This window comes from Streptomyces sp. NPDC050121 (assembly GCF_044460385.1).
Taxonomy (GTDB): Bacteria; Actinomycetota; Actinomycetes; order Streptomycetales; family Streptomycetaceae; genus Streptomyces; species Streptomyces soliscabiei.
In genome coordinates this window covers 397,779-513,121 of sequence record NZ_JBITJV010000001.1, presented here as the reverse complement: position 1 = coordinate 513,121, position 115,343 = coordinate 397,779, and the positions used below count along the sequence as shown (strand labels likewise).

At 70.3% G+C, this 115,343-nt stretch carries 96 protein-coding genes and 4 pseudogenes (1 of these 100 only partly in view); 58 read left to right on the top strand and 42 right to left on the bottom strand.

Annotated elements, in window-relative coordinates:
• The 9 genes and pseudogenes from ACIBTS_RS02330 to ACIBTS_RS02290 all read left to right on the top strand — a co-directional run.
• On the top strand, positions 1–153 hold the 3' portion of the coding sequence (locus tag ACIBTS_RS02330) for a ricin-type beta-trefoil lectin domain protein (RefSeq protein WP_399315922.1). 1,068 nt of this gene lie to the left of the window's left edge; only the last 153 of its 1,221 coding nucleotides appear in the window; its start codon lies off the left edge, out of view; the stop codon is at positions 151–153.
• A gap of 44 nt (positions 154–197) precedes the next feature.
• On the top strand, positions 198–1,463 hold the full coding sequence (locus tag ACIBTS_RS02325; protein ID WP_399315921.1) for a phenylacetate--CoA ligase family protein: 1,266 nt from the start codon (positions 198–200) through the stop codon (positions 1,461–1,463).
• A 751-nt stretch (positions 1,464–2,214) separates the two neighbouring features.
• Positions 2,215–2,418, top strand: coding sequence for a hypothetical protein (locus ACIBTS_RS02320; protein WP_399315920.1), 204 nt, complete (start codon positions 2,215–2,217; stop codon positions 2,416–2,418).
• Positions 2,419–2,613: 195 nt separating this feature from the next.
• A pseudogene (locus ACIBTS_RS02315) lies at positions 2,614–2,745 on the top strand (hypothetical protein); the annotation flags it as partial.
• 29 nt (positions 2,746–2,774) lie between these two features.
• A pseudogene (locus ACIBTS_RS02310) lies at positions 2,775–3,038 on the top strand (CoA-disulfide reductase); the annotation flags it as partial.
• A 33-nt stretch (positions 3,039–3,071) separates the two neighbouring features.
• The gene (locus ACIBTS_RS02305) at positions 3,072–3,437 is read left to right on the top strand and encodes a rhodanese-like domain-containing protein (RefSeq protein WP_399315945.1); all 366 of its coding nucleotides are present in this window, start codon (positions 3,072–3,074) and stop codon (positions 3,435–3,437) included.
• 49 nt (positions 3,438–3,486) lie between these two features.
• Positions 3,487–3,756 (top strand): metal-sensitive transcriptional regulator, encoded by a 270-nt coding sequence (locus ACIBTS_RS02300; RefSeq protein WP_319675237.1) that lies wholly within the window; start codon positions 3,487–3,489, stop codon positions 3,754–3,756.
• A gap of 160 nt (positions 3,757–3,916) precedes the next feature.
• Positions 3,917–6,082, top strand: a complete 2,166-nt coding sequence (locus tag ACIBTS_RS02295) for an MMPL family transporter (RefSeq protein WP_399315919.1) — start codon at positions 3,917–3,919, stop codon at positions 6,080–6,082.
• A 96-nt stretch (positions 6,083–6,178) separates the two neighbouring features.
• Positions 6,179–6,337, top strand: coding sequence for a hypothetical protein (locus tag ACIBTS_RS02290; protein WP_399315918.1), 159 nt, complete (start codon positions 6,179–6,181; stop codon positions 6,335–6,337).
• Positions 6,338–6,833: 496 nt separating this feature from the next.
• Here ACIBTS_RS02290 and ACIBTS_RS02285 read toward each other — a convergent pair whose 3' ends face one another.
• The 3 genes from ACIBTS_RS02285 to eccD form a co-directional block, all read right to left on the bottom strand.
• Positions 6,834–7,403, bottom strand: coding sequence for a helix-turn-helix domain-containing protein (locus ACIBTS_RS02285; RefSeq protein WP_399315917.1), 570 nt, complete (start codon positions 7,401–7,403; stop codon positions 6,834–6,836).
• A gap of 378 nt (positions 7,404–7,781) precedes the next feature.
• Entirely contained in the window at positions 7,782–9,299 is a 1,518-nt protein-coding gene (eccB, locus tag ACIBTS_RS02280; RefSeq protein WP_399315916.1) for a type VII secretion protein EccB, read from the bottom strand.
• A 133-nt stretch (positions 9,300–9,432) separates the two neighbouring features.
• Positions 9,433–10,833 carry a type VII secretion integral membrane protein EccD gene (eccD, locus tag ACIBTS_RS02275; RefSeq protein WP_399315915.1) on the bottom strand — a complete coding sequence of 467 codons (1,401 nt, stop codon included), beginning with the start codon at positions 10,831–10,833 and terminating at the stop codon, positions 9,433–9,435.
• Positions 10,834–11,039: 206 nt separating this feature from the next.
• On the opposite strand from eccD, the gene eccCa reads away from it, so the two are divergent.
• A complete protein-coding gene (eccCa, locus tag ACIBTS_RS02270) occupies positions 11,040–14,987 on the top strand; it encodes a type VII secretion protein EccCa (protein WP_399315944.1) in 3,948 nt (1,315 codons plus the stop codon).
• A gap of 346 nt (positions 14,988–15,333) precedes the next feature.
• Here eccCa and ACIBTS_RS02265 read toward each other — a convergent pair whose 3' ends face one another.
• The 3 genes from ACIBTS_RS02265 to ACIBTS_RS02255 all read right to left on the bottom strand — a co-directional run bounded on the left by ACIBTS_RS02265 (position 15,334) and on the right by ACIBTS_RS02255 (position 20,595).
• A complete protein-coding gene (locus ACIBTS_RS02265; protein WP_399315914.1) occupies positions 15,334–16,620 on the bottom strand; it encodes a S8 family serine peptidase in 1,287 nt (428 codons plus the stop codon).
• Positions 16,617–19,949, bottom strand: a complete 3,333-nt coding sequence (locus ACIBTS_RS02260; RefSeq protein WP_399315913.1) for a right-handed parallel beta-helix repeat-containing protein — start codon at positions 19,947–19,949, stop codon at positions 16,617–16,619. The genes ACIBTS_RS02265 and ACIBTS_RS02260 overlap by 4 nt, the downstream gene beginning before the upstream one ends.
• A 391-nt stretch (positions 19,950–20,340) precedes the next feature.
• Positions 20,341–20,595, bottom strand: coding sequence for a transposase (locus ACIBTS_RS02255; RefSeq protein WP_399315912.1), 255 nt, complete (start codon positions 20,593–20,595; stop codon positions 20,341–20,343).
• A gap of 63 nt (positions 20,596–20,658) precedes the next feature.
• On the opposite strand from ACIBTS_RS02255, the pseudogene ACIBTS_RS02250 reads away from it, so the two are divergent.
• Positions 20,659–21,608, top strand: a pseudogene (locus tag ACIBTS_RS02250) (IS481 family transposase).
• A gap of 579 nt (positions 21,609–22,187) precedes the next feature.
• On the opposite strand, the gene ACIBTS_RS02245 reads toward ACIBTS_RS02250, so the two are convergent.
• Positions 22,188–22,811 (bottom strand): IS630 family transposase, encoded by a 624-nt coding sequence (locus ACIBTS_RS02245; protein ID WP_399315943.1) that lies wholly within the window; start codon positions 22,809–22,811, stop codon positions 22,188–22,190.
• Between the two features lie 430 nt (positions 22,812–23,241).
• On the opposite strand from ACIBTS_RS02245, the pseudogene ACIBTS_RS02240 reads away from it, so the two are divergent.
• The 10 genes and pseudogenes from ACIBTS_RS02240 to ACIBTS_RS02195 all read left to right on the top strand — a co-directional run.
• A pseudogene (locus ACIBTS_RS02240) lies at positions 23,242–23,392 on the top strand (DDE endonuclease); the annotation flags it as partial.
• A gap of 79 nt (positions 23,393–23,471) precedes the next feature.
• On the top strand, positions 23,472–23,621 hold the full coding sequence (locus ACIBTS_RS02235) for a hypothetical protein (RefSeq protein WP_399315948.1): 150 nt from the start codon (positions 23,472–23,474) through the stop codon (positions 23,619–23,621).
• A 170-nt stretch (positions 23,622–23,791) separates the two neighbouring features.
• Positions 23,792–23,989, top strand: coding sequence for a 4-oxalocrotonate tautomerase family protein (locus tag ACIBTS_RS02230; protein ID WP_356058151.1), 198 nt, complete (start codon positions 23,792–23,794; stop codon positions 23,987–23,989).
• A gap of 132 nt (positions 23,990–24,121) precedes the next feature.
• Positions 24,122–25,366 (top strand): multidrug effflux MFS transporter, encoded by a 1,245-nt coding sequence (locus ACIBTS_RS02225; RefSeq protein WP_399315911.1) that lies wholly within the window; start codon positions 24,122–24,124, stop codon positions 25,364–25,366.
• Between the two features lie 118 nt (positions 25,367–25,484).
• Entirely contained in the window at positions 25,485–26,411 is a 927-nt protein-coding gene (locus ACIBTS_RS02220) for a LysR family transcriptional regulator (protein WP_399315910.1), read from the top strand.
• Positions 26,412–26,769: 358 nt separating this feature from the next.
• Complete coding sequence (locus ACIBTS_RS02215) at positions 26,770–27,705, top strand: hypothetical protein (RefSeq protein ID WP_399315909.1); 936 nt, start codon at positions 26,770–26,772, stop codon at positions 27,703–27,705.
• A complete protein-coding gene (locus tag ACIBTS_RS02210; RefSeq protein WP_399315908.1) occupies positions 27,702–28,520 on the top strand; it encodes an alpha/beta fold hydrolase in 819 nt (272 codons plus the stop codon). Before ACIBTS_RS02215 ends, ACIBTS_RS02210 begins: the two co-directional genes overlap by 4 nt.
• The gene (locus tag ACIBTS_RS02205; protein WP_399315907.1) at positions 28,517–30,733 is read left to right on the top strand and encodes an isocitrate/isopropylmalate family dehydrogenase; all 2,217 of its coding nucleotides are present in this window, start codon (positions 28,517–28,519) and stop codon (positions 30,731–30,733) included. The genes ACIBTS_RS02210 and ACIBTS_RS02205 overlap by 4 nt, the downstream gene beginning before the upstream one ends.
• Positions 30,730–31,443 (top strand): RraA family protein, encoded by a 714-nt coding sequence (locus ACIBTS_RS02200; protein ID WP_399315906.1) that lies wholly within the window; start codon positions 30,730–30,732, stop codon positions 31,441–31,443. Before ACIBTS_RS02205 ends, ACIBTS_RS02200 begins: the two co-directional genes overlap by 4 nt.
• A complete protein-coding gene (locus ACIBTS_RS02195) occupies positions 31,430–32,326 on the top strand; it encodes a DUF6282 family protein (RefSeq protein ID WP_399315905.1) in 897 nt (298 codons plus the stop codon). The genes ACIBTS_RS02200 and ACIBTS_RS02195 overlap by 14 nt, the downstream gene beginning before the upstream one ends.
• Before the next feature lie 536 nt (positions 32,327–32,862).
• Here the strand turns inward: ACIBTS_RS02195 and ACIBTS_RS02190 are convergent.
• Complete coding sequence (locus tag ACIBTS_RS02190; RefSeq protein WP_399315904.1) at positions 32,863–33,159, bottom strand: hypothetical protein; 297 nt, start codon at positions 33,157–33,159, stop codon at positions 32,863–32,865.
• A 66-nt stretch (positions 33,160–33,225) separates the two neighbouring features.
• On the opposite strand from ACIBTS_RS02190, the gene ACIBTS_RS02185 reads away from it, so the two are divergent.
• From ACIBTS_RS02185 to ACIBTS_RS02175, 3 genes are all read left to right on the top strand, one after another.
• Positions 33,226–34,290: a lytic polysaccharide monooxygenase gene (locus tag ACIBTS_RS02185; RefSeq protein ID WP_399315903.1), complete on the top strand. Its 1,065-nt coding sequence runs from the start codon at positions 33,226–33,228 to the stop codon at positions 34,288–34,290.
• Between the two features lie 155 nt (positions 34,291–34,445).
• A complete protein-coding gene (locus ACIBTS_RS02180; RefSeq protein ID WP_399315902.1) occupies positions 34,446–35,039 on the top strand; it encodes a VOC family protein in 594 nt (197 codons plus the stop codon).
• Positions 35,040–35,413: 374 nt separating this feature from the next.
• Positions 35,414–37,114 (top strand): TlrC/CarA/OleB/SrmB family ABC-F type ribosomal protection protein, encoded by a 1,701-nt coding sequence (locus tag ACIBTS_RS02175; RefSeq protein WP_399315901.1) that lies wholly within the window; start codon positions 35,414–35,416, stop codon positions 37,112–37,114.
• Between the two features lie 13 nt (positions 37,115–37,127).
• Here the strand turns inward: ACIBTS_RS02175 and ACIBTS_RS02170 are convergent, their stop codons facing one another.
• A complete protein-coding gene (locus tag ACIBTS_RS02170) occupies positions 37,128–38,120 on the bottom strand; it encodes an acetylxylan esterase (RefSeq protein WP_319675297.1) in 993 nt (330 codons plus the stop codon).
• 270 nt (positions 38,121–38,390) lie between these two features.
• Here ACIBTS_RS02170 and ACIBTS_RS02165 point away from each other — a divergent pair, with 270 nt between their 5' ends.
• The 6 genes from ACIBTS_RS02165 to ACIBTS_RS02140 all read left to right on the top strand — a co-directional run bounded on the left by ACIBTS_RS02165 (position 38,391) and on the right by ACIBTS_RS02140 (position 46,280).
• Positions 38,391–39,380 (top strand): ABC transporter permease, encoded by a 990-nt coding sequence (locus ACIBTS_RS02165; RefSeq protein WP_399315900.1) that lies wholly within the window; start codon positions 38,391–38,393, stop codon positions 39,378–39,380.
• 38 nt (positions 39,381–39,418) lie between these two features.
• Positions 39,419–40,291 carry a carbohydrate ABC transporter permease gene (locus ACIBTS_RS02160; RefSeq protein WP_319675305.1) on the top strand — a complete coding sequence of 291 codons (873 nt, stop codon included), beginning with the start codon at positions 39,419–39,421 and terminating at the stop codon, positions 40,289–40,291.
• Between the two features lie 82 nt (positions 40,292–40,373).
• The gene (locus ACIBTS_RS02155; RefSeq protein WP_399315942.1) at positions 40,374–42,026 is read left to right on the top strand and encodes an extracellular solute-binding protein; all 1,653 of its coding nucleotides are present in this window, start codon (positions 40,374–40,376) and stop codon (positions 42,024–42,026) included.
• Positions 42,023–43,531, top strand: a complete 1,509-nt coding sequence (locus ACIBTS_RS02150) for a xylan 1,4-beta-xylosidase (RefSeq protein WP_399315898.1) — start codon at positions 42,023–42,025, stop codon at positions 43,529–43,531. Before ACIBTS_RS02155 ends, ACIBTS_RS02150 begins: the two co-directional genes overlap by 4 nt.
• Entirely contained in the window at positions 43,528–44,226 is a 699-nt protein-coding gene (locus ACIBTS_RS02145; protein WP_399315897.1) for a hypothetical protein, read from the top strand. Before ACIBTS_RS02150 ends, ACIBTS_RS02145 begins: the two co-directional genes overlap by 4 nt.
• Positions 44,223–46,280 carry a beta-galactosidase gene (locus ACIBTS_RS02140; RefSeq protein ID WP_399315895.1) on the top strand — a complete coding sequence of 686 codons (2,058 nt, stop codon included), beginning with the start codon at positions 44,223–44,225 and terminating at the stop codon, positions 46,278–46,280. Before ACIBTS_RS02145 ends, ACIBTS_RS02140 begins: the two co-directional genes overlap by 4 nt.
• Here ACIBTS_RS02140 and ACIBTS_RS02135 read toward each other — a convergent pair.
• Entirely contained in the window at positions 46,274–48,304 is a 2,031-nt protein-coding gene (locus tag ACIBTS_RS02135) for an alpha-glucuronidase (RefSeq protein WP_399315894.1), read from the bottom strand. The two genes, ACIBTS_RS02140 and ACIBTS_RS02135, sit on opposite strands and share 7 nt — an antisense overlap.
• Positions 48,305–48,370: 66 nt before the next feature.
• The gene (locus ACIBTS_RS02130; protein ID WP_079664710.1) at positions 48,371–48,895 is read right to left on the bottom strand and encodes a hypothetical protein; all 525 of its coding nucleotides are present in this window, start codon (positions 48,893–48,895) and stop codon (positions 48,371–48,373) included.
• Between the two features lie 522 nt (positions 48,896–49,417).
• Between ACIBTS_RS02130 and ngcE the strand changes: the two genes are divergently transcribed.
• From ngcE to ACIBTS_RS02085, 9 genes are all read left to right on the top strand, one after another.
• Positions 49,418–50,941, top strand: coding sequence for an N-acetylglucosamine/diacetylchitobiose ABC transporter substrate-binding protein (ngcE, locus tag ACIBTS_RS02125; protein WP_399315893.1), 1,524 nt, complete (start codon positions 49,418–49,420; stop codon positions 50,939–50,941).
• Between the two features lie 45 nt (positions 50,942–50,986).
• Positions 50,987–51,913 carry a carbohydrate ABC transporter permease gene (locus ACIBTS_RS02120; RefSeq protein ID WP_399315892.1) on the top strand — a complete coding sequence of 309 codons (927 nt, stop codon included), beginning with the start codon at positions 50,987–50,989 and terminating at the stop codon, positions 51,911–51,913.
• 1 nt (position 51,914) lies between these two features.
• Complete coding sequence (locus ACIBTS_RS02115) at positions 51,915–52,847, top strand: carbohydrate ABC transporter permease (protein ID WP_399315891.1); 933 nt, start codon at positions 51,915–51,917, stop codon at positions 52,845–52,847.
• A 429-nt stretch (positions 52,848–53,276) separates the two neighbouring features.
• Positions 53,277–54,476 carry an ROK family protein gene (locus tag ACIBTS_RS02110; RefSeq protein ID WP_399315890.1) on the top strand — a complete coding sequence of 400 codons (1,200 nt, stop codon included), beginning with the start codon at positions 53,277–53,279 and terminating at the stop codon, positions 54,474–54,476.
• Between the two features lie 123 nt (positions 54,477–54,599).
• Positions 54,600–55,700, top strand: coding sequence for a sugar ABC transporter substrate-binding protein (locus ACIBTS_RS02105; RefSeq protein WP_399315889.1), 1,101 nt, complete (start codon positions 54,600–54,602; stop codon positions 55,698–55,700).
• 294 nt (positions 55,701–55,994) lie between these two features.
• Entirely contained in the window at positions 55,995–56,786 is a 792-nt protein-coding gene (locus ACIBTS_RS02100) for an ATP-binding cassette domain-containing protein (RefSeq protein ID WP_399315887.1), read from the top strand.
• On the top strand, positions 56,783–58,156 hold the full coding sequence (locus ACIBTS_RS02095) for a sugar ABC transporter permease (RefSeq protein ID WP_399315886.1): 1,374 nt from the start codon (positions 56,783–56,785) through the stop codon (positions 58,154–58,156). Before ACIBTS_RS02100 ends, ACIBTS_RS02095 begins: the two co-directional genes overlap by 4 nt.
• A 192-nt stretch (positions 58,157–58,348) precedes the next feature.
• Positions 58,349–60,274, top strand: coding sequence for a 1-deoxy-D-xylulose-5-phosphate synthase (dxs, locus tag ACIBTS_RS02090; RefSeq protein WP_399315941.1), 1,926 nt, complete (start codon positions 58,349–58,351; stop codon positions 60,272–60,274).
• 145 nt (positions 60,275–60,419) lie between these two features.
• Positions 60,420–61,943 (top strand): amino acid permease, encoded by a 1,524-nt coding sequence (locus tag ACIBTS_RS02085; protein ID WP_319674442.1) that lies wholly within the window; start codon positions 60,420–60,422, stop codon positions 61,941–61,943.
• 68 nt (positions 61,944–62,011) lie between these two features.
• Here ACIBTS_RS02085 and ACIBTS_RS02080 read toward each other — a convergent pair whose 3' ends face one another.
• From ACIBTS_RS02080 to ACIBTS_RS02060, 5 genes are all read right to left on the bottom strand, one after another.
• The gene (locus tag ACIBTS_RS02080; protein WP_399315885.1) at positions 62,012–62,407 is read right to left on the bottom strand and encodes an NTP pyrophosphohydrolase; all 396 of its coding nucleotides are present in this window, start codon (positions 62,405–62,407) and stop codon (positions 62,012–62,014) included.
• A 236-nt stretch (positions 62,408–62,643) separates the two neighbouring features.
• Complete coding sequence (locus ACIBTS_RS02075) at positions 62,644–64,770, bottom strand: 3-hydroxyacyl-CoA dehydrogenase NAD-binding domain-containing protein (protein ID WP_399315884.1); 2,127 nt, start codon at positions 64,768–64,770, stop codon at positions 62,644–62,646.
• Complete coding sequence (locus ACIBTS_RS02070) at positions 64,767–65,987, bottom strand: acetyl-CoA C-acyltransferase (RefSeq protein WP_079658919.1); 1,221 nt, start codon at positions 65,985–65,987, stop codon at positions 64,767–64,769. The genes ACIBTS_RS02075 and ACIBTS_RS02070 overlap by 4 nt, the downstream gene beginning before the upstream one ends.
• Before the next feature lie 193 nt (positions 65,988–66,180).
• Positions 66,181–67,218, bottom strand: a complete 1,038-nt coding sequence (locus tag ACIBTS_RS02065; RefSeq protein WP_399315883.1) for a LacI family DNA-binding transcriptional regulator — start codon at positions 67,216–67,218, stop codon at positions 66,181–66,183.
• Positions 67,215–69,593, bottom strand: a complete 2,379-nt coding sequence (locus tag ACIBTS_RS02060) for a glycoside hydrolase family 2 protein (RefSeq protein ID WP_399315882.1) — start codon at positions 69,591–69,593, stop codon at positions 67,215–67,217. The genes ACIBTS_RS02065 and ACIBTS_RS02060 overlap by 4 nt, the downstream gene beginning before the upstream one ends.
• 175 nt (positions 69,594–69,768) lie before the next feature.
• Between ACIBTS_RS02060 and ACIBTS_RS02055 the strand changes: the two genes are divergently transcribed.
• The 3 genes from ACIBTS_RS02055 to ACIBTS_RS02045 are packed head-to-tail and all read left to right on the top strand — an operon-like array spanning position 69,769 to position 72,901.
• Complete coding sequence (locus tag ACIBTS_RS02055) at positions 69,769–71,094, top strand: extracellular solute-binding protein (RefSeq protein ID WP_399315881.1); 1,326 nt, start codon at positions 69,769–69,771, stop codon at positions 71,092–71,094.
• The gene (locus ACIBTS_RS02050) at positions 71,094–72,074 is read left to right on the top strand and encodes a carbohydrate ABC transporter permease (protein ID WP_399315880.1); all 981 of its coding nucleotides are present in this window, start codon (positions 71,094–71,096) and stop codon (positions 72,072–72,074) included. The genes ACIBTS_RS02055 and ACIBTS_RS02050 overlap by 1 nt, the downstream gene beginning before the upstream one ends.
• Entirely contained in the window at positions 72,071–72,901 is an 831-nt protein-coding gene (locus ACIBTS_RS02045; protein ID WP_399315879.1) for a carbohydrate ABC transporter permease, read from the top strand. Before ACIBTS_RS02050 ends, ACIBTS_RS02045 begins: the two co-directional genes overlap by 4 nt.
• Before the next feature lie 65 nt (positions 72,902–72,966).
• Here ACIBTS_RS02045 and ACIBTS_RS02040 read toward each other — a convergent pair whose 3' ends face one another.
• The 3 genes from ACIBTS_RS02040 to ACIBTS_RS02030 all read right to left on the bottom strand — a co-directional run bounded on the left by ACIBTS_RS02040 (position 72,967) and on the right by ACIBTS_RS02030 (position 75,979).
• Entirely contained in the window at positions 72,967–74,265 is a 1,299-nt protein-coding gene (locus ACIBTS_RS02040) for an HRDC domain-containing protein (RefSeq protein WP_399315878.1), read from the bottom strand.
• 142 nt (positions 74,266–74,407) lie between these two features.
• Positions 74,408–75,067 carry a response regulator transcription factor gene (locus tag ACIBTS_RS02035; protein WP_079658912.1) on the bottom strand — a complete coding sequence of 220 codons (660 nt, stop codon included), beginning with the start codon at positions 75,065–75,067 and terminating at the stop codon, positions 74,408–74,410.
• Positions 75,068–75,310: 243 nt separating this feature from the next.
• A complete protein-coding gene (locus tag ACIBTS_RS02030; protein WP_399315877.1) occupies positions 75,311–75,979 on the bottom strand; it encodes a DUF3000 domain-containing protein in 669 nt (222 codons plus the stop codon).
• A gap of 272 nt (positions 75,980–76,251) precedes the next feature.
• On the opposite strand from ACIBTS_RS02030, the gene hemE reads away from it, so the two are divergent.
• Positions 76,252–77,319 carry a uroporphyrinogen decarboxylase gene (gene hemE / locus ACIBTS_RS02025; protein ID WP_399315876.1) on the top strand — a complete coding sequence of 356 codons (1,068 nt, stop codon included), beginning with the start codon at positions 76,252–76,254 and terminating at the stop codon, positions 77,317–77,319.
• A 6-nt stretch (positions 77,320–77,325) separates the two neighbouring features.
• On the opposite strand, the gene ACIBTS_RS02020 is transcribed toward hemE, so the two are convergent.
• A complete protein-coding gene (locus ACIBTS_RS02020; RefSeq protein ID WP_399315875.1) occupies positions 77,326–78,138 on the bottom strand; it encodes a rhomboid family intramembrane serine protease in 813 nt (270 codons plus the stop codon).
• A 126-nt stretch (positions 78,139–78,264) separates the two neighbouring features.
• On the opposite strand from ACIBTS_RS02020, the gene ACIBTS_RS02015 reads away from it, so the two are divergent.
• Positions 78,265–78,534, top strand: coding sequence for a hypothetical protein (locus ACIBTS_RS02015; RefSeq protein WP_399315874.1), 270 nt, complete (start codon positions 78,265–78,267; stop codon positions 78,532–78,534).
• A gap of 92 nt (positions 78,535–78,626) precedes the next feature.
• Here ACIBTS_RS02015 and ACIBTS_RS02010 read toward each other — a convergent pair whose 3' ends face one another.
• Both ACIBTS_RS02010 and ACIBTS_RS02005 read right to left on the bottom strand, forming a co-directional pair.
• Positions 78,627–80,009, bottom strand: coding sequence for an FAD-dependent oxidoreductase (locus ACIBTS_RS02010; protein WP_399315873.1), 1,383 nt, complete (start codon positions 80,007–80,009; stop codon positions 78,627–78,629).
• A 27-nt stretch (positions 80,010–80,036) separates the two neighbouring features.
• Positions 80,037–80,984, bottom strand: a complete 948-nt coding sequence (locus ACIBTS_RS02005; protein WP_399315871.1) for a DUF4349 domain-containing protein — start codon at positions 80,982–80,984, stop codon at positions 80,037–80,039.
• 181 nt (positions 80,985–81,165) lie between these two features.
• On the opposite strand from ACIBTS_RS02005, the gene hemG reads away from it, so the two are divergent.
• Complete coding sequence (gene hemG / locus ACIBTS_RS02000) at positions 81,166–82,623, top strand: protoporphyrinogen oxidase (protein WP_399315870.1); 1,458 nt, start codon at positions 81,166–81,168, stop codon at positions 82,621–82,623.
• Positions 82,624–82,628: 5 nt separating this feature from the next.
• Positions 82,629–83,360: a hydrogen peroxide-dependent heme synthase gene (hemQ, locus tag ACIBTS_RS01995; protein WP_399315869.1), complete on the top strand. Its 732-nt coding sequence runs from the start codon at positions 82,629–82,631 to the stop codon at positions 83,358–83,360.
• On the opposite strand, the gene ACIBTS_RS01990 is transcribed toward hemQ, so the two are convergent.
• The 5 genes from ACIBTS_RS01990 to ACIBTS_RS01970 all read right to left on the bottom strand — a co-directional run bounded on the left by ACIBTS_RS01990 (position 83,361) and on the right by ACIBTS_RS01970 (position 89,381).
• Entirely contained in the window at positions 83,361–84,989 is a 1,629-nt protein-coding gene (locus tag ACIBTS_RS01990) for an alpha/beta hydrolase (RefSeq protein ID WP_399315868.1), read from the bottom strand.
• Positions 84,990–85,120: 131 nt separating this feature from the next.
• Positions 85,121–85,897, bottom strand: a complete 777-nt coding sequence (locus ACIBTS_RS01985; RefSeq protein WP_399315867.1) for a TIGR04222 domain-containing membrane protein — start codon at positions 85,895–85,897, stop codon at positions 85,121–85,123.
• A 120-nt stretch (positions 85,898–86,017) separates the two neighbouring features.
• The gene (locus tag ACIBTS_RS01980) at positions 86,018–86,794 is read right to left on the bottom strand and encodes a DUF4142 domain-containing protein (RefSeq protein ID WP_399315866.1); all 777 of its coding nucleotides are present in this window, start codon (positions 86,792–86,794) and stop codon (positions 86,018–86,020) included.
• A gap of 242 nt (positions 86,795–87,036) precedes the next feature.
• On the bottom strand, positions 87,037–88,404 hold the full coding sequence (locus tag ACIBTS_RS01975; RefSeq protein WP_399315865.1) for a DUF692 domain-containing protein: 1,368 nt from the start codon (positions 88,402–88,404) through the stop codon (positions 87,037–87,039).
• A 281-nt stretch (positions 88,405–88,685) separates the two neighbouring features.
• On the bottom strand, positions 88,686–89,381 hold the full coding sequence (locus ACIBTS_RS01970; protein WP_319675498.1) for an aminoacyl-tRNA hydrolase: 696 nt from the start codon (positions 89,379–89,381) through the stop codon (positions 88,686–88,688).
• A gap of 52 nt (positions 89,382–89,433) precedes the next feature.
• Here ACIBTS_RS01970 and ACIBTS_RS01965 point away from each other — a divergent pair, with 52 nt between their 5' ends.
• Together ACIBTS_RS01965 and ACIBTS_RS01960 are read left to right on the top strand one after the other, a co-directional pair.
• Positions 89,434–90,294, top strand: a complete 861-nt coding sequence (locus tag ACIBTS_RS01965) for an ATP-binding cassette domain-containing protein (RefSeq protein ID WP_399315863.1) — start codon at positions 89,434–89,436, stop codon at positions 90,292–90,294.
• Entirely contained in the window at positions 90,291–90,962 is a 672-nt protein-coding gene (locus ACIBTS_RS01960; RefSeq protein WP_399315862.1) for an ABC transporter, read from the top strand. The genes ACIBTS_RS01965 and ACIBTS_RS01960 overlap by 4 nt, the downstream gene beginning before the upstream one ends.
• Positions 90,963–91,075: 113 nt before the next feature.
• On the opposite strand, the gene ACIBTS_RS01955 is transcribed toward ACIBTS_RS01960, so the two are convergent.
• The 6 genes from ACIBTS_RS01955 to zapE form a co-directional block, all read right to left on the bottom strand.
• A complete protein-coding gene (locus ACIBTS_RS01955; protein WP_399315860.1) occupies positions 91,076–91,990 on the bottom strand; it encodes a polysaccharide deacetylase family protein in 915 nt (304 codons plus the stop codon).
• 157 nt (positions 91,991–92,147) lie between these two features.
• On the bottom strand, positions 92,148–92,984 hold the full coding sequence (locus tag ACIBTS_RS01950; protein WP_399315859.1) for a slipin family protein: 837 nt from the start codon (positions 92,982–92,984) through the stop codon (positions 92,148–92,150).
• A 137-nt stretch (positions 92,985–93,121) separates the two neighbouring features.
• Positions 93,122–94,630: a SulP family inorganic anion transporter gene (locus tag ACIBTS_RS01945; RefSeq protein WP_399315858.1), complete on the bottom strand. Its 1,509-nt coding sequence runs from the start codon at positions 94,628–94,630 to the stop codon at positions 93,122–93,124.
• Between the two features lie 8 nt (positions 94,631–94,638).
• Complete coding sequence (locus tag ACIBTS_RS01940; protein ID WP_079658897.1) at positions 94,639–95,220, bottom strand: carbonic anhydrase; 582 nt, start codon at positions 95,218–95,220, stop codon at positions 94,639–94,641.
• Positions 95,221–95,311: 91 nt separating this feature from the next.
• On the bottom strand, positions 95,312–95,761 hold the full coding sequence (locus ACIBTS_RS01935; protein ID WP_399315857.1) for a hypothetical protein: 450 nt from the start codon (positions 95,759–95,761) through the stop codon (positions 95,312–95,314).
• 183 nt (positions 95,762–95,944) lie between these two features.
• Positions 95,945–97,051 carry a cell division protein ZapE gene (zapE, locus tag ACIBTS_RS01930; RefSeq protein WP_399315855.1) on the bottom strand — a complete coding sequence of 369 codons (1,107 nt, stop codon included), beginning with the start codon at positions 97,049–97,051 and terminating at the stop codon, positions 95,945–95,947.
• 37 nt (positions 97,052–97,088) lie between these two features.
• Here zapE and ACIBTS_RS01925 point away from each other — a divergent pair, with 37 nt between their 5' ends.
• The 4 genes from ACIBTS_RS01925 to msrB all read left to right on the top strand — a co-directional run bounded on the left by ACIBTS_RS01925 (position 97,089) and on the right by msrB (position 100,597).
• On the top strand, positions 97,089–97,934 hold the full coding sequence (locus ACIBTS_RS01925) for a pyrimidine reductase family protein (protein ID WP_399315853.1): 846 nt from the start codon (positions 97,089–97,091) through the stop codon (positions 97,932–97,934).
• Between the two features lie 192 nt (positions 97,935–98,126).
• A complete protein-coding gene (locus tag ACIBTS_RS01920) occupies positions 98,127–98,600 on the top strand; it encodes an indole-3-glycerol phosphate synthase (protein ID WP_319676555.1) in 474 nt (157 codons plus the stop codon).
• A gap of 191 nt (positions 98,601–98,791) precedes the next feature.
• On the top strand, positions 98,792–100,171 hold the full coding sequence (gene murC / locus ACIBTS_RS01915; RefSeq protein ID WP_399315852.1) for a UDP-N-acetylmuramate--L-alanine ligase: 1,380 nt from the start codon (positions 98,792–98,794) through the stop codon (positions 100,169–100,171).
• Between the two features lie 18 nt (positions 100,172–100,189).
• The gene (gene msrB, locus ACIBTS_RS01910) at positions 100,190–100,597 is read left to right on the top strand and encodes a peptide-methionine (R)-S-oxide reductase MsrB (RefSeq protein WP_319676557.1); all 408 of its coding nucleotides are present in this window, start codon (positions 100,190–100,192) and stop codon (positions 100,595–100,597) included.
• Between the two features lie 21 nt (positions 100,598–100,618).
• Here msrB and ACIBTS_RS01905 read toward each other — a convergent pair whose 3' ends face one another.
• The 3 genes from ACIBTS_RS01905 to ACIBTS_RS01895 all read right to left on the bottom strand — a co-directional run bounded on the left by ACIBTS_RS01905 (position 100,619) and on the right by ACIBTS_RS01895 (position 104,154).
• Positions 100,619–101,626 carry a YbhN family protein gene (locus ACIBTS_RS01905; RefSeq protein WP_399315851.1) on the bottom strand — a complete coding sequence of 336 codons (1,008 nt, stop codon included), beginning with the start codon at positions 101,624–101,626 and terminating at the stop codon, positions 100,619–100,621.
• A gap of 339 nt (positions 101,627–101,965) precedes the next feature.
• On the bottom strand, positions 101,966–103,465 hold the full coding sequence (locus tag ACIBTS_RS01900) for a sensor histidine kinase (RefSeq protein WP_399315850.1): 1,500 nt from the start codon (positions 103,463–103,465) through the stop codon (positions 101,966–101,968).
• Positions 103,462–104,154 (bottom strand): response regulator transcription factor, encoded by a 693-nt coding sequence (locus tag ACIBTS_RS01895; protein WP_079664703.1) that lies wholly within the window; start codon positions 104,152–104,154, stop codon positions 103,462–103,464. The genes ACIBTS_RS01900 and ACIBTS_RS01895 overlap by 4 nt, the downstream gene beginning before the upstream one ends.
• A 152-nt stretch (positions 104,155–104,306) precedes the next feature.
• Here ACIBTS_RS01895 and ACIBTS_RS01890 point away from each other — a divergent pair, with 152 nt between their 5' ends.
• From ACIBTS_RS01890 to ACIBTS_RS01880, 3 genes are read left to right on the top strand one after another with little or no spacing between them, the layout of a single operon-like run.
• Positions 104,307–105,644, top strand: a complete 1,338-nt coding sequence (locus ACIBTS_RS01890) for a ferric reductase-like transmembrane domain-containing protein (protein ID WP_399315849.1) — start codon at positions 104,307–104,309, stop codon at positions 105,642–105,644.
• A 10-nt stretch (positions 105,645–105,654) separates the two neighbouring features.
• Positions 105,655–106,056: an FMN-binding protein gene (locus ACIBTS_RS01885; RefSeq protein ID WP_399315847.1), complete on the top strand. Its 402-nt coding sequence runs from the start codon at positions 105,655–105,657 to the stop codon at positions 106,054–106,056.
• A gap of 22 nt (positions 106,057–106,078) precedes the next feature.
• Entirely contained in the window at positions 106,079–106,792 is a 714-nt protein-coding gene (locus ACIBTS_RS01880; protein ID WP_399315940.1) for an FAD:protein FMN transferase, read from the top strand.
• A gap of 163 nt (positions 106,793–106,955) precedes the next feature.
• On the opposite strand, the gene ACIBTS_RS01875 is transcribed toward ACIBTS_RS01880, so the two are convergent.
• On the bottom strand, positions 106,956–107,213 hold the full coding sequence (locus ACIBTS_RS01875) for a hypothetical protein (protein ID WP_399315846.1): 258 nt from the start codon (positions 107,211–107,213) through the stop codon (positions 106,956–106,958).
• Between the two features lie 155 nt (positions 107,214–107,368).
• On the opposite strand from ACIBTS_RS01875, the gene ACIBTS_RS01870 reads away from it, so the two are divergent.
• From ACIBTS_RS01870 to ACIBTS_RS01860, 3 genes are read left to right on the top strand one after another with little or no spacing between them, the layout of a single operon-like run.
• On the top strand, positions 107,369–108,523 hold the full coding sequence (locus ACIBTS_RS01870) for an ABC transporter ATP-binding protein (protein ID WP_399315845.1): 1,155 nt from the start codon (positions 107,369–107,371) through the stop codon (positions 108,521–108,523).
• A complete protein-coding gene (locus tag ACIBTS_RS01865; RefSeq protein WP_399315843.1) occupies positions 108,520–109,236 on the top strand; it encodes an ABC transporter permease in 717 nt (238 codons plus the stop codon). Before ACIBTS_RS01870 ends, ACIBTS_RS01865 begins: the two co-directional genes overlap by 4 nt.
• On the top strand, positions 109,233–109,901 hold the full coding sequence (locus ACIBTS_RS01860) for an ABC transporter permease (protein WP_319673892.1): 669 nt from the start codon (positions 109,233–109,235) through the stop codon (positions 109,899–109,901). The genes ACIBTS_RS01865 and ACIBTS_RS01860 overlap by 4 nt, the downstream gene beginning before the upstream one ends.
• A gap of 60 nt (positions 109,902–109,961) precedes the next feature.
• On the opposite strand, the gene ACIBTS_RS01855 is transcribed toward ACIBTS_RS01860, so the two are convergent.
• From ACIBTS_RS01855 to ACIBTS_RS01835, 5 genes are all read right to left on the bottom strand, one after another.
• Entirely contained in the window at positions 109,962–110,402 is a 441-nt protein-coding gene (locus tag ACIBTS_RS01855) for a RidA family protein (protein WP_399315842.1), read from the bottom strand.
• 65 nt (positions 110,403–110,467) lie between these two features.
• On the bottom strand, positions 110,468–111,067 hold the full coding sequence (locus ACIBTS_RS01850; RefSeq protein WP_079658883.1) for an ATP/GTP-binding protein: 600 nt from the start codon (positions 111,065–111,067) through the stop codon (positions 110,468–110,470).
• Positions 111,054–111,494, bottom strand: a complete 441-nt coding sequence (locus ACIBTS_RS01845; protein ID WP_399315841.1) for a DUF742 domain-containing protein — start codon at positions 111,492–111,494, stop codon at positions 111,054–111,056. Before ACIBTS_RS01845 ends, ACIBTS_RS01850 begins: the two co-directional genes overlap by 14 nt.
• A 32-nt stretch (positions 111,495–111,526) precedes the next feature.
• The gene (locus ACIBTS_RS01840) at positions 111,527–112,003 is read right to left on the bottom strand and encodes a roadblock/LC7 domain-containing protein (RefSeq protein WP_020125273.1); all 477 of its coding nucleotides are present in this window, start codon (positions 112,001–112,003) and stop codon (positions 111,527–111,529) included.
• Between the two features lie 81 nt (positions 112,004–112,084).
• A complete protein-coding gene (locus tag ACIBTS_RS01835; RefSeq protein WP_399315840.1) occupies positions 112,085–115,192 on the bottom strand; it encodes an ATP-binding protein in 3,108 nt (1,035 codons plus the stop codon).
• Positions 115,193–115,343: the final 151 nt, after the last annotated feature.

Genomic DNA, 115,343 nt, shown 5'->3' with positions numbered 1-115,343 from the left:
GCCCAGCAGTTCCGGCTGAACTCCGCGCACGACCTGGTCAACCCGCGGGCGGACAAGTGCGTCGACGTGAAGGACCGGCAGACCGGCAACGGCACCCGCTTGCAGTTGTGGGACTGCAACGGCCGGGACAACCAGAAGTGGAGCAGGGGCTGATCCGGCCGATCCGTTCCGGTGACCCGTAAACGAAAGAAGCGACCATGAGCACAGAGTGCCTCACCGAACTCGTCGAGTTCGCCCGGCGGAACTCCCCTTACTACCGGGACCGTTACGCCGCGGTGAAGGCCGGAGGCCCTCACCACCTCGAGGACCTCCCCGTCATCGACCAAGACGGTTTCTGGTCGGCCAACACACCCCGGAACAATGGCCTTCTGACCAGCCGACAGTCCGACGGCATCGTTTTCAGGACCGGCGGCACCACCAGCAATCCCAAGCTCACCGTTTACACGCGGTCCGAGTTGCACGCCATGGCTCGACTGTGGGGAGACGGGTACGCGGCGGCCGGCCTGCGTACCGGCGACCGCGTCGCCAACCTCTTCTACGCCGGAGAGCTGTACGCCAGCTTCCTGTTCAACGTGCTCTGTCTGCAGGAGACCTTCGTCCCCGTCGTCCACCTGCCGATCGGGGGTACCCCCTCGCCCGAGGCCATGGCGGAGATGATGGCGGAGCACGAGGCGACCGTCGTGATGTCCACGCCGACCACCCTCAGCCGCGTCGCGGCACACCTGGTGGCCCGCGGGGAATCGCTGTCCTCCGTTCACCTCTTCCTCTTCGCCGGCGAGGCCTTCTACGAGGATCAGCGGCCCCTGATCGCCAAGGCGTTCCCCCATGCGGACGTCCGCTCACTGGGGTACGCGTCGGTGGACGCCGGCGTCCTGGCCGCTCCGGTCGCGGGCGAAACGGACGCGCGGGTGCATCGGGTGCACCATCTGCAGAAGCTGCTGGAGATCGTGGACGAGCACACCGGTGAGCCGATCCGTGAGCCGGGTCGGTCGGGACTGCTGGTGGCCACCGACCTGGTCAGGCGCCTGATGCCGGTCATCCGGTATCCCGTGGGCGATGTGGCGGAATGGGTGGACTACGAGGACCGGCGCTTTCGTCTGCTGGGCCGGTCCGAGACCGGTGCCAGGGTCGGGCCGATCACCGTCTACCTGGAGGATCTGCGGGCCCTGGTCGAGGAAGTGTCGGACGACCAGCTCATAGCGGGCATCCAGGCGGTGCAGTGCCGCCGTGACTCCAAGGACGAGCTGGTCCTGCGGATCGCGGGCAGCATCACCGATCCCGAGCGGTTCGCCGCCTGTGTAGTCGCGCGTTTCGACGAGCTGCGCCCCATGTTCGGCGAGCACGTCAGCGCCGGACTCATCAACCCGCTGAGGGTCGAATACGTCCCGCTGGAGCAACTCCAGGTCAACCCGCGCAGCGGCAAGATCGTCCGGCTGGTCGACCAGCGTCTGGACCGGAGCTGATCCACCGGCTGATCACGGAACGCCGGAGCAATATGCGCAGGTCACCCGGAGCGGTATGGGCCGCCCCGAGCGCGGTGCCTTCGAGGAGTCGCGCGGCCGCCTCGGTCGGGCTGAGCGGACGGAACGGGCCGGTGACCGGCCCAACCGGTCGAGGAAGAGCCGGGAGAGGGCGCCGTTCGCTGACAGCCGGCCCGGGTGGCGACGGCAGGGGTGCTCAGGTCGCCGTTCAGATGCGCGGTGATGCACAGGACGACCGCCCGCAGGACCCGGTGCTCCGGCGAAGGGCCCTTGACGTACGTGGACACCTGCGCCTGGTTGCCCGGGCGTTGCGGATACGTGACCGGGAAGCGGGCCCCGGACCGGGCGAGTTCGGGCCCGTGGTCGGCCTCCACGAAGGCAAGGCGAACAGGACGCCGATGCGGTGGCGGGCGGGCGGAGGAGGGCTCGGGCATGGGTCTTTCCGTCGCCCGGAGTTGTTCGTGTCCGGACGGGCCGATCCGCCTTCCTGTTCGTCCCTTCCAGCGGACTGACTGCTCACAAGACCGTGGTGGCGCCGTACGGTGTTGGTCGTGCGGTCGCCATAATCCTTCCTCTCGGGGCGGCCGGGCGGCCGCCCCCGGGATACACCCCCATCCCGGGGAGGCAGCCGTCTCTCGCCGCCTGTCCCGTCAGGGGGTGCGGCACGAGCCTGTTCGAGCGGACGCCGGAGCGGTCAGCGAACCACGCCGACCGAGATGGTGACCTGGAGCGGATGGCGAGGAGGGGCATCGAGTGGTACTCGGCTACGGCCGACGACCCTGAGATGTGCCGCGCGAAGTGGGCCGACAAACCATGTCGGGCCCACCTGCTTCGGACAGGGCGCCTCTTCGGCGTGGTGGTGATCAGCCGGCGCATCGGCCTGGAGACTTTCGGCCAACTGGTGTGCAACATCAACTGGTTCCAGTTCAACCACTAGGTCTGTCAGGGAGAGGCTCAACACGGATCTGTGGGAGCCGAGGGGTGAGATCCGCCCTTGGCTCCCCGACCGCTTGGGGCTTCCCCAGAATCGCCCTGCCGGGCCGGGCCGCCTCGTACGCTGCCGCATGAACGGCCCCGGCTGGATTTCGGCGTAGCGAACAGGCTACCGAAGGGAGTTGGGGGTTGGGAGCGAATGAGGACCAGTCCCGCCGAGGCCCTGACGGCCTTGTCTGCCAGTGCCGCCGCCTGGAGCTGTCCACCGCGCGGCGGGTTCATCCGTGTGGAAGCGGCGGAGAACCTGCGTGAGCGCGGTCGGGACGTCACGCTGGTGGAGCTCGCCGACCAGGTGCTGCCGCCACTGGATGCGGAGATGGCCGCAGGCGCGCCGCGGGCCGCCCCTACCAGGCCGTGCACCTGCACCCCGGCTCCCACGCGAGCTACTACCCCGGCGCCTCGCCGATCGCGCTCAAGGTGCTCTTCGACCCGCGCGACGGGCGGATCCTGGGCGCCCAGGCGGTCGGTACGGACGGCGTGGACAAGCGCATCGACGTAATCGCCACCGCGATGGCGGGCGGCCTGACCGCCCCGGACCTGGCCGACCTGGAACTCGCCTGCGCCCCGCCCTACGGCTCGGCCAAGGACCCGGTGAACATGGCCGGGATGATCGCCGAGAACCTGGCCACCGGCACCGCCCGCACCGTGCAGTGGCACGAGCTGGACGCCGCGCTCGCCGACGGCGCCGTCCTGATCGACGTACGCACCGCCGCCGAGCACGCGCGCGGCGCCATCCCCGGCGCGCTGAACCTCCCCGTCGACGAACTGCGCGCCCGGCAGGGCGAGATCCCCGCCGGTCGGCCACTCATCGTGCACTGCCAGGTCGGGCTGCGCGGTCACACTGCCGCCCGCCTCCTCACCCAGCTCACCGGCCGCCCCACCGCCAACCTCGACGGCGGCTACGCCACCTGGGCCGCCGCGCACACCACCGAGCCGGCCACACCCGCACCCCTGGCCGCCTGAACCCCCACCAGCACCCCACCGGAACAACCCGCGAACAGGAGCCGCCGCCATGGCTGCCGCAAACGACGAAACCACGACCGCCGTCCTCAACCGGCTGCGCCGCGCACAGGGCCAGCTGGCCGGCGTCATCACGATGATCGAGGCAGGCCGCGACTGCAAGGACGTGGTCACCCAGCTCGCCGCTGTCTCACGGGCACTGGACCGGGCCGGCTTCAAGATCATCGCGAATGGCATGCGCGAATGCCTCACCACCACCGACGGTGAGCGCGCCCCGCTGACCGAAGCGGAACTGGAGAAGCTGTTCCTCAGCCTGGCCTGATCTTCAACCAGGCGCGCCCCGCGCCGCCGAGCACAGGCGGGGCGCCCCTGGCGTCCTGCACCGCACGCCGATAACACATCCCACCCATTCGTATACCCCCATATGTATAGCGCAGTTTGCATTCATTAATACCCCCAAGAGTATTGAGTAGGAGATGAGCATGACGACCGCTCAACCGGCACTGGCACAGAAAGACGCCTCCGCCCCCCATACACCGCCCGGACTGCTGGGGCGGTTGGGGGTCTGGGCCACGACCCGTCTGCGAGTGGTGCTGGTGCTGTGGCTGGCCCTGGTCGCGGGCCTCGGCGCGTTCGCGCCCCAGGTGACCTCCGCGCTCGCCGGTGCCGGCTGGCAGGCCAACGGCTCGCAGTCGGTGCAGGTGCGCGAACTCGCCCAGCGGCACTTCTCGGGCAACGCGTCCTCGGCGCTGCAGGTGGTCGTCACCGCCAACCGGCAGGTCTCGGACCCGGCGGTGCAGAAGACGATCGCGAAGGCGACGGACCTGCTGAAGGCCGACCCGCGGATCTCCGACGTCCTCGCACCCCAGCAGGGTGCGACCATCAGCCGTGACGGGAAGACGGCGGTCCTCCTGGCGGGTGCCGCCGCGGACACCAACGAGATGGTGCGTGCCGCCGACGACCTGAAGAAGCCGCTCGCCGCCCTGTCAGGCGACGGGGTCACCCTCGCCGCGACCGGTTCCTCGGTCATGTGGAGCGACTTCAACACCGCCAACCACGACTCGATGATGCACTCGGAGATGATCTCCTGGCCGGTGACGATGGCCATCCTCGTGCTGGCCTTCGGTTCCCTGGTCGCCGCCGGGCTTCCGCTGCTGCTGACCATCGCGGGCCTGGCCGCCTCCGCGGGCGCCCTCGTGCTGCTCAACCACCTGACGCCCACGTCGATCTGGGCGATGAACTTCGCCATGATGTTCGCCCTCGCCCTCGGCATCGACTACGCGCTCTTCCTCGTCGTCCGCTTCCGCGCGGCGCTCGCCCGGCACGGCAGCCCGGTGAGGGCCGTCGCCGAGACCATGGACACGGCCGGCAAGGCCGTGGCCCTGTCCGGCCTCACCGTCCTGGTCAGCCTCTCGGCCGTGATGCTCGTGCCCGCCCCGGCCTTCAGGTCCATGGCGCTCGGCGTCATGCTGGCCGTCGTCTTCGTCCTGGCCGCCACCCTCACCCTGCTGCCCGCCGTCCTGGGCCGGCTCGGGACACGCATCAACGCCGCGTCGCTGCCCCTCGCGCGCCCCGCGAGCGACGGCGACGGATCCTCGCCCCGCTTCACCGCCTGGGGCGAGCGCCTGTGGCGCCACCCCTTCCGCTACGGCGTCCCCGCCCTGCTCGTCCTGGTGGCCCTGGCCGCCCCGGTCATGGGTCTGCGCACGGCCATGCCCTCCATCACGGTGGTGCCCGAGGGCAACTCCTCCCGCGTCGGGTACGAGGCCGTCCAGGAGGCGTTCGGCGAGGGCGCCCCCGGCACCCTGCAGATCATCACGCCGTCCGGCGACGCCGCCCGGGTCGCCCGGCAGATCGCGGACAACAGCGGCATCGCCGCCGTCATGCCGGCCGCGGACGCCACCGACGACAGCGGGCTCGCCATGATCCAGGCCGTGCCCTTGGCGGACCCGTCCGATCCCGCCCTCGCGGACACCGTCCACACCCTGCGCAACGGCCTGCCCGACAAGACGCTGGTGGGCGGCGCGGCCGTCGAGAACCTCGACCTGCAGCAGACCCTGAACGACAAGACGCCCCTGGTCATGGGCATCGTCCTCGTCCTCGGCTTCCTCCTGCTCGTGGTCGCACTGCAGGCGCCCCTGGTGGCACTGATCGGAACCGTGACCAACCTGCTCGCCACCGCCGGAGCGTTCGGAGCCGCCCGCCTCATCTTCCAGGACGGCCACGGCGCCGGTCTGCTCGGCTTCACCCCGCAGGGCTTCCTCGACGGCTGGGCACCGGTGTTCTTCTTCGCCATGATCTTTGCGATCGCCATGGACTACACCGTCTTCCTGCTGTCCACCGCCAAGGAGCACTACGAGAAGACCGGCGATCCCCGTACCGCCGCCGTCGCCGCGCTCGGCCACTCCGGCCGCGTCATCCTGGCCGCCGCGGCCGTCATGGTCGCTGTCTTCTTCACCTTCTCCCTCTCCGACTCCCTGCCGCCCAAGGAGATGGGCATCGTCCTGGGCGTCGCCGTCCTGCTCGACGCCGCCCTCGTCCGCCTGATCCTGCTGCCCGTGCTGCTCCGCCTCACCGGCCGCGCGGCCTGGCACACCCCCGCCTGGCTCCAGCGCGTCCTGCCCGACATCCACTTCAGTCACGGGTAACACGTCAGGCACCCCGACCCGCGTGGGCCGGTGCCGGCGCCGGCCCACACCCGCCCCACCACACAAGGGAGTCGAGACCATGTGCCAGAAGGCCACATGTCGAAGTGCCAGAAAGCCACCTACCGCGGCTGCGGCATGCACGTCGACCAGGTCCTCGCCGGAGTGCCACAGTCCCAACGCTGCACCTGCACCAAGGACTCCAAGGACTCGGCCCCCGCCGGGAACCTCTGGAAGCGCATCCTCGGCCGCGGCTGACCCGGCGCGGCACCCGCCCGGCGTCTGACGTCGCCCGGGGACCAACCGCCCAGTCGGCCCCCGACGGCACCGAAAATCGCCAGGTCAGGCCCGGTACCGTGACCAGTACCGGGCCTGACCTGATGTTTCTCTGCCGATGCGGCGGGTTCTGCACTCATCTGCGGCCGCCGGGCCGCGAGCCTTCACTTCGAGACGGCCTCAAGCTCAGGAAGCCCGGCTTGGACCGGGTGAAAATCATGGACCGGCCCGTCCGTACAGGACGGCCTAAGGCGACGAGGTGCGGACCAGGGCGAGCGAACTCGCCGCCGCTCAGCCGCGTCCGGGACAGCCCGCCGTCAACTCCCGAGAACGCACCGACCGGTCCCAGGGGCAAGAATCCCGCTGAAATCCTGAGCCGGGGGCGGTTCCGTGGAGGCGGGGACGCCCTGCTGAGGGCGGCGGCTCACCTCACCCTCCGCCGGCGGCATCTCAACGACAGGATCGTCCGGCTGGTCGATCAGTGTTCGGGCTGAACGGGACCCGCATCCGCGGTCGGTGCCGCCGCATCGCGGGCACCGGCCGCCGGTGCGGCCGGTCTCCTCGGCCAGAGTCGTATCCGTCTCGGCCTGTGCTCGGTGAGGGATGAGGTGATCTCCACCACGTCGTACAGGCCGCTGGCGGCCTCCAACTGAGGCATGGAGATGTTAAGCGCGTGCAGAAGGGACAGCGTCTGAAGGAAATTCCCCGGCCACCGGTTCCGCTCCTCGGCCTTCATGTATTCAGCGGAATCCATGCCGATGGCCCGAGTCAGCCTCGTCACGCTGAACTGTCGGGCGAGCCGATGCTCTGCCAGAGTACGAGGCTGCACAATGCCCATCAATTCGGTGGTCCGGCACCACAGCACATCCGCCAAAGCGAATAGTTGCGGCTCGGTGGGGAAGTACGTACCGCTCTCCCAGGCGACAACCAATTCGGGATCGACAGGGGCGTCCAATACGTCCATCTGCCGTGCCACGTCATGCGGCGACAAACCCGTGCGCTCTCGTGCTGCCATGGCGTTGGCTGCGCAGAACGGCGGTCGATCCATAACTCGGCTATTCCTTACTGTGGGGCATTTGTTCATGAGATGAATGCAGGTGCCGCCCCAGGCGCGCCATCGATCGCCACCCCGGACCGAGCGCCCTGAGCCGAGGAGCGGGCACAGGCCATCGCGGCAGCGAGTGAGCGTCGGCCTCCGCCTCGCCGGGTCGGCCGAACCGGGCGCCGATCCGGGTCGCCTGTGCGCTCGGCTGCCGTCCGCCGCCTGACATGGGTCTGCTCCTTGGTTGTGGAACCAGTGGGGAGGAACAGCACGAGGTTATGGCCCAACTCCCATGAGAGCGCTTCCATTTGAGGTAGTCAGAGCTGTCGGGCCCTGGAAACCTGCCCTTTCGTACACCCGCCCGGCACCACGAACACCCGCATCTCACCCATCGGCAGGCGATGGCGCCCCGCCCCGCCCACCGTGCACCTTGCCGCAGGCAGGAGGCGTGATCCCGGCGCTGCCGCCACCCGCGGCGGCGGCTCGGGGGTCCAGGTCCGGCCCCGACCGCAGCATGGACAGCAGCGGCGAGGGCAGCGTCACCACGTCCCCGTTCCCGTACCCCAGCGCCTTCAGCGCGTCACCGGAAGGCACCCGGTACTTCACGCCGTCCTCGGCCACGAAGTACGTCGTGTTGCCCGCCGCCGTGCCGCCCGCACCCAGCACCCGCACCAGGGCACCACGGCCCGGCCGGACCACGACGGCGTCCACCGGCAGGCACGCCTCCGCCGACTCGCCGGGCGCCGACTGGGTCACCGGAGCCAGGGATTCGGGCGGCACCAGTACGGTGCTGACGCGGACCAGCCCTTTCACGGCCTGCACCCGGGCGCAGGCCGTCAGACCGTCCGGCACGCCGGCCGCCCGGGGTGGGGAGTCCGGCAGGCCCGCGGGGACGGCGGATCCGTCCTGGTCCTCGGGTGCCAGGTGGCCCTGGAGGGCGTCCGCGCCCAACGGCTCGGCCTGCGGCGAGTGGCCGCCGTAGGCCTTCTCCCGGGTGGCCGGGTCGCCGAGGACGAGCGCGGCCCCGGTGGCCGGCAGCGGGGCCAGGCCCTCCTTCCTCAGCAGGTAGTACTTGGGAGTGGAGCCAGGCACCTGGACCATGTACACCCGGCCCACCGTGCCGCGTGCGCCGCCCAGCGACGGCCCGGCGGCCCCGCGGCCCGGAACGGCGGGCGGAGCGAGGTCGGGACCGGGGGCCAGCGCGTCCAGGAACGCGGCGGACACCGGGCGAGGCGTGACGGAGCCGTAGCCGAGGGAGACGACCGCGCCGGAGGCCTTGTCGAGCCGGAGCCTGCTGCCGTGCCAGACCAGGTACGTCGCCTTGTCCGGACCGCTCACGACGAGCGCCCGGTCGTCGGCCACCGCCTGGGCCTCCACGGGAGCACCGGCGACAAGGGTGGTGGCCGCGGCTGCGGCGGTTGCCGTGGACCGGGCGGAGCCGAGGGCCGAGCAGACGTGCCAGGCGCCGCTGTCCAGGTCCTTCGCCGCAGGCACGGAGTCCGGGGCCCCGGGTATGCCGACCGGGGTCCCTACGGGCGTGCCGCGCAGCGTCGCGCCGCCCACATCGGTGGTCTTCAGTCGGCCCGCGCCGATCAGCAGGGCGGAGGCGTAGTTCCGCACCGGTCTGAGGCGGCCGTCGAGGTACAGGTAGCGGCCTCCGGTGTCCCTGTTGACGATCAGGGTGTCCGAGGTCCGCCACGCGGTGTTGCCGCCGGGCGAGACGAGCCCGTACACCGCCGTGCCGGCCGCTACGAGCACGGCGACGACCGTACCGATGGCCGCGCCCCGGGTGGTGCGGGCCAGCGGGCTCTCCGGGGCGTCCGGGTCCGCGAGCAGCATGCCGGAGGTGAGCCTGCCGATGGCGAAGGAATGGGCCTGGACCTGGTCGCGCTTGGACTGCATGGGATGGCGTTCCCTTTCGGTTCTCTGTGCCGGTTTGCCGCCGTCTTTGCCGGTTGGCCGCCGTCTAGGCCGGTCAGCCGTACTCCGTGCCCGTAGGCCGTACTCCCTGCCGGTCAGCCGTTCTCTGCGCTGGTCAGCCGTTGATCGCCCGGAGGACGCCGAAGACACCGAGCACCCACAGCGTCAGCGGCAGCAGGCCGATCGCCAGCAGCGACTGGAGCAGTTCCGCCGCGCGGCCCCAGTACGGCAGCACCCGCCGGCCCGGCACCGTCCAGGAGGCGACGGCCAGTGCGGCGGCCAGCGCCAGCAGTCCCACGACGAACGCCGGGCGGTCGGCCGGGGACAACCGGGCCGCGGTGCCGACGGCCAGCAGGAACGCTCCCCACAGACCCGGGACCACCAGGGCCAGCCGCTGCCGCACATTGACCATGCCGCGTCCGTGCAGCAGCAGGAGCAGCGACAACGTGCCAGCGGTCAGCACCTCGGGAAGGCCGGGCAGCCGGACCAGGGCCGCCAGACAGCCGGCACAGACGGCACCGGTCGCCCCGTACAGGGCCGTCATCCAGTTGCCGGCGAGCTCGGTCCGGGTGGCGACGTCGCTGCCGCTGTAGGGCTCGATGCCCTCCTGCAACTGCTGGGCGCTGGTGGGCAACGGGGGCATCCGCATGCCGGCGAGCTTGAAGGACAGGGCCGGTACGAAGCCGCCCAGGACGACGGCCACCGCGGCCACCGCGGCGCCCGCGCCGTCCACCGGCACGTCGACGACGCTCATGAGGACCCCGGCGGAGACGGTGGCGACCGCCACCACGGCGGTGGCGATGAAGAGCGGGATGTAGACGGCCGCCGCGGCCACCGCCAGCGTCGCTCCGCCGGCGGCCGTCGCACCCGCGGCCAGCAGCCGCGCGCCGAGGACATGGTGGGAGTGGGGGCCGGAGAGGGCGCCACCGGGCAGCAGCCAGCCGGCCAGTGCCAGGCAGGGCACCGCCAGGAAGCCGAGGGTCGCGCCGGCTGCCGCGTCCCCCACCGCCCGGCTGGCCGAGGCCGCCCCGGCCAGCAACAGCAGACCGGCCACGGCGGCGGTCACCGCACGGGGGACGACCGGGCCTCCGGGCCAGGCCAGCACCCCCAGGGCGGTCAGCACGCAGACCGCCACGGCCCCGCGGAGCAACCGGCGGCCGGCCTCGGGACTCCAGCCGTGCAGTCGTTCGCGCGTGTGGTTGGCGATCCCGTCGACGAGGTCGTCCAGCCGCACCTCGGGCAGCGCGTCGGAGTGCGGACGCAGATAGAGCACCTCGCCGTCCTTCAGGTCGAGCGACTCCAGGGTGCCTTCGTCGTCCAGGGGGCTCCCGCCCAGTCGTTGCAGCACCCAGCCTCCGTGGTCCAGGCCGTTCTCCTCCAGCTCCTCGCCGGAATAGCGCAGCACGGTCGGCAGGAGGTCCGCGACGGGAACGTCGGCGGGTACCGCCAGGTCCATGGTCTTGGCAGGGGCACGGACGGTGAGATGGCACAGGGCCGCCACCGAGTTTTCGGTCATTGGAGAGGCCACGCTTCCCAGGAATGTCATCCAGAGCTTGGTGTTGGGAGTTGAACGGATGCAGACTACTGACACCCCGAAGCATTCGTGAACGCCCTGGGGGTTTCCCGCTCTTGGCCCGACCCATGAGTCGCGCGCCACGGTTAGGAGTTCCGTTCTTGAGTGTCACCCTGTTCCGCCGCCCTGCCCGCAGGCGCGGCCCGGAAATGCCCGAGGGTGAATTGACCCTCCAGGAGCCGCCGACCCTGCCGGAGACGGTTCCGGACAACTCGGCGGTATGGACCTATTTGCCAATGGGAATGATGTCCGTCGCCATGATGCTGGCCTTTATCCGGCCCGGCGGGAGCGGAGGCGTGCTGACCTACGTGGCGCTGGGCGTGATGGTCCTGGGATCCGTGGTCATGATGGTCGGTCAGGTGATGCGCAGGAGCGGCGAGCGTAAACAGCGCCTCAGCGGCGAGCGCCGGGACTATCTGCGCCATCTGACTCAAAGCCGGCGGAAGGTCCACCGGGCCGTCATCGAGCAGCAGTTGGCACTCGCCTGGCGTCATCCCGCGCCTCAGACGCTGCGTTCGATTGTGCGGACCACACGGCTGTGGGAACGGCGCACCAGGGACGACGACTTCGCCGAGGTGCGGGTGGCCGTCGGGGACCAGCAGCTGGCGATGCAGCTGGCCCCGGTGTCCGCCAAGCCCGTGGAGGACCTCGACCCGATGTCCGCGCACGCACTGCGCCGGTTCATGCGAGCCTACAGCACGGTGCCCGATCAGCCGATCGCGCTGTACCTGCGGTCCTGGGCCCGGGTACTGCTGCGCGGCGACGAGGCGGCGGTACGCGGTCTGGTGCGGACCGTGCTGTGCCAGCTGGCGGTGTTCCACGCGCCGGAGGACCTGTGGATCACCCTGTGTGTGAGTGACGAGCGCCGGGCGGAGTGGGACTGGGTCAAGTGGCTGCCGCACAACCTGCACCCGTACGAGCAGGACGGTGCCGGGCCCGCCCGTATGGTGGCCGGTGACCTCAACGGTCTGGAGGACCTGCTCGGCTCGGAGTTCACCGAGCGGCCCGCCTTCGACCCCGAGGCCGTTCCCGACCGTAACGAGCCGTTCACCGTGCTCGTGGTGGACGGAGGCCGGGTTCCCGCCGGGCACCGGCTCGACGGCACGGGCTTGCGCAACGTCGTCGTGCTCGACCTGTCGGAAGCCCTGCGGTGGAGACCGGGACGCACCACGCTGCGGCTGGACGTGCGGCCGGACGGGATGCGGCTGGTGCGCACCGACCGCAGCCGCAAGGAGCAGTCGACGCTGCTGGGCCGCCCCGACACGGTCGGCCAGGCCGGCGCCCGGGCGCTGGCCAGGATGCTCGCGCCGTACCGGATGAGCCTGTCCGCCGACACCGCCGAGCCGCTGTCCACGGACGTGGAGCTGACCGCCCTGCTCGGCATCTCCGACCTGCACCGTCACGATCCGGCAACGTTGTGGAAGCGCGGCACGGGCACGGCTCGGCTGCGCGTTCCGGTCGCGGTGGGCGCCGACGGGGCCCCGGTCGAACTGGACATCAAAGAGGCGGCGCAGGGCGGCATGGGCCCGCACGGCATGCTGATCGGCGCGACCGGATCGGGCAAGAGCGAGCTGCTGCGCACCCTGGTGGTGGCCCTCGCGCTGACGAACTCCTCGGAGACCCTGAACTTCGTCCTGGTGGACTTCAAGGGCGGGGCCACGTTCCTCGGCCTGGACGAGCTGCCGCACACCTCGGCGGTGATCACCAACCTGGCGGACGAGGCGGCCCTGGTGGAGCGCATGCGTGACGCCGTCCACGGCGAGCTGATACGGCGTCAGGAGCTACTGAGGGCGGCCGGGAACTACTCCTCCGCGCTCGAGTACGAGAAGGCCCGCGCCGCGGGAACACAACTGGCGCCGCTGCCGAGCCTGTTCATCGTGGTCGACGAGTTCAGCGAACTGCTCTCCGCCCACCGGGACTTCATGGACCTGTTCGTGATGATCGGCCGACTGGGCCGGTCCCTCGGTGTGCATCTGCTGCTGGCGTCGCAACGCCTGGACGAGGGACGCATGCACCAGTTGGAGAGCCATCTGTCGTACCGCATCGGTCTGCGCACCTTCTCGGCCATGGAGAGCCGCGGAGTGCTGGGTGTCCCGGACGCCTACCAGCTGCCGTCGCAGCCGGGCGCCGGTTTCCTCAAGAGCGGCGTGGAGGCGCTCACCAGGTTCCGGGCGGCGTATGTGTCGGGGGCGTACCGAACGCGCCGGGGCGCGGTGGTCCAGGCGCGGGTCGCCAGCCAGGTGGTGCCGTGGACGGCGGACTACGTGGTGCCCCGCTCCCCGGCCCAGCCGTCGGAGCCGGAGCCGGAGGTGGCGGAGGAGGAGGAGAACGCGGCCTCCCTGCTGTCGGTGGCCGTGGAGCGGCTGCGTGACGCGGGGCCGACGGCCCTCCAGGTGTGGCTGCCGCCGCTCGGCCTGCCACCCACCCTCGACGCACTGCTGCCCGGCCTGTCCGAGGACCCGCAGCACGGGCTGGTTGCCGCCGACTGGCCGGGACTCGGCCGGTTGAAGGTGCCGGTCGGCGTGGTGGACAAGCCGTTCGAACAGCGCCGTGACCCGCTCATGGTGGATCTCTCCGGCAGCGGCGGGCACATCGCGGTCGCGGGCGGTTCGCAGAGCGGCAAGTCGACGGTGCTGCGCACCCTGATCGCCGCCCTCGCGCTCACCCACACCCCCCGCGAGGTGCAGTTCTACTGCCTTGACCTGGGTGGCGGAACGCTGGCCGGGCTCGCCGGACTGCCTCACGTCGGAGGTGTGGCGAACCGGCTCGACGCCGAGCGGGTCAGCCGTACGGTGGCCGAGGTGACCACCCTGCTCAACCAGCGTGAGCAGTTCTTCCTGAGCCACAACATCGACACCATGGCGACCTACCGCAGGCGCCGCGCGGCCGGTGAGTTCGAGGACGAGCCCCACGGTGATGTCTTCCTGGTGGTGGACGGATGGGGCACGCTGCGCCAGGACTTCGACGCGCTGGTCCCCGCCTTCAACCAGATCGCCGCGCGGGGCCTGAACTACGGCATACACCTGGCCGTCGCCACGGCTCGCTGGATGGAGCTGTCCTCCCAGGTACGCGACCAGGTGGCGACCCGGCTGGAGTTGCGGCTGGGCGACGCCATGGATTCCGTCGTCGACATCCGCAAGGCGGGAACCGTGCCGCGCAGCCCGGGACGTGGCCTCACGACGGACGGCAAGCTGCACTTCCTGGCGGCACTGCCGCGCATCGACGGCCAGGAAAGCGCCGACGACCTCACCGAGGGAGTGGCCGGGCTGGTGGAAAGGGTCGCCGGATGCTGGTCGGGCCCTTCCGCACCGCCCGTGCGAACGCTGCCGCACCGGTTGTCCGTCTCCGAACTGCCGGAGGCGGAACTGGCCGACGGACTGCGGATTCCGCTGGGGCTCGACGAGGCGACCCTGTCGCCGGTGTGGCACGACTTCAGCCGTACGCCGCACCTGATCGCCGTCGGCGACACGGAGAGCGGGAAGACCAACCTGCTGGGGCTGGTCGCCTCGGCCATCACCGCCCGCTACACGCCCAGCGAGGCCCGCATCCTGGTGGTGGACTACCGTCGCACGCTGGTCGAGGCGGTGCCGGAGGAATACCGCCTCGGGCACGCGGTGTCGCTCGATGCCCTGCGGGAGCTGGTGAGCGGTTCGGCCCGGGCCATCAAGGCCCGCGTGCCCGGACCGGACATCACTCCGGCCCGGATGCGCCTCGCGGACTGGTGGACGGGGCCCAGACTGTTCGTGCTCGTCGACGACTACGACATGGTCGGCGGCGGCCTCGCCGTCGGCCACCCCTTCGACCCGTTGTTCGACCATCTGGCCCTGGGTCACGAGGTGGGGCTGCACCTGGTGGTGACACGGTCCGCGACCGGTGCGGGGAGGGGCCTGAACGACCAGTTGCTCAGGCGCCTGGACGAGGTCAACACGCCAGGACTGCTGATGTCCTGCCCGCCCTCGGAGGGGTACCTGTTCGGCAACATCAAGCCGCGCAACCTGCCGCCCGGCCGGGCACAGTACATCGCCCGCCGCAAGGCCGTCCTCATGCAGACCGCGCTGCTGGACGAGCCGACCGGGGAGGGCCCGGGCAAGGAATGACGCTCGGCCCGGCGAGGGGCGCCCGGGCGGGGCCTCTCGACCGGCCGCGGGGGGGGGGGGGGGGGGGGGGGCGGGGGGGGGGGGGGGGGCGCCCCCCCCCCCCCCCCCCCCCCCCCCCCCCCGACCCACGCGGGGGGGGCCCCCGGCCCCCGGGGGGGGCGCGGGCGGGGGGGGGGGGGGGGGGGGGGGGGGGGGGGGGGGCGGGGCGCGGCGGCCCCCCCCCCCCCCCCCCCCCCGCCCCCACCGGCACATCCCCGCCCCACAGCAACGATGCAGCAAGTCGGGGAAGCCCCGAGCGGGAAATGGCTCGGCCCGACGACGGTGGCAGTGGCGGTGGCCAACCAGCTCAGGCAGGCGGCGACGCCCCGTTCCCGGCCGGGCGCCATCGGCGGGCGCGGCCCTTCGGGGCGGCAACAGCGGCCCAGGCGACCACCAGAACCAGGCCGCCGCCCGCCCCCGCCACCATCAGGGCACGATGCGTCGCACGGGCGCCCGCCTCGTCCCTCTCCAGACGCACCGGCCGGGAACCGTCGGCCGTCGCGGCCCGGTCGCGAGACGCACCCGGCACGGAGGTGACAGCCCCGTAGGGGTCGAGCCGTGGTACGTCCGCCGGGTACGCGGTGGTGATCAGTCGGCGTGCTGTCTCGGCGGCGGTCAGGCCGGGGTGGGCGGACCGCACCAGGGCGGCTGTCGCGGCGGCGTAACCGGCGGCGAGTGACGGTCCGGAGCCGATGAAGTGGCCCTGCCCCCGGGGACCGATGCCGAGGACGCCGTCGCCCGGTGCGGCGACGTCGGCATGCCTCGGTGTGAACGCGCCCTGCGGCCTTCGGCCCTGCACGTCGACGTCGACGACGGACAGCACACCGGTTTCGGCCGCCGGCCAGTAGTCGGCGGGCGGCGGGGCGGAGGACGTGCTGTCGCGTGAGGCGTCGGGAGCCGCGGCGGCCACGATCAGGGCGTCGTGGCCGGCGGCGTAGGAAACGGCGCTCCTGAGCGTGGCGGAATCGCGTGTCAGCGCCGGGGACACCGCGATGACCCGGGCCCCGGCGTCCACCGCCGCCCGGATGCCGGCTGCGACCGTGGTGTCCGTCGCCGTCCCGCGCTTGTCCGTGCCGCGCACGGCCACGATGCGTGCCTGCCGGGCCGCTCCGGCGAAATCGACGCCCTTCACGGGGGCGGCGGCTATCAACCCGGCCACGAACGTACCGTGGCCCACGCAGTCCTCCCCCGCCTCACCGACCGCGGTGACCCGGCCCGCCAGGGTGGGTGCCATGAGCGAGACCCCGGTGTCGACGACGGCCACCGTCACCCCGGCGCCCGTACCGAACTCCTGTGTTCTGGTCAGCTGCAGGTTCTGCTGCTCCCAGGGCATGGCCTTGGCCACCGTGTCGGAGGCGCCGGTACAGGCGGCCCCGGCCGCCAGCCGGGACGGCATCACCGGCAGCCGTACGGGGTCCCCGGACGCCGCACCGACCGCGGCCATCGGCCCGACCACCATCGTGGACGCGGACAGAAGGCTGACGAGGACCGGCAGCGCGTGACGGCGCCTCTGGCGGCGCGTGATGCCGTGGCCGCCACCGGCGCCGCTCCCGGGCCGGGGCGGAAGGCCGGGCCATCCTGCGGTTCGGGTCATTCGGACACCGCCCTACCCGGCACCGCGTCCTGGGGAAGCAGCAGCCGCAGGTCCTCCAGCCCAGGGGCTGCCATCGTGCTCAGCCGACCGGCCTGACGTGTCATCATTCCCTCCAAAACCTGTCTGGCGAGCCGCGCGTTGCCGAAGGAGCGGTCACGCGGAAGCGACTCGAAGTACGAGCGCAGCACCTGGCCCGTGCCCGGCCCGCACTCGTACCCGGCGGCGGCCGCGTGCTGCCGCACGATGGTGACCAGTTCGTCCGAGGAGTAGTCGGCGAACTCCACCCGCCGGGAGAAGCGCGAGGAAAGGCCCGGGTTGGAGGACAGGAAGCGCTCCATCTCTGCGGTGTAGCCGGCGACGATGACCACGACCTCGTCCCGGTGGTCCTCCATGAGCTTCAGCAGGGTGTCCACCGCCTCCTGCCCGAAGTCCGACCCGGCACCCGCTCCGGTGGGGGTCAGGGCGTAGGCCTCGTCAACGAACAGCACGCCTCCCAGGGCCCGTTCGAATACCGCCCGGGTCAGCTGCGCCGTGTGACCGACGTACCGGCCGACGAGGTCGGCACGCGCCACCTCGACGAGCTGGCCCCGCGGCAGCACGCCCAGCGAGAGGAGCAGTTCGCCGTAGAGCCGCGCCACCGTGGTCTTTCCGGTGCCCGGCGGCCCGGTGAAGACCAGGTGGTGGCTGATGCGCGGCGCGGGCAGCCCCGCGGCTTCCCGCTGGCGGGTGACGGACAGCAGGTTGACCAGATCGGTGACGTCGCGTTTGACGGCTGCCAGGCCCACCAGGTCGCCCAGGCGGGCCAACGGGTCACCGTCCGGGCCTCCGCCGGCCCCGTCGGCGGCCGCGCGTGCGGCTTCCTCCCCGATGTCCTCGGGGAGGAGCAGTTGGAGGTCCTGGTCGGTCATGTCCGTCAGCGTGGCCAGGCGGGACGCCTGGCGGTCCACCATCCCCTCGAACACCTGGCGGGCGGCGCGGCCGTTGCCGAAGGTCGCGTCCCTGGGCATGCGCTCGAAGTGCACGGCAAGGGCCTTGCGCGTGGTGTCGTCGAGCACGTACTGGTGCCCGGAGCACATGCTCTCGACGATCGCCACCAGTTCGGGCACCGCGTAGTTCTCGAATTCCACAGTCCGGGAGAAACGCGAGGCCAGACCGGGATTGGAGGCCAGGAACGCCTCCATCTCGGCGGAGTACCCGGCGGCGACGACCACCACGTCGTCGCGATGGTCCTCCATGAGCTTGAGGAGGGTGTCGACCGCTTCCCTTCCGAAGTCGGCGCCGGAGCCACGGCTGTCGGAAAGCAGGGTGTAAGCCTCGTCTATGAACAGTACGCCGCCCAGGGCGCGGTTGAACGCCTCGGTGGCCTTGATGGCGGTGCCGCCGATGACCTGCGCCACCAGGTCGGCCCGCGAGACCTCGACGAGGTGTCCCGAACGCAGTGCGCCGAGTTCGGCGAGGACCGCCCCGTAGAGTCGGGCCACGGTGGTCTTGCCGGTACCGGGAGGGCCCGCGAACACGAGGTGACGGCCCATCGGCGGGGCGGGCATGCCGAGCTTGGCCCGGCGCTGGGCCAGACGGGTCAGGTTGACCAGCGTACGTACCTGGTGCTTGACGCTGCTCAGGCCGATGAGGGCGTCGAGGGTGCCGAGTGGCCCGTCCGCCCGCGTGAGCCGGGCGTCCACGTCGGCGGCACCGTCCACCCCGGCGGAGCCGTAGGTTCCGTCGGAGCCCCAGGCGTCCCGCTTGCCGTTGCCGGTGCTGGTCAGTCCGTCGACGGCGAGCCGCTCACCGGGCCTGGACTGGACGAGTCCGCCGCCGCCGTTGTCCCGGACAGTGCAGTTGACCACGGACACCGGGTCGGTGGACTCGACGCACAGACCGTCTTCCGTACTGCCGCTGATCTCACAGGAGTTGAACGAGCCGCGCCCGCCGTCGGCGACCAGGACCCCGTGCCTACCGCTGCCGACCACCCGGAGCCGGGTCGCGGTCACCTCCCCGCCGCCCTCGACCATGACACCGGACTCCTCGGCCTCGGTGATCTCCAGGTCCCGCACAGTCATGATGCCGTCGGCGCCGATCGACACGCCGCCGGCGGCGGGCGCGAGGACCGCTCCGCCCCCGATGTAGACGTTGCCGTCGTCCTCGGCCCTGACACCGCAGCGGCCTGCACGCTCGATGGTGCAGTCCTCCAGCCGGCCCCGGCCGTCTTTCAGGACTTCCACCCCGTGCCCTCGCGGCGCGTTGATACGGGCACGTCTGACCAGCGGGTTGGCACCCGTGCGTATGGAAATGCCGGATCCCAGGGCGTCGGTGGCATCGAGCCGGTCCAATTCGGCGGCCGAGTCCTCCTCCAGCAGCACCGCGGTCGCCGCGCAGTCCCTGACGGTCAGGCCGACCAGGACGGGAGAGGCGTGTCCGCTCACCCGGAGGGCGGGGGCCTGAGCCGCGTCCAGCCAGCAGTCCTCGTACGTGCCCCGGGAGCGTTCGGTGACCAGGAGCCCATGGCCCTTGGTCCGTGCCGTGCGGCATCGGCGGACGACGGGGTCGCTGCCACCGCTGACCACGATGCCGGCGCCGGTGGTGCCGGTGACACGCACATCCTCGAGTTCCGTCCTGGCCCGGCTGGCGAGTTGAACCCCCGTGCTGGTGTCGTGCACCACGGTTCGCAGTACTCGCATGGTGCTGTTGCCTTCCAAGGCGACGGCGGGCTTGTCGGTCGAGGAGATGTCGCACTCCTCGACCGACCCCTGGGCCTCTCCGTTGGCGAGTACACCATTGCCGCGAGCATCACGAACTGTGCAGCCGCGCAGGGTCATCCGGCCGCTTTCACCGATGACCACCCCGGAGGTGCCGAGGTGCTCGATCGTGCAGGACTCGACGGAACTCTCCACCGTCGAAGTGACCACGACGCCGGCTCCCACAGGATTGCTGACCCGGCAGTCCCGTAGGGCGAGCGAGCCGGCGGCCCGGGCCAGCAGGGCCGTCCAGGCGGAGCCGATGACCTCGCAGCCGTCCATGGCCACCTGTCCGCGCGGCGCGTCGATGACGGGCAGTTCCTCGTCGCGTCCTCGCAGCACCAGGTCGGTGAGCATGACGGCTTCGGCCCTGAGTACCAGAGCGCTGCCGCGACGCGGCGCTATCTGGACACTGCCGCGGGCCTGCTCCGCCACGATGGTGACCGGGGTGGTGATGGTGAGGTTCTCCCCGTATGTGCCGGGAGCTACGCTGACGACGGCACCGCTACGTGCCCTGGCCAAGGCCTCACCGATCGTCCGAAAGCCGTCGGATCCCTCAGGGCTGACCCTAAGTACCTGGCGTGACACGCGCATTCCTCCTTCTCGTGGCCTCGCAAGGCCACGAGCCCGCCCCCGAATTGCCTTGGGTCACCATCATGCCGGGTATCGCCCTGCCCAGCTGACCTGATGCGGAGCAGGACTCCAGCTCCTGAGGGTGACTTGAGCTTTATGATTACTTGGTCGCGGTCGGCTCCCCGTCGATCACACAGAGGCTGCTATGTCTTGTCAAGCTGCTTGAGGATCTCCTCCTCGTTCGGCCGGTTCCTTCGTTCAGTGATCTTGAAAATCTGACGGCAGATGCTGCGCTTGAGGCACCGCTGCGCGTCGCGGGAGCTCTAGCCTTCGCTGACACGGCGGGCGACGTACGTCTTGGTGGCGCGGTCCAGTCGCGTCCTGATCAGGATGATGGTGTGCATGGCTCGGTTCAGCCGGCGGTCGCCGCCCCGGTTGAGCCGGTGTTTGTGGTCAGACCCGAGGAGGCGGGGATCAGTGTGACCCCTGCGAAGGAGGCGAAGGCCGCTTCGGAGCCGAATCGGCCCTGGTGCGGCCGGCTGACCAGGATCTGTGCTCCAGTGATCGCGCCGATGCCAGGCAACTCCAGCAGCTCTGGCGCATCTTCGTGAACGAGCTGGAGGAGCTCTTTCTCCCGCTCGCGTGCCTCGGCCTGCGGATGGCGCATGCGCTGAGTCTAAAACTGCCGATCATCGTTGACACCTGGGTCTCTGATCACTAGGAGATCCACATGTCGAAGACACCGCCGCTCGATCGCGAGGCCAAGCGGCGCCTGGCCGTCATACGCCATGTCGAAGAGGTCACCGGCAACGTCGCCATGAGTTGCCGGTACTTCGGCATCAGTCGGCAGGCCTACTACATCTGGTATCGCCGCTACCAAGCCGAGGGCATCGAGGGACTGCGCACTCGCTCGAAGGCGCCCAAGCACAGCCCAAACGCCACGCACGTTGAGGTCGTCGGGAAGATCATCTATCTCCGGCAGAATTACCACTTCGGGCCCGAGAAGATCGCGATGTACCTCAAGCGGTATCACGACGTCACGATCAGCAAGTCGGGCGTGTGGCGGATCCTCAAGCGCCTGGACATGGGCCGCCTGCCGGCCTCTCAGCAGTACAAGCACCACGACCGCCGTTGGAAGCGCTACGAGAAGCAGCTGCCCGGCCACCGCGTGCAGATCGACGTGAAGTTCATCGAACCGCTCGCCTCCATGCCCCAGGGCCGGCGCGGCGGCCGCAACAAGTACTACCCGTTCACGGCGATCGACGACTGCACCCGGCTGCGGGTCCTGAAGATCTGTCCGACGCTCAACCAGGCCACTGCCATCCAGTTCGTCGACTACGTCCTGCAGAGGCTGCCGTTCCAGGTGGAGGTCATCCAGACGGACAACGGCGCCGAGTTCCAGTCCGCCTTCCACTTCCACGTGCTCGACAAAGGCATCGGCCACGCCTACATAAAGCCCCGCACACCGCGCCTGAACGGGAAGGTCGAACGCTCTCACCGGATCGACGGCGAGGAGTTCTACCGGCTCCTGGAAGGCGTCATCATCGACGACGCCGAGGTCTTCAACGACAAGCTGCGCGAGTGGGAGGACTACTACAACTACCATCGCCCACACGGCGGCGCCTCGGCGGCCGGACTCCCTACGTACGCCTCAAGCAGAAGACCGCGCCCCAGGCGTAAACGATCATCGTCGGTTGCACACCGACAGCCTTCCTTCCTCACGTACTAGCCGCTCTCGACTCGTCAGCCGAACGCGTCTGTTTCGCTCAGGACGACTGGTCTTCGCCTGCCCGCAGCAGCGCTGCCATGCCCGCCCATGACCGACGAAGCCGGTGCCAAGCGCGGAAGCTCGGCTCGGACCCCGGGTCGATCGCAACGTCGGATTTCAGGGGAGGTGGCGATCTCAAGTACCGCAACCGAAGCATGTGAACTGAGGTGCTTCACCAACTGCGAGTTAGGGCCTATTGGTATCCCTCGACACGCCTCTGACCAGGCGTTTTGTGTGGTTGGTCGAGAGTGAGGCCAAACGGCGGCGGTGAAATGGGGTTGAGAACGGCAATCGAAGCATGTCGCACTACGTGCTGCGCCAACTTGCCGGTTCTTGACCTGATGTGAGGGCGGAAGACGCGCCTGCGAGCATGATCGCACGCGATCTGTTGCCGGAGCGGAGCTGCGCTTCCTACGACGACGAAGAACCCCGCACCTGGTACCAGGTGCGGGGTTCTTCTGTCCTTGCGAGCGTGTGGCGAACGAGCGCCGCTAGTGAGCTGGTCCGGAGATCCTGTCGCAGTAGCGGCAGATCCGGTCGATGATCTGGTCGGCTGTCTTGGTCCAGCGGAACGGGCGGGCCTGTTCGTTCCAGACCTCGATCCATTTCTCCAGGCAGCGGCGCTGCAGTTCCGCGAACCAGCGTTCTACCTGGTTGATCCACGACGAGTACGTGGGTGTGAAGTGCAGAGCGAAACATGGGTGGGCCACCAGCCACTTCTGCACGACTGGCGCCTTGTGCGCGGAGAGGTTGTCGCAGATCACGTGGACTGCCAGGCCGGGTTCCACCTCGTGGTCGAGCAGGTCCAGGAAGTCGCCGAAGTCCTCGGCGGCATGACGGGCGGACACCTTGCCGATCACTTTCCCGATGGCGGTGTCCAGCGCCGCGAACAGATCGGCGGTGCCGTGCCGGATGTAGTCGAAACTGCGCCGCTCGGGGACACCGGGCAGCATCGGGAGCACGGGTGCGGTCCGTTCCAGTGCCTGGATCTGCGGTTTCTCGTCGACCGAGAAGACCACCGCGTTCGCCGACGGGGCCAGATAGAGCCCGACCACGTCCCGGATCTTGTTCCATTCGTCCCTGCCCGAGCCAGGACGTCCCCGGCTCCGGGCCAGCCAGGCGTCCCGGACGAATCGCTATCCCGCAACAGCCCCTGCGAGTGTAGGCCGACCAGATCAACGACAAATCTCTACGTCAACCGAGTGGTGAACACCGAATTCGTGATAGTCCCAGCTGCACGCCGTCCGCGATGACACCACCGCCCCGGGACATGGGGGGCGCCCGATCCGGGCGGATCTCGCACCCGCGGAACGTGGAAACCTCGACGGAGGCCGTCGCCCGGACAGGGCCGGTGGCGGGCCGACCGTGAGGAGGCCTGACGTCTCCAGCGGGACAGGACGGCTCATGAAGCGAAGTCCGGCAGGCAGAAAGGCCAGAAGAAACCGGGACGGCACGAGCGTCGGCCTTTCCGTCGCAGTCCGGCCAACTCGCCGGATGGCGGACCGGTGTTCGGGTCCGAAAGGACGCTGACGTGAGTCTGTGAGGAGGGACGAAGGCGACCTGATCCAGACCGCGCACCGGCGGCTCGGCCGCCCGGTCGTGCTGGTCCGGGACATTTGCCGAACGGGGCTGGCTCACCGTCTACCAACTCCCGCCCTGCGCACCGGACCTGAACCCGGTCGAAGGCATCTGGTCGGCGCAGCACCACGACCAACCGCGCGTAATTCGGTCACTGTGCGCGGGCGTGGACATACCCCCGCTCGGCGAACGTCGGCATGATCCGGCTCATCGAGTCACCGGCGCTCGATCACGACCCCGAACAGGTCCGGATCTTCTCCCTCGACGCCGTCAACGACGCCGTCGAGTACGCCGCCGCGCACAGCGGGCCGTTCAACCGCACGATCCTCACCCCACCCGCTCGCTGAGGACCGTATACCCCGCCCCGAGGCTCATCACGAATCGTGATCGCCCCCAGAGCGGATTGCGTCTGGGTCGGGCGGTGCGCCGGTGCTGGACTTGATCCATGACGGAGCGCCGCCCAGGTGTGCGGCGCGGACCCCGTCGTATTCCTCGCCAGGCCCGATCGGAGACGTCCATGCCTCTCATCCACGTTCAGCAGACCCCCGGCAAGACCACCGAGCAGAAGAGCGAGCTCGTGCGTGAGCTGACCGAGGCCTATGTGCGGGCGACCGGGGCGAAGCCGGAGAGCGTCTGGGTCACCGTCCAGGAGATCGCCACCGACAGCTGGTCGATCGCCGGGGAGACCCTTGCGGCCCGCGCGGCCCGGAGCTGACGGCCTCCGCCTCCGTGGACCGCCGGTCCGGGCCGGACCTCCCCCGTTCCGGTCCGGACCGGCTCCGGGACCGCGGCCGGACACCGGCCGCCCGCCCGCCTCCTGACCCTCTTGACCTCAGGGAAGCCGTTCATGACGACCGCCCCGGCACGCACGCCGTACGCGCTGCTGCTCGCCGTGCTGTGTTCGCTCAACGCAGGCGGCCTGTTCGCCTCCGACATCAACCTCCCGGGCGTCCCCGCCACCGCGCACGCCCTCGGCGCTCCCGTCTCGTCGGTCCAGTGGACCTTCAGCGCCTTCATGATCGGCATCGCCGTCTCGCAGGCGGTGTACGGGCCGCTGTCGGACGCCTACGGCCGCAAACGCGTCATCGTCTCCGGGCTGGGCGTCTTCGTCGTCGCCTCCCTGATCTGCGCAGGCGCGCCCACCATAGGGGTCTTCGGCGCCGGTCGGCTGCTGCAGGCGCTGGGCGCCGGATCGGGCATGGTGATCGGCCGCGCGGTCATCAGCGATCTGTACGAGGAGAAGGAAGCGGCCCGGATGTTCGCCACGGTCATGCCGATCGTGGGCGTCTCTCCTTCGATCGCCCCGCTGGTCGGCGGCTATCTGACCACGTACGTCAGCTGGCGGGCGCCGTTCGTGGTGACCGCCCTGATCGGCCTCCTGACCCTGGTCGTCATGGTCGGCTGGGTGCCCGAGAGCCTGCCGCCCGAGCGGCGCAGTCAGCACCTGGGCGCCACGCTGCGCGGCTACCCGCGGCTGCTCACCCATCCCCTGTTCTGGGCCTACACCCTCAATCTGGTGGTGGCGTACGGCGGTTACTTCGGCTACCTGGCCGCCTCCCCGCTGATCTTCGAGCGGATGGGCCTGGCCACGGTGACCACCAGCTACTGCTACATCACCGTCTCGGTCGCCTATGTGGCGGGCAATCTGACCTCGCGCAGCCTGGTGCGTACCCGTGCGATCGACCGGCTCCTGTGGTGGGGGCACGGGTTCTTCTTCGCCGGCGCCCTGATGATGCTGGCGCTGGGACTCAGCGGCGCGGGGGAGCGGTGGGGGCTGCTGGTCCTGGTCTTCATGCCGGTGATGACCTTCGGGAACGGATTCCTGCTGCCACTGTCCATGAGCGCCGGCGTGACCACCTTCCGGTCGACCGCGGGCTCGGCCTCCGGGCTGATGGGCGCGCTCCAGTTGCTCGGTGCCTCGCTCGGCATCTTCACGGTCAGTCAGTTGCCCGCGGGGGACCTGTTCAGCCTCGGCTGGTACGTCGTCATCGCTTCCCTGCTGGGAGTCGCGGCCTTCCGTGTCTTCCTGACGCTGGCCGCACGGCGGACGACGGCTGCGGCCGAGGAACCCGCGCCAGTGGGGGTGGGCTAGAACAGATCGCGGGCCGGGGCAGGTATATGGACAGTAAATTTCTGCCGCAAATCCTGTGAGGCGTGGGAAGATCACCTCCGTGACAGTGACCCTGCCTGGCAGGGGGTACGGGGGCCCAGTGGAATTGCGTCAGATCCAGTACTTCGTGGCCGTGGCCGAGGAGTTTCATTTCGGCCGAGCCGCCGAGCGTCTGAATATCGGGCAGCCGGCCGTGAGCCAGCAGGTCCGGCGGCTGGAAAGGGAACTGGGCGCGGATCTGTTCGACCGATCCCGTCGCACTGTTCAACTCACGCCGATCGGCCGGGAACTACTGGCCGAGGCGCAGGAGATCCTGCGCGCGGTGGATTCGTTTTCAGCCAAGGCCAGAAAAATGGTGGCGCGGGAGAGCGACACTTTCCGGCTCGGTATCAGTTCGGCGCTCGGGCGGCGACTCGACTATTTCCTGGACGCCCTGCCCCGGCACGAGTCGAGCACCCGCTTCGAATTCCAGACACTCGGCGTGCAGGAACGTCTGGAGGAACTGCGGGCCGGCGCGCTGGACGCCGCCTTCGTCCGGGGCGTCGAGAGCGCGCCGGGGCTGACCCTGCTCACCCTCTGGTACGACCCGCTGGTGGTGGCCCTGCCGGCCGCGCACCCTCTGGCCGAAAAACCCGCCCTCCACCTGCATGATCTCGCCGAGATCCCGCTGCGTATCGCCGATCGGGGCCAGAACGAGGTGCTCTACGACTCGGTGCTGCTGGCCTGTCGGGAGGCCGGTTTCGAACCGGTGATCGGCCCGCCCTTCACCGGTCTTCAGGACACCCTGGCCGAAATCGGCGCAGGCTCGGTCGGCTGGACCCTGGTGTATCCGACGGCGATGAGTGCAGTGTCCTCACGGCGCGTCGCGCTTAAAAGGCTCGTCAATTTTCCGATCACCATGCGAATGTCACTCGCGCTTCGCCCGGACAGTGACCAGAAGTGGTCCTCGATGCTTTCCGAGGCCTGTTCCCGGGTGCGTCGGCAGGTCGCCGAGGAGAATGCGGACATTCTCGGGAAATTGAACTGAGTGCGATTCGATTTCATATAGTCGAAACAAGCGGCACTTGCTCTGCCGATGTCGACGATGATAACGTTCATGACGCCTTTGGGGGATTGCGCTCAGCAATACGACAAGGCAGCTGCACCGCAGAGAACTCCGGGCCTGTCCGGCGTGATTCCGTCCGGGAATCCGCCGATCCGCCATGCAGGCCCGTTGCAGTGCGAAACGGTAACGGGGGACGAAAAATATCGGCGTCCGAATGGTGCCGATATTCCGTCGCGGTTCACGATGCGACCCATCGACCGCGACCGAGGGCTCGACGACGCGCCCCTCCGTGCTCACCACCGCTACCACCGCCACCACGGACAGCCAACGGAGGAGACACATGGTCACCAACCTTGATGTGACGCTGCGGGACGGGGGCTATCGCAACAACTTCGGCTTCTCGCTCGACTACGCCCTGCACCACGCCCGGGAGAGCGTGGCGGCAGGCACCGAGTGGGTCGAGATCGGCTACCGGAAGGGATCCTTCCAGCCCAAGCCGGGTGTGGGGCTGACCGGTGTCGGCGCCGACGACTACATACGGGCCGTCGCCGAGGTCATACCGCCCGAGCGCATCTGCATGATCCTGCACCCGAAGAACATCGTCGACGACGACCTCACGCGGATGTACGACGCGGGCGTACGGCTCGTACGGTTCTGCCTGCCGTCGAAGACCCCCGAGCCGGGGCTGGCCATGCTCCGCAGGGCCGCCGACATCGGCTTCACCACCACCGTCAACATCACCCGGGTCAGTCAGCTGGACCGCCGCCGGCTGGTCGAACTCGCCGTGCTCTCCGAGGACGCCGGGGCGGACGTGATCTACCTGGCGGACTCCAACGGCAGCCTCCTGCCGGACGAGGTCTCCCGACTGGTCACCCTGGTGCGCTCGGTGACCGGCTCCGCCATCGGTCTGCACGCTCACAACAACCTCGGCCTGGCCCTGGCCAACTCCATCGCGGCGGTCGACGCCGGCGCCACCTGGATCGACTCCTCGGTCCTGGGCATGGGCAAGGGGCCGGGCAACCTGATCACCGAGCAGTGGCTGGCCTACCTGGCGCGGGCCGGCCAGGCCGACCGCTACGACCTCGGCAGGATCCTCACCCTCGCCCACCGCATGGAGACCGAGATCCCCGAGGCCACGCCCTCCCTGCCGTTGCCCGACCTGGTCCTCGGCCACTTCGACCTGTCCGTCGAGGAACGCGGCAAACTGCCCGCCGACCACATCGGCGCCGCCTTCAGCGCCGCCCGCGAACTCACCTCCGCGGCGGTCGCGGCGTGACCTCGCACTCCGCGACGCCGGTGCCGACGTACACCAGTGCGTCGGCGCCGGTCGCCGTACGACTCGGCGACGGGCGGGCTCCTCGTACCGCGGCTGTCCTCGCGCCCGTCATGGGGCAGTGGGACCGGGGCGCCTTCCTCGCCCCCGTCGCGCAGGCGCTGACGGCGGAGTACCGGGTGACGGTGTACGACACTCTGTCCCTGCTGCGCGACGGCGACGACCTGACCGCGCTCGCCGCCCGCTGGGCGGACGTCCTCGGCGCCGACGACCCCGACCTGCTGGTGGGCAACGCCCTGGGCGGCGCGGTCGTCCAGCACCTCCTCGGCCGGCCGTGGACCAGGCGGGCCCGCGTCGTCCTGCTCTCCGCGCCCACGGTGGCCGACGGGCCGCTCGACGCGGCACTGGAACGCGTCGCCGCCGCCGTGTCCTCCCACGGCACGGCCACCGCGGTGCGCCTGCTCCACGAGGTCGTCCGCGGCCCGGACGACATCCCCGCACCGCAAGCCACGGCAGCCACGGAAGGTTCCGACCCTCTGGGAGACGATCCGTCGGCCGGGCGGCGGCTGGCCGACGGCCTGCGTCTGCTGCGCGGTGCCGACGCCCGGCAGCACGTCGAGGCGTTCCCCGGGAATCTGCTGCACGTCTACGGCACCGAGTCCCGGCTCGTCCAGCGCCGTCACCTCGCCGCCGGCCCCGGGCACACCCGCGTCGGCATCCCGCGGGCGGGCATGCGCCCGCACGCCGATCAGCCGCAAGCAACCCGGCGGGCCATCACGGCGTTCCTCGGCCATCCCCTGACGAAGAAGGACACATGAGCAGGAAGACCGTCGCGGTCCTGCCCGGCGATGGCATCGGCCCCGAGGTACTCGACGCGGCGCTCCCGGTGATCGACGCCCTCGGTCTGCCTCTCACCCTCGAACGCGGCGACATCGGCTGGGAGTTCTGGCGCAGCGAGGGTGACCCGGTGCCGCAGCGCACCTGGGACCTGATCGGCCGCAGCGACGCCGTACTGCTCGGCGCGACCACCAGCAAGCCGGGCCGCGAGGCCCTGGACGACCTCGCACCACCGCTGCGCGACCGGGCCCCGCACTATGTGTCGCCCATCATCCAACTCCGCCAGCGCCTCGACCTGTTCGCCAACCTCCGCCCCGTCGAGAACCACCTCGGCGGCACCCCGTACCGCTTCTGCGTCGTACGGGAGAACACCGAGGGCCTCTACGCCGGTCTCGACTGGAGCCGGGTGCCGGAGCCGATGTGGCCGCTCGTCGCCGAGCACCCCAACGCCCGCCGAAGCGGTCCGGACGGCACCGCGGCGAGCGTGCGGATGCTCACCCGCCACGGCCTCGACCGCATCCTGCGCTTCGCCTTCGAGCACGCCCGGGCCCACGGCCACCCCCTGGTCACGCTCGCCGACAAACCGAACGTCCTGCGGCACAGCAGCGCGTTCGCCCGCGAGCGGCTGGAGGAGATCGCCGCCGGGTACCCTGGGATCGAGTACGAGATCCTCAACGTGGACGCCGTCGCCCTGTGGATGGCGCGGCGCCCGGAGCGCTTCGGCGTGATCGTCGCCGAGAACATGTTCGGCGACATCCTGTCCGACCTCGGTGGCGGGGTCATGGGCGGCCTGGGCCTCGCGCCCAGCGCCAACATCGGCGAGCACGGGAACTACTTCGAGCCGGTGCACGGCAGCGCCCCGGCCCTGGCCGGCACCGGCCGCGCCAACCCGCTCGCCGCCTTCCTCACCATCGGCCTGCTCCTGGAGCACCTCGGGTTCACCGAGGCCGCGAACGAGATACGGGGCGCGGCCGCCCACGTCGCCCGCCGCCGCGACCGGGTGACGTACGACCTCGGCGGCACGTCGACCACGGGGGAGTGCGCCGCGTCCGTGCTCGACGCCCTTGGTGCCGCGGCCCTCGGTGCCGCCCCGAGCGCGTACACCGCCGCCGTCGTCACCGTCGGGGACGAACTGCTGCGTGCCGCCCTGGAGGACTCAAACGCCTCCGAGGCCTCCCGCAGGCTCGCCGCCCGGGGGCTGCCCGTGCGCATCCGGCACACCGTCGGCGACGACGAGGCGGCGATCGCGGATGCCGTCCGCGCCGGTCTGGGCCGGGACGACGTGGTCGTCGTCATCGGCGGACTCGGCCCCACCTCGGACGACGTGACCCGGGTCGGAGTCGCCCGCGCCCTGGGCCGCCCCCTGGAACACCGCGAGGAGGCCTGGCAGGGCGTCGTCGAACGGCTGACCCGCTTCGGGGTCGCCGTCCACGAGGACAACCGCCGCCAGGCGCTCTTCCCGGAAGGCGCGCGACTGCTGCCCAACACCGGCGGCACCGCATGGGGCTGCCGCGTCGACGTCCAGGGCACCACCGTGGTGATGCTTCCCGGCCCTCCGCGCGAGTGCCTGCCGATGCTCGACACCGTGCTCCGCGACGGCCTCGGCCACCTGCCCGAACCGGACGCCGTCAGCACCGTGTTCCGCCGCACCCTCGGCCTCATCGAGGCGGACGCCGCCGCCGCGGTCGACACCGTCGTCAGGGACCAGGGACTGAGCGTCAAGCCCGCCTACCGCTGGCACTACCCGTACGTGGACATCCGCGTCGACTGCCCGCCCGAGGCCGCCGGGGAACTGGCGAAGCGGCTGGACGCCGTTCTCGCCGGACATGTCGTCACCGATCGGGAGCGGACCGCCGTGCAGGAACTCGCTGCGCTGCTCGCGGGGCGCGGTCTGGCACTCCACGTGGAGGACCGGGTGACCGGCGGCCGACTCGGGGCGGAACTGGCCGCCGCAGGCGGGTCGGTTGAGGCTGGATCCGGCGGCGCGATCTCCGCGGTGCTCGACGCGACCTGGGACACCGGAAGCCGTGAGCACCACACCGGCACAGTCCGTCTCGTCTGCACCGTGAGCGACGGGGCGGGGGAGCGGACCAGCGAGCTGACCGTCCCCAACCGAGGCCCCGAAGTCGCCGACTACGCAGCCCAGTTCGCCGCCTGGACCATTGCCCGCCGGATTCCGGAGGAAACCGTATGACCACCGCACCCGCCGCCTCCTTCCTGGACACCCTGGACAGCGCGCTGCGCGCCCGGCTCGCGCGGCTGGACACGGCCGCCCTGTCCGACGCCGTCGACAGCCTGCGCGCCGCGCCGTGCGTGCTGCCCGGCATCCGGCCGCGCACGCCCGGCACCGTCGCGTTCGGCCCGGCGTTCACCGTCCGCTACCGGCCCGTCGAGGAGGACGGGGCCTTCCACAACGCGGCCGACTACATCGACGACGTCCCGCCCGGCTCCCTGGTGGTCGTCGACAACGGCGGCACCCACGCCTGCACCAACTGGGGTTCCCTGCTCACTTCGGTGGCGCTGCGCCGGGAGGTCGCGGGCACCGTCGTGCACGGATCCGTCCGGGACGTACGGGAGAGCCGCGAGGCTGGCTACCCGCTCTTCAGCACCGCCGTCAGCATGGTCAGCGGCAAGAACCGGGTCGTGCTGGACCGGACCGGGGTCGGCCTGGACATCGCCGGCACCCTCGTCACGCCCGGCGACCTGGTCTTCGCGGACGACAACGGAGCGCTGCGCATCCCCGCCGACCTGATGGAGGAGGTCGTACGCAGGGCCGAGGCCGTCGGGCGGACGGAACGCCGTATCCGCGAGGCCGCGGCGGACGGCACCCGGCTGGACGAGGCCCGCGCCCGCTTCGGCTACGCGCGTCCGTGGGAGGACAGGGGCCACGATGACGTCGGCTGACGTACACCCGGCCGACGTTCAGCCCGCGCCCACGGCAGAACAGGCCCGATTCATCGATGTCCACTACCACTCCGGCCCGGACGCCTACGTACGGCGGTGGACGGCGGCCGAGGCCGGTGCCCACTACGCGCGGCTCGGCGGCTGGGTGGTGCTGAAGAACCACCTGGGCTCCACCGCGGCCCAGGCCTGGGAGGCCCGTCGGCAGGGCCTGCCGGTGTCGGGGTCGATCGTGCTCAACGACATCGCGGGCGGCCTCGACCTCAGGCCGGTGCGGCAGGCGGTCATCCAGCACGGCGAGGACAGCGGCCTGCGGCTCATCGTCCACCTCCCGACGGTGACCGGACGCGCCCACAAGAGCCGGCTCGCCCGCACGCCCGCCCACCCGCTGCTGGCGGACGGTCTGCGCCCGCTCACCGTCACGGGCGAGGACGGCGCCCTGCGCGCCGAGGCGCGTGAGCTGCTGCGCATGGCCCGCGACCTGCCGATCGTGATCTCCACAGGACACGCCGACGGACGGGAGGTGCGCCTGTTGGTCGAGGAGGCGGTACGGCTCGACACCCCCCGTCTGATGCTCAACCAGCCGGCCAACCCGCTGACCGGTCTGACCTGCGCCGACCTGCTCGACATCACGTCGGCAAAGCAGGTCTACACCGAGCAGACCGCGCTCACCCACCTGCTCGGCTATCAGGACTGGGACGACTTCTCAGAGGTCCTCGCCCGGGTCCCGCGGGTGGTGTACAGCTCCGACCTGGGGCAGACCTCCCAGATGGACATCGGGGAGTGGCGGGCCAGCAGCGAGAGCTGGTTCGCGAAGGCGGGCCTGGACGAGGCGCGGATCGCGGAGGTCACGCGCGACGCTCCGGCGAGGATGCTCAGCCTGTGATCCACTTCGGGCGGACCCAGGTTGCTCAGGGTCCGCCCGCTCGTGGTTCAGCGGTCGAAGAGGCGGACGTTCCCGCGCACGCTCAGGGCGCAGAAGACGACCGTGGCCACCAGCAGCACCAGCCTGGTGAGCGAGAACAGCACCTCGCGTCGTCGCCTCCGGCTGCGTGTCGGCGGGAGTTCGTCGGCGTGTCGGTCGGTGCGTGCGATGTTCGCACATGACGGCTGGCAGTGGTCAAGGCTCGGGGCGTCGGTGACGTCGAGGCGATGACACAGGGCACGGTCGCGCTTGGGGGGCCGCAGCCCTCGGCCGTCCGGTGTGGCGCTCCGCGTCCACGACGTGCACTGGCCTGAGAGCCTGCCCGGCGCAGGATGGCGACGATCCGGTCGATTAGCGCCTGTGACAGAGGGGGCGTGGCAATCGAAGCATGTCTCACTACGTGCTGCGCAGTCTGATCCGCAAGTAAGGATCAAGCGAGCGGTTCCGCAGGCGAATCGCAAGCGTCACGGCACGGCTTTCGAGGGCCGCATCCCCGGTCAAGGGGGTGCGGCCCTCCGCCGATCCCGCACCACTCGCAGGAGCGCCGTGCGCGCCCGTTTACAACTGGGCCGTACGGCGCTATCTTCCGCCACAGGTGAAGTGGGAGCGCTCCCATAAAGGCTCGTGCCCGGCGGACCGGAACCTGTCGGGCCCGGGTCCGGGAGGCTCCCGCTTCGCGCCCCTGCGCTCACCTGCACTCCTGCGCTCACCTGCACTCCTGCACCCACCTGCACTCCTGCACCCACCTGCACTCCTGCACCCACCTGCACTCCTGCACCCACCTGCGTCCACATCCGCACTGCTTCCTTGCCCGCGCGGTCCGTACACGGAAGGCGGACTCATTTGCCATGCAATCTGTCATGATCACGTCAGAAACGAAATCGCGGTTACGTGCCAGAGCCCTTCTCCTCGTCCTCCTGGCCCTGCTGGCCACCGTCCCCGCCCTCGGTCTGATCGTCACGGCCGGCGGGAAGGCCGAGGCCCACGGCACCCCCATGAAACCCGGCAGCCGCACCTTCCTGTGCTGGCAGGACGGGCTGACCGACACCGGTGAGATCAAGCCGATCAACCCGGCCTGCCGCAACGCGCAACAGGTAAGCGGCACCACGCCGTTCTACAACTGGTTCTCGGTGCTGCGCTCCGACGGGGCGGGCCGCACCCGCGGCTTCGTGCCGGACGGCCAGCTGTGCAGCGGTGGAAACGCCAACTTCACCGGTTTCAACGCGCCCCGCAACGACTGGCCGCTCACCCACCTCACCTCGGGCGCGTCCGTCGACTTCTCCTACAACGCCTGGGCGGCACACCCGGGTTGGTTCTACGTCTACGTCACCAAGGACGGCTTCGACCCCACCAAGCCCCTCACCTGGGACGCCATGGAGGACCAGCCGTTCCTCTCCGTCGACCACCCGCCGCTCAACGGCAGCCCCGGCACGGTCGAGGCCAACTACTCCTGGACCGGCCGACTCCCCGCCAACAAGTCCGGGCGCCACATCATCTACATGGTCTGGCAGCGCTCGGACAGCGCCGAGACCTTCTACTCCTGCTCCGACGTCGTCTTCGACGGCGGAAACGGCGAGGTGACCGGTATCCACGAACCGGGCAACCCCAGCGAGCCCGTCCCCGGCACCTGCACCGCGACACGCAGGACCACCAACAGCTGGAGCGGCGGCTACCAGTCCGAGGTGACCGTCACCAACTCCGGCGATGTCCCGATGCTCGGCTGGATGGTCGACTGGACGCTGCCCGGCGGTCAGTCGGTGGTCAGCCTCTGGAGCGGCAACGCGACGTACAACGGGCAGGCGGTGATGGTCCACAACACCGACTGGAACGGCTCGTTGAGTCCCGGCCAGAGTACGACGTTCGGATATGTCGTGTCCGGCTCGGACGGGGACAGCGCCACAAGCCTTCCCTGTAGGGTCGGTTGAGCCACAGCGACTCTGAGCGGACCCGGTGAGCGGCGAGCCGCGTGCCACCGGGTCCGCGAGCCGGACCTGCCGCACCGGGGAATGGGGCGGCCCTGGGCGCCCCGCCCGGACGGTGCCATGAGCAGGCGACAGGTTCGACGGCTTGGGGGAACGGGATGCTGACCGGGATCGTGATCGACGCGCTGGATGTCGCGCGGATGAACCGCTTCTGGTCGGACGCCACGCGGGGCCTGACGGGCGGCCTGCGACTGCGGTTTGTGCCGGCCGCGAAGCCGAAGACGGCGCACAAGAACCGGCTCCACCTCGACCTGGCCGGGGGGCCCGACTGGGCGGCCGAGGTGGCGCGCCTGCTCACACTCGGTGCGCGGCGGGTCGACATCGGCCAGGGGGACGTCCCGTGGGACGTGCTGGCCGATCCCGAGGGCAACGAGTTCTGCGTGCTGCGTCCCGGTCACCCCGGTGTGCTCGCCGACTCCGGCCTCGTCGCGATCTGCCTCGACGTCGCGGAGGAGGATCGTTACGCGCAGTCGGCCTTCTGGCAGTCCCAGGCCGACTGGCACGCGGTCGAGTCCCACGACTCGTGCGTCCGGCTGCGCCGCACTCCCGTCGGCACGGTCTCGCTGGTGATGGGGCCGCCCGCGGCTTTGAAGAAGGCGAGGAACAGGCTGCGGCTGGAGGTCACCCACCGCGACTGGGAACCCGGCGAGTTCCTCGACGCCGGCGGGAACGAGTTCCACGTCACGCGGTGATTTCGCCGCTTTCGTCGAGTACCGGGCAGTGGTGGTGGGCCTTGCCGCTCTCTAGATTCCGGATCAGATCCGGTTCATCGCGCTCCAGACGTCGTGCGGGCTGTTGATGCCACAGACCGGCGGTCGGCCGAAAAGGCCTTGCCCGGCATGCGGACCCACGCGTACGTTTTTCGGCATGGGAACTCTGTGATCGCCCCCCGTCCGACCGCGTAGAGCACTGCTCGGCCGTACCGCACGGTTTCTGCCGTGGCGTACGGCTTCGACAGCGGCACACAGTGCTGCTGCAGAGCCCCGCTCCGTCGTCGTGGCGTGCTGATTCCTCATCGAATCCGTTCCATCGGCCTTCCGCACGGCCGAGAAACAGGGGCTTTCACATGCGTGCGTCAACATCCTCGCCCTCCTCACCGCTTTCCCGGTCCTCCCGGTCCTCCCGGTCCTCCCGGTCCTCCCAGCTCTCCCTGCACGGCGTCACCAAGCGCTACGACGACCACACGGTGCTCGATCAGATCTCCTTCAACCTCGCCCCCGGCGAGAAGGCCGGAGTCATCGGCGACAACGGGGCGGGGAAGTCCACGCTGCTCCGTCTCCTCGCCGACGACGAGCGCCCCGACCTGGGGGAGATCACCGTGGTGGCACCCGGCGGAACCGGTTACCTCGCCCAGACCCTCGGCCTGCCCGCAGAGGCCACCGTCCAGCATGCCGTCGACCTGGCGCTGTCGGAGCTCCGCGCGTTGGAGTCGGAACTGCGGCGCACCGAGGCCGAATTGGCGGAGGCGGCCGAGGGCGCGGAACTGGATGCCGCCCTTTCCACGTACGCCCGGCTGACCGGACAGTACGAAGCGCGCGACGGCTACGGCGCCGACACCCGCGTCGACGCCGCGCTGCACGGGCTCGGTCTGCCGGGGCTGTCCCGGGACCGCAGGCTCGGCACGCTCTCCGGCGGCGAGCGGTCACGGCTGGCCCTGGCCGCGACGCTGGCGCCCCGGCCCGAGCTGTTGTTGCTCGACGAACCGACCAACGACCTCGACGACCGGGCCGTCGGCTGGCTCGAGGACCATCTGCGGGCCCACCGGGGCACAGTCGTCGCGGTCACCCACGACCGGGTGTTCCTGGAACGGCTTACGACCACCGTTCTGGAAGTGGACGACGGCCGAGTCACCCGCCACGGAAACGGTTACGCCGGTTATCTCGCCGCCAAGGCCGCCGAACGCCGTCGGCGGCAGCAGCAGTACGACGAGTGGCGTGCCGAACTCGAGCGCAGCCGTCGGCTGGCCGAATCCAACATGGTTCGTCTGGACGGCATCCCGCGCAAGATGGCCAAGGCGGGGTTCGGCCATGGCGCTTTCCGTGCCCGGGGTCGCGCGCACGGTGCGATGAGCCGGATCCGTAACGCCAAGGAACGGAGCGAGCGGCTCACCGCGAACCCGGTGTCGCCGCCGCCGGACCCGCTGACCTTCGCCGCCCGCATCGACACCGCGGGCAGGACGGACGACGGGCCGGCCGCCCGGCTGGACGACGTAATCGTGCAAGGCCGGTTGACCGTGCCCGAGTTGCATCTCGACCCCACCGAACGGCTGCTGGTCACCGGCCCCAATGGAGCAGGCAAGAGCACCTTGCTGCGCGTCCTGGCCGGCGAACTGCGGCCGGACGCCGGAACAGTGAAGGTTTCCGGCCGGGTGGGGCACCTGCGGCAGGAGGAGGTGCCGTGGCCGCCCGAGCTGACCGTGCTGGCGGCGTTCGCCCACGGCCGTCCCGGCGACCGGGACGAACACGCCGACCGACTGCTGTCGCTCGGACTTTTCGAGCCCCGCCAACTCGGTTTGCGAATCGGTGAGTTGTCATACGGGCAGCGAAGGCGGATCGAGCTCGCCCGGCTGGTGAGCGAACCGGTGAACCTGCTTCTGCTGGACGAGCCCACCAATCACCTGTCGCCTTCCCTGGTGGAGGAGTTGGAGGAGGCGCTGACCGGTTACGCGGGTGCGCTGGTGCTGGTCACGCACGATCGCCGGATGCGGGCGCGGTTCACCGGTTCCCGGCTGGAACTCGTCGAGGGTGCCGTTGGGAGCAGGCGGTGACGACGGGCTGACCTCACTCGGCCAACTGCTCTGCCAGCCAGTGCAGTTGGCGTCGCACCTGTTCGGCCTCACCCCCCTCGTGTCCGTTGTACGGGTACGGGTGGATCTCCCGCCGCGGATCCGCGCCGCCGCTCAGCTCCCCGTACCGGTTGAAGGCGGCGTACGCCCCGCTCGGCGGACAGACCGTGTCGCGCAGGCCCGTGCCGAAGTGGGCGGGTGCATGGGCACGGCGGGCGAAGGAAGCGCCTTCCACGTAGGAAAGCGTTCGGTAGGCGGTTTCTTCGCTGCCGCGGTGAACGGAGAGGTAGGCGGCGATCTCGCCGTAAGGCCCCGCGTCGGTGAGGTCCAGGGCACGCCGGATGCCGCACAGCAGGGGTGCCGTGACGAGGACGGCGGCCAGGTCGGGGACCAGGCCCGCGACGGCCAGGGCGAGTCCGCCGCCCTGGCTGTTCCCGGCGGCGACCGTGCGGGCGGGGTCCACGCCCGGCAGCGCCCGGACCGCCGTCACCGCGCGCACCGCGTCCGTGATCAGCCGGCGGTAGTGGTAGTCCCGCGGGGAGAGCAGGCCCCGGACGGCCGGGCCGGGGCCGCCGGGCGCGCCGGCGTGCGGGTCGGGGGTGGCGCCCCCGTTGCCGTACTGGTCGCCCTGGCCGCGGTTGTCCATCAGCAGGTGGGCACAACCGGCGTTCACCCAGGTCAGGCGCTCGTGGGGGAGACCGCGGCCGCGCCCGTAGCCGGCGTACTCGACGACCGCGGGAAGCGGTTCCCGCGCGCCGGAGGGAAGGCTGAACCAGGCCCGCACCGGGTCTCCCGCGAAACCCCGGAACGTCACGTCCCAGGTCTGTGTCAGACGCAGACCGGTTTCGACGGGATCCACCGACACAAGGGGCTCATGCTGCGCGGCCTCCTTCAGCGTCTCGCTCCAGAACGCGTCGAAGTCGGCGGGTTCGTCGGGCTCGGGTCGGTGGCGTTCCAGTTCGGGCAGCGGCAGGTCGAACGCGGGCACAGGGGCACCTCGCAGGGGTTGTGGGCGATCGATCGTTGCGTAGCTCGTACAGAAATTTGCGGAGGACGGTAGCACCCGACTCTCCGGTTGTACCCCGCCCGTGAGGGATTCCAACGCCCTCAGACGTCCCACCAGTCCGGTGTGCAGCACCCATTGACAGCGCTTTCCGTAACCCCTTACGTTGCCGCAGAGTTACCGGTAAGGGCACGAAAGTTTCGAGATCACGCGCTGCGAGTCGAGCGTTTCGAACACGCCCCGGGAGGCCCGAGCATGAGCACCTCCACCACATCGGCCCCACCTCCAGGAACCCAGGACCCTCCGCCCGAGACCCGGCACGGTCCCACACCGCTGACCGCGCGCCGCGGCTGGCGGCGGGCAGTGCGACGGGACTGGCAGCTGTACTCGCTGGCCGTGCTGCCGCTGCTGTTCTTCCTGGTCTTCCGCTATCTGCCGATGATCGGCAACGTGATCGCCTTCCGCCGCTACGAACCGGGCGGTTCGATCCTGGGGGAGCAGTGGGTGGGGCTGCGCTATGTGCGGATGTTCCTGACCGACCCGACCTTCTGGCAGGTCTTCCGCAACACGCTGTGGCTCGGCGGGCTGACGCTGGTGTTCTGCTTTCCCATCCCGATCGTCCTGGCCCTGCTGCTCAACGAGGTGCGCCGGCGTTCTCTGAAACGGTTCGTGCAATCGATTTCGTATCTTCCGCACTTCCTGTCGGTCGTGATCGTCGCGGGTATCACGATGCAGATGCTGGCCACGGACGGCCCGGTCAACCATGTGCTGGGCTGGTTCGGTCACGACCCGGTGCGGTTCATCCAGGAACCCGGCTGGTTCCGCACGATCTACGTGGGCTCGGAGATCTGGCAGACGGCCGGCTGGGGCACGATCCTCTACCTCGCGGCCCTCACCACGATCGACGAGGACCTCTACGAGGCCGCCCGCATCGACGGCGCGAACCGCTGGCGGCAGATCTGGCACGTCACCCTGCCCGGAATCCGGCCCACCATGATCACGTTGCTGATCCTCAACATCGGCACGTTCATGGTGGTCGGCTTCGAGAAGGTCCTGCTGCTGTACAACCCGCTGACCTATCCGACGGCCGACGTGGTCTCCACGTACCTCTACCGCGCCGGCGTCGAGTCCAACAGCTTCAGCTACGCCGCCGCCATCGGCCTGTTCGAAGCGATCATCGGCCTGGTGCTGATCACCAGCGCGAACCAGGTGTCGCGACGCACGGTGGGGACGAGCCTGTGGTGAGCCTCCTGCCCCCCCGAACCCCGCGTCCGCGCACCTCCGTGAACCAGCCCACGCGCGGTTACCGCGTTTTCCAGGGCGTCAACGGGGTGGTCCTCACCCTCGTCGTGCTCGTGACGCTCTATCCCTTCGTCAACATCATCGCCCGCTCGTTCAGCGGCGAACGGCAGATCCGCGCCGGTGAAGTGAGTCTGTGGCCCAAGGGGTTCAACCTCACCACGTACAGAATCGTCTTCCAGGACTCGATTTTCTGGCGAAACTACGGAAACACCGTGCTCTACACGGTCGTCTCCACCGTCGTCGCCATGGTCCTGACGACGTGTTACGCCTATGTCCTGTCGAAACGAAATCTCAAGGGCCGTGGCTTTCTCGTCGGCGTCGCCGTGTTCACCATGTTCTTCACCGGCGGGCTGATCCCCAACTACGTCCTGGTCACCAGCATGGGCCTGAAGAACTCGGTCTGGGCGATCGCCCTGCCGAACGCGATCAGCGTCTTCAATCTGCTGGTGATGAAGGCATTCTTCGAGAGCCTGCCGACCGAACTGGAGGAGGCCGCGGAGATCGACGGGCTGAGCACCTACGGCGTGCTGCTCAGGATCGTGCTGCCGCTGTCCAAAGCCGTCATCGCGACGATGGTGCTCTTCTACTCCGTGTCGTTCTGGAACTCCTGGTTCTCGGCGTTCCTATACCTGGACCGGACGGAACTCATGCCGGCCACCGTCTATCTGCGCAATCTCATCTCAGGCGCCACCACGGGCGGCAACGCCGGTGCCGGCACGGAGCAGCTCAGCCAGGTCGGGGCGAACATCCAGGCGGTCACGATCGTGCTGACGTCGCTGCCGATCCTCTGCGTGTATCCGTTCGTCCAGCGTTTCTTCGTCTCGGGCGTGATGCTCGGCGCGGTCAAGGGATGAGCCGCATACCCAGCACCCCGGTCTCCGTCGAAGGCCTGCAACAACGGTTCTGATCAGCCGTCGTACCAGGAGGTTCTGAGTGATGAATGGCAAACAGTTGTCCCGGCGTCAGATCATGGCCGCGGCAGGGTTCATCGGCCTTGCCACCCTCACCGGCTGTGGCAGCGGCGAGGACGGAGAGGATTCAAAGGACCTCTCCAAGAAACAGAACGGCGCGATGAAGGAGTATCGGGCCGGTCAGCAGTTCAAGGCGTCGAAACCGCTGTCCTTCTCGATTCTGCACAACAACAACCCGAACTACCCCATGAAGAACAGCTGGCTGTTCTGGAAGGAACTCACCAAGCGCACCGGTATCACCCTGAAACCGATCGCTGTCCCGCTCAGTGACTATGAGAAGAAACGCAGCGTGCTGATCGGTGCGGGCGACGCCCCGTTCCTGATCCCCAAGACGTACCATCCGTCCGAGGCCGCCTTCGTCTCGTCGGGCGCGATCCTCCCGGTCAGCGAGTACGTGCATCTGATGCCCAACTTCCAGGACAAGGTCAGAAAATGGAAGCTGGAGCCCGAGCTCGACTCCATTCGTCAGTCCGACGGCAAGTACTACCTCCTTCCCGGCCTGCACGAGAGGGTCAGGTCCGGCTATTCGCTGTCCTTGCGCACGGACGTCCTCGACAGGCTCGGTCTGAGCCTGCCCACCACCTGGGACCAGGTGTACGACGTCTTCAAGGCGATCAAGGCCGAATACCCGGACCGATACCCCTTCTCCGACCGTTGGAGCACCAACACCCCTTTCCCGGCAGCCGCCTTGCTCAGCTACCTCGGCCAGGCGCACGGAGTGAAGGGTGGCTGGACCTACGACAACATCAGTTTTGACTCGAAGGCGGGGGAGTTCGTCTTCACCGGCGCCACGGACGGCTACCGCCAGGTGGTCGAGTACCTGAGAAAGCTGATCGCCGAGAAACTGATGGACCCGGAGAGTTTCACGCAGCCCGATGACGACGCCGTGCAGAAACTGCTGGGTGAGAAATCCTTCGCCATCAGCGCCAACCCGCAGGAGCTGGTCCAGAACTACCGCTACAACCTGGAGAAACAGGTCAAGGGAGCGAAGATCGAGATGGTGCCGGTGCCACTCGGCCCGGCCGGCCCGGTGGTGATGGGCGGCGCCCGGCTGGAGAACGGCGTCATGATCTCCAGCAAAGCCCTCAAGAGCGACACGTTCGTGGCGATGATGCAGTTCGTCGACTGGCTGTGGTACTCCGACGAGGGCCAGCGTTTCTCCAAGTGGGGCGTCCAGGGCGTCACTTACACACAGGCCGGCAGCCAGTACAGGCTCGAGCCCGGCATCTCGTTCATGGGCGCGAACCCGGACGCCCCGAAGGACCTCCAGAAGGACTACGGCTTCTACAACGGCGTCTTCGCCTACGGTGGCAGCTGGGAGCTCGTCTCCTCGTCCTTCGGCCCGGACGAGAAGAAGTTCCAGGACGCCATGGCCCAGTACAGACAACTGCCCATCGATCCGGCCCACCCGCTGCAGTCCGTGGAGCAGGAACAGGCCTCACTCTGGGACACCCCGCTCAGGGACCACGTCACCCAGAACATGCTCAAGTTCGCCCTCGGCAAGCGCCCGCTGTCCGAATGGGACGACTACGTCACCGAGTTGAAGGCCAAGAACATGGATCAGCTTGTCGGTCTGCACAACAAGGCACGCGAGCGTTTCGCGAAGGAGAAGGGGTGATCAGCGTTCCCGCCGAAGCGGCGGGCCGGCTCTCCGACGCCTGGCGGTTCTGCGTCGGCACGGGGCGAGTTGAACTCGCCCTGCGCCGCGACTACCAGGACTCCCTCGCCCTGCTCCAGCGGGACATCGGTTTCCGATACATCCGTGGTCATGGCCTGCTCAGCGACGGCATGGGCGTGTACCGCCCGTACGACCACGAGGGCGCCCGCCACGTCCACCATTGCTTCACCTACGTCGACCAGGTAGTCGACGCGTATCTGGCGGCCGGCATCCGCCCTTTCCTGGAACTCGGCTTCATGCCCGAGGCGTTGGCCGTCGGAACACAGACGGTCTTCTGGTGGCGGGGCAATGTCACCCCGCCCCGCTCGTACCGTGAATGGGCCGACCTGGTCCGGGCGACCCTGGCCCATCTCGTCGACCGCTACGGCCTCGACGAGGTCCGCACCTGGCCCATCGAGGTGTGGAACGAACCCAACCTGTCCGACTTCTGGCAGGACGCGGACGAAAAGGCGTACCACCGGCTGTACGAGGTCACCGCGCGCACCGTGAAGGAGGTGGACGCCGCTCTCCAGGTCGGGGGCCCCGCGATCACTCCGGGCGCCGACGAGTGGCTGGACCGGTTCGCCGAGTTCGCGGAAGGCCGGGACGTGCCCGTCGACTTCGTGTCGAAGCACGCCTACACCTCCGGCCCCGCGGACCAGGTACCGTTCGGTGTCCACCAGACGCTGGCCCCGGCATCCTCTCTGCTCGACCAGTTCGCCACCCCCCGCGAACGCCTCAAGGGCACCCAACTGGCCGGACTCCCGGTCCACATCACGGAGTTCAATTCCTCCTACTGTCCGAACAACCCGATCCACGACACCGCATTCCATGCCGCTTACCTGGCGCCGGTTCTCGCACACGGCGGCGACTTCGCCGACTCCTTCTCCTACTGGACGTTCAGTGACGTGTTCGAGGAGGCCGGTGTCCCCACGGCCCTCTTCCACGGCGGCTTCGGACTGCTCACCCACCGGCAGGTGAGGAAACCGACCTACCACCTGTACGCGTTCATGGCCCGGATGGGGCCCGACCTGCTGGCGCGGGGCGACGACCACCTCGTCACCCGCCACCCCGACGGCCGGGTCACGGTTTTGGCCTGGGCGCCCGTCGACCCGACCGGCGAGACCCCCGGACCCGACCGGCACGTACTGCGTCTTTCCCTCCCGGTCGCGGCGCGAGAAGTCTTCGTCCGCCGGTCCACCGTCGACGAGGAGCACGGGAACGCCTACACCGCCTGGCGGCACATGGGCAGCCCCCGCTCGCCAAAGCCGGGGCAGCTGGACGTTCTGCACGAAGCCGCCGAGCCCGCCCGCAGCCATCGGAGGCTGCCCGCGCAGGAGGGGCGCGCCGAGCTGGACCTCAGCCTGGCCCGCCACGAGATCACTCTGGTCGAGCTCGCCCCGGTCGTCGACGAGACCCCGCCCTGGTGGGACGAACGGCGGCTCCTCGGCGGGCCGGCGACATGATTCCGTTGACCGCTTCGAGACCGCTTCCCTCCCGTTCGGGCACCGGGCCCCTCTCCCGCGCCGCCGCCCTGGTGCACACCCTGCTCACCGTCGAGGCCCTGTTCCTCGCGGCGACCGCTCCGGGCCTGGCCGGCCTGTTCTTCCTGGGCCGCGACCCGGCCAACCTGCCCCTCGCCGCCGGGTGCCTGCTGCCGCTCGGCCCGGCCGTCTCCGCAGCGTTGTACGCCCTGCACCATCGCAGCCGTGACCTCACCGACCTGCACCCGGCCCGCGTCTACACCCGCGGCTGGCGGCTCAACGCCCTGCCCGCGCTGAAGCTCTGGGCGCCCCTGCTGGCCTGGCTGACCGTGATCGCGTTCAGCCTCACCCACTTCGCCGCCACCGGGCTGCCCGGTTGGTGGGCGGTGCTTCTCGGGGGCATCGGCGTGGCGTCCCTGCTCTGGGGCGCGCACGCCGTCGTCCTCACCTCCTTGTTCACGTTCCGCGCCCGCGACAGTGCCCGGCTGGCCGCGTACTTCCTGTTCCGGCGGGGGCGCGTCACACTCGCCGCGGCCTCACTGCTCGTCCTGACCGGCGGCCTGACCGCCCTGTTCACGGAGGCCCTGCCCGTCCTGCTGGCCGCACCGCTGCTGCTCTCGCTGGTGCAGTCGAGCCGCCCGGTGATCGTCGAGACCCAGGAGGACTTCACCGCATGACCGCCCCCGACCCCGGTGACAACAGCCGGCTCCCGCGCACCGGCAAGATCCCGTACGGCGGCGACTACAACCCCGAGCAGTGGCCGCGGCAGGTCTGGGAAGAGGACCACCGCCTGTTCACGCAGTCCGGCGTCGACACCCTCACCGTCGGCGTCTTCAGCTGGTCACTCACCCAACCGGCCGAGAACACATACGACTTCACGACCCTCGACGGCATCCTCGAGCGTGCCGCCGCCGAGGGCCGACACGTCTGCCTCGCCACCGGAACCGCCGCTCTGCCGCCCTGGCTCGCGAAGAAACACCCCGACGTCAACCGCACCGACTTCGAAGGCCGACGACACCGCTACGGCCAACGGCACAACTTCTGCCCCAGCTCGCCCGCTTACCGCCGACTGGCCACGGCCGTGGCCGACCGCCTCGCCGAACGCTACGCGGGACACCCGGCGTTGCTGGCCTGGCACATCAACAACGAGTACGGCGGCGTCTGTTACTGCAATCTGTGCGCCGAGGGCTTCCGTGACTGGCTGCGCGCCCGGCACGGCACCCTCGACGCACTCAACGACGCCTGGTGGACCACCTTCTGGTCGCACCGCTACACCGACTGGGACGAGATCGAGCCGCCGAGCGCCCTCACCGAGCACTGGCGCGGCCCCGACCACACCGCCTTCCAGGGCATCACCCTCGACTACCAGCGCTTCATGACCGACGCCCTGCTCGGCTGCTTCACCGCGGAGAAGGAAGCCATCCGCACCCACGACCCCGACACGCCCGTCACCACCAACTTCATGGGCGCCTACCGCCCACTCGACTACCACCGTTGGGCACCCCATCTCGACTTCGCCTCCTGGGACAACTACCCGCCCCTCGACGCCCCGCCCTCACAACCGGCCCTCGCCCACGACCTGATGCGCGGCCTCAAGGACGGCGCCCCGTTCTGGCTGATGGAGCAGACCCCTTCCACAACCGCCTGCCGCGACGTCAACCCGCTGCACCGCCCCGGCGAACTCCGCCTCGCCACCTGGCAGGCCGTCGCCCACGGCGCGGACGCCGCCCTCTACTTCCAGCTGCGTGCCTCTCGCGGCGCCTGCGAGAAGTACCACGGCGCCGTGATCGGCCACGCCGGCCGGGACGACACCCGGGTGTTCCGCGAAGTCGCCGACCTGGGACGGGAGCTGGAGCTGCTGGGCGACGCCACGCTCGGCGCCCGCACCCCCGCCCGCACGGCCCTCCTCTTCGACTGGGACAGCTGGTGGGCCCTGGAGATCTCCGACGGCCCGTCCCGCCTCGTCCGCTACGCCGACGTGGTCCACGCCTACTACCGGGCCGCACGCGAGGCGGGCGCCGACGTGGACGTCGTCCCGGTCACCGCCGACCTCGCCGCCTACGATGTCGTCCTCGCCCCTGTCCTCCACCTGGTCAAGGGCGACCTGCCCGCCCGCCTGGAGGAACTGGCCCGACGCGGTGGAACCGTTCTCGCCACCTTTCTCACCGCCCGCTGCGACCAACACGACCGCGCCTTCCTCACCGATGTCCCCGGCCCCCTGGCACCCCTGCTCGGCATTCGCGTCGACGAGTGGGACGCACGTCCCGCAGACGTGGTGCAGCCCGTCCACGTCGGGGAGTTCACCACCGCCTCCCGCCTGGTCTTCGAGATCGTGCGGCCGCGCGGCGCCGAACCCGTCGCCACCTACGGCGCCGACTTCTACGCGGGCACCCCCGCCGTGACCCGCCACCGCTTCGGCGCCGGAGAGGCCTGGTACGTGGCGACCGCCCTCGACCAGCCCGGAGTCGACCTCGTCGTCCGCCGCGTGCTGGCCCGCCACGACCTCGTCGGCCCCTACGCCGACCACCGCACCGTCGAGACCGCCACCCGCGTCGCCCCCGACGGTACCCGCCTGCTGTTCCTCCTCAACCACGCCCCGGAAACGGCCCGCCTCACCGCCCGCGCGACCGCCACCGACCTCCTCACCGGCAAGCGCTCCGAGCAGGGCGCGCCCCTGACCCTCGACCCGCTCGGCGTCGCGATCCTGCGTCTTCAGCAACCGGTTCAGTAAATGGTCCGCCCCCGCGCGTCCGGCACCCCCGACTTGCGCAGGAAGTAACTGTTGATCTGGTCCCGCCACTCACGGGCGCTGCGCACCTGCTCCTCGTACCGCTCCGCCACCCGCGCATGCCACGCCGGGTCCACCAGGTCCGCGAGGCCCGCCCACACCCGGCGGGCCTCCTCGGCCTCCTCGGCCCCCTCGAAATGACTGTCGTAGATGTGCTGGATCACGGTCCTGCCATCGGCGAGCACATGCCCGTAGGGGACATGGTGGAAGAACAGCAGCAGCTCGTCCGGACAGGTCGCGGCCGACTCGTACACCTCGGCCCACGGCTTGCCGTACTGCGCCGCGTAACCGGTTCCGGTCGCCGCGCTGCGGTCGACGCCGATGCCGTCGCGGTCGGCGAAGTGGTACGTCCCCCACGGGCTGTACTCGTAGCCGTCCACGCTCGGCCCGTAGTGGTGCCCCGGCTGCACCATGAACCCCACACCGAGCGGGGCGGTGTACTTCTCGTACGTCCGCCACGAGCCGTCCAGTAGCGCGTGCAGCCCGCCGACCAGCCGTTCGGGGGCGGACGGGAAGGTCAGGCCGATCCACTCGTCCAGGACGCCGTGGGGGTCGCGGCCGGGCTGCCAGGCCAGCCTGCCGAAGGTGTAGAGGTTCGCCTGGGCCAGCGGATGCCCGGTCCAGAACGGGTCGTCGCCCACATTGGACACGGCGACCAGACCGCGGACCGAATCGCCCACGCTCGCCCCGCCGTCGCCGTGTGGCCCGAACCGCAGCACCTCGCTCCACATCGGCCCGAGCCAGCACACGTGCCGCTGCTGCCCGGTGTACTCCTGGGTGGCCTGCAGCTCCACCGCCAGCCGGGTGCGCGGCATCGCCCCGAGCACCGGCGACACCGGCTCGCGCACCTGGAAGTCCAGCGGTCCGTGTTTGACCTGGAGCACCGCGTTGTCGGCGAACTCCCCGTCCAGCGGGGCGAAATGGTCGTACGCGGCCCGTGCCCGATCCGTCGTACGGTCCCGCCAGTCCTGCCGGTGGTCGTAGACGAACGCACGCCAGTGGACAGTGCCGCCGTACGGTTCGAGCGCGGCGGCCAGCAGGTTCGCGCCGTCGGCATGACTGCGCCCGTACGTGAACGGGCCCGGCTGGCCCTCCGAGTCGGCCTTCACCACGAACCCGCCGAAGTCCGGGATCGCCGAGTACACCCCGCGCACGGCCTCCGCCCACCACTCGCGCACCGCCCCCTCGAACGGGTCCGCGGTGGACAGCCTGCCGAGCACGACGGGCGCGGCGAAGGTCACCGACAGGTGCGTCCGGATCCCGTACGGCCGCAACGCCCCTGCGATCCGGGCGACTTGGTCGATCCGGTCGGTGAGAAGGTGCGCCTCGGTCTCGTGCACGTTGACGTTGTTGACCGAGACGGCGTTGACCCCGCAGGCCGCCAGCAGCCTGCCGTACGCCCGTACGCGATCCCACTCCCCACGGGCCCCTCCGTCCCGCCAGAACAGCGAGCCGCCCGCGTACCCGCGCTCCACCTGGCCCATGACCGGGTGCACGGCCACATTGTCCCAGTGGTCCAGCATCCGCAGCGCCGACGCAGGGCGGTGCACTTCGCGTGCCCGGGCGCCCCGGAAGGCGTCCTCGCCGAGCCTTACGACATGGAACAGGCCGTACAGCAGCCCGCGTTGGCCGACCGCCGTGACCGTGACCGTCTCGTCGGCACGCTCGTAGGCGAACCCCTCGTCACCGAGATCCCCGATTGTCCCGAGGACACCCGCATCAGCTGCTGTCGGCCGCGCCAGGCGCAGCACCAGGTCGTACGGGTCACCCGACGCGTCATCCGCTGCGTTCCGTACGACCTCGCCGCCGAACTGCCCACACGCGTACGCCACTTCACCGTGCACGGTGTCCACCAGCGGCCCCGCGCCCTGGACCAGTGTCCGCCGGGACCCCAGCGGTCGGAACGCCTCCGGTGGCAGCCAGGCGGGGTCGATTCCGACGGGCAGGACGGGCACGGTCAGTGGCATGGTCCCTCCGAGGCGCTGCGGGCCGGCGATGGGGATGGGCGGTGCGGGCCGGGCGACGCGGCCTGCCTAGGCGATGGCCGCGCCGGTGCCACGCGCGGCACCGATGAGGTCGGTGAGCGCGGCGTCGTCGTAGACGGAAATGTCGACGTAAGCGCCTTCGGGGAGATCGAAGTCCTCGACCTCGTAGTCCAGCACCGCCGTGGTCCCGGGCGGGCTGAAGGTGCCCAGGTTGTGGGTGGTGCCGCCGGACGTGTAGCTGACCTTGACGTAGTACGTGTCACCGTCGTTCGCGGTGTCGTACAGCCAGAGCTTCTCGTCGTTCGGGTGGAACTCCACCTTGCCGACGAACGCCCCCGAGTTGATCATTTCCATCTTGACGGCGTAGCCGCCCGCGTCCTGCGCGAACGTCGTGTTGTCGAACGGGTCGGTGAGGTTGCCGCCGCTGCACGGGCAGGTGTCGGTGTCGTAGTAGTAGGCGTGGAACTGCGGGTTCGGACTGTACGCCTGTGCCGGCGCCGCCGTAGCGAACAAGGCCCCCGCCCCGAGAGCCGCGCCGGCGAGCAGCCCCGTGAACCGTCCGATGATGCCCATGACCGCTTCCCCCTCCATGACCGACCGCCCGGCGCTCGCGGGCCGCCCGGTCATTCTGGAACACGGGTGACGCCCGGTACAGCCGGTGATCGCTGACAGTTACCAGATCATGACAACAACTCGACATCCCGACAGGTGCACTTCGGACAACGTCCCGGACATTGTTGTCCTCGTGGTTGCGCAGGAGTCGGTAGTGGGTCAAGTGGACGGTGATGTCAAGGAGGCTGATTGCGCCAGGCGGGGTTCGTGTCATGCATTTTTCCGGCCAGGTGCCCGCAGGCACTTCATATGTCCGGGAGGTCTCAACTCGGAAAAGACCGGTGGTCAACCTTGCATTCGATCTTGCTCCGTCGGCAAGAAGTGGACTATACCTGTCGGCGATTCATCGTCGACACAGCCGTCACGGTCGTTACCGTCGACGCCGTTGAACCACGCGATCCGCACGACCCTGCTTGACCTGACCGCGGTGCCGGGAAGGATCCGGTGCACCGCCTGAGTCCTGGAGAAGGCGAGGACTTGAGCATGGGATCCCACTCCGAGAACAGCGGCTCCGACTACAAAGGCTCCGACTGTAAAGGCTCCGACTGCAATGGCTCCGAGATCAACGTCTCTGAGATCAACGGCTCCGCGGGTGTAGGCCGCCGAGACCTGATCAAGAGGTCGGCGGCCCTCGGCCTGTTCTCCGTCCCCACGATGAGCTTTCTGTCCGCCTGCGCCAGCAGCGGCGGCGGTGGCGAGGAGAAGGCGAAGGCCGGAAAGAAGACCACGAAGAACCCTCTCGCGGTCAACGAAACCGCCCCGATGGAATTCGTCCTGTTCGACGGCGGTTTCGGCAAGGCCTACGCCGAGGACGCGGTCAAGATCTACGAGAAGAACTTCCCCGGCGCGAAGGTGAGGTTCTCGGCCATACAGAAGATCCAGTCGACGCTCCAGCCCCGTTTCAACCAGGGCACCCCGCCCGATCTGATCGACAATTCCGGCGCCGAGCAGATGGACATGGGCGTCCTGGTCGGCAAGAACCAGCTCGCCGACCTCACCCCGCTCCTCGACGCCGCCTCCTACGACGACCCGAACAAGAAGGTCCGCGACACCCTGCGACCCGGCATCGTCGAGATGGGCCAGTTCGACGGCGCCCCGGTCTGGATCATGTACTACGCCTACACCGTGTACGGCGTCTGGTACTCGCAGAAGGCCCTGGACTCGCTCGACGCCACGTACCCCGAGACCTGGGACCAGATGCTCACGGTCTGCGAGAAGGCCAAGAAGAAGGGCATGGCCGGCTGGACGTATGCGGGCAAATACCCGTACTACCTCCCCTTCTCGCTGTACCCGATGATCGGCAAGGTGGGCGGCCGCGAAGTCCTCGACGCCATCGACAACCTGGAGCCGAACGCCTGGAAACACCCTGCGGTGAAGGCGTGTTTCGACGCTTACTACGAGCTCTACAAGAAGGGATACATCCTCCAGGGCACCCCCGGCCTGGACCACACCCAGTCGCAGACCGCGTGGGCCAAGGGCAAGGCCCTTTTCATCCCCAACGGCTCCTGGGTGGAGAACGAGTCGGCGGACGTCATCCCGAAGGACTTCGATCTGGCCGTTTCCGCGCCCACCGGCATCGACTCCTCCGACAAGATGCCGTTCGGCACCATCTGGGCCTCCGGCGGAGAGCCGTTCGTCGTGCCGGTCAAGGCGAAGAACTCAGCGGGCGGCATGGAACAACTGCGCATCATGCTCAGCGAGGCGTCGGCCAAGAACTTCACCGCCAAGGTCAAGTCACTGACCGCGTACAACGGCGGCACCGACGGAATAACGCTCACGCCGGGTCTCAAGTCGGGTGTCGCGGCACTGGAGAAGGCCGGGGACAACGTGGTGAATCCGCGGCTGCAGGACTGGTATGTCCAGTTGCAGAAGGAGAAGATCGGCGTGTCCGGTCTCGGCGAGATGATGGCCGGCCGGCTCACCCCCGCCGAGGCGATCAAGAAGATCCAGGGATACGCCGACGCGACCGCCAAGGACACGACGGTCAAGCATTACAAGCACCAGTGACGGCGAGAATCACGGCAAAGCATCCATAAAAGCACCGGAGTGGCGATGCAGCACGGCAAGTACCGGTTCATCGTGGGGTTCCTGGCGCTGCCCCTGGGACTGTACGCGCTCTTCGTGGTGTGGCCGTTCATCCAGTCCATCTACTACTCGTTCACGGACTGGACCGGCCTGAGCCCCGAATTCAAGATGGTCGGCCTGGACAATTACCGGAGGATGCTGGACGACGAGATCTTCTGGAAGTCCTTGCAGCACAGTCTGCAGTTCGCGATCGTGCTGCCGGTGGTGACGATCGGTCTGGCGCTGTTCTTCGCCTTCATGATCAATGTCGGCGGCCGCAGAAGGAAGGGCGGCCCGGTGATCTCCGGTGTCCGCGGCTCCTCCTTCTATAAGATCGTTTACTTTTTTCCGCAGGTGTTGTCGATCGCCATCGTGGCGCTGCTGTTCGCCTTCGCGTACAACCCGGACAGCGGTGCGATCAACTCGTTTCTGCGCGGGATCGGACTGGACGGCGTCCAGCCTCTCTGGCTGGGCGATCCTGACCTCGCGCTGTGGTGTGTGATGGCGGTGCTCGTCTGGTCCACGGTCGGTTTCTTCGTGGTCCTGTTCTCGGCGGGCATGGCCTCCATCCCGGCGGACCTGTACGAGGCCGCGCTGCTGGACGGCGCGAGCCGGGCCGCGATGTTCTTCCGGATCACCCTGCCGCTGCTCTGGGACACGGTGCAGTCGGGCTGGGTCTACATGGGCATCCTCGCGCTCGGCGCCGAGTCGTTCGCGGTCGTGCAGATCATGACGACCGGGCCCGGCGGCCCCGACTACTCGACCACCGTCATGGTCCTGTACGTGTACCAGAAGGCGTTCCGGGACGGTCAGGCCGCCTACGCCACCACCATCGGCGTCGCCTTGCTCATCGTGACGCTGGCCTTCGCCGCGGTCGTGATGCGGCTGGGGCGGCGCGAGCGGCTGGAGTACTGAAGTGAAGACGACACAAACCCCCGCGTCCCGGCCGGCCGAGTCGGGCTCCGGCGTTTGGGTCACGAAGGTCGACCCCGCCTTCGGGAAACCGCCCGCGGAGAAGAAAACGGAGGGAAAGGTCCTCAACGTCTTCTCCCACGGCATCCTGGTCCTCTGGGCGATCATGGTCGTGCTGCCGTTGCTGTGGGCGGTGATGACCTCCTTCAAGGACGACAGCTCCATCTTCGGCTCGCCCTGGTCGCTGCCGGACAAGCTGCACTTCGACAACTGGTCGCGGGCCTGGACCGAGGCCAACATGAGCGACTACTTCCTCAACACCGTGCTGGTGGTGGGCGGTTCACTCATCGGAACCCTGGTCCTCGGCTCCATGGCGGCCTACGTCCTCGCGCGCTTCGACTTCCCCGGGAACCGTTTCATCTACTACCTCTTCATCGGCGGCATGAGCTTCCCGATCATGCTGGCCCTGGTCCCGCTGTTCTACGTCGTGAACAACATGGGCCTGCTGAACTCCCTCCACGGCCTGATCCTCGTCTACATCGCCTACTCGCTGCCGTTCACGGTGTTCTTCCTGACGGCGTTCTTCCGCACCCTGCCGACGTCGGTGGCGGAGGCGGCCTTCGTGGACGGCGCCTCGCACAGCCGTACGTTCTTCCAGATCATGCTGCCCATGGCCAAGCCCGGCCTGATCAGCGTCGGCATCTTCAACTTCCTGGGCCAGTGGAACCAGTACATGCTGCCCACGGTCCTCAACACCGACCCCGACAAGCACGTCCTCACCCAGGGACTGGTCCAACTGGCAGTCAGCCAGGGCTACAAGGGCGACTGGTCGGGCCTCTTCGCGGGGCTGGTGATGGCGATGCTGCCGGTGCTGGCCGCGTACGTCGTCTTCCAGCGGCAGGTGGTGCAGGGGCTGACCGCGGGGGCGCTGAAGTAGTCGCGGGGCCTGAGCACGGGCGCCGTCTCCCGCCGTCCACATGTTCCTCGGGCCTGCGCGGACATCCCTGTCACGGGACTGCCGCGCAGGCCCGCCTCCGTTCCCCGCGCCGTCCAAGCGACCACGCCGTCAGCGCCGGCCACGCCGTACACGCCGTTTGATGCTGCCCGCCGCATCGGCGCAGGGCGCCGCCGCTGTGGAACATGCGGCAACCGACCACGCCTTGATCACCCGACCCCGCCCGCCACGCCCCGCACCCGCTCCCACACGCCGCGCGACCCCCCATCCGCCACCCTCCGTGTCCCTCCGCAAGCACACGGATACTGTTCAACCTCTTGACGGGAGGCGACCCGAACAGCTCAGCTTAGAGTTCACTAGTTGGACATAGACGGGGTCTCATCGAAGCGGCCCCGTGCGCAGGAGGTCGTCGTGGAGACTCCGGGGTCGCAGTCGTCGCTGCACCGAGCCAACCTGGAGCGAGTCGTACGCGCCGTGCGTCTGGCCGGGTCCCTCACGCAGGCGGAGATCGCCCGGACGACCGGTCTGTCCGCCGCGACCGTCTCCAACATCGTGCGCGAGTTGAAGGAAGGCGGCACCGTCGAGGTGACGCCCACCTCGGCCGGCGGACGCAGGGCCCGCAGTGTCAGTCTGAGCGGCGACGCGGGCATCGTCATCGGGGTCGATTTCGGCCATACCCACCTGCGCGTCGCCGTGGGCAACCTGGCCCACCAGGTCCTCGCCGAGGAGTCCGAGCCGCTGGATGTGGACGCCTCCTCGACCCAGGGCTTCGACCGGGCGGAACAGCTGGTCACCCGGCTGATCGAGGCTACCGGGGTGGACCGCACGAAGGTCGCGGGAGTCGGTCTCGGCGTGCCCGGGCCGATCGATCTGGAGTCCGGCACACTCGGTTCCTCCGCCATCCTGCCCGGCTGGATCGGCACCAGGCCCGCCGAGGAGATGCGCGGCCGACTCGGGGTCCCGGTGCACGTGGACAACGACGCCAACCTGGGCGCCCTCGGCGAGATGGTCTGGGGCAGCGGCAGAGGCGTACGTGATCTTGCTTACATCAAGGTCGCGAGCGGTGTCGGCGCCGGTCTGGTGATCGACGGGAAGATCTACCGGGGCCCCGGCGGAACCGCGGGGGAAATCGGACATATTACTCTGGATGAATCCGGCCCGGTCTGCCGCTGCGGAAACCGGGGCTGCCTGGAGACCTTCGCGGCCGCGCGTTATGTGCTGCCGCTGCTCCAGTCCAGTCATGGCACGGACCTGACGATGGAAGGCGTCGTGCGGCTGGCCAGGGACGGAGACCCGGGCTGCCGTCGGGTGATCGCCGACGTCGGCCGGCACATCGGCAGTGGAGTCGCCAATCTCTGCAACCTGTTGAACCCGAGCCGGGTGGTCCTGGGCGGTGATCTCGCCGAGGCCGGTGAGCTGGTGCTCGGACCGATAAGAGAGTCCGTCGGCCGCTATGCGATCCCGAGTGCGGCGCGTCAACTCTCCGTTCTCCCTGGGGCACTTGGCGGCCGTGCGGAGGTGCTCGGAGCGCTCGCTCTCGCCTTGAGCGAGATGGGCGATTCCACCCTTTTGGACAGCACCCTGCACGCGGCGGCACCTGCCTTCACTTAGAGAACGAATGACGCCGTTGCCATCTCGTTAAGTATTTACTTCTTGACGTCGCACGTGTGGCCGAGTTGACTTCCAGCCACCTCGGCCGCAGCGTTGCGGCCCTGTCAGGGAGGCACACCCCACATGAACGCAACGATGCGTAGAGTCGTGATCGGCGCCACCGCCGTGTCCATGGCACTGTCGATTGCCGCGTGCGGCAAGGCGGGCGACAACAAGGACAGCGGCTCCGGCAGCAGCAGCTCGGGCGACAAGTCCATCGGCCTGCTGCTCCCCGACAGCGTCACGGCGCGGTACGAGAAGTTCGACAAGCCGTACTTCGACGCCAAGGTCAAGGCGCTCTGCGCCGACTGCAAGCTCGAGTACGCGAACGCCGCGGCCGACCCGGCCAAGCAGGCCCAGCAGGTCAGCAACATGGTCACCAAGGGCGTGAAGGTCATCGTGATCTCCGCCCAGGACTCCGCCGCGATCAAGTCCTCGATCCAGTCCGCCGTGGCCAAGGGCGTCAAGGTCGTCGCGTACGACCGCCTCGCCCAGGGCCCGGTCAGCGCCTACGTCTCCTTCGACAACGAGAAGGTCGGCGAGCTCCAGGGCCAGGCCCTGCTCGACGCCCTCGGCGCCAAGGCGACCCCCAAGGCGAAGGTCGTCATGATCAACGGTGACGACGCCGACCCGAACGCCGCCCAGTTCAAGGCGGGCGCGCACAAGGTCCTCGACGGCAAGGTCGACATCGCCTACGAGCAGTCCGGCCTCTGGAAGGACACGGTCGCCGCCCAGAAGATGGCCGCGGCCATCACCCAGCTCGGCGCCAAGAACATCGCGGGCGTCTACTCCGCCAACGACGGCATGGCCGGTGGCATCGCCAACACCCTCAAGGGTGCGAAGATCAGCAACATCCCGCTGACCGGTCAGGACGCCGAACTCGCCGCCATCCAGCGGATCGTGGCCGGCACCCAGTCCGCCACGATCATGAAGACCTACAAGGTCGAGGCCGAGACCGCCGCCCAGATCGCGGTCAACCTGCTGGAGGGCAAGGACATCAAGTCCCTGGCCCCGACCACGCTGACCAGCGGCTCCGGCGACAAGGTGCCCTCGCAACTGCTGACCCCGGTGTCGGTCACCAAGGCCAACATCAAGGACACCGTGATCAAGGACGGCTTCTACACCGCCGCGGACATCTGCACCGCCGAGTACGCCGCCGCCTGCAAGGCCGCCGGCATCCAGTAGGCGCCCGGTCCCGAGGGCCCTTGCGAGCCGCCCGCGAAGGCGGGCCTCAGCAGCGGCCCTCGGGTCCCGCCGACCGCCCCGGCGGTCCCGCGAGACCCCTCCGACGCCCGTCCCACCTTCACACCCCGCTGCCGGGACGGGCGTCGGACGGAACCGTTGCCAAGCGCAGCGGATTCGCGCATGTTCATCTTGTAAACCTCGTGCGGTGACGCCGCGTTTCCACGCGGCGTCACCCACATCCCTCCGCGCCTTGTCTTTGCGCGCGGCATCCCCGCCGGTCAGGCGGCGAAGGAGATGGTTCACGTGTCCGCTACGCCCGTGCTGGCGTTGCGCGGAGTCTCCAAGCGATTCGGTGCGGTGCAGGCACTCACCGACGTCGAACTGGAGGTCCACGCCGGAGAAGTGGTCGCCCTGGTGGGCGACAACGGCGCAGGAAAGTCCACCCTGGTCAAGACGATCGCGGGTGTTCACCCCATCGATGAGGGCGTCATCGAGTGGGAGGGCAAGCCCGTCAGCATCAACAAGCCGCACGACGCCCAGGGACTGGGCGTCGCGACCGTCTACCAGGACCTCGCCCTGTGCGACAACCTCGACGTGGTCGGCAACCTCTACCTCGGGCGCGAACTGCTGCACCGCGGCGTCATCGACGAGGTGACGATGGAGAAGAACGCCCGGGAGCTGCTGTCCACGCTCTCCATCCGCATCCCGAGCGTGCGCATCCCGATCGCGAGCCTCTCCGGCGGTCAGCGCCAGGTCGTCGCCATCGCCCGCGCGTTGATCGGCGACCCGAAGGTCGTCATCCTCGACGAGCCCACCGCCGCCCTCGGCGTCGAGCAGACCGCCCAGGTCCTCGACCTCGTCGAGCGGCTGCGCGAGCGCGACCTCGGCGTCATCCTCATCAGCCACAACATGGCCGACGTCAAGGCGGTCGCGGACACCGTCGCCGTCCTGCGCCTGGGCAAGAACAACGGCTCCTTCTCCGTGAAGGACACCAGCCACGAAGAGATCATCGCCGCGATCACGGGTGCCACGGACAACGCCGTGACCCGTCGTGCGGGGCGTCGCACCGCGGAGGCGGCAAAGTGAGCGACACGTCGAAGACCGAGCCCGAGAAGGCCGCGAAGGCGGAGAAGACCGACACCGCGCCGAAGGTCGCCAAGACCGACGGCGTCGTCGAGGACCAGAGCACGGTCGCCCCCGCCGACGACCCGACCGCCGCGCCGGTCACCGTCGTCGACCCGCGTCTGCTGGTCCGTGAAGAGGGCCTCAAGGGCTACCTCACCGAGTTCAAGCGGAAGGTCAAGGGCGGCGAGCTGGGCCAGATCCCGGTCGTCCTCGGCCTGATCATCATCTGGACCATCTTCCAGCTGAAGAACGACCGCTTCCTCAGCGCCGACAACCTCTCCAACATCAGCTACTTCCTGTCGGCCACCGGCATGCTCGCCATCGGCCTGGTGTTCGTGCTGCTGCTCGGCGAGATCGACCTGTCGGTCGGTTCCGTCAGCGGTCTGGCGTCCGCGCTGTTCGCCGTGTTCGTGACCGACCACAGCATGAACCCATGGCTGTCGCTGGTCCTGACGATCATCACCGGCATCGGCATCGGCGCCCTGCACGGATGGTTCTTCGCGAAGATCGGCGTACCGGCCTTCGTGGTGACCCTGGCCGGCTTCCTCGGCTGGAACGGTCTGATGCTGTGGCTGCTCGGCTCCAGCGGCACGATCAACCTGCCGTCGGACTCCGGCCCGATCCACCTGCTCGGCCAGAACTCCTTCTTCATGGACCAGGCCATCATCGGCGCCTACATCCTGGCCGGACTCGCCGTCGTGCTGTCCCTGGTGGGCAACTTCGGTGAGCAGCGTCGCCGCCGGGCCGCGGGCGTGCCGTTCCGCGCGACCGGCGAGATCCTGCTGCGCGTCGGCGCCCTCGCCGTCGCCGCGTTCGCGTCCGCCGCCGTGCTGAACAACGCCTCGGGTGTCTCCAACTCCCTGGTGATCTTCCTGGCGGCGCTGGTGATCGTGGACTTCGTGCTGCGTCGTACGACGTACGGCCGCAAGGTGTTCGCGGTCGGCGGCGGCATCGAGGCCGCCCGCCGTGCCGGTATCAACGTGCCGATGATCCGGATCACCGTGTTCGCCATCTCCGGCGGCTTCGCGGCGGTCGGCGGCATGTTCTTCGCCGGCCAGACCGCGGGCGCGTCGCTGAGCGCCGGCGGCGGCAACACCCTGATGCTCGCCATCGCGGCGGCCGTCATCGGTGGCACCAGCCTCTTCGGCGGCCGTGGCACCGTCTGGTCCGCCCTCCTGGGCATGCTGGTCATCCAGTCCATCCAGACCGGACTCGACCTGCTGAACATGAACACCTCGATCCAGTACATGATCACCGGTGGTGTGCTGCTCGGTGCGGTCGTCATCGACTCCGTCTCCCGCCGGAGCCAGAAGGCCGCCGGCCGCGGCTAGTTCGCCCGTTGACCGAGGTGCCCGGCATCCCCGCGGATGCCGGGCACAGTCATGTCATAGGAAGGCCCCCTCCTGGGTACAGCCGTTCGCGTGACCTATGACGCACGGGCCGGAGTCCGTCGGCCCGGACGGAACATTAGACTCGACAAGCCCGGCAACAGCTCGATCGGCTTTTACTGCAAGGAGGCACGGGTGCCGCTGCTGACCCGCATCAGGGGACCGCGCGATCTTGACCGGCTCAGCCCGGAGGAGCTGAACCGGCTGGCGGAGGAGATCCGGACCTTCCTCGTCGACGCCGTGTCCAAGACCGGCGGTCACCTCGGTCCCAACCTCGGCGTGGTCGAGCTCACCATCGCCCTGCACCGCGTCTTCGAGTCCCCCAAGGACAAGGTGCTGTGGGACACGGGCCACCAGTCCTATGTGCACAAACTGCTCACGGGCCGACAGGACTTCTCCCGGCTGAAGATGAAGGGCGGCCTGTCCGGCTACCCCTCGCAGGGCGAGTCCGAGCACGACGTCATCGAGAACAGTCACGCCTCCACCGTCCTCGGCTGGGCCGACGGCCTCGCGAAGGCCAACCAGATCCTCGACCGCGACGACCATGTGGTCGCCGTCATCGGCGACGGGGCGCTCACCGGCGGCATGGCCTGGGAGGCGCTGAACAACATCGCCGACGGCGACCGCCCGCTGGTGATCGTCGTCAACGACAACGAGCGCTCCTACGCGCCGACCATCGGCGGCCTCGCCAACCACCTCGCCACCCTGCGCACGACGGACGGCTACGAGCGCTTCCTCGCCCGCACCAGGGAGGTGCTGGAGCGCACCCCCGTCGTCGGCAGGCCCCTCTACGAGACCCTGCACGGCGCCAAGAAGGGCCTGAAGGACTTCATCGCCCCCCAGGGCATGTTCGAGGACCTCGGCCTGAAGTACGTCGGCCCGATCGACGGCCACGACATCGAGGCCCTGGAGTCCGCGCTGGCCCGCGCCAAACGCTTCGGCGGCCCGGTGATCGTGCACTGTCTCACCGAGAAGGGCCGCGGCTACCAGCCCGCCCTCCAGGACGAGGCCGACCGCTTCCACGGCATCGGCCCCATCCACCCCGACACCGGTCTGCCGGTGAAGGTCTCGGGCGCCGACTGGACGTCCGTCTTCGGCGACGAGATGGTCGAGCTCGGCAAGGAGCGCGAGGACATCGTCGCGATCACGGCGGCGATGCTGCAGCCGGTCGGCCTGAAGAAGTTCGCGGACACCTTCCCGAACCGCATCTACGACGTCGGCATCGCGGAACAGCACGCCGCCGTCTCCGCCGCCGGCCTCGCCACCGGCGGACTGCATCCGGTCTTCGCGGTGTACGCCACGTTCCTCAACCGTGCCTTCGACCAGGTCCTGATGGACGTCGCCCTCCACAAGTGCGGGGTGACGTTCGTCCTGGACCGGGCCGGTGTCACCGGCACCGACGGCGCCTCCCACAACGGCATGTGGGACATGTCGATCCTCCAGGTCGTCCCCGGCCTCAGGCTCGCCGCCCCGCGCGACGCCGACCAGGTCCGCGCCCAACTGCGCGAGGCCGTCGCGGTCGAGGACGCGCCGACCGTCGTCCGCTTCTCCAAGGGCGCCGTCGGCCCCGCCGTACCCGCCGTGGGACGCGTCGGCGGCATGGACGTGCTGCGCGAGAGCGGCACCGGCACTCCGGACGTGCTGCTGGTCTCCGTGGGCGCGCTCGCCCCGATGTGCCTGGAGATCGCGACCCTCCTCGACCGGCAGGGCATCACCACCACCGTCGTCGACCCGCGCTGGGTCAAGCCCGTCGACGAGGCCCTCGCGCCCCTCGCCGAGCGCCACCGTGTGGTCGTCACCGTCGAGGACAACTCCCGCGTCGGCGGCGTCGGTTCGGCGATCGCCCAGGCCCTGCGCGACGCGGGCGTCGACGTGCCGCTGCGCGACTTCGGCATCCCGCCCCGCTTCCTCGACCACGCCTCCCGTGCCGAGGTGATGACGGAGATCGGGCTCACCGCCCCCGACATCGCCCGCCAGGTCACCGGCCTGGTCTCCCGGCTCGACGGCAAGTACGGCAGCGCCGCCGCCGAGGTCGACTCGGTCGAGCCCGCCCGCGACTGACCCGCCGGCCGCTTGCGAACGGGCCGGTTCCACCACCGCGAAGGGTGGTGGAACCGGCCCATTTGCGTGAATCCACTCGCGCCGGGGCATACGTACCACGCCCCCTCTCGATCATGTCGAGGACGACACAGCGTGGGAGGTCCCCGTGAGCAGCACCCTCTTCCGGACGAAGAAGGTCGAGCAGTCCATCCTCGATACCGAGGAACCCGAGCACGCGCTCAAGAAATCCTTGTCCGCGCTCGATCTGACCGTCTTCGGCGTCGGTGTCATCATCGGCACCGGCATCTTCGTCCTCACCGGCACCGTCGCCAAGAACAACGCCGGTCCCGCCGTCGCCCTGGCCTTCGTCGCGGCCGGGGTCGCCTGCGCGCTCGCCGCGCTCTGCTACGCCGAGTTCGCCTCCACCGTCCCGGTGGCGGGCTCCGCTTACACCTTCTCGTACGCCTCCCTCGGGGAACTGCCCGCCTGGACCATCGGCTGGGACCTGGTCCTGGAGTTCGCGCTCGGCACGGCGGTGGTCGCCGTCGGCTGGTCCGGCTACATCGCCTCGCTGCTGGACAACGCGGGCTGGCACCTGCCGGCGGCGCTGAGCGGAAGAGAGGGAGCCCACGGCTTCGGCTTCGACATCCTCGCCGCCGCCCTCGTCCTGGTGCTCACCGCCATCCTCGTGGTCGGCACGAAGCTCTCCGCGCGGGTCACCTCCGTAGTGGTCGCCATCAAGGTGACCGTCGTCCTGACCGTGATCGTCGCCGGCGCGTTCTTCATCCACGGCGACAACTACCACCCGTTCATCCCCAAGGCGGAGAAGGTCCCGGCCGGCGACAGCCTGCAGTCCCCGCTCATCCAGCTGATGTTCGGCTGGGCGCCCTCCAACTTCGGCGTGATGGGCATCTTCACCGCCGCCTCCGTCGTCTTCTTCGCCTTCATCGGCTTCGACGTCGTCGCCACCGCCGCCGAGGAGACCAGGAACCCGCAGCGCGACATGCCCCGCGGCATCCTCGGCTCCCTCGTCATCTGCACGATCCTGTACGTCGCGGTGTCGATCGTCGTCACCGGGATGGAGCACTACACCAAGCTGTCCGTGAGCGCCCCGCTCGCCGACGCCTTCAAGGCCACCGGCCACCCCTGGTTCGCCGGCTTCATCAGCTTCGGCGCCGCCGTCGGCCTGACGACGGTCTGCATGATCCTGCTCCTCGGCCAGACCCGGGTCTTCTTCGCGATGAGCCGCGACGGACTGCTGCCGCGCTTCTTCTCCCACGTCCACCCGCGGTTCAGGACCCCGCACCGGCCGACCATCCTGCTCGGCGTGCTCATCGCGATCCTGGCCGGCTTCACCAGCCTCAGCGAACTCGCCGAACTGGTCAACATCGGCACCCTGTTCGCCTTCGTGGTCGTCGCGATCGGCGTGATCATCCTGCGCAGGTCCCGCCCCGACCTGCACCGCGCCTTCCGCACCCCGTGGGTGCCCGTCATCCCGATCCTGTCGGTGTGCGCCTCACTGTGGCTGATGCTCAACCTGCCCGCCGAGACCTGGCTGCGGTTCGGGATCTGGATGGTCGTCGGATTCTTCGTGTACTTCCTCTACGGCCGCTCCCACAGCCGACTCGGACGCCGCGAGGAGACATCCGTGGGCGAGGTCAGCGGACCCGGCCGCGACGACACCGTGTGACGGCTTCGCAGCCGGCCCCGCACCGCCCGCCGGGGCCGGCGCCGTACCGCTTCAGCCCCGCTACCGCTTCAGCCCCGGACCGAGCGCGGGCCGGTGACGTCCGCGCCCAGTTCCGTCACCCGGCGGCGCAGCTCACGGTCGGCCGTGACGACCAGGCGGGAGCGCCCGGCGGCCTCGGCGACCAGCTCGACGATACGGTCGTCCCCGCTGCCGGACGCCGCCTCCACCCGTACGCCGGGCACCGGCTCCACTCCGCGGGCCGCGCCCTCGACGACGAGGACGATCTCCTCGAGCCCGGAGTGCCCCGGCAGCCCGTCGGCGGCCAGCCGGTCGCGCAGCCGCTCGGCCGCGCCCCGCCGGTCCCGCCACCACCCGTCGGGCACCGACCCGACGACGTTCGCCGCGTCGACGATCACGAGCAGCCGGGCGCCGTCGTCCGGGGAGCCGTCCAGGGAACCGTCCATCCCTTGATCTTTGCAGGAATCCCGGACTTCAGGCCGGGCGGGAATGCCATCCTCGGCCCCAAGGCGCGCAGCGCCGGAGTTCTCTGCGCACGACGGAGGCGGCGGACGGCCCCGCCGGCCGGACCCGACTCAGGGCCCGCCTCGAAGCGGCTGGGAAGCCCGGCGCATGACGACCGACGCATGACAGAGGGGCTCCGCCACACGGGCGGAGGCCCTCTGTCACATCCGTACGAAGGTTACGCCGGAACCGACGCGACGCCCGGCGCCAGGAACTTCTTGCCGTTCACGCGCTCGGAGACACCCTCGCGGTCCAGGTACGGCGTGATGCCGCCCAGGTGGAAGGGCCAGCCGGCGCCCGTGATCAGGCACAGGTCGATGTCCTGCGCCTCGGCGACGACGCCCTCGTCGAGCATGAGCCCGATCTCCTGCGCCACCGCGTCCAGGACACGCGCCCGCACCTGCTCCTCGGTCAGGGCGTTGTCGCCCTGCTTCAGGAGCGCGGCGACCTCGGGGTCCAGCTCGGGCTTGCCGCTGTCGTAGACGTAGAAACCGCGCTTGCCCGCCTTGACGACGGCCGCGAGGTTCGGGGAGACCGTGAAGCGGTCCGGGAACGCCCGGTTGAGCGTCTCCGAGACATGCAGACCGATCGCCGGACCGACCAGCTCCAGCAGGACCAGCGGCGACATCGGCAGGCCGAGCGGTTCCACCGCCTTTTCCGCCACCTCGACCGAGGTGCCCTCGTCGATGACGTTCTGCACCTCGCCCATGAAACGGGTCAGAATGCGGTTCACGACGAACGCCGGGGCGTCCTTCACCAGGACCGCGGTCTTCTTCAGCTTCTTGGCGACGGCGAACGCGGTGGCCAGCGAGGCGTCGTCGGTCGCCTCGCCCCGCACGATCTCCAGCAGCGGCAGGATCGCGACCGGGTTGAAGAAGTGGAAGCCCACGACCCGCTCGGGGTTCTTCAGCTTCGACGCCATCTCGGAGACCGACAGCGAGGAGGTGTTGGTGGCGAGGATCGCATGCGCCGGGGCGACCGCCTCGACCTCCGCGAACACCTGCTGCTTGACGCCGATCTCCTCGAAGACGGCCTCGATGATGAAGTCCGCGTCCGCGAAGCCCTCGGCCTTGTCCAGGACACCCGAGACCAGCGCCTTGAGGCGGTTGGCCTTGTCCTGGTTGATCCGGCCCTTGCCGAGCAGCTTGTCGATCTCGGCGTGGACGTAGCCCACACCCTTGTCGACGCGCTCCTGGTCGATGTCGGTCAGCACGACCGGCACCTCCAGGCGGCGCAGGAACAGCAGCGCGAGCTGCGAGGCCATCAGGCCCGCGCCGACGACGCCGACCTTGGTGACCGGGCGGGCCAGGTTCTTGTCCGGGGCGCCCGCCGGGCGCTTGCCGCGCTTCTGCACCAGGTTGAACGCGTAGATGCCGGAGCGCAGTTCGCCGCCCATGATCAGGTCGGCGAGCGCGACGTCCTCGGCGTCGTAGCCCTGCTGCAGGTCGCCGTTCTTCGCGGCGGCGATGATGTCCAGCGCGCGGTACGCGGCCGGGGCCGCCCCGTGCACCTTGGAGTCGGCGACGAACCGGCCGCGCGCGACGGCCTGGTCCCAGGCCTCACCGCGGTCGATCACCGGACGCTCGACCTCGACGTCGCCGTTGAGGACGTTCGCCGTCCAGATCAGCGACTGCTCCAGGAAGTCCGCACCCTCGAAGAGGGCGTCGGCGATGCCGAGGTCGAAGACCTGCTGCCCCTTCAGCTGCTTGTTCTGGTTGAGGCTGTTCTCGATGATCACCGAGACGGCCTTGTCGGCGCCGATCAGGTTCGGCAGCAGCGTGCAGCCGCCCCAGCCGGGGACCAGGCCGAGGAAGACCTCGGGCAGGGAGAACGCGGGAAGCGCCTTCGAGACAGTGCGGTACTCGCAGTGCAGACCGACCTCGACGCCGCCGCCCATCGCCGCGCCGTTGTAGTACGCGAAGGTCGGGACCGAGAGGCCCGCCAGCCGCTTGAAGACCTCGTGCCCGCCCTTGCCGATGGCGAGCGCGTCCTTGTGCTCCTTGAGGAGCTCGACGCCCTTGAGGTCCGCGCCGACCGCGAAGATGAACGGCTTGCCGGTGACGCCGGCGCCGACGATCTCGCCCGCCTTCGCCTCCTGCTCGACCTGGTCGATCGCGACGTCGAGGTTCGCGAGGGACTGCGGCCCGAAGGTGGTCGGCTTGGTGTGGTCGAAACCGTTGTCCAGCGTGATCAGGGCGAAGCGCCCCGCGCCGAACGGCAGGTCCAGGTGGCGTACGTGCGCCTGGGTGACGACCTCGTCCGGGAACAACTCGGCCGCTCGCTTCAGGAGTTCGGTGGTGCTCACTTGTCGCCTCCGTCGAAGTGCGGGTTCTCCCAGATGACCGTCGCGCCCATGCCGAAGCCGACGCACATGGTCGTCAGGCCGTAGCGGACCTGCGGCTGCTCCTCGAACTGGCGGGCCAGCTGCGTCATCAGACGGACGCCGGAGGAGGCCAGCGGGTGGCCGAAGGCGATCGCGCCGCCGTACTGGTTGACGCGCTCGTCGTCGTCGGCGATGCCGTAGTGGTCGAGGAAGGCCAGGACCTGGACGGCGAAGGCCTCGTTGATCTCGAACAGACCGATGTCGGAGATGGACAGACCCGCCTGCGCGAGGGCCTTCTCCGTGGCCGGGATCGGGCCGTAGCCCATGACCTCCGGCTCGACGCCGGCGAAGGAGTACGCGACGAGGCGCATCTTGACCGGCAGGTTGTTCTCGCGCGCGAAGTCCTCGGACGCGATGAGGGAGGCGGTGGCGCCGTCGTTCAGACCGGCCGCGTTGCCCGCGGTGACCCGGCCGTGGACACGGAACGGGGTCTTGAGGCCGGAAAGGTTCTCCAGCGTCGTTCCCGGACGCATCGGCTCGTCGGCGGTGACCAGACCCCAGCCCGTCTCACCGGCCTCAGGGTTGGTGCGGCGCACCGAGATCGGCACCAGGTCGGCCTGGATCTTGCCGTTGGCGTACGCCTTGGCGGCCTTCTCCTGCGAGCGCACGGCGTACTCGTCGGCGCGCTGCTTGGTGATGTGCGGGTAGCGGTCGTGCAGGTTCTCCGCGGTCATGCCCATGAACAGGGCGGACTCGTCGACCAGCTTCTCGCTGACGAACCGCGGGTTCGGGTCCACGCCCTCGCCCATCGGGTGACGGCCCATGTGCTCGACACCGCCGGCGATGGCGATGTCGTACGCGCCGAAGGCGACGGAGCCGGCGACCGTGGTGACGGCGGTCAGGGCGCCCGCGCACATCCGGTCGATGGAGTAACCCGGCACGGACTGCGGCAGACCGGCGAGGATGCCGGCCGTGCGGCCGATGGTCAGGCCCTGGTCACCGATCTGCGTGGTCGCGGCGATGGCGACCTCGTCGATCTTCTTGGGGTCGAGACCGGGGTTGCGGCGCAGCAGCTCCCGGATCGCCTTCACGACGAGGTCGTCGGCGCGGGTCTCGTGGTAGATGCCCTTCGGGCCCGCCTTGCCGAACGGGGTACGGACGCCGTCGACGAAGACGACGTCCCTGACGGTACGAGGCACGATGGCTCTCCTCCAGGTGCGGGATGGCACTGCTGCGACACGCAAGCGCTGAGCGCGCGCTCAGAACCCATGCTACTTATGGGTAACGTAGCTGCCCAGTCCGGGAGGGCCAAGCGGCGAAGGTCACACCCGGGACGCGTCGGCGATCACCCCGCCGGCCCTCTGCGATCACCCCGCGATCACGGCCGCCCCTTCAGCCTCGCGGCGGCGCCGTCGACCCCCGTGGCGTCAGCACCGGCGTCGGCACCGGATGGGATCCCGGACCCGTCCCCGTGATCACCCCGAACAGGGTCCGCGCCGCCTCCGCGCCGAATCCGTGCACGTCATGGCTCATCGCGGAGAGCGTCGGATGGGTGAGCCGGCACAGCTGTGAGTCGTCCCAGGCGAGCAGGGAGACGTCGCCCGGCACCCCGAGCCCCATCTCGGCGGCCACCGCCAGTCCGGCCACCGCCATGATGTCGTTGTCGTAGACGATGGCCGTGGGCCGGTCCGGCGGGGTGGCGGTCAGCAAGGACCGGGTCGCCCGTGCTCCCGCCTCGCCGGAGTAGTCCGTGGCGACCTGCCACGCCCCGGCCAGCCCCAGACTCCGCGCCGCCGCGTCGAAGGCCGCCGTCCGCATCATCGTGTGCCCGAGCGAGGCCGCGCCCCCGACCCGGGCGATCCGCCGGTGTCCGAGCGCCGCGAGATACCGCACCGCCTCCGTCACCGCCGTCGCGTCGTCGGTCCACACGGACGTCAGGCTCCCGGTCAGCGAGGGATGCCCGACCGCCACCACCGGTATCCCGAGCCGCTCGGCCGCCGTCACCCGGGGATCGTCGGCCCGGAAGTCCACCAGGATCGACCCGCCGATCTGCCGGCCCCGCCACCACGACTCCTGCAGCCCCACCTCCTCCTCGACGGTGCGCACCAGCCGCAGCAGCAGCGAGCAGGAATGCTCGGTCAGCACGCTCTCCACCCCGGAGACGAACTCCATGTAGAACGGCTCAAGGCCCAGCATCCGCGCCGGCCGGCAGATCGCGAGCCCCACCACGTCCACCCGCGAACTCGACAGCGACCGGGCCGTGAGGTTCGGTTCCCAGCCGAGCTCCCGCGCCGCCGCGAAGATCCGGTCCCGGGTCGCCTCCGACAGCCCCGGCTTGCGGTTGAAGGCCAGCGACACGGCCCCCTTGGACACACCGGCGCGCGCGGCGACGTCCTTGATGGTGACGCGAGGCGACGAGGACGCTGTCATCGAGCGGGCTCCTGGCAGTACAGCGCGGCCCGGGCGGCGGCGACGTCCGGAGTCTCCCAGCCCGCGACATGGATGGTCACCCGCTCCCCGGGAAGCAACGTCACGAGCCCCCGGTCGGCCCGCGCCCCCGGCTCCAGCCGATCGGCCTGCAACAGCAGATCCCGTACGAGGGTGTGGGCCGCGACCGTGACAGCCCCCGGCGTCACGCTCACCTCGAACTCCGGCGTCGGATAGGGGATTTCACGGTCCGGCACCGGAAAACGCACGGCCCGCAGCCCGTCCGGGTCCGCGTCCGCCACGAGGAACTCCTTCGCCCCGGCCGGCTCCAGCTCCGCCGGCACCCGCACCTCGCCCACCGCCCGCGCGCCGACCTCCAGTTCCACCCGCGCAGCCGCGACCACCTCACCCGCCACGGACATCCGCCGCAACGACAACGCGCCCGTCCACCGCTCTGCGCACTGGTTGACGGCGGCCAACACCAGGCCTTCGCCCTGCACTTGAAAGGTGAGCAACCGGTCCGCGTACAGCCGCCGCAACTCGTGGTACAGCGGTTTCTCCCGCCCGTCCCCGTCGATCGCCGCCCAGGACGTCACCGGCCAGCAGTCGTTGAGCTGCCAGAGAATCGTGCCCGCGCACACCGGCCAGTGCGACCGCCAGTGCTCGATCCCCGTTGCCACCGCCCGCGCCTGGTTGACCTGCGTGAGGTAGTGCCACCGGTCGAAGTCCCCCTCCGGCACGGCGAAATGGCGGGCGAGCCCGCGCTCCAGCTTGCCGTTTCCGTCCTCCGCCTTCTGATGGTGCAGCATGCCGGGGGAGTCCGCCGCGAGCTCCTCGCCCGGCAGCGCCCGCCGCAGCGTCGCATGGGCGGGCGGCGCCTGCCAGCCGAACTCGGCGACGAACCGCGGCACTTCACTGCGGTACTCGGCGTAGTCCGCCCGGTTCCACACCTCCCACGAGTGGTGCGTCCCGTGCGCCGGGTCGTTCGGATGGCGCCCCCACGAACCCGACCAGGGACTCCCCGCCGTGTACGGCCGCGTCGGATCCAGCTCGCCCACGACGCGGGGGAGTACCCCCAGGTAGTACCCCTCACCCCAGGAGTCCGAGCCGAGCCGCTCCTGCCACCCCCAGTCCCTGAACCCCCACAGGTTCTCGTTGTTCCCGTTCCACAGCACCAGCGACGGATGCGGCATCAGCCGCACGACGTTCTCGCGGGCCTCCGCCTCCACCTCGCCCCGCAGCGGCTGCTCCTCGGGGTAGGCCGCGCACGCGAACGGAAAGTCCTGCCACACCAGCAGGCCCAGCTCGTCGCAGGCGTCGTAGAAGTCCTCGCTCTCATAGATCCCGCCGCCCCACACCCGGACCAGGTCGACACCCGCGTCGGCCGCCTGCCGCAACCGCTTGCGGTATCGCTCCCGGGTCACCCGCGAGGGAAACACGTCGTCCGGGATCCAGTTGACGCCGCGCGCGAAAAGCCGTTCCCCGTTGACGACCAGCGTGAAACCGGTTCCGTGCCTGTCCTCGGAGGTGTCCAGCTCGACGCTGCGGAACCCCACGCGCCGCCGCCAGACGTCGAGCGGGGCGTTTCCGTGATGCAACGTCAACTCGACTTCGTACAACGGTTGTTCGCCGTAGCCTCGCGGCCACCAGAGCGCCGCTCGCGGCACCTCCACCCGTACGACACCGCTCGTACCCGTCATCTCGGCCCGCGCCCGCGCTCCTCCCACCCGGGCCTGAAGGGTGAGTCGGGCCTCCACCCGGGTGCGCTCCACGTCCACATGCAACTCGACCACCCCGACGCCGTGTTCGACGCTCACCAGCGGCCGGACCCGGGCCAGCCGGGCCGTCGACCAGCGCTCCACCCGTACCGGCCGCCAGATCCCGGCCGTCACCAGCGTGGGCCCCCAGTCCCAGCCGAACGAGCAGGCCATCTTGCGCACGTACTGGTACGGCTCGGAGTAGGCGGCGGGACGATCACCGACCTTGCCGCGCACGGCCTCCGCCTCGCCGTAGGCCGAGACGAAACGGACGGACAGCGGCCCGGCGAGCCCGGTCACGTCGAAGCGGTACGAACGGTGCATGTTCCTTACGCGGCCCAGGAGTCGACCGCCCAGCGTGATCTCCGCGGCCGTGTCGAGCCCGTCGAAGACCAGGTCGGTCTGCTCATGCCCGGACGGCACGGCCGGCAGCTCCGTCCCGTACGTCCACTCGCGCCGCCCCACCCACGCGACCTCGCTCTCGGCCACGCCGAGGAACGGGTCCGGGATCACCCCGGCGGCGAGCAGATCGGTGTGCACACAGCCCGGTACCACGGCCGGGAGCGCCCGCCCCTCGTGCCGCAGCTGCCATCCGTCGTGGAGCGGTGAGGCCTCCAGCATGCGCACTCCCTAAACCGGTCAAGCCCATAACTGAGCGCCATCTCTTCATCGTTGGCGGGAATCGGACTTTACCGGTTGAGAAAGCGCTGTCAGAGTGCCGAATCAGCCAACCCGCTCGTGTTCGACCAACCCGCAAGTGCTCGTCCGTCCCGCGAACATCCCGAGAACGGAAGTGATGCACGTGAACCGTCGTACAGCCCAGGTCCTCGCCACGGTCGCGGGAGCAGCCCTGCTGCTCCCGGGCTGCACCGGCACCTCAGGCAGCACGAAGGGTGCGGACGCGAAGGCGCCCGACGACCCGTCGCAGGTCAGCGGAGACATCACGGTCCTCACCGTGCGGACCGACCTGGTGCAGGACGGCACGATGAAAAAGTACGCCGCCGAGTTCAACAAGACCTATCCCAAGGTCAAGGTGAAGTTCCAGGCGCTCACCAACTACGAGGCCGAGATCAAGATCCGGATGAACACGGACGACTACGGCGACGTCCTGCTGATCCCCGCGATCATCAAGAAGAACGACTACCCGAAGTTCTTCGCCTCCCTCGGCACCACCGCCGAACGCAGCAAGAAATACCGTTTCACCGATTTCACCGCCGTCGACGGCAAGGTCTACGGCCAGAGCCCGGTCGGTGTGATGCCCGGCTTCGTCTACAACAAGCGGGTCTGGAAGGAGGCCGGGGTCACCGAATGGCCCACCACCCCGGCGGAGTTCCTCACCGACCTGAAGGCGATCAAGGCCAAGACCGACGCGATCCCCTACTACACCAACTTCGCCGCGCAGTGGCCGCTGACCTCGTGGACGTACGTCGACGGCGCGGTCCACTGCGATCCGCGGGCGACCACGAAACTCGCCGAGGGCGACCCCTGGGCCGAAGGCTCCGACCTGCGCGTCGGCGACACCCTGCTGTACGACATCGTGAAGCAGGGTCTCGCCGAGAAGGACCCCACGACCAGCAACTGGGAGGAGTCCAAGCCCCGCACGGCCAAGGGCGAGATCGCCACCCAGTGGCTCGGCACCTGGGCGATCATCCAGTTCCAGGACGCCGCGAAGAAGGCCGGCGTGAACCCGGACGACATCGGTTTCATGCCGTTTCCCGCCCAGACGGGCGGCGCGTTCTGCGCGACCGTCGGCCCCGACTACAACCAGGCCGTCAACGTCCACTCCCCGCACAAGGAGGCGGCCCGCGCCTGGATCGACTGGTTCACCGACAAGTCCGGCTACGACAAGGACAACCTGGCGATCTCCCCGCTCAAGGACGCGGCCATGCCCGAGGTGCTGAAGCCGTACGAGGCGGCGGGCGTCAAGCTCATCGAACTGGACGACACGGCGGGCGCCAAGGTCAAGCTGATCGACGACGAGTCCGAGGTCGGCATCTACAAGCCCGACTACCGCCAGGACCTGGTAGACCTCGCCCGCGGCGCCAGGAAGGGCAGCCTGGACGACTTCCTCGGCGGCCTCGGCAAGAAGTGGACCGGGACGCAAGCGAACGTGGACCACTGATGACGCACGCGCACACGCACACCCCCGAGCCCGGCACCCAGAAGGCGACCTTCGAGGCGACGGCGCCGGCCTCGAAGCGCGCCGCCTTCGCCCCCGCTCCCGCCCCGCGCCGGGCCCGCGCCTGGCGGCTGCTGACCCCCTGGCTGTTCCTGCTGGCCCCGCTCGCGCTGCTGATCACCTTCACCTACGCGCCGATCGCCAACATGGTCGCCTACAGCTTCACCGACTGGGACGGCGTGAGCCCCGAACTGCACTACACGGGCGCCGAGAACTACACGGAGATCTTCACCAGGGAGGACCTCTTCCAGGTCTTCTGGGTGAGCGGCTACTACCTGGCCGCCTCGGTGATCCAGATCGTCGCCGCGCTCTACTTCGCGACCATCCTGAGTTTCAACATCCGTTTCCGGAACTTCTTCAAGGGCGTGCTCTTCTTCCCGTCCCTGGTCAACGGCGTGGCCATCGGTTTCGTCTTCCTCTACTTCTTCCAGGACCGCGGCACCCTCGACACCGTCCTCTCCCTCTTCGGCCATCACACCGACCACGCCTGGCTGGGGACCCCGACCTCGGCGAACGTCTCCCTCGCCGGCGTCTCGATCTGGCGCTACCTCGGCATGAACTTCGTCCTGTTCCTCGGGGCGATCCAGTCCATCCCGGGGGAGCTGTACGAGGCGGCCGAACTGGACGGCGCCGGGCGCCGGCACCAGTTCCGCTACATCATCCTGCCCGGCATCAAGCCGGTGCTGACCCTGACGGTGATCCTCTCCGTCTCCGGCTCGCTCTCCGCCTTCGAGATCCCGTACATCATGACCGGCGGGGCGACCGGCACCGAGACCTTCGTGATCCAGACCGTGAAACTGGCCTTCCAGTTCAACAAGACGGGGCTCGCCTCGGCGGCGGCCGTCGTGCTGCTGCTGATCATCCTGCTGGTGACCTGGGTGCAGCGCCGTCTCGTCCCCGACGACAGGGTGGACCTCGTATGACGCGCCGAGCCGTTGCCCGCGCCCTCGTGTACCTGTCGCTGATCGCCGCGACGCTGGTCGTCCTGCTCCCGCTGGGCGTCGTCCTGCTGACGTCCCTGAAGACCGAGAAGGAGACGGCGAACGGCGGCGGGGCGCTCACACTCCCGCACGACCTGCTCAACTTCCACAACTACGTGACGGCGTTCCAGGACGGCGGGATGCTCACGGCGTTCGGAAACACCGCCTTCATCCTTGTCGTCTCCGTCGGCGGAACGGTCCTCATCGGCTCGATGACGGCCTACGCGATCGACCGGTTCACCTTCCGTTTCCGGAAACTGGTGATCGCCCTGTTTCTGGTCGCCGCGCTGGTCCCCGGGGTGACCACCCAGGTGGCCACCTTCCAGATCGTCCACAGCCTCGGCATGTTCGACACCCGGTGGGCGCCGATCGCCCTCTACATGGGCACGGACATCGTCTCGATCTACATTTTCCTGCAGTTCGTGCGGTCGATCCCGATCTCCCTGGACGAGGCCGCCCGCCTCGACGGCGCCAACGCCTTCACGATCTACCGAAAGATCATCTTTCCACTGCTGAAACCGGCGATCGCGACTGTCGTGATCGTGAAGGGGATAGCCGTCTACAACGACTTCTACATCCCCTTCCTCTACATGCCCTCACAGGATCTTGGCGTGATCTCGACGTCCCTGTTCCGCTTCAAGGGCCCCTACGCCGCCCACTGGGAAACGATCTCGGCAGGAGCGGTCCTGGTCATGCTGCCGACACTGATCGTCTTCCTGGCCCTCCAGAAATACATCTACAACGGTTTCATGAGAGGAGCGACGAGGTAACCGCTTGCGAAACGGCCCCCGCGGCCGCCGTACGACACAAGGTTCCACGGCGGCCGGGACACGGCCTAGACGTCCTGGCCATCCTGGCCGGCCAGCCCGGCGACCAGGACAGGCGTAACCTGCTCCACCTGCCAGGGTCGCGCCCCGTACGAGGCAAGTGCTTTCGCAACCGTTTCCTGGTCCAGCGCCTTCGGCGGCTCCCAGCACACCCGTCGCACCGCGTCGGGGGCCACGAGGTTCTCCTGGGGCATGTTCAGCTCCTCGGCCAACGCCGAGACGGCCGCTCGCGCCGCACTGAGCCGCGCGGCCGCCGCCGGATCCTTGTCGGCCCAGGCCCGCGGCGGGGGAGGCCCCGCCACCGGCTGCCCCGGCTGGGGCAGCTGGGACTCGCTCAGCTCCTTCGCCCGGTCGACCGCGGCCTGCCACTGCTCCAGCTGCCGCCGCCCCATCCGGTGCCCGTACCCGTTCAGCGCGGCCAGCGCGTGCACGTTCGCCGGAAGGGCGAGCGCGGCCTCCACGATGGCCGCGTCCGACAGCACCTTGCCCGGCGACACGTCCCGCCGCTGCGCGATCTTGTCCCGCGTCTGCCACAGCTCGCGCACGACTCCCAGCTGCCGTCGCCGGCGCACCTTGTGCATGCCCGACGTACGACGCCACGGGTCCTTGCGGGGCTCGGGCGGCGGGGCGGACGCGATCGCGTCGAACTCCTGGCGGGCCCACTCCAGCTTGCCCTGCCGGTCCAGCTCCTTCTCCAGCGCGTCGCGCAGGTCGACCAGGAGCTCGACATCGAGGGCCGCGTAGCGCAGCCACGGCTCGGGCAGCGGCCTCGTGGACCAGTCCACCGCGGAGTGGCCCTTCTCGAGGACGAAGCCCAGTACGCCCTCCACCATCGCGCCGAGGCCGACCCGCGGGAACCCGGCGAGCCGTCCGGCCAGCTCGGTGTCGAACAGCCGCGTCGGCACCATGCCTATCTCGCGCAGACACGGCAGGTCCTGGGTGGCCGCGTGCAGGACCCACTCGACGTCGGAGAGGGCGTCGCCGAGCGCGGACAGGTCGGGGCAGGCCACGGGGTCGATCAGCGCACTGCCGGCGCCCTCGCGACGCAGCTGCACCAGATAGGCGCGCTGGCCGTAGCGGTAGCCGGAAGCCCGCTCGGCGTCCACGGCGACGGGGCCGGAGCCGGCGGCGAGGGCGGCGATCACCTCGGCGAGGGAGGCTTCGTCGGCGATCACGGGAGGGATGCCCTCGCGTGGTTCGAGCAACGGTGTCGGCGCCCCGGAATCAGTAGATCCGCCGTCGTCCGGAGGGGCGCCTCCGGTGGTTCGCAGTGAACTGGCTGCTGCGGTTTCTTGGGCGTCGGTCACCTGTCAAGGGTATCTGTGTATGGACGGCGTCCGCCGACGGAACGTTCCGTCGGCGGACGCGAAAGGGTCGTAAACCAGTCAGGTCGGTGAATGATCGGGGTGACGGGGGCCTGCTCGTGGGGCTTGCGGTATTGCCGGTCGGTCAGTGGATGATGCCGGTCCGCAGGGCCACCGCGACCATGCCGGCGCGGTCGCCCGTGCCGAGCTTGCGGGCGATGCGGGCCAGGTGGCTCTTGACGGTCAGCGCCGACAGGCCCATCGAGACGCCGATCGCCTTGTTCGACTGGCCCTCCGCGACCAGCCGCAGCACCTCGACCTCACGGCCGGAGAGCTCGCGGTAGCCACCCGGGTGACTCGGGGCACCCGGGGGGCGGCGGTGCAGGCGGGCGGCCGAGCCGAGGGGGGCGGCACCGGGTCGGTTGGGGAGACCGAGGTTGGTGCGGGTACCGGTGACGACATAGCCCTTGACGCCGCCCGCGAGGGCGTTGCGCACGGCGCCGATGTCGTCGGCGGCGGAGAGGGCCAGCCCGTTGGGCCAGCCCGCGGCGCGGGTCTCCGACAGAAGGGTGAGGCCGGAGCCGTCGGGCAGGTGGACGTCGGCGACGCAGATGTCGCGGGGGTTGCCGATGCGGGGACGAGCCTCCGCGATGGACGAGGCCTCGATGACGTCGCGCACACCGAGCGCCCAGAGATGACGGGTGACGGTGGAGCGGACGCGCGGGTCGGCCACGACCACCATGGCGGTGGGCTTGTTCGGGCGGTAGGCGACCAGGCTTGCGGGCTGCTCGAGGAGAACGGACACCAGGCCTCCTGGATGGGGGACGGGGGGCCGGCTCGTGGGGCTTGTGGGGAGGAAGCCGGGACGAACCGTGCTTTCAAGGTCACAGTCGTCTTCGGCAGCGAACCCGGGGTCCTTTAGAGAATGATCACGATCTAGTGAGTAACAATCTGTGCGACTCGGACATGCGATCGATCATCCGAAGATCGAGTCGGTTTAAGTGGGCCTCTTACGGGACCGAAAATGGCCGTATCGACAAAGAGATGGTCAACGTGAGTGTGGCCCCCTGCGCTGCGGCAGCGTCACCACCGACGCATCCCCCGGTCCGGCCGGCGGCAGCCCCGCGACCTGCGCCAGCAAGTCGCACCAGGACGCCAGGTGCGCCGCCGTGTCCGGCACCCCGCCCACGCCCTCGCGCGGCGTCCAGGAGGCCCGGATCTCGATCTGTGAGGCCGCCGGGCGTTCCGCCAGCCCGCCGAAGTAGTGCGAGCTCGCGCGCGTGACGGTCCCGCTCGGCTCCCCGTACGTCAGCCCGCGCGCCTGGAGCGCGCCGGTCAGCCACGACCAGCACACCTCCGGCAGCAGCGGATCGGCGGCCATCTCGGGTTCCAGCTCGGCCCGGATGAGGGTCACCAGCCGGAACGTTCCCCGCCAGGCGTCGTGCCCCGCCGGGTCGTGCAGCAGCACCAGCCGGCCGTCGGCCAGATCCTGCTCACCGTCCACGACCGCCGCCTCCAGCGCGTACGCGAACGGGGCGAGCCGCTTGGGAGCCGGTGTCGGCTCGACCTCGATCTGCGGCCGCAGTCGCGTCGCCCTCAGCGCGTCGACGGCGGCCCGGAAAGGCAACGGAGCCGACGTGCTCCCATCCCGGTCCCCCTCGTTCGCGTCATCCATCCCGCCAGCGCCGTCCGACAGTCGTCCCTGAGCCGCAGCCATGCGGGGAAGATTAAGGGGAACGGGACCTTCGCGCAGGGCAAGACACCCTTGCGCTGCTCGCGGACGGATGCGCGCTGGGCGAACAAACACACGACCCACCCTCCTCGAACACACCTGCCGCAGACACCGACGGGACCCGGCCGGGGCGCATCGAGGTGCACCGAGGGCCGGCCAGGGCCCCTGGAGGCGCGGCGGGGGTGTGGATGAGGTGCGGGCGGAGTGCGGGCAGGGGGCCGGGTCGGGGGGGTTGGGGGCGTGCGAGACTTGCCGTCGTGAGCGTGAACGAGAGCCCTGCGGGCCGGCAGCCGACAGCTACGTACGACAGTGCCTTTCTGAAGGCGTGCAGGCGTGAGCCCGTGCCGCACACGCCCGTGTGGTTCATGCGGCAGGCCGGGCGCTCGCTGCCGGAGTACCGCAAGGTCCGCGAGGGCGTCGGGATGCTCGAGTCCTGCATGCGGCCCGACCTGGTCACCGAGATCACCCTCCAGCCGGTGCGCCGGCACAACGTGGACGCGGCGATCTACTTCAGCGACATCGTCGTCCCGCTCAAGGCGATCGGCGTCGACCTCGACATCAAGCCCGGCGTCGGCCCGGTCGTCGAGAAGCCGATCCGTACCCGCGCCGACCTCGCCCAGCTGCGCGACCTCACCCCCGAGGACGTCTCCTACGTCACCGAGGCCATCGGCCAGCTGACCGCCGAGCTCGGCGCCACCCCGCTGATCGGCTTCGCGGGGGCGCCCTTCACCCTGGCGAGCTACCTCGTCGAGGGCGGCCCGTCGCGCACGTACGAGAACGCCAAGGCGATGATGTACGGCGACCCGGAGCTCTGGGCCGACCTGCTGGACCGCCTCGCGGAGATCACCGCCGCCTTCCTGAAGGTGCAGATCGAGGCGGGCGCGAGCGCCGTCCAGCTCTTCGACTCCTGGGCCGGCGCGCTCGCCCCGGCCGACTACCGCCGTTCGGTGCTGCCCGCCTCCGCGAAGGTCTTCCGCGCCGTCGAGGGCTACGGCGTCCCGCGCATCCACTTCGGCGTGGGCACCGGCGAGCTGCTGAAGCTCATGGGCGAGGCCGGCGCGGACGTCGTCGGCGTCGACTGGCGCGTCTCGCTCGACGAGGCCGTCCGCCGGATCGGCCCCGGCAAGGCACTGCAGGGCAACCTCGACCCGACGGTGCTGTTCGCCGGCGCCGAGGCCGTCGAGACCAAGACCCGAGAGGTCCTCGACGCGGCCGCCGGCCTGGAGGGCCACGTCTTCAACCTCGGCCACGGCGTCATGCCGTCCACCGACCCGGACGCCCTGACCCGCCTGGTCGACTACGTCCACACGCAGACCGTCCGGTAACCGGTCTCACCATGTGTGCCGGGGCCGGGCCCGTCTGCCGAACAGCAGACCGCGCGGCTCCGGCGGCGGAGGCGTGCCCGGCTTGAGCGGCCAGGCCATCAGCATGCCCGCGAGGAAACCCACGACATGCGCCGCGTACGCCACGGTGCCCGCGCCCAAGACGCCCTCGCCCGAGGAGTACACCGCCTGCAGCACGAACCAGAAACCCAGTACCAGCCAGGCGGGCAGGCGCAACGGCAGAAACACCAGGAACGGGACGAGCACCCACACCCTGGCCTTCGGATACAGCACCAGATAGGCGCCCAGCACCCCCGCGATCGCCCCCGACGCGCCGATCAACGGATCGGTCGAGTCGGCGTTGAGGACGGCGAAGCCGTAGGACGCCGCGTAGCCGCAGGCGACGTAGAAGAGCGCGAAGCGGACGTGCCCCATGCGGTCCTCGATGTTGTTTCCGAAGATCAGCAGAAACAGCATGTTGCCCAGCAGGTGCAGCCAGCCGCCGTGCAGGAACATCGCGGTGAGGACGCTCAGCGCCGGCGACTTGTCGTAGCCCGGCGGCCCCAGCTGACATCTCACGCCCATGGTCTCGCCGGTGGGGACGAGCTGCGGCAGCTGATGGTGGATCAACTCGCGTGGCACAGCCGCGTAGTGCTCCAGGAAGGCGTGCAGATGGCACGTTTGGGCCAGGCTGCTGTCGCCCGCCACGGAGCCCGACAGGCCGGGCATGAACCAGAAGACGAAGACGTTCACCGCGATCAGCGCGTACGTCACCACGGGGGTGCGGCGCACGGGGTTCACGTCATGGACGGGGATGACCACAAGGAAGTACTGCCCCCGATCCGTTCGACGAACCGGTGAACGCGGGTCCCCACGGGTGCGTATGAACCGGCAACCGCTCGCGGCACGAGGAAGGCGGGCCGCGGGGACGACGTGAGGAACAGGCGAATGAACGACCGAGTTACTCCCACGATGCACGCCACGCCCGACGGCGAGGCGGAGATCTCCCTGGTGATCCGGCTGCCCTGGGAGGACGTGGCGCGGCTCGGCCAGGAGGCCGGGCGGCTCGCTTCACAGATGCAGCGGCCGGTGACGTTGGACGAGGCTGTCAGCAACCGGTTGCGGACGCGGCCGGCGGTCGCGGCGCACGCGAAGCCGGCGGAACAGCCCGCCGCCGCGGCGGTCTCTGCGCTGCCGCGACTGACCGGAACCGCTTAAGGGGCGTTGCGGGGCAGGCGCGTGAGGGCGGGTGCGTGGGGACCGGTCGCGCAGTTCCCCGCGCACCCTGGGCCAGTTGCCCTGACGCCCGCCTAGAAGCTCCGTACTTTTGCCGACGCCTTTCTCGCCGCCACCAGGACGGGATCCCATACCGGTGAGAACGGCGGCGCGTACCCCAGGTCCAGGGCCGTCATCTGTTCCACCGTCATTGCGGCCGTCAGGGCCACCGCCGCGATGTCGACCCGCTTGCCCGCGCCCTCCCTTCCGACGATCTGGACGCCCAGCAGACGGCCCGTCCGTCGCTCGGCGAGCATCTTGACCGTCATGGGGGAGGCGCCGGGGTAGTAACCGGCGCGGCTGGTGGACTCGATGGTGACGGTCTCAAACTGGAGGCCGACCCTGCGCGCGTCCTTCTCGCGCAGACCCGTGCGGGCGATCTCCAGGTCGCAGACCTTGCTGACGGCCGTGCCGACCACGCCCGGAAACGTTGCGTAACCGCCTCCGACGTTGGTTCCGATGACCTGGCCGTGCTTGTTGGCATGCGTGCCGAGGGCGATGTGGCGTTCCTGGCCGGAGACCAGGTCGAGCACCTCCACGCAGTCGCCGCCGGCCCAGATCGACCCGTCGGCGAGGGGGCCGCGCACCCGCATCGCGAGGTCGGTGAGCAGCCCGCCGTGCGCGCCGAGAGGCAGCCCGGCGGCCTTCGCGAGAGCGGTCTCCGGGCGGACGCCGATGCCCAGCACCACCACGTCCGCCGGGTACTCGTCGTCCTCGGTCACCACCGCCCGCACCCGCCCGTCCCCGGCCGTGCGCAGTTCGGTTACCTCGGCGTCGTTCACCATGGTGATGCCCATGCCCTCCATGGCCCGGTGCACCAGCCGGCCCATGTCCGGGTCCAGGGTCGACATCGGCTCGCTGCCCCGGTTGACGACCGTCACCTCGTAGCCGCGGTTGATGAGCGCCTCGGCCATCTCCACGCCGATGTACCCGGCTCCCACGACCACGGCCCGCTTCCCGCGCGCGCGTGCCAGCGTGTCGAGCAGCGCCTGCCCGTCGTCGAGCGTCTGCACCCCGTGCACGCCCGGCGCGTCCACCCCCGGCATGTCCGGCCGGATCGGGCGGGCCCCGGTCGCGATGACGAGCTTGTCGTACGACGTCCAGGACCGCGCCCCGGAATCGACGTCACGCGCGCGTACCCGTCGTCCGGCCACGTCGATCTCGGTGACCTCGGTGCGCAGCCGCAGGTCGATCCCGCGCGCGCGGTGCTCCTCGGGCGTGCGGGCGATCAGATCGTCCCGTTCGGTGACGTCACCGCCCACCCAGTAGGGGATCCCGCACGCCGAGAAGGACGTGAAGTGGCCGCGCTCGAAGGCGACGATCTCCAGCTCCTCGGGCCCCTTCAACCGGCGGGCCTGGGACGCCGCGGACATGCCCGCGGCGTCACCGCCGATCACGACCAGTCGCTCGATGCTCATACGAACACGCTACGGGGGGCTCGCAGTTCAGTCCTGCTCGGGCTCGCCCGCCCGCGCCGCCCGCCGCCGCGGTCGTACCAGCCGCAGCCACGCCAGCAGGAGCAGCGCGGCCACCGCGAGGAAGGGCAGCACCGCGCCGAACGCGACGGCGATCCAGCGCAGCACCGTCACGAAGGCGTCCCAGCCGCCGGCCAGCGCGTCCACGAACCCCGGATCGTCGTCCTCGGCGGCCGGAGCGGCCGGCTTCCGGGACAGGGTCAGGGTGACGGTCGCCAGGTTCGTGCGGTCCTTCAGGGAGGCCTGCTCGGCGAGCAGCGCCTCCAGGTCGGCCTCCCGGCTGCTCAACTCGCCCTCCAGGGTGACCACGTCACTCAGCTTGGTTGCCCGGTCCATCAGCTCGCGGACCCGGGCGACGCTGGCGCGCTGCGAGGCGATGCGGCTGTCGACGTCGACGACCTGGTCGGTGACGTCCTGGGCCTTGGCCGTGCGCTCCAGGAGCTTGCCCGCGCCCTGTAGGGCGGCGAGGACGTCGTCGTACTTCTCGACGGGCACCCGCAGCACCACCCGGGTCCGCTCGGCGCCGTCCTGGTCCCGGACGGTCGCCTCGTCGCCGACGTAGCCGCCCGCGTTCTCGGTGGTCGCGCGGGCCTCGTCGAGAGCCTTCGGCACGTCTTTGACCTGCACGGTCAGGGAGGCCGTGCGGATGATGCGGTTCGCCGTAAGCTTCGGCGCGGCGGTGGCCTTCGAGGCGCCCGCGCCCTCCTTGGCGTCCTGGGCGGCCGCGTTCCCGGAGGCCGCGGCCCCGGCGCCGGCCTCTCCGACGGCGGCCTTGTCGGCCTTGGCGCCCGCGCCCGAGTCGTCCGCGGCGCTGCATCCGGTGAGCGCGAGCGCTCCGGCCAGCAGGAGCCCGGGCAGGACGTGGGCGGGTCGTACGGAACGTCGTCCCGAGCGTCGTATGGATCGGCGTGTGCTCATGTGGGTGTGCCCCCCGAGGGTCGTGGCGACTGACGCTCCTTCGACGCCCGGGTGGGTCCAGACGTTGGCGGGGATCGGTTCCGAAGAGGTCACGGTCGGGACGCGGGGAGGACACCCGCGCGCGGCGGGAGCGTCAGTGGGGCCCGCGCCGCTGGCGCACCTGGTCTGAGAGAGTGGGGACATGAGCGCAACGGGTACGGGCATGGGGCAGCACGTCGTCGTCATCGGCGCCGGAATCGCCGGGCTGGCCGCAGCCCACCGACTGCTGGCGCACGGCGCGCGGGTGACCGTGCTGGAGGCGTCCGACCGGGTGGGCGGCAAGCTGCTGCCCGGCGAGATCGCGGGCGTGCGCGTGGACTTCGGCGCCGAGTCGATGCTGGCCCGCCGACCCGAGGCGGTCGCCCTCGCGCGCGAGGTGGACCTCGACGACCGCCTGCGGCCGCCGGCCACCGCCACGGCCTCGATCTGGACCCGCGGAGCCCTGCGCCCCATGCCCAAAGGCCACGTCATGGGCGTCCCCGGCACCGCGGACGCCCTCTCCGGCGTGCTGTCCGAGGAGGGCCTCGCCCGTATCGAGCGCGACGCCGACCTGCCCCGCACGGAGGTCGGCGAGGACGTGGCGGTGGGGGAGTACGTGGCGGCCCGCCTGGGCCGCGAGGTCGTCGACCGCCTCATCGAACCCCTCCTGGGCGGGGTGTACGCCGGAGACGCCTACCGGATCTCGATGCGCTCGGCCGTCCCGCAGCTCTTCCAGGCGGCGCGCACCCACACGTCGTTGACGCAGGCCGTCCGAGAGATCCAGGCCAAGGCGGCGGCCGCCCGGCAGACCGGGCCCGTGTTCATGGGTATCGAGGGCGGCGTGGGCTCCCTGCCGCTCGCGGTCGCCGAGTCCGTCCGGGCACGCGGCGCCGAGATCCACACGCGCGTGCCGGTGACCGGACTGCGCCGGGAGCCCGCGGGCGGCTGGCAGGTCACCGCGGGGGAGCGGGTGCTGCGCGCCGACGCCGTGGTGGTCGCCGTCCCCGCACCGGCCGCCGCCGCACTGCTGGCCGCCGAGTCCCCCGAGGCCGCCGCCGAACTGCGCACGGTGGAGTACGCCTCCATGGCCCTGGTCACCCTCGCCTACCGGCGCACCGAGGCCGCCCTGCCCGACGGCAGCGGCTTCCTCGTCCCGCCCGTCGACGGCCGCACCATCAAGGCCTCCACCTTCGCCTCCCAGAAGTGGGCCTGGATCGCCGACCAGGACCCCGACACGGTCGTGCTGCGCACCTCCGTGGGGCGGTACGGCGAGACGGCGATCCTCCAGAAGGACGACGCCGAACTCGTCGACGTCTCCCGGCACGACCTGCGCGAGGCCACCGGCCTGGAGGCGACGCCCCTCGAAACCCGCGTCACCCGTTGGACGGACGGCCTGCCCCAGTACCCGGTCGGCCACCACGCGCGCGTGGCCCGCATCCGCGAGCACGTCGCGAAACTTGCCGGCCTCGCCGTGTGCGGCGCGCAGTACGACGGCGTCGGCATCCCGGCCTGCATCGCGAGCGCGTACGCCGCGGTGGACCAGCTCCGCGGCGACCTGAGCGCCGTCCGGGAGCTCACGGCCAACCCGGTGCAAAGTCTGCACGGCGGAGCGGGAGAATGAGAACCATGAGTGACGACGCCCCCACCACCGAGGCCGGCAGGATCCCCAACAAGGGCAAGCTGGCCAAGGACCTCAACGAGGTCATCCGCTACACCCTGTGGTCCGTCTTCAAGCTGAAGGACGTGCTCCCCGAGGACCGCGCGGGCTACGCCGACGAGGTCCAGGAGCTGTTCGACCAGCTCGCCGCCAAGGACGTGACGATCCGCGGCACGTACGACGTGTCCGGTCTGCGCGCCGACGCCGACGTCATGATCTGGTGGCACGCCGAGACCGCCGACCAGCTCCAGGAGGCGTACAACCTCTTCCGTCGCACGAGGCTCGGCCGCGCCCTGCAGCCGGTCTGGTCGAACATGGCGCTGCACCGCCCCGCCGAGTTCAACCGCTCGCACATCCCGGCGTTCCTCGCCGACGAGACGCCCCGCGACTACGTGAGCGTCTACCCCTTCGTGCGCTCCTACGACTGGTATCTGCTGCCCGACGAGGACCGGCGCCGCATGCTCGCCGACCACGGCAAGATGGCCCGCGGCTACCCGGACGTCCGCGCCAACACGGTCGCCTCGTTCTCGCTCGGCGACTACGAGTGGATCCTGGCCTTCGAGGCCGACGAGCTGTACCGCATCGTCGACCTCATGCGGCACCTGCGCGCCTCCGAGGCCCGTATGCACGTCCGCGAGGAGGTCCCGTTCTACACGGGCCGCCGCAAGTCGGTGGCCGAACTGGTCGCAGGGCTCGCCTGATCAGCTCCTGGGCCGGTCGGCCTGCTCCTTGGACGGGGCCGCCGGTCGCGGTGCCGGGTGCGGTGCGCAGGCCGCGCGCCGCACCGGGAGCCGGCCCTGGAGGAGATAGGCGTCCAGGTAGCCGTTGACGCAGGCGTTCGGCCCGCCCGCGATGCCGTGGGTGCCGGAGTCCCGCTCGGTCACCAGCACCGAGCCCGTCAGCCGCCGGTGCATCTCCAGAGCGCCGGCGTACGGCGCGGCGGCATCCCGCTCGGCGGCCAGGATCAGCGTCGGCGGCAGCTCACCCGGACCGGTCCGCACGTCGAGCGGCCGCTGCCGGGGCACCGGCCAGAACGCACACGGCAGGTTCGCCCACACGTTGTCCCACGTCTCGAACGGCGCGACGCGCGCGAGCCGCGTGTTGTCGCGGTCCCACATCTTCCAGTCCGTCGGCCACGAGGCGTCGTTGCACTCCACGGCCGTGTACACGGCATTGGCGTTCTCCGCCTCCGCGGCGGCCTCCCGCACCGGCCCGGCCTGCGCGATCAGCTGCCGCGGATCGCCCTTCAGGTACTCCGACAGGGCCTGCGCCCGGGCCGGCCAGTAGTCGTCGTAGTACCCGGCCTGCAAGAACGCGCCCTGCAGCTGGCCCGGCCCCACCGTTCCACCCGCCGGCTCCGCGGCCAGTCGGGCCCGGGCCCGCTCGTAGCCGGCCAGCACCGCCTGCGCCGTTTTGCCCAGGCCGTACACGTCGTCGTGCTCGGCGATCCACTCCCGGAAGTCCGTCCAGCGGCTCTCGAAGGCCGCCGACTGGTCGAGGTTGTTGCGGTACCAGATCTGCGCCGGGTCCGGGTTCACGGCCGCGTCGAACACCATCCGCCTCACATGCGAGGGGAACAGGGTCGCGTAGAGCGCCCCGAAGTACGTGCCGTACGACGCCCCCATGAACGTCAGCCGTTCCTCGCCCAGCGCGGCGCGCAGCACGTCGAGGTCACGGGCGTTGTTGAGCGAGTTGTAGTGCCGCAGGGCGCTGCCCGCCCGCTTCCCACAGCCCTGCGCGTAGGCCTTCGCCTGCGCGATGCGCTCCCGCTTGTACGACTCCGAGGGATGCACCGGGGCTGGGGAGGGGCCCTTGAAGAAACGTTTGGGATCCTGGCAGGACAGGGGCGCCGAACGGCCGACTCCGCGCGGGTCGTAGCCGACGAGGTCGTAGGCCGCCCCGATCCGCTTCCACTCCGGCAGCAGCCCGATCAGCGGGAAGTACAGCCCGGAGCCGCCGGGACCGCCCGGGTTGAAGACCAGCGCGCCCTGCCGGGGCACCCGGAGCTTGTTGTTGTGCGGGTCCCGCTGCGTGGCCCGCACCCGGCTGACGGTCAGTTTGATCTGCCTGCCGCCTGGGCGGGCGTAGTCCAGCGGGACGACGACCGTGCCGCACTGCATGCTGCCGGGCAGGTCCTGAGCGTCGGAGCAGTTCCCGAAGTCGACGCCCTTCGCCGCGGCCCGCGAGGCGGCGAGCGCGACGCCCGTAGCGATGCCGGGGGCGGCGGCGACGGGCAGGCCGGGGACGTTCGGAACGCCGGCCGCCGGGACGGCGGAGAGTGCGGTCAGCAGCAGGGCTGCTGCGGCCGAGTGGAGGGCGGCGGCTCTCATCGGGTGTCCCTTCGGTGCACGGCGGCGACAAAAGGGATGTTTGGTTCGGTCGTGGGGGAAGGCAAGCACCACCGGCGGGTGTCGGCACCAATGCCCCTTGTGCGCACCCTGGTGGTCGAGCGCGCCCGGTCTCAGTCCCGCCCGAACTGCTCGCGATGCGCGAACGCCGCCCGCAGATCCGGCTCACCGACCGCGCGGATCCCGCGCACGGCGACCGAGGTCAGATACGTACGGTCGTCCCCCGCGCTCCCCGCGCGCCGGGCCAGCGCGCCCAGCAGCCGCTGCCCGGCCGGGGAGGCCCAGCGCGAGTACGGGTGCACCTCGACCCGCGCTATGGCCAGACAGCTCAGGGTGAGGGCGAGGGGCAGCGCGAACCAGAGTGCGACGAGGGTGCGGGGCATGTCGGGGGTCGCGGGGACCAGCAGCGCGGTCGCGCCCAGCCCGAGGGCGACCGCGGCGGCGAACCGCACCTGCCGTACCCCGGCCGCGACCGTCGTACGGACCCCGTCGGGCACCGCCAGGCCGGCGCTGACGAGCCGGTCGGCGAGCCCGCGCACCGCGTCTGCGGCCGACGCGGCGGCCCGCGCCGGCGCGATACGGGACTGCCCCTGCGGGCCGATGGCTCCGATGACCGACCGTTCCATGTCGTCACGCCCGCGCGGGTCCACGACGGTCGCCCAGCCCGTGTGTGCGAGCAGCAGCCGCTGCTGCCGTGCCATGGAGACCATGGCGAGGTCGGCGACCCGGCCGGGGCCGCCGGACAGGAAGGCCGCCTCGTAGAGCGTCAGGTCATGTCCGAGGCCGGCGTTCTCGTCGACGGTCGCCGCCCGGACGGCGGCCAGGCACAGGCGTGTGCACGCCGCGCCCGCGACGGCCCATGCCAGCAGCAGGAGAAGCACCCAGACCATGCCGTGTTTCTATGCCAGATACCCCGGGAAACGCCATGCCTTGTTCACTATCCGGACCGAGCGTGGCGGGTATGTGACGTTCCGCTTGCCTTCGTCCGGACCCCAAGGTCGCCGGTGGGTTCAGGAACCGGGCGGCGGGCTGGCCGCGGCCGGCGGCAGCGTGTACGTGGGAAACGGCGACGGCGCGGCCGGTACGGCCCACCCCGGATCGGTCGTGGGGCCGGGCGGGCCGGATGAGGTGGTGAGCGGCGGTGTGCTGCCGGTGGCCATGTCCCGGGCGAGGGCGTCGAAGTCGACGTACCCGGTGGCCTCAAGGATCTTGATGTGGTCCAGCACGGTGGTATTGGCGTCGTCGGCGAGGTCGCGCACCAGAGAGTTGCGGGTACTGGCCCGCACCTGGGCGACGACGGAGAAAACCCGGCCGTGCGCGAGGCGCAGGAGGTTGGCGAACTTCCAGTCGTACTGCTCGCCCTGCGCCGCGTCGAGTTCGCGCAGCCAGCCCTTCTGCTGTTCGTCGGGCTCGTTCGGCAATGCGAGGCCCAGTCGGGAGGCGACGGAGCGTACCCGCTCGTCCAGGAAGGTGTGCCCTTCGACGAGGTGTCGGCCCGCCGTCCGCACGGCCTCGGTCGTGCCCTTCGTCTGCGCCTGCCGGCCGGCGGGCAGCTCCCACAGCCCGGCCAACCGGACCTTGGCGACGAACTCCCGGTCCAGCGCGGACAGCGGCCCGTACTGCGTGGACACGCTCTGCGCGTTCAGCACGTCCACTCCCGTGCCCGAGCGGTCGGTGTACGACCAGATCGGGAAGACCAGCGCCGCGAGGGTCGCCGCCAGGCCCGTGAGGATGAGCCCGGTACCACTGAAGATGCCTCTGCCCTTGATCGGGGGTCGCGGGCGCATGGTGCCTCCTGCTTGCGGCACTGCACGCTAGTGCGCTTCGGTTGCGGGGACTGGCATATTACTTCGCCGGTTCCGTCAACTGCCGTACAGGGGCGAATAATTGCATCACGGACATATCGGGTGAAGCGGGAGAGTGAAATGAGGTGGCAAAGCGGTAGAAACGGGCGGTAAGCGGTCGGGATATGCGGCGAGGGCGTCGAAGGTCTCGAGCGCTGTGGGCGGTGTTAACCCCGGCACATCCGTCACCGTCGGATCAACGACCGCCCCACCCGTCCCATCCGAGCCAGCCGTGACGTCGGTCGTGGTGCCGGTCCCGAGCGGTCCAGCCACCAGCGGCGCAGCTCGCGGCGGGACCGGCCCTCCGCCAGCGGTCCGCCCAGCAGCAGTTCCTCGGCGAAGTCGAGGGCGTCCTGCCGGTAGCCGCCGCGCATCGGATGCCCTTGGGCGTACGCGAGGAACGCGGTTCGGTAACCGTTTGCGAGGATGAGCGGCAACTCGGGGGCCACCTTCGCCACGACGTCCGCCCGCTTCGCCGCCAGCGCCCTGGCCTGTACACCGAGCCGAACCCGGTCGAAGCCCTCGGGCACCGGCGTCCCGGCCACGAGCGCGGACAGCAGAGCCGTCTGGGCGAGGCCGAGGCGCTGGCGGGCAGCCGTCGCCTCGTCGTCGGAGGCGGTCGGTGCCGTCTCCCTGGTGGGCGACGAGGATTCGTCCGCCGTCGTGGCGCGCTTCGCCCCGCCCGACCAGACCCGCGCGAAGGCGCTCTCCTGCGCACGGCGCTCCTGCGCCCCGCGCTCGACGGCCTTCCGGATCGCGTCCAATTCCCGCTCCAGCTCGGCCGGTTCGGGGAAGTTCTCGTCCCGCTCCAGCAGTACACCCGGCGGCGACACCCGGGACGCCAGGTCGGTCAGGATGTCGAGGACCGGCCGGGGCACCGGGTGGGCGTGGCTGTCGTGCCAGACGCCGTCCCGTACGAAGCCGCCCGCGACATGGACGTAGGCGATGGCCTCCAGGGGCAGTTCGGCGAGCGCCTTGGCGGGGTCCTCGCCACGGTTGACGTGATTGGTGTGCAGGTTGGCGACGTCGATGAGCAGCCGCACGCCCGTGCGGTCGGCCAGCTCGTACAGGAACTGCCCCTCGGTCATCTCCTCGCCCGGCCATGAGACGAGCGCGGCGATGTTCTCGACGGCGAGCGGCACGGGCAGCGCGTCCTGCGCGATGCGCACGTTCTCGCACAGCACGTCGAGGGCGTCGCGGGTGCGCGGCACGGGCAGCAGATGCCCGGCCTCCAGCCGCGGGGACGCCGTCAGGGGCCCGCCCGCACGGACGAACGCGATGTGTTCGGTGACCAGCGGCGACCCCAGCGCCTCGGCCCGCTCGGCGAGGGCCGCGAGCCGCCCCTCGTCGGGCCGCTCCGCGTCACCGAGCCCGAGCGAGACACCGTGCGGGATCACGGTGACCCCGCGCTCGCGCAGCCGCAGCAGGGAGTCGGGCAGATGGCCGGGACACACGTTCTCGGCGACGGTCTCCACCCAGTCGATGCCCGGCATCCGCTCCACGGCGTCCGCGATCTCCGGCCGCCAGCCGATCCCCGTCCCCAGTCGCATCATGGCCCCCGCCTCCTCGACCCGCCCCTGCCGGTGACGGAGGTATGACCCTGCCCCCGACCACCGAACCACGCCTTGCCCACCTTCAGAGGAATTCTTGAGCTTTCTCGGCCGGGAACGGTTCGACAGCCGGAGCTTCGCCCAGCTGGGACAGTTCATCGCGTACAAGGCCCCAGGCCTGGACGCAAACACCGCTTTCGCAACCAGTGATGCCCGTTGTACAAGCCCGGCGCTTTGGCACGGGACAGTTGACAGCAACATGTGAGGTTCGGCCGGGGAACGGTTCAGCGAAGAGCAGGGTGCTCCGCCACGACCGTGCAGCTGCCCGGTGCGATCTCGGTGAAGCCGGCGTCCCGGACCAACGGCAGTCCGCTCGCCGTCAGCTCTCGCCACCGTGCCGGTTCTGCGGTTCGTACGGCGAGTGCGAAACCCGTCTGCCGCCAGGCGTCCCGCTCCTCCTCGGACAGTTCCCACCAGGCGAGCTGGGCCCCGTGCCCGGCCTGCGCCATCGCCTTGCCCGCGGACATGTCGAGCTCCGGGTTAAGCCAGATCACCGGGGCCGTCGCGGCGGCGTCGACCGGCGGCTCCGGGTCGTCGAGGTCGGTCCCGGAGACCTGGAGCTTCGCCAGCTCCTTCGGCCAGCCGTCCAGGGGCACCGGCGGAAACACCCGCACCTCGGCCGTCTTGCCGGTGACGGTGATCCCGGGCAGCGCCTCGGCCCGCCGCCACTCGGCCCCCCGGGCCCGCCGCACGACCTTCCGGATCCGGGCGTCCTGCCAGTTCCGCACGGCCTGCGCCCACTCCCCGTCCCCGACCGCCCGATCATCACTCAGCATGACGAGCACGGCCCGGGCAGCGGTCTCGAGGGCGTCGGTGCGGGCAGGGGGCGCGCCCTTCTCTATCCGCACGACAAGGGGCAGGACGAACTGGGGGGCCTGATCACGGGGGTTGGACTCGGTCTGAAAGGGACTCTCACTCACAGGCGCAGGCTACTTGACCCACCCGCACCCTCCGTACGACAGGATGCCCCTCATGGATCGCGCCCTACGCCTGACCAACGCGGGCCGCCGCTACGGCCTCCGCGGCCCCTGGATCCTCCGGGAGGTGAACCTCCACCTGCCCCCCGCCACCCTCACCCGCATCGAGGGCCCCAACGGCACCGGAAAGTCCACCCTTCTCCGTCTCCTCGCCCGCATCGACGCCCCGACAGAAGGCAAGGTCGCCGGCCGCCCCCGCACCGCCTACGTCCCCGAACGCTTCCCCTCCGCCCTCCCCTTCACCGCCCTCGCCTACCTCACCCACCTCGGCACGATCCAAGGCCTCCCCCGCCCCACGGCGGAGCGAACCGCAGGCGACTGGCTCGACCGCTTCGGCGCCACCGCCCACGCCCGCACCCCGATGGCCCAGCTCTCGAAGGGCAGCAGCCAGAAGGTCGCCGTCGTGCAAGCCCTCCTCGCCGAAGCGGAGTTGCTGATCCTGGACGAGGCCTGGACCGGCCTGGACACGGACGCGCGAGCCGAACTGGAGAGAGCGGTGGCCGAGCGCACAGCCGCAGGCGCAGCCGTCGTCTTCGTCGACCACGACCCCCGCCGTCTCATCGGTACGACGGACGCCGTGTACACCGTCCGCGACGGCACCCTTCACCGCCGTACCGACGCAGCCCCGCCTGCCGCCCCCGAGGGCCCGCACACGACGATCGAGGTGGAGGGCCCCGCACCCCTGCCGCCGGAGGCGGTCCGCCTCGCCACGGCGACGGAGGAGACGACCCCGCGAACCCACCGCCTCACCGTCCCCGCCTCCCGCTCCGACGTCGTGCTCCGTGCCCTCCTGAGCGGCCGCCCGCCGTACCACGTGGTGAGCGTGCGCCCGTCCGACTCCGAAGGCCGCCGATGACCGCACTGCTGCGCTACCAGACCGCCCTGCTCCTGCGCTCCCAGCGCTGGCTGCCGCCGTTCCTGCTGTACGTCGTCTTCCTGGGCATCAGTGTGCAGGGCGGCCAGCCCCTGCTGGACTCGCTCGGCTGGACGTCCGCCGTGCTGCTGCCGGTCGCCGCCTGGCTGGTGCGGATCTGCGTCACGGGCGAGCCCCCGGCCGCCCGGACGGTCGTCGCGGCCGCCGTCGGTCCCGCGCGGGCGCACCTCGCCGCGATCCTGACCGCCCTGGGCGCGGCCGCGCTGCTCGGTACGGTCGCCACGGCGGCGGTCGTGCTCATCAGCGACCCGGTCAGCGCCGACCACCAGCACCGCATCCCCGTCCCCGAGGCCACCGCGGCGGGCTTCCTTGCCGCTCTGACCTGCGCCCTGCTCGGCACCGCCGTCGGCGCGCTCACCGTCTGGCCCGTGCTGCGTTCCACCGGCCGGGCCGTCCCGGCGCTGCTGCTCGCGGCCCTGCTGGCACTGGTGGTGAGCGGCTCCCCGGCGCACGCGGCGGTCACCGGCCTGGTCACGAGCTCGCACACAGCGGCGGTCAGCCCACCGCTGCTCCCCCTTGCCGCCGCGGCCGTCCTCGCCGCCGCGGCGGCCGCCGCGGCCTGCGCGCTCACCTCCCGCAGATCACCCTGAACACGCAGACCGCTGAGCCTCCTGCCTCCCCCGCTCTCGGCTTCGCTCGAGCGGGGACCCCCATGCACACCGGGCACGACGTGATCCCCTTGTACGACTCCGGGTACGAGGCCCTACGACCGCTCCCGCGCCGAGCCGATCAGCTCCGACACCTTCACGAACCGGTAGCCCCGGCGGCGCAGCTCCGGCACGATCGTGCGCACCGCCCGCTCGGTCGTCGGCGCGGCGCTGCGGGTGCAGTGCATGACGACGACGGAGCCCGGCTTCACGCCCTCCAGCACCTGCCGGGCCACCGCGTCCGCGTCCGTCGCGAACGCGTCCCCGCTCACCACGTCCCACTGCACCGCGGTCACGCCCGTGCCGCTCACCGCGCGCAGCGCCCGCTGGTCGTAGCAGCCGCCGGGGAAACGGAAGTAGGGCATCGCGTTGGGCACCCCGGCCTTGCGGAACGCCGCGTACGCCCGTTCCACGTCCGCCCGCATCCGGTCCGCGGGGACGGTCGGCAGGCCGTAGCAGTCATCGGTGAACGCGTAGTGGCTGTAGGAGTGGTTGGCGAGCTCGAACTGCGGATCGCGGCCGATCGAGCGGGCCTGGTCCGGGTACTCCTCGGCCCAGCGGCCGGTCATGAAGACGGTGGCCGGCACCTTCAGCGCGCGCAGCGCCGCGATCAGCCCGGGGTTGTCGAAGTGCTCGCCGGACGCCGCTCTGGCCCCCTCGTCGGCGGTCATGTCGGCGTCGAAGGTGAGGGCGACGGTCTTGTCGGCGGTGCGGGGGGCGTTGCGGAAGACGGGGGTGAGACCGGCCGGGCCGGGGGCCAGTGTGGGGGGCCGGGAGGGAGCGGCGGTCTTGCCGGGGGCGGCAGGGGTGCGGGGGTCGGGGGAGGCCGTGGTGGCGGTGGGGGAGGTGTGGGCGGGGGCGGCCGGGCGGGCGGCAGGCGGTTCCTGGGCGGCGGTGCCGCAGGCGGCGAGGCTGCCGAGGGTGGTGCCGAGGACGCAGAGGGCGGCGAAGCGACGTGCCGGAGTGATCATCGTATGAATGTAGGAGGAGTGTGCCGCGGGCTGTGCGGATATATGACCGCGTCTGCGATGGCATCACCCGGCCGGGCTCTCGCGTGCTCAGCCGGACGAGAACGGCGGGCGTGGCGGCGCGAGGTTCGCCGGAGCCGAAGACACCCGTTACTCGTCTTTACTCGTCGACGGCTTTCGGGGGAGGCGGCGGGGCAGGGGGCAGGGGCTGTTGCTGCTGGGGAGGTTGTGGGAGCGGTTGCTGGGCCTTTTCCAGGAAACGCAGCAGCTCCACCGGGAACGGCAGGACGAGCGTGGAGTTCTTCTCGGCGGCCACCGCCACGACCGTCTGGAGCAACCGCAGCTGGAGCGCGGCGGGCTGGTCGGACATCTCCTTCGCCGCCTCGGCGAGTTTCTTCGACGCCTGGAGCTCGGCGTCCGCGTTGATGATCCGCGCCCGTCGCTCACGGTCGGCCTCGGCCTGGCGGGCCATCGAGCGCTTCATGGTGTCCGGCAGGGACACGTCCTTGATCTCGACGCGGTCGATCTGCACGCCCCACCCGATGGCCGGGCTGTCGATCATCAGTTCCAGGCCCTCGTTGAGCTTCTCCCGGTTCGACAGCAGGTCGTCCAGCTCGCTCTTGCCGATGATCGACCGCAGTGAGGTCTGCGCCATCTGCGAGACGGCGAAGCGGTAGTCCTCGACGTTGATGATCGCGGCCGCCGCGTCCATCACCCGGAAGTAGACGACCGCGTCGACCCGCACGGTCACGTTGTCGCGGGTGATGCCCTCCTGGGCGGGAATGGGCATCGTCACGATCTGCATGTTGACCTTGCGCAGCCGGTCCACGGCCGGGACGATCAGTGTGAACCCCGGCGGTCGGACATCGCCGCGCAGCCGGCCGAGCCGCAGGACCACCCCGCGCTCGTACTGCTTGACGACCCGGGCGGCCGCCCCCAGGTACACAAGGCCCCCGGCGGCGACCACCGCGGCCGCGCCCAGCAACTCCTCGAGCATGACGACCTCCTCAGCAAGAGGTCAGTAACAGTCGTTCTGTCTGCTTCTGTAACGATATGCCCGGCGTCCGGTCCGGGGCCACGCGGTGGGCTCCGGGCCGGACGGCGAGCGCGGGGCGCTGTGAGCCGCTTCGGGCGCTAGCCGGTCGTGACCGGTTCCGTCACCTTTACCGGTTCCGTGACCTTCACCGGCTCCGTGCCGACCGCGCTGTGACGCTCGGCCCAGGTCTCCAGGGCCGTACGGCAGGCGTGGTCGAGGTGGTGCAGGCCGGAGAGGTCCAGCTCGACGGGGCGGTCCTGCGGGAGGGACTCCAGGCTGTCGAGGATCTTCGGCAGACGCAGGAACGTCGCGTTGCCCGACAGATACGCCTGGACGGGTCCTGCGCCCTTGTCGACGACCTCCAGCCGCAGGTGCGAGGCCTCCCACGCGGTCTTGGCGACGGCCAGCGAGAGACCGATGAGGACGCCCTCGAACATGCTGACCGCGACGATCGACACGGCCGTGACGACCAGGATCAGCGCCTCGCCGCGGTGCTCGCGCCACAGCCCCACGATCGCCCGCACGGGCACGAGCTTGGCGCCCGCGTGCACGAGGATGCCGGCCAGCGCCGGGATGGGTATGTACGCCAGCACGTCCGGCAGCAGGGCCGCGAACAGCAGCAGCCACAGCCCGTGCAGCACGCGGGACGCCTTCGTCCGCGCGCCCGCCTGCACGTTGGCCGCGCTGCGCACGATCACCGCGGTCATGGGCAGCGCCCCGAGCACTCCGCACAGGGCGTTGCCCGCGCCCTGCGCCATCAGCTCCTTGTCGTACTCGGTGCGCGGGCCGTCGTGCAGCCGATCCACCGCCGCCGCGCTGAACAGCGACTCGGCGGACGCGATCAGGGTGAACGCGACGATCGTGCCGAGCAGACCGACCGCTGCCAGATCGCCGAAGGCGGACAGGGGCGGCGGCTGGATGGAACCGAGCAGGCCCTGTACCTCGACGGTGGCCACGGGCAGGTTCAGCAGCAGCGCGGCGAGCGTCGCCAGACCCACCGCGGCGAGCGGACCGGGCACCGTCCGGACCTTTGCCGGCAATCGCTTCCACAACACCAGTACTGCGATGGTGCCGGCGCCGAGCGCGAGCGAGGCCGACGCGTCGGCGTTGCCGACCGCGTCCACGAGCGCCTCGGGCAGCCCGGCGATCTTCTCCAGGCCGGACTCCGGCGCCTTGGCGCCGACCACCGAGTACAGCTGACCGGCTATCAGCACCAGGCCGATTCCGGCCAGCATGCCCTCGACGACCGAGACCGAGATGGCCCGGAAGTAGCGCCCCAGCTTCAGGGCGCCCATGGCGATCTGCAGAGCGCCGGTCGCGAGGACGATCACTCCGAGGGCGGGCAGGCCGAACTCCTGCACCGCCTCGAAGACCAGCACGGTCAGACCGGCCGCCGGACCGGACACCTGCAGGCTGCTGCCCCGCATCAGCCCGGTGACGAGGCCGCCGACGATGCCGGTGACGAGCCCGAGCTCGGCCGGCACGCCGGAGGCCACGGCCACGCCCACGCACAGCGGGAGCGCCACCAGGAACACGACGAGTGAAGCGGCGAAGTCCTGCTTGAGGTGGGGGAACCTGGATATTCGCTGGGGGGTTTCGTTGGTCATCGCGGCGCTCACAGGGCCTCGAAGCCGTCGGTGTCCACGCGGTGTTCGCGTACGGCACCGGTGTGCACCTCGTAGTACCAGCCGCGCACCCGCAGTCGGCCGTCGGCCAGCCGCTTCTCCACGCACGGGTAGGAGCGCAGCCGCAGCAGCTGGGCGAGCACATGGTGCTGCACCGCCCGCATGACCGTCGGGTCGTCGGGGTCGGTGGAACCCGGCTCGTCCGCGGCGTGCGCGAGCCAGTCGCGGACGGCGGGGACGCCGTCGAGGTCGTCGCCGCGCACCAGCGCGCCGACGGCGCCGCAGTGCGAGTGGCCGCAGACCACGACGTCCTGGACGCCGAGGACCTCCACGGCGTACTCGATGGTGGCCGCCTCGCCGGTGGGGCGGTCGGAGACGTACGGGGGCACGATGTTGCCCGCGGTGCGCAGCTCGAAGAGCTCGCCGGGGCGGGCGCCCGTGATCAGGGCGGGAACGACCCGCGAATCGGAGCAGGTGATGAAGAGCACCTGCGGGGACTGGCCCTCGGCGAGCTTGGCGAACTCCTCAGGGCGCTGTCCGAACGTACGGGCGTTGTCGATGAGGGGCTGCATGACGTGGTGACTCCTCCTGGCGCGCCGTGGGGGCGCGTCGGATGTGCAGGACACAGGACAGGTGGGGGATCTGCTGCTGCGCTCTGCTCTCTCAGCAGCGGAAGACCTGAAGTGCCGCCGGAGAGTGGGCCGTCGAGGATCTCGACGAGCGGTGATAGGAGTCGCCGGGCCGGGCCGGCTGATGCTCGGCCGCGGGATCCTGCGCCAGCAGCGCGCGCTCGGGCTCCTGGGGGGCCGACGCGGCGGAGGCGGAGGTTGCGGCACGGTGACGTTCGCGGGTGCGCAGGGGGTCGGCGGGGCCGCCGGTGGGGGTCTCCCCGCTCGAGGCCGTTCGAGAGTGGGGGAGGTCGCAGTCGCGCAGCGTGGCGATCTCGTCGCGCTTCGCCTTGGCGGAGAGTTTGATTCCGGGCTGGGTCTTGGCCTCGACCTGACGCACCGTGTGCGCGTGTGCGAAGGATGACGTGGGAGCGAAGAAGGGGAGGGCGAGCAGAACGGCGGCGAGGACCGCGATCACGGCTCGGGCCGTCGTGCCTCGGAACATGCGCCTCCCTCCCAACGATTCGCTCTTCCAGTCCAGGCCAACGATTGGTCAACGACTGGTCAAGAAACACGTTAACCCTGCGAAGTTGTTTGCAGGGTTAACTGGGCGTTTCGAGATGAGGTGCGCCTCAAAAGCGAGGGGTGAGTGGCGCGAACCGACTCTTGACCTGACGATCAAGATCGACTAGTGGGTCTCTACGAGTCGCCCCGCGTCGCGGGCCAGCGCGGTGAGCCGGGAGATCGCGCGGAAGTACTTCTTGCGGTACCCGCCGTTCAGCATCTCCTCGCTGAACAGCCGGTCGAAGGGCAGTCCGGAGGCCAGGACCGGGACCTCGCGGTCGTAGAGCCGGTCGGCCAGGACCACGAGCCTGAGGGCCGTCGACTGGTCGGGCACCGGCTGCACGTCCGTGAGGCAGACCGCCTTCAGGCCATCCGTGAGCGCGCCGTAACGGCTCGGGTGGACCTTGGCGAGGTGCTCCAGCAGGTGCGGGAAGTCGTCGAGCGAGGAGCCCTCGGTGGCGTACGCCGCCTTCGTCACCTGTTCGTCGGAGTACGGCGCCGGCGCCTTGGACAGCCCGCGGTGGCGGTAGTCCTCGCCGTCGATGCGCAGCGCCCGGAAGTGCGCCGACAGGCCCTGGATCTCGCGCAGGAAGTCGGCGGCCGCGAACCGGCCCTCGCCGAGCTTGCCGGGCAGGGTGTTGGAGGTGGCGGCGAGCGCGACGCCCGCGTCGACCAGCTTCCCGAGCAGCGTGGAGACGAGAACGGTGTCGCCGGGGTCGTCCAGCTCGAACTCGTCGATGCACAGCAGCCGGTGCCCGGAGAGCGTGCGCACCGTCTGCTGGAAGCCGAGGGCGCCGACGAGGTTGGTGAGCTCGACGAAGGTGCCGAACGCCTTGAGGGCCGGCGCGGCGGGGGTGGCGTGCCACAGGGACGCCAGGAGGTGCGTCTTGCCGACGCCGTAGCCGCCGTCGAGGTAGACGCCGCGTGGGCCGGCGGGCACTTTGGCCGCCTTCGCCCTGCCGAAGCCGAACAACCCCCGTTTGGCCGTACCCGTGGCGTGCGCCCCGCCGAGTCCGGCCGCGAAGCCCTCCAGGACGCCGACCGCCTCGGTCTGGCTGGGCTGGTTCGGATCCGGGATGTACGTGCTGAAACGGACCGAGTCGAAGCGCGGCGGCGGCACCATCTCGGCGACCAGCCGGTCCGCGGGGACGTGCGGCTGACGGGTGCAGAGGGAGGCCGGGACCGCGTCGGCTATCGGGCCGATGCCGGGGGCGAGGGAAGAGGACGACACGGTTCCCCATGCTACGGGGCGTGCCAGACTGCCTGGCATGCGACGGCTGTTCCCTGTGACCGACCAGACAGCGACGACAGACTCCGGCGGGATGCCGCCCGGGGCTCCCGGCGAGCCCGGGACCGCCGGGGCGGGCGGCCACCCGGCGGCGGACCGCGAGTGGAGCCTCGACGAGCTCGCCGACGCCTACACCTACCCCGAGCCCGGCCCCGGGGAGCCGCGGCCCTGGCTGCGCGCCAACATGGTGTCCACGCTCGACGGCGCCGCCCAGCACGATGGGCGCTCGCAGCCCATCTCCACCGCCACCGACATGCGGATCTTCGGCACGCTGCGGGGGCTCGCGGACGTGGTGGTCGTCGGCGCGGAAACGGTACGCCTGGAGGGCTACCGGCCCGCACGCGCGCGTGCCGAGTTCGCGGGGCGGCGCGAGGCGGCCGGGCAGGGGCCCGCCCCGGCCGTCGCGGTGGTCACCGCCAGCCTCGACCTGGACTTCTCGCTCCCGCTCTTCACCTCGCCACTGGTGCCGACCCTGCTTCTGACGGGCGCCGCGGCGGCCCCCGACCGGGTCGCGGCCGCGCAGCGGGCGGGCACGCAGGTGGTGATCGCCGGTGACGGTATGGGTGTGGACCCGGCCCGGGCCGTGGAGGCCCTCGCCGGACTCGGGCACACCCGGCTGCTGACGGAGGGCGGGCCCCGGTTGCTGGGGCAGTTCGTCGCCTCCGGGGTTCTCGACGAACTCTGCCTGACCGTCTCCCCGATGCTCACCGTCGGCGACGCGCAGCGGATCGCGGGCGGGCCGTCGGTCGCGGTTCCGCAGCGGTTCGTACTGGCATCGCTCCTGGAGGAGGAGGGGTTCCTGTTCGCCAGGTATCGAAAGCCGTGATGCCGGAAACGCGTCAGATCATCACCGATGGTCCTGAAATCAGCGGAATCAGCCGTTCCGTTTAGCTTCCGAAGGGCACACTGAATCTCGCAGTCCCCGTGCGAGCACGGGGAAGGATGGTTTCCGCAGGGTCGCGAACGGCCCACGGAGGAGAGAGGGCCACGGAGGTCCTCGAAGGAGAATGGGGCGCTGGTGTTCACAAGCGTTTTGATGATCGAGAAGGCCCTGACGTCCGCCGACGTGGAGTTCGTCAGCACCTTGCACGGGGACGAGCCGGTCTCCTTCCACGTCCTGCTCCAGCCGCGGGGCGACCAGGCGGACCGCTTGCTGCGGGCCATCGACGACGTGGCCCTCGGCGAGCTGGACGAGGCGGCGCGCGAGCGCGAGACGCCGGAGGGGGAGGCGGCGAAGGGGTTCGGCGAGCGGGCGCTCGCGGTGTCCCTGCAGGCGTTGCACGCGGCCGGCAACGAGGCGGTGGGCCGCCTGGTCGAGGACCATCCGCTGGACGCGCTGAAGTCCCTGGTCGGGGAGGTGGGGGCGGACGAGGTGATCGTCCTGACCGATCCCCACTACGTGGAGGAGTTCTTCCACCGGGACTGGGCGTCCCGGGCTCGGCACCGGGTGGGGGTGCCGGTGCTGAAACTCTTCTCACACAGCAAGGCGTAGGCAGCAAACCCCTACGACGCCCTCCTCCGCCTTGCAGGTGGACGCACCATTCCCCGCTCACCTGCGTCGATCAGGCACCGCTGCTTTCCTGCGACCTGATCCGCCGGACCGGCCCTGAGTCGGCCGGGACGGCCCTTGCGGAATAGGGTGGGGGCGCACTCTTCGCCGTAACGCACCCTGGGAGACAACTCATGGCACCCGGCCTTCCTACCGCCATGGACCGACCGCACTTCATCGGCATCGGCGGGGCCGGGATGTCGGGGATCGCGAAGATCCTGGCTCAGCGCGGGGCGAAGGTGGCCGGCAGCGACGCCAAGGAGTCCGGGACCGCCGCGGCGCTGCGGGCGCTCGGCGCGACCGTGCACATCGGGCATGCCGCCGAGCACCTCGCCGACGACGCGAGCTGTGTCGTCGTGTCGTCGGCGATCCGCGCGGACAACCCGGAGCTGGCCCGTGCGGCCGAGCTGGGCATCCCGGTGGTCCACCGCTCGGACGCGCTCGCCCGGCTGATGGACGGGCTGCGTCCGATCGCCGTCGCCGGCACGCACGGCAAGACGACCACCACGTCCATGCTGGCGGTGTCGCTGTCCGAGCTGGGGCTGAACCCGTCGTACGCGATCGGCGGCGACCTGGACGCGCCCGGCTCCAACGCGCTGCACGGCGAGGGCGAGATCTTCGTCGCCGAGGCGGACGAATCGGACCGCAGCTTCCACAAGTACGCCCCCGAGGTCGCCATCGTCCTCAACGTCGAGCTCGACCACCACGCGAACTACGCCTCGATGGAGGAGATCTACGAGTCCTTCGAGACCTTCGCCGGGAAGATCGTCCCCGGCGGCACCCTGGTGATCACCGCCGACCACGAGGGCGCCCGGGAACTGACGCGGCGCGTCGAGGGTGTACGGGTGGTGACGTACGGGGAGTCCGAGGACGCCGACGTGCGGGTCCTGTCCGTCGTCCCGCAGGGGTTGAAGAGCGAGGTGAGCGTCCTGCTGGACGGCGAGGAGCTCACCTTCACGGTCTCGGTGCCCGGCCGGCACTACGCGCACAACGCCGTCGCCGCGCTGGCCGCGGGCGTCGCCCTGGGCGTCCCCGCCACCGAACTCGCCCCCGCCCTGGCCGCGTACACCGGCGTCAAGCGGCGGCTGCAGCTCAAGGGCGAGGCGGCGGGCGTCCAGGTCATCGACTCCTACGCCCACCACCCGACCGAGATGACGGCCGACCTGGAGGCGATGCGAGCGGCGGTCGGCGAGGCCCGTATCCTCGTCGTCTTCCAGCCGCACCTGTTCTCCAGGACGCAGGAGCTCGGCAAGGAGATGGGCCAGGCCCTGGCGCTGGCGGACGCCTGCGTCGTCCTCGACATCTACCCCGCCCGCGAGGACCCGATCCCGGGCGTGACCAGCGCGCTGATCATCGACGCGGCCCGGGCGGCGGGCGCGGACGTCACCGCCGTGCACGACAAGGACGAGGCGCCCGCCGTGATCGCGGGAATGGCGAAGGCCGGTGATCTCGTTCTCACCATGGGCGCGGGCGACGTGACGGACCTGGGCCCGCGCATTCTGGACCGTCTGTGAAGCTGAGGGGCTGAGCTCATGTCGTACGACGTCGAAAAGCCGGACGAGCAGTGGCGGGCGGAGCTGACCCCGGCGGAGTACGCCGTGCTGCGGCAGGCCGCGACGGAGCCCGCGTTCACCGGTGAGTACACCGACACGAAGACGACGGGCGTCTACTCCTGTCGGGCCTGCGGCGCCGAACTGTTCACCTCGGAGACCAAGTTCGAGTCGCACTGTGGCTGGCCGTCCTTCTTCGACCCGAAGGACACCGACGCGGTGGAGCTGATCGAGGACCGCACGCACGGGATGGTGCGCACCGAGGTGCGGTGCGCCCGGTGCGGATCCCACCTCGGGCATGTGTTCGCCGGGGAGGGGTATCCGACCCCGACCGACCAGCGGTACTGCATCAACAGCATCTCGCTGCGGCTGGCGGCGGACGAGAGCTGACCAGGGGCTGACCGGCGCGGCTCACAGGTGCTTGCGCTGCACCAGCGCCGACAGCACCAGCATGCCCGGCAGCAGGGGCAGCCAGACCGTGAGCATCCGGTAGCCGAGGACCGTCGCCGTGGCCAGGCTCAGCGGGGTGCCGTAGCCGGCCAGGGTGAGGACGAGGGCTGCGTCGACCGGGCCGATCCCGCCCGGCGCGGGGACGGCCCCCGCCGCGGTGCTCGCCGCGAGGTGCACGAAGAGCAGCTGCGGCCAGGAGAGAGGGACGCCCAGCGCCGTCCCCACGGAGGCCACCACACTCGCCTGGATGAGCGGCGCCGCGAGCGCTCCGCCCCACAGGGGCAGGAAACGGGAGGGGCGGGTGTGCAGCCGGCGGACGTCGGTCAGGCCCGTACGCACGAAGTCCAGGGCCGGACGGCGCAGCGGCCGTACGAGAGCGAGCAGCACCGCGGCCGCCGTGGGGGCCAGCAACAGGCCCACGGCGGCCAGGAGCAACGTCCTGCCCTGCGGCAGGAGTCGGGCAGCGGGTACGGCCTCGGGCGCGGCGAGCAGGAACACCAGCACCACAGGCGTCTTCGCCACGGCCCTGACCAGGGAGTACAGGCCGATCGAGGCGCTGGCGCGGGGAAGCGGGACGCCCTGGCGCTGCAGAAAGCGGAGGGTGACCGCGTGCGCGCCTATGCTCGCGGGCAGCACATGGTTCGCGGCGCCCGCGGCGATCTGGGACGCCACCAGCAGGCCGGGCGGCAACCGGTCCAGGACCGCGCCCTGGCGGACACAGGCCGCGGCGACCGCGCCCAGGTAGGTGAAGAGGAGCCCGGCCAGCAGCCACCCGGGGTCGGCGGTGGCCAGGCGGGTGGTGCCGTCGCGCACGGCGTGCCAGTCGACCGCCGCCCACACCGCGAGGAGCAGCAGCGGGAGCAGGCTGAGGGCGCGGCGGGTGGCGGTGGAGGTCAGGGGGCGGGGGCGGTCGTCCGCGACGGGGAGCGGGGGCGGGGTCGAGGGATCGTCGAGGGGCAGCAGGGACACGGCGCACGTCGTCCTTCCGCGTCGTGACCGCGCGCGGCGGCTTGACGGATCGGGGTTGGGCCTGTCTGGGGAGGGGGACGGGGGTGTCGTTCCCCTCCGGTGTGACGGTGCGGTGTCCGGAAGCCGACGGAGTGCGGGCCGAGGGCGACCGCGGTGCGGTGAGGCGGGGGAGGCGCGGTGAGGCTGTGGGATTTCTGCCCGAACCCCCACGAGTTCATCCCGGCTCTCCCCCGAGGTTCACCCGGCCCGCAGCACCGCCGACCCTTCCCACCCGCCCCCGGCCCTCGCCGCGGGCGCGGCGGTCGCCGGTTGCCGGAACCGCTTACGACGGCTTGCCGCTCAGAGGCCGGGGCGCTGCCTGCGCAGGGCTGCCGGGCCGTCGCTCGTCGGCCGATCCGCGTCCGGTGCCCTCGGCAGGGTCATCGTGAACACCGTCGCCCCCGGCGCGTCACCCAGCTCCAGCGAGCCGCCATGGGCCCGCACCAGGGAGCGGGCGACCGACAGGCCGAGGCCGCTGCCGCCGCGGTCGCGGCTGCGGGCCTTGTCGACGCGGTAGAAACGGTCGAAAACGCGTCCACGGTCGCCGGCCGGAATGCCCGGGCCCTTGTCGGTCACATGGACCCCTGCCGTCTCCGGAGCGAGAGTCACCTCGACGCAGACCGGGGTCCCGGCCGGGGTGTGCACGGCCGCGTTGGTGAGGAGGTTGTCCAGGACCTGGCGGATGCGGTGCGGGTCCATCCGCAGCGGTACGGCCGCCGGGCCCGGGGACACCGTCAGCGGATGCCCGGGGTGGCTCGCGCGGAACGCGTCGGTCGCCTGCTCGACCAGCTCGACCAGGTCCGCGTTCTCCATCCGCAGGGGCGTCTCCACCTCGGCCGCGTCCAGGCGGGCCAGCAGCAGGAGGTCGTCGAGGAGGAAGCCCATCCGGGCCGCCTCGGCGCGCAGCCGGGCCAGGTGCTTGTCCCGCTCCTCGGGCGCGTTGGCGGCCGCGTACTGGAAAAGGTCTGCGTAACCGCGTACCGACATCAGCGGCGTGCGCAGCTCGTGCGAGGCGTCGGCGACGAAACGACGCAGCCGCTGTTCCGCCTCCGCGCGCACGGCGAGCGAGCCGTCGATGTGCTCCAGCATCGTGTTGAAGGCCGTGCGCAGCTCCTCCACCTCGGGGCCGCCGCCCGGTGAGTCCGCCCGCAGGGGGAGGCGGGACGCCGACTCGGTGAGGTCGTGCGAGGCGATGCCGTGCGCGGTGTGCGCCATGTCGCTCAGCGGTTTCAGGCCGCGCCGCAGCAGCGCCCGGCCGAACACCACCAGGGCCAGCAGCGCCAGGCCGAAGGTGACGACCTGGATCGTGATCAACTGCCGGACGGTGTCCTCGAGGTCGTCCATCGGCGCGCCGCTGATCAGCACCACGCCGGGCTCCACCTCGCAGGCGCGCAGCCGGTACTCGCCCTTGCCCGTGAGGTGCACGGTGCGCACCAGCTCGGTCTCGGCGACGGTCTGCGCCTTGGCCAGGGCGGTGAGGTCGTCGACGTCCTCGGGCACGTCACCGGGGTCCTCGGGCTTGCGCAGCACCGGCTCGCCGTCCCGCACGTCGTACACGGCGTAGTACCAGCCCCAGTACTTCTTCCCGGTCAGCGAGCCGGAGTCCACGATGCTCTTGGACTGCGCGACCTGGGCGATCGCGAGCTGATCGTTGAGCTGGGCCGACAGATAGTCCCGCATATAGGTCGTCATGGCCGTGCCGACCACCGCGAACACCACCAGCGACAGTGCGCCGAGCCCCAGCGCCAGCCGGGTGCCGAGCCGCAGTCTGCGGTACGACTGCCAGAGTCGGCCGATCACTCGGCCGCCTGCCGGATCACGTATCCGAAACCGCGTACCGTCTGGATCAGCGGGTCGTCGCCCGTCGCGTCGAGCTTGCGGCGCAGTCGGCTGACGACCAGCTCGACGACGTTGGAGCGGCCGCCGAAACCGTATTCCCAGACATGATCGAGGATCTGCGCCTTGGTGAGCACGGTCGGGGACTTGCGCATCAGGTAGCGCAGCACCTCGTACTCGGTCGGGGTGAGCGTCAGCAACTTTCCGCCGCGGCGGACCTCCCGGGTGTCCTCGTCCATCGTGAGATCCGACACCCGCAGCACGGAACGCTGGAAACCGGGGCCGGTGCTGCGCCGCAGCACGGTCCGCAGCCGGGCCATCAGCTCCTCCACGGCAAACGGTTTCACCAGGTAGTCGTCGCCGCCCCGGGTCAGCCCCGCGACCCGGTCGGCGACCCCGTCGCGGGCCGTGAGAAAGACGACCGGCACCATCGTCCCGGTGTTCCGCAGACGGTCGAGCACGCCGAAACCGTCGATGTCGGGCAGCATCAGGTCGAGCACCACGATGTCGGGATGGAAGTCGGCGGCGCGGCGCAGCGCCTCCTCACCCGAGTTCGCGGTGACCGCGTCCCAGCCCTCGTAGCGGGCGACCGTCGCCACGAGATCGGCGATCGGCGGGTCGTCGTCCACGACGAGGAGGCGTACTTTTTCCACCTCCACATAGTGCGCCACCCACCCCCCGGCGCCAGACCCGCGTCCCACTCACACCCCGATCGATAAGATCTTGAAAGTTGTACGACAGGAAAACGACAGCGAAGCACGGACAAGCTCTGTGTTCTGAGGACCCGATCTAGGAGTTTCCGTCCGTGACGACTGTCCAATCGCCTCCCGTCCCCCCCACGGCGATACGTCCCAAAGTAGTGGCCCGCACGAGCCTGTACGCCGTGCTGGCCGCGAACGCGGCCGTCGTGACCCTCTTCGCCGTCCAGGCCGGCTTCGCCTCCAACGCGCTGGTCGTGATCGGCCGTTTCGCCGGCCTGTACGGCGCCCTGCTGATGGCGTTCCAGCTGCTACTGGTGGCCCGACTGCCCTGGCTGGACCGCCGCATCGGCATGGACCGGCTGACGAACTGGCACCGCTGGACCGGCTTCGGCCTGCTGTGGACGCTGGTCGGGCATGTGGTGTTCATCACCTTCGGCTATGCCCAGTCCTCCTCGATGAACCCGGTGAGCCAGCTGGTGAACCTCGCGGAAACCGTCGAAGGCGTTTTCCGCGCGGTGGTCGCCCTGGTGCTGATCCTGGTCATCGGCGGCGTCTCCGCCCGCTGGGCCCGCCGTCGCCTCGCCTACGAGACCTGGCACTTCATCCACCTGTACACCTACGTCGCCGTGGTGCTGGCCTTCACCCACCAGGTCGCGGTCGGCACCACGTTCACCGCGTCCTCCGCCGCCACGGCGTACTGGTACACCGTGTGGACCGTCGCCCTCGGCTCGGTGTTCCTGGGCCGGCTGGCCCTGCCGCTGTGGCGCAACTGGCGCCACCAACTGCGCGTCGAGGCGGTCGTCCCCGAGGCCGACAACGTCGTGAGCGTGTACATGACCGGTCGGGATCTGGACCGGCTGCCCGCCCGGGCCGGCCAGTTCTTCCTGTGGCGGTTCGTGACCAAGGACCGCTGGTGGCAGGCGAACCCCTTCTCCCTGTCGGCCGCCCCCGACGGCACCCGGCTGCGGCTGACCGCGAAGGCGGCCGGCGACGGCTCCGCGGGCCTGCGCCACATCAAGCCCGGCACCCGGGTCTTCGCCGAGGGCCCCTACGGCGCCTTCACCGCGATGCACCGCACCCGTCCGGAGTCCCTGCTCATCGCCGGCGGCGTCGGCGTCACCCCGATCCGGGCGCTGCTGGAGGAGATCCACGGGCACGCCGTGGTCATCTACCGGGTGACCGGCGAGCGCGACGCCGTCCTCTACGACGAGCTGCGCGACCTCGCCGTCGCCAAGGGCGCCGAACTGCACCTGGTCACCGGGCCGTCGGTGCCCGACCGGCTGGCGCCGCGCGAACTCGCCGCCCTCGTGCCGGACATCGCCGAACGGGACGTCTTCCTGTGCGGGCCGCCGCCGATGATGAACGCGGTCCTCGGCACCCTGCGCGAGCTCGACGTGCCCAAGACGCAGATCCATTTCGAGCGCTTCAGCCTGGCGGGATGAGAGAGACGACGTGAAGCGAGCAATACCTGTCCTGGTCCTGTCCGTTGCGGGCCTGATCCCGGTCTGGCGCTACGAGCCGTCGACCGGTACGACGTCCACCACCGAGGCCGCCTCGACGCCCTCCGTGTCCTCCTCCACCTCCTCCTCGGGCTCGACCACCATCACCGGCACGACCGTCACCACGGAGAAGGGCGACGTCCAGGTCCAGGTGACCTACGAGGGCGGCCGGATCACGGCTGTGAAGATGCTGAAGCAGCCGAACCATCCGCAGACGACGGCGGCGGTGCCGAAGCTGATCGCGGAAACGCTGACGGCACAGAGCGCGAACATCGACACCGTTTCCGGCGCGACCATCACGAGTGATGGTTACCGGGAGTCCCTCCAGGCCGCGATCGACGCGAAGGGCGCCTGACGTGCACCGCGTCGAACACGTCATGGGGTTTCCGGTCTCACTGCGGGTCGACGACACCGTCGTCCCCGACGAGGCCGGGAACGCCGTGTTCGCCTGGCTGCGCGAGGTCGACGCCCGGTTCAGCCCGTTCAAGGCCGACAGCGAGGTGTCCCGGTACGACCGGGGCGAGCTGTCGGCCGACGAGCTGAGCGCCGACCTGGTGGAGGTCCTCGATATCTGCGAACGGTATCGGGTGGCCACCGGCGGCGCCTTCGACGTACGGCTGCCCGGCCGCGGCCTCGACCCCTGCGCCGTCGTCAAGGGCTGGTCCGTGCAGCGGGCGGCCGCCCTGCTGACCGGCGCCGGGCTCGGCCGGTTCTGCCTCAACGCCGGGGGCGACGTGGTCGTGTCGGGCGGGCCGTGGCGGGTCGGCGTACGGCACCCCGAGATCGCCGACAAACTGTGCACCGTCCTCGACCTCACCGACGCGGCCGTCGCGACCTCCGCGCGCTACGAGCGCGGCGACCACATCCTCGACGGCCGCACCGGTCGCCCCGCCGCCGGCCTCGACAGCCTCACCGTCGTGGCCCCGACCCTGACCGAGGCCGACTCCGTCGCCACGGCCGCCTTCGCCATGGGCGCGGAGGGCGTCGAGTGGGCGGCGGAGCGCGACGGCTGCGAGGTGTACGCCGTACTGCCCGGCGGGCGTGTGCTGCGCACGGCCGGATTCCCGACGGCGGGCGCGGCGGCCGCGTGAGCGTCGAGGCGGGGGCGCTGGGAGCGGCCGTCTGGCTCCTCGGATGGGGCGCGGCGGTCCTCGCGTGGACATCGGGACGAGGAAACCGACCACAACCGGACCAACGGCGGTGCCGCTGACCGGTCTCGACGGGTCCAGGGCGAACGGATGGGCTGGCCGTCGGTTACCGGCGGCCAGCCCGTCTGCGTGTACGGCCACTGGAGGCCGTCTGGTCGGCCGCCACCGCCACCAGCCAGGTCGAGCCGTCCTGGTTCTTCGTACCCGACCCCCCGTCGTCCCGGCCCCCGTCGAGCTGTTGCTGTTCGACGGGGGCCGGGACGTTTCCTGGCCGTTCGCCCGAACCGCTCAGCACCTCACCGGAGTTGGCGCCCGGACCGCCCCTCGTGCCGTTGGGCCGCCGGTCGCCGCCCATGCCTCCCATGCCGACTCGACGGCATCAGGCAAGCGCCCGGTACGTCCAACGGGTCGGCGGCGGACTGCTGATCTGGTAGTCGGTCTAGACTCTCCCCGCAACGGCCCGAACTCGCGTGGTCGAGAGCGGGCAGAAAATGCCAGACCCGAAGGGTATTCGGCGCTTTGATACGGATAGATTCAGTCACCAAGCGATACCCGGACGGCACGGTGGCGGTCGACCGGCTCTCCCTCGACATACCGGACCGTTCGATCACCGTGCTCGTCGGCCCCTCGGGCTGCGGCAAGACGACCACCCTGCGGATGATCAACCGGATGGTCGAACCCAGCGAGGGCACGATCCTCATCGACGGCGTCGACAGCCGTCAGCAACCGGTCAACACCCTGCGCCGGTCCATGGGTTACGTCATCCAGAACGCCGGTCTCTTCCAGCACCGCACGATCGTCGACAACATCGCCACGGTGCCCCGGATGCTCGGCTGGAGCAAGGACAAGGCCCGCGCCAGGGCCCGCGAACTGATGGAACGGGTGGGGCTCGACGCCTCGTTCGCCAAGCGCTACCCCTACCAGCTCTCCGGCGGCCAGCAGCAGCGCGTCGGCGTGGCACGGGCGCTCGCCGCCGACCCGCCGGTGCTGCTCATGGACGAGCCGTTCTCCGCCGTCGACCCCGTCGTCCGCAAGGGGCTGCAGGATGAACTCCTGCGCATCCAGGCCGAGTTGGGCAAGACCATCGTCTTCGTCACGCATGACATCGACGAGGCCGTCAAGCTCGGCACGATGGTCGCCGTGCTGCGCACCGGGGGTCGGCTCGCCCAGTTCGCGCCGCCCGCCGAGCTGCTGTCCGACCCCGCGGACGCGTTCGTCGAGGACTTCCTCGGAGCCGACCGCGGCATCCGGCGTCTGTCGTTCTTCTCCTCCGAGGGCCTGGAGCTGCTCACCGCGCCGATCGTCGCGATCGACGCCACCGCCGAGCAGATCGCCGCCCGCAGCACGGCCGACACCCCCTACCTCCTCGTCACCGGAGTGGACGGGCGTCCGCTCGGCTGGAGCGAGCCCGCCGGACTGGCGGCCGGAAAGATCGACGCCGGCCGACTGCTGCCGTACGGGCGGCCGTTCGTCGCCGGACGGGACTCGCTGCGCGCCGCGCTCGACTGTGCCGTCCTGTCGCCCACCGGCTGGGCCCTCGCCGTGGACGCCGAGGGCCGGGCCGCCGGAGTCGTCTCGCAGGCGACCATCGGCGAGGCCATCCGCGGCGCCCACGCGGCAGGGCGCGAGGAGCGGCGGACCACCACGGAGACAGTCCAGAAAGTTATCCGGTGAACCGCTTCTTCGACATTCCGAGCGACCTCCAGCACGACTGGTTCGGCCTCATCGGGCTGCATCTGCGCGAGGCCCTGCTGCCGGTGCTCGGCGGGCTGCTCCTCGCGCTCCCGCTGGCCCAGCTGTGCGTGCGGCTGCGCTGGCTGTACCCGCCCGTCCTCTGGGTGACGACCGTGCTCTACGCCATCCCGTCCCTGGCCTTCTTCGTCGTCCTCATCGACTACACGGGGCAGACCGAACTGACGGTGATGATCCCGCTCACGATCTACACCCTGGTCGTACTCGTCCCGGCGATCGTCGACGGCGTCCGCTCGGTGCCGCAGGAGACCCTCGCCGCCGCCACCGCCATGGGCTTCGGGCCCGTACGCCGTTACGTCCAGGTCCAGTTGCCGATCGCGGTGCCCGCCATCATCGCCGGTCTGCGGGTGGCGACCGTGTCGAGCATCAGCCTCGTCAGCGTCGGCATGCTGATCGGCAACCAGGGCGCGCTCGGCAACCTGCTGCACGACGCGCAGATCTACAACCGGCCGGAACTCGCCTGGAACTCCGTGATCACCAGCGCCGCCCTGGCGGTCCTCGCGGACGCCCTGCTGGTCGTGGTGCGCGTCCTGCTCACCCCCTGGATGCCGAGCGGTGTGCGCGCCGGAAAGGCCAAGACCACCGGCGTCCGGCCCGATCCGGCCGTGCCCGCCCTTAAGGACGCAGCCCGGTGAACGTACTCAATTTCGTAAACGCCTTCTTCGGCGACAGCGCGCACTGGCACGGCTACGACGGAATCCCCACCCGCCTGTGGGAACACATCCAGTACTCCGTCGAAGCCCTTGCCCTCGCCGCCGTGATAGGGCTGCCGATCGGCCTGGTGACCGGTCACTACGGACGCGGCGGAAACATCCTTTCCCTCGTCGCCACGGCCGGTCGCGCGCTGCCCACCTTCGGCCTGCTGGTGGTGACGACCATCGTCCTCGGGTTCGGCATGCTGCCCGTGATGATCCCGCTGGTCGTCCTCGCCGTGCCGCCGATCCTGGTCACCACCTACGAGGCGGTGCGCTCCGTCGATCCGTCCCCCGTGGACGCCGCGCGAGGCATGGGCATGCGCGAGTCCGACGTCCTGCTGCGCGTCGAACTGCCCGTGGCGCTCCCGCTGATCCTCGGCGGCCTGCGCTCGGCGGCCATCCAGATCGTCTCCACGGCCACCATTGCCGCGTACGTCAGCCTCGGCGGCCTCGGCCGCTACATCGTCGACGGCCTCTACCAGCACGACTACGAGAAGGTCGTGGGCGGCGCCACCCTGGTCGCCGGCCTGGCACTCGTGACCCTCGCGGTGTTCTGGGCGGCGACCAGGACGGCGGTCTCCCCGGGGGTGCGCAGAAGCAACTAGGGCGATTTTCGAAAGTAGCGTCGTCTGCCCGAAGGGCAGACGGGACTTTCGAAACACGCCCTAGGACAGGTCCTGGCTCGAAGAGGGTGGCCGTACGGCGATCGCGTCGACCTCGAACAGCATGCCGGGCAGCGCGAGCGAGGCGACTCCGCTGAGGGTCTGCGCAGGCAGGCGCTCGCCGAACCGGGCGTGCAGCGCCTTGCCCAGTGCCTCCAGCTTGCCGGGGTCGTGGTCGACGACGAACGTACCCAGCCGTACGACGTGCTGGAGCCCGAGACCCATCCAGGCCAGGGCCGACTCCAGCCGGTCGAAGGCCAGTTCCACCTGGGCGGCGAAGTCGCCGCGCACGGGGGCGCCGGACGCGTCCGACGCGTACTGCCCCGCGAGGAAGACGAGTTCACCGGGCGCCGACACGGCATGGCTGTAGCCGAAGGGCGTCGGGTCGTGCAGCGCGGGCGGGTTGGTGATCGTACGGTCGTCGTGACTGTCGTCATGGCTCATGACCGGGACAACTCCGCTGCGGGGCAAGGCCATTCCCGCGCGCCGGAGTTCTTCGCCCGGCCCCGTCAGCCTTCCGAACGGGCCAGCGCCTGTTCCAGTACGACGAGGAGGGCGTCGCGCACCGAGCCCCGCTCACGCGCGTCGAAGACCAGCAGCGGGACGCCGTCCGACACGTCGAGGGCCCAGCGGACCTCCTCCAGCGTGTGCGCGACGTGACCGTCGAAAGCGTTTACCGCCACGGCGAAGGGGATCTGCTTGTGTTCGAAGTAGTCGACGGCGGCGTAGCAGTCGTCGAGACGGCGGGTGTCGACGATGACCAGACCGCCGACCGCGCCCTCCACGATGTCGTCCCACATGAAGCCGAACCGTTCCTGTCCGGGCGTGCCGAACAGGTACAGCTTCAGGGTCGGGTCGATGGTGATGCAGCCGAAGTCCATCGCGACCGTGGTGGTGGTCTTGCGCGGGGTGTGGCTGAGGTCGTCCACGCCCGCCGCGACCTCGGTGATGGCCGCCTCGGTGGTCAGCGGCTCGATCTCGGAGATCGAGCCGACGGCGGTGGTCTTGCCCACGCCGAAGCCGCCCGCGATCACCAGTTTCACCGGCAGCGGGGGTCGTACGGCATCCCGGCCGGCCGAGGTGCGGACCAGCGGTTCAGTCGGTGTCACGGAGTACCCCCCGGGAGTCGGGGATGGCCCGCAGGCCATCGATAACCCTGCGCAGAACGGATGCGTCGTGGGTGACGCCGGAGTCGGGCACGTGCACCGACAGCTGCCCCGCCGCCCGCAGGTCCTCGGCGAGGACCCGCACCACGTTCAGGTGCAGCCGCAGCCGGGCCGCGATTTCCGCGATGGACTGCGGAACTCGGCAGGCGGCGACGATGTCGTGCTGTTCGAAGGAGAGCCGGTCGAGGGTGTCGAGCCCGTCGGTGGTGGCCACCAGTTGGGTCTCCACGGGCATCGTCCGGCTGGACGACGCCTCGCCCGCGCCCGCCACCCGGCCGGCGGTGACCAGGAAGGGCCGGACGGCGGACGCGGGGCCGACGGGCGCGACGCCGTCCTCGCCGGCCTCGCGCGGTGTGCGGCCGTCCGCCATCGGTGTTCGCTTTCTCTACGGTGGCACGCGCGTCAACGCGTACGCGTGGCGCCGACGCTGTTCTTCAGTTCCAGGACGAGCTGCGGACTGAGCGCGGTGCCGGCGCGGTTGGCGAACACCGTCATCTCGTAGGCGATGTTGCCCAGCTTGGCCTCCTTGTCGGTGACCACGCCGAGGACGGCGCCGCTGCCGATCGCGGAGACCAGGACATGGCCGCCCTCCAGATCGATGATGACCTTGTTCAGGCCGCCCAGACCGTAGTTGCCGGAGGCGCCCGCGGCCAGGCTGGTGATGCCCGAGACGATCGCCGCCAGCCGTTCGGAGTCGGCGTGCTCGCGCAGCTCCGACACGGCGATCAGCAGCCCGTCGGAGGACACCGCGATGGCGTCCACGACTCCCGCGGTCTCGGTGGCGAAACGGTTGAGCAGCCAGGTGAAGTCGGCTGCGGCGGCCCGCAGATCGGTCGGCTTGGCGTCTCCGGCGGGAGTCTCACCTGTCGACGTGCTCACTGCTCGGCTCCTTCCGGAAGGTGGTTCTGGTGGTGCGTGGTGTCCCGGCCGCTGATCGGGTCAGTGATCGGTTCGGTCCGGTCAGGCGCGTCGGACGGCTCTGTCCGGTCGGTCCGGTCGGGCGAGACGTCGGGACGGTGGTCGTGCCGGCGGTCGTTCCGGCGAGCGATCGGGTCTTCGGTGGGGGGGGAGGGCGGAGGCGTCTGCGTGGGTGGTGCCGGTGCGGGTGTCCGGATGGTTTTCGACGGGGCGCGGGTACTCACCCGTGTCCCCACCGGTGTCGCGGTGCGCGCGGGCCACGGCCGCCTCGAACTCATCCAGCGCGTCGCGCACGGCGTCCGCGTCGGCCGGGCGGGCGGCTCGCCGCGCGGCCTGCTGCGCGGCGGCGTCGACGGTCGTCCGCAGCGTGGCGCCGCGCACCCGCCGCCGCAGGGGACGGGAGCCGTCGCCACCGACGGCGGGTCCGTCGATCCCGGTGCCGGCACCGGTGCCGGAAGGCTGGGCGTCGGCCGTGCGGGCGTGGGGCTCGGTTGCCCCTTCCGCTTGCGCCCGGGGGTGGGACGTCGGCTCCGCCTCGCGGGGCGCCGGGATTCCCGGGCCGGTCCGGTGGGTGTGGAAACCGGTCTCAGTCGGGTGGATGCGCGGCGCAGGGTCGGCTGAGTCTTCGGGGCCGGGTGTGTGGGCGCGGGCCGCGGACGTGCCGGACTCGGCCGGACGGCCAGGGACACCGTGCTCGGCCGTACGGCCGACAGCGGGCCCCACCGCATGGCCGGAGGCGTCGGCCTCGGCCACCGGATCGTAGGCACCGAGGTCAGCCGTACGGTGGGAGGCACCGGCCCCGGCCGTTCGATGAGAGGCACCGGTCACGGACGCAGGCGCCGAAGCACCGGCCCCGGTTCCGACCGTCTCGTGCGTCGCGGCTCCGACCCCGGCTGTCTCCCGGGATGCGGCCCCGGTGTCGGCCGTCGGGGTGCGCGGGGTTGCGGCAGCGGTTGCCGGGGTTTCCGGCTCGTGCTCGGCGGGGGCCGGGTCGCGGCGCGGCACCCGGCGGGGGAGCGTGATCGGGTCGTCCTCATCGGTGGCCCAGGACGGGACCGAGGAGGACGGGGAGGGGCCGGCTGCGGGGGCCGATGGAGTGGCGAGGGCGGCCAAGGCCCGGGAAACAGGCGGTTCCGCGGGGCCGGGCCGCCCCACCGAACCCAGTTCGCTCATCGTCAGGAGGAGGGTCGCCGGGATCAGCACCTCGGCCGTCACACCGCCGCCGGGAGTGCGGGACAGGGTGACGTCGACGTCCCAGCGGCGTGCCAGTGCGCCGACCACGAACAGGCCGAGCACCTTCGTCGGGACGAGGTCGAGGCGTTCGCGGCGTACCAGGCGGGCGTTCTCCTCGGCGAGACGCTCGGCGCTCATGCCCAGGCCGTGGTCGGCGACGGTGATCGACGCGCCGTCGTCGTGGGAGCCGACCACCACCTCGACGGGGCTGCCCTCGGGGGAGAACGACACGGCGTTCTCAAGGAGTTCGGCGATCATCAGCGTCAGGTCGCCGATGATGTCGGGCTCCACCATGGCCTCGGTCGCGGCCCGCAGCCGTACCCGCTGGAAACCCTCGATCTGGCCCAGCGCGGCACGTACGACGTTGGTGAGCTCGGTCGGACCGGCGTCCAGGACGGTCTCGCGGATGCCGGCCAGCAGCATCAGGCTGTCGGCGTTGCGGCGCAGCCGGACGGCGATGTGGTCGATGGAGTAGAGGCGTGCCAGCAGCGCGGGGTCGGTCTCACCACGCTCCACCGCATCGATCAAGGCAAGCTGACGAGTAGTCAGGTTACTGACGCGCCGGCCGACGTTGCCGAACATCTCGGCGACATTGCGCCGGCTGAGCACCTGGCGCTCCAGCAGCGCGGCCGCGGTGGTCTGCACGTTGTTGAAGGCCTCGGCGAGTTCACCGATCTCGTCGTCCGCGGTGACCGGCAGCTCCCGCAATCGCGGGGAACCGGTTTCCTCGGCGTCGTCGTCGGCGACCCGGGCGAGCTCGCGGCCCGCGACGTCGGCGACCTCCTGAGCGGCCCCCGTCAGCGCCAGCACCGGACGGACCACGGAGCGGCGGACCAGGATCGAGAAGGCGATCCACAGGGCGAAGCAGATCAGCGCCAGGCTCAGCAGCAGACCCGCGCGCCACTGGGCGTTGGAGGAGGTGTCGTCGGCCCGGTCGGCGATCTGGTCGATGAGCGACGAGGTGATCTTCAGCCGGGTCTTGGCCTGCGCGCTGTAGTCGGGGTAGGACGCGAGGGCCGCTTTGAACGCCGCCCGGATCTCGCCCTGCGACTCGGCCTGCAACGCGCTGGGGTCCACGGCCAGTTCGGCGTAGTGCTGGCCGATCGAGGCCTGCGAGGCGTTGTGCTCGATGCCGCCGAACTCGTCGGACTGCGCCTGGGTGGCGAACCGGTCGAACCGCTCGGCCTGGTAGGTGAACAGCTGGTAGGAGCCGACCGCGCCGGTGAACTCGATGAGCGCGTTGCTGTCGCCGGTCCGCGCGGAGAACACGCCGGTCTCGTAGGCGCCGTGCGCGGCGTCGGCGCGCAGCAGCGAGTCGAGAAGGTTGCCGGTGAAGGTGGTCGCGAGGGCGGAGTTGCGGTCCAGGCCCAGGCCGTCGATGAGGCCGTCTGCCGCACCCGAGTACGCGGGGTCGATGTTGTCGGCGGGCAGATAGCCCTGCTCGATGGTGGCCCGCAGGCCGGTCAGGCCCTGGACCTCCCGCAGTGCCCGCGCCTCGGTGTCCGGCAGCCGGTCGCCGAAGGCGTCGACCACCTTCTGCACCTGCGCGTCCACGGCGAGCTGCGCCTGCCGGTAGCCGTCGGTGGAGGGCGTGCCGCCGTCGAAGGATGCCTCGTGCCGTACGGAGAGCAGGATCGCCTGCTGGTGCTCGTTCTGCAGGTCGGCGACGAGCTGGGCGACCTGGGTGCTGTCGCGCACCAGATGGGCGGCGTCCTGCGCGCCGTTGGACTCCTGCACCAGGTCGACGATGAGGTACGTCAGCAGCAGGGCGATCACCGTCAGCGGGATACCGACGAGTACGTTCAACTTGCGCTGGAAGGGCCACCGGTCGGCGAAACCCCGCAGTCCCCGCCGCACGGACGACGACGATGCCGAGGATGCCGACCGGGCGGGCGCGTCCACCTCTTTCGTGGACACCGGGCCTCCTTCAAGGGGGTGTTGCAGGCGTGCAAGGGGGGTGCTGCATGCGTGCCGTCATGCCGCACGCAGTGTCCGTGTCCGAATGTGAACGATACGGAAGCGGCCCCCGCACACCGCTGTGGCCGACGCCGAACTGCTGTGGCCGACG

What these genes read in the sequence shown, in the direction of transcription:
- ACIBTS_RS02195 (WP_399315905.1), top strand. Translation starts at nt 31,430, where the DNA reads ATGACGTCGGCTGACGTACACCCGGCCGACGTTCAGCCCGCGCCCACG.
- ACIBTS_RS02320 (WP_399315920.1), top strand. Translation starts at nt 2,215, where the DNA reads ATGGCGAGGAGGGGCATCGAGTGGTACTCGGCTACGGCCGACGACCCT.
- hemG (WP_399315870.1), top strand. Translation starts at nt 81,166, where the DNA reads ATGAGCGCAACGGGTACGGGCATGGGGCAGCACGTCGTCGTCATCGGC.
- eccD (WP_399315915.1), bottom strand. Translation starts at nt 10,833, where the DNA reads ATGACCGAAAACTCGGTGGCGGCCCTGTGCCATCTCACCGTCCGTGCC.
- ACIBTS_RS02140 (WP_399315895.1), top strand. Translation starts at nt 44,223, where the DNA reads ATGACCGCCCCCGACCCCGGTGACAACAGCCGGCTCCCGCGCACCGGC.
- ACIBTS_RS01945 (WP_399315858.1), bottom strand. Translation starts at nt 94,630, where the DNA reads ATGACCAACGAAACCCCCCAGCGAATATCCAGGTTCCCCCACCTCAAG.
- ACIBTS_RS02225 (WP_399315911.1), top strand. Translation starts at nt 24,122, where the DNA reads ATGACGACCGCCCCGGCACGCACGCCGTACGCGCTGCTGCTCGCCGTG.
- ACIBTS_RS01955 (WP_399315860.1), bottom strand. Translation starts at nt 91,990, where the DNA reads ATGATCACTCCGGCACGTCGCTTCGCCGCCCTCTGCGTCCTCGGCACC.
- ACIBTS_RS02145 (WP_399315897.1), top strand. Translation starts at nt 43,528, where the DNA reads ATGATTCCGTTGACCGCTTCGAGACCGCTTCCCTCCCGTTCGGGCACC.
- ACIBTS_RS02100 (WP_399315887.1), top strand. Translation starts at nt 55,995, where the DNA reads ATGGTTCACGTGTCCGCTACGCCCGTGCTGGCGTTGCGCGGAGTCTCC.
- ACIBTS_RS02215 (WP_399315909.1), top strand. Translation starts at nt 26,770, where the DNA reads ATGGTCACCAACCTTGATGTGACGCTGCGGGACGGGGGCTATCGCAAC.
- ACIBTS_RS02015 (WP_399315874.1), top strand. Translation starts at nt 78,265, where the DNA reads ATGAACGACCGAGTTACTCCCACGATGCACGCCACGCCCGACGGCGAG.
- ACIBTS_RS02120 (WP_399315892.1), top strand. Translation starts at nt 50,987, where the DNA reads ATGCAGCACGGCAAGTACCGGTTCATCGTGGGGTTCCTGGCGCTGCCC.
- ACIBTS_RS02190 (WP_399315904.1), bottom strand. Translation starts at nt 33,159, where the DNA reads ATGTGGACGCAGGTGGGTGCAGGAGTGCAGGTGGGTGCAGGAGTGCAG.
- ACIBTS_RS02165 (WP_399315900.1), top strand. Translation starts at nt 38,391, where the DNA reads ATGAGCACCTCCACCACATCGGCCCCACCTCCAGGAACCCAGGACCCT.
- ACIBTS_RS02055 (WP_399315881.1), top strand. Translation starts at nt 69,769, where the DNA reads ATGCACGTGAACCGTCGTACAGCCCAGGTCCTCGCCACGGTCGCGGGA.
- ACIBTS_RS02305 (WP_399315945.1), top strand. Translation starts at nt 3,072, where the DNA reads ATGGCCGGGATGATCGCCGAGAACCTGGCCACCGGCACCGCCCGCACC.
- ACIBTS_RS02185 (WP_399315903.1), top strand. Translation starts at nt 33,226, where the DNA reads ATGATCACGTCAGAAACGAAATCGCGGTTACGTGCCAGAGCCCTTCTC.
- ACIBTS_RS01980 (WP_399315866.1), bottom strand. Translation starts at nt 86,794, where the DNA reads ATGCGCCCGCGACCCCCGATCAAGGGCAGAGGCATCTTCAGTGGTACC.
- ACIBTS_RS02235 (WP_399315948.1), top strand. Translation starts at nt 23,472, where the DNA reads ATGATCCGGCTCATCGAGTCACCGGCGCTCGATCACGACCCCGAACAG.
- ACIBTS_RS02265 (WP_399315914.1), bottom strand. Translation starts at nt 16,620, where the DNA reads ATGACCCGAACCGCAGGATGGCCCGGCCTTCCGCCCCGGCCCGGGAGC.
- ACIBTS_RS02105 (WP_399315889.1), top strand. Translation starts at nt 54,600, where the DNA reads ATGAACGCAACGATGCGTAGAGTCGTGATCGGCGCCACCGCCGTGTCC.
- hemQ (WP_399315869.1), top strand. Translation starts at nt 82,629, where the DNA reads ATGAGTGACGACGCCCCCACCACCGAGGCCGGCAGGATCCCCAACAAG.
- ACIBTS_RS02050 (WP_399315880.1), top strand. Translation starts at nt 71,094, where the DNA reads ATGACGCACGCGCACACGCACACCCCCGAGCCCGGCACCCAGAAGGCG.
- ngcE (WP_399315893.1), top strand. Translation starts at nt 49,418, where the DNA reads ATGGGATCCCACTCCGAGAACAGCGGCTCCGACTACAAAGGCTCCGAC.
- ACIBTS_RS01950 (WP_399315859.1), bottom strand. Translation starts at nt 92,984, where the DNA reads ATGCTCGAGGAGTTGCTGGGCGCGGCCGCGGTGGTCGCCGCCGGGGGC.
- ACIBTS_RS01940 (WP_079658897.1), bottom strand. Translation starts at nt 95,220, where the DNA reads ATGCAGCCCCTCATCGACAACGCCCGTACGTTCGGACAGCGCCCTGAG.
- ACIBTS_RS02030 (WP_399315877.1), bottom strand. Translation starts at nt 75,979, where the DNA reads ATGGCTGCGGCTCAGGGACGACTGTCGGACGGCGCTGGCGGGATGGAT.
- ACIBTS_RS02080 (WP_399315885.1), bottom strand. Translation starts at nt 62,407, where the DNA reads ATGGACGGTTCCCTGGACGGCTCCCCGGACGACGGCGCCCGGCTGCTC.
- ACIBTS_RS02200 (WP_399315906.1), top strand. Translation starts at nt 30,730, where the DNA reads ATGACCACCGCACCCGCCGCCTCCTTCCTGGACACCCTGGACAGCGCG.
- ACIBTS_RS01965 (WP_399315863.1), top strand. Translation starts at nt 89,434, where the DNA reads ATGGATCGCGCCCTACGCCTGACCAACGCGGGCCGCCGCTACGGCCTC.
- ACIBTS_RS01960 (WP_399315862.1), top strand. Translation starts at nt 90,291, where the DNA reads ATGACCGCACTGCTGCGCTACCAGACCGCCCTGCTCCTGCGCTCCCAG.
- eccB (WP_399315916.1), bottom strand. Translation starts at nt 9,299, where the DNA reads ATGCAGTCCAAGCGCGACCAGGTCCAGGCCCATTCCTTCGCCATCGGC.
- ACIBTS_RS01845 (WP_399315841.1), bottom strand. Translation starts at nt 111,494, where the DNA reads ATGGCGGACGGCCGCACACCGCGCGAGGCCGGCGAGGACGGCGTCGCG.
- ACIBTS_RS01855 (WP_399315842.1), bottom strand. Translation starts at nt 110,402, where the DNA reads ATGAGCCATGACGACAGTCACGACGACCGTACGATCACCAACCCGCCC.
- ACIBTS_RS02060 (WP_399315882.1), bottom strand. Translation starts at nt 69,593, where the DNA reads ATGCTGGAGGCCTCACCGCTCCACGACGGATGGCAGCTGCGGCACGAG.
- ACIBTS_RS01985 (WP_399315867.1), bottom strand. Translation starts at nt 85,897, where the DNA reads ATGGTCTGGGTGCTTCTCCTGCTGCTGGCATGGGCCGTCGCGGGCGCG.
- ACIBTS_RS02180 (WP_399315902.1), top strand. Translation starts at nt 34,446, where the DNA reads ATGCTGACCGGGATCGTGATCGACGCGCTGGATGTCGCGCGGATGAAC.
- ACIBTS_RS01990 (WP_399315868.1), bottom strand. Translation starts at nt 84,989, where the DNA reads ATGAGAGCCGCCGCCCTCCACTCGGCCGCAGCAGCCCTGCTGCTGACC.
- eccCa (WP_399315944.1), top strand. Translation starts at nt 11,040, where the DNA reads ATGCCCGAGGGTGAATTGACCCTCCAGGAGCCGCCGACCCTGCCGGAG.
- ACIBTS_RS02290 (WP_399315918.1), top strand. Translation starts at nt 6,179, where the DNA reads ATGTCGAAGTGCCAGAAAGCCACCTACCGCGGCTGCGGCATGCACGTC.
- ACIBTS_RS02005 (WP_399315871.1), bottom strand. Translation starts at nt 80,984, where the DNA reads ATGAGCACACGCCGATCCATACGACGCTCGGGACGACGTTCCGTACGA.
- ACIBTS_RS02285 (WP_399315917.1), bottom strand. Translation starts at nt 7,403, where the DNA reads ATGGATCGACCGCCGTTCTGCGCAGCCAACGCCATGGCAGCACGAGAG.
- ACIBTS_RS02255 (WP_399315912.1), bottom strand. Translation starts at nt 20,595, where the DNA reads ATGCGCCATCCGCAGGCCGAGGCACGCGAGCGGGAGAAAGAGCTCCTC.
- ACIBTS_RS02295 (WP_399315919.1), top strand. Translation starts at nt 3,917, where the DNA reads ATGACGACCGCTCAACCGGCACTGGCACAGAAAGACGCCTCCGCCCCC.
- ACIBTS_RS02175 (WP_399315901.1), top strand. Translation starts at nt 35,414, where the DNA reads ATGCGTGCGTCAACATCCTCGCCCTCCTCACCGCTTTCCCGGTCCTCC.
- ACIBTS_RS02045 (WP_399315879.1), top strand. Translation starts at nt 72,071, where the DNA reads ATGACGCGCCGAGCCGTTGCCCGCGCCCTCGTGTACCTGTCGCTGATC.
- ACIBTS_RS02230 (WP_356058151.1), top strand. Translation starts at nt 23,792, where the DNA reads ATGCCTCTCATCCACGTTCAGCAGACCCCCGGCAAGACCACCGAGCAG.
- ACIBTS_RS02010 (WP_399315873.1), bottom strand. Translation starts at nt 80,009, where the DNA reads ATGAGCATCGAGCGACTGGTCGTGATCGGCGGTGACGCCGCGGGCATG.
- ACIBTS_RS02130 (WP_079664710.1), bottom strand. Translation starts at nt 48,895, where the DNA reads ATGGGCATCATCGGACGGTTCACGGGGCTGCTCGCCGGCGCGGCTCTC.
- ACIBTS_RS01975 (WP_399315865.1), bottom strand. Translation starts at nt 88,404, where the DNA reads ATGATGCGACTGGGGACGGGGATCGGCTGGCGGCCGGAGATCGCGGAC.
- ACIBTS_RS01925 (WP_399315853.1), top strand. Translation starts at nt 97,089, where the DNA reads ATGCGACGGCTGTTCCCTGTGACCGACCAGACAGCGACGACAGACTCC.
- ACIBTS_RS01935 (WP_399315857.1), bottom strand. Translation starts at nt 95,761, where the DNA reads ATGTTCCGAGGCACGACGGCCCGAGCCGTGATCGCGGTCCTCGCCGCC.
- ACIBTS_RS02205 (WP_399315907.1), top strand. Translation starts at nt 28,517, where the DNA reads ATGAGCAGGAAGACCGTCGCGGTCCTGCCCGGCGATGGCATCGGCCCC.
- msrB (WP_319676557.1), top strand. Translation starts at nt 100,190, where the DNA reads ATGTCGTACGACGTCGAAAAGCCGGACGAGCAGTGGCGGGCGGAGCTG.
- murC (WP_399315852.1), top strand. Translation starts at nt 98,792, where the DNA reads ATGGCACCCGGCCTTCCTACCGCCATGGACCGACCGCACTTCATCGGC.
- ACIBTS_RS02135 (WP_399315894.1), bottom strand. Translation starts at nt 48,304, where the DNA reads ATGCCACTGACCGTGCCCGTCCTGCCCGTCGGAATCGACCCCGCCTGG.
- ACIBTS_RS02155 (WP_399315942.1), top strand. Translation starts at nt 40,374, where the DNA reads ATGAATGGCAAACAGTTGTCCCGGCGTCAGATCATGGCCGCGGCAGGG.
- ACIBTS_RS02325 (WP_399315921.1), top strand. Translation starts at nt 198, where the DNA reads ATGAGCACAGAGTGCCTCACCGAACTCGTCGAGTTCGCCCGGCGGAAC.
- ACIBTS_RS02300 (WP_319675237.1), top strand. Translation starts at nt 3,487, where the DNA reads ATGGCTGCCGCAAACGACGAAACCACGACCGCCGTCCTCAACCGGCTG.
- ACIBTS_RS01875 (WP_399315846.1), bottom strand. Translation starts at nt 107,213, where the DNA reads ATGGGAGGCATGGGCGGCGACCGGCGGCCCAACGGCACGAGGGGCGGT.
- ACIBTS_RS02065 (WP_399315883.1), bottom strand. Translation starts at nt 67,218, where the DNA reads ATGACAGCGTCCTCGTCGCCTCGCGTCACCATCAAGGACGTCGCCGCG.
- ACIBTS_RS01880 (WP_399315940.1), top strand. Translation starts at nt 106,079, where the DNA reads ATGGGGTTTCCGGTCTCACTGCGGGTCGACGACACCGTCGTCCCCGAC.
- ACIBTS_RS02260 (WP_399315913.1), bottom strand. Translation starts at nt 19,949, where the DNA reads ATGCGCGTGTCACGCCAGGTACTTAGGGTCAGCCCTGAGGGATCCGAC.